The 115,343-nt window shown below is 71.5% G+C and carries 96 protein-coding genes and 3 tRNA genes (1 of these 99 running past the window's edge); 39 read left to right on the top strand and 60 right to left on the bottom strand.

The genetic code is table 11. From position 1 onward, the window contains the following. A protein-coding gene (locus tag DEJ18_RS00495) for a PP2C family protein-serine/threonine phosphatase (protein WP_181434132.1) crosses the window boundary here: on the top strand, positions 1-224 show its 3' portion. It extends 940 nt beyond the left edge of the window; only the last 224 of its 1,164 coding nucleotides appear in the window; its start codon lies beyond the left edge, outside the window; it ends in the stop codon at positions 222-224. 144 nt (positions 225-368) lie between these two features. Here DEJ18_RS00495 and DEJ18_RS00490 read toward each other — a convergent pair whose 3' ends face one another. From DEJ18_RS00490 to DEJ18_RS00475, 4 genes are all read right to left on the bottom strand, one after another. Then, a complete protein-coding gene (locus tag DEJ18_RS00490) occupies positions 369-3,515 on the bottom strand; it encodes a glycoside hydrolase family 38 N-terminal domain-containing protein (protein WP_111209773.1) in 3,147 nt (1,048 codons plus the stop codon). 121 nt (positions 3,516-3,636) lie between these two features. Then, complete coding sequence (locus tag DEJ18_RS00485; protein WP_111209774.1) at positions 3,637-4,455, bottom strand: carbohydrate ABC transporter permease; 819 nt, start codon at positions 4,453-4,455, stop codon at positions 3,637-3,639. A 12-nt stretch (positions 4,456-4,467) separates the two neighbouring features. After that, positions 4,468-5,418, bottom strand: a complete 951-nt coding sequence (locus DEJ18_RS00480; protein ID WP_111209775.1) for a carbohydrate ABC transporter permease — start codon at positions 5,416-5,418, stop codon at positions 4,468-4,470. After that, on the bottom strand, positions 5,415-6,716 hold the full coding sequence (locus tag DEJ18_RS00475; RefSeq protein ID WP_111209776.1) for an ABC transporter substrate-binding protein: 1,302 nt from the start codon (positions 6,714-6,716) through the stop codon (positions 5,415-5,417). Before DEJ18_RS00475 ends, DEJ18_RS00480 begins: the two co-directional genes overlap by 4 nt. Before the next feature lie 97 nt (positions 6,717-6,813). On the opposite strand from DEJ18_RS00475, the gene DEJ18_RS00470 reads away from it, so the two are divergent. Both DEJ18_RS00470 and DEJ18_RS00465 read left to right on the top strand, forming a co-directional pair. After that, complete coding sequence (locus tag DEJ18_RS00470) at positions 6,814-7,860, top strand: LacI family DNA-binding transcriptional regulator (protein WP_284177990.1); 1,047 nt, start codon at positions 6,814-6,816, stop codon at positions 7,858-7,860. Positions 7,861-7,998: 138 nt separating this feature from the next. After that, complete coding sequence (locus DEJ18_RS00465) at positions 7,999-9,780, top strand: class I mannose-6-phosphate isomerase (protein WP_111209778.1); 1,782 nt, start codon at positions 7,999-8,001, stop codon at positions 9,778-9,780. Between the two features lie 139 nt (positions 9,781-9,919). Here the strand turns inward: DEJ18_RS00465 and DEJ18_RS00460 are convergent, their stop codons facing one another. Continuing rightward, the gene (locus DEJ18_RS00460) at positions 9,920-10,876 is read right to left on the bottom strand and encodes an ROK family protein (protein WP_220034295.1); all 957 of its coding nucleotides are present in this window, start codon (positions 10,874-10,876) and stop codon (positions 9,920-9,922) included. A gap of 38 nt (positions 10,877-10,914) precedes the next feature. Next, entirely contained in the window at positions 10,915-12,132 is a 1,218-nt protein-coding gene (locus DEJ18_RS00455) for a glycoside hydrolase family 76 protein (protein ID WP_111209779.1), read from the bottom strand. A 201-nt stretch (positions 12,133-12,333) separates the two neighbouring features. On the opposite strand from DEJ18_RS00455, the gene DEJ18_RS00450 reads away from it, so the two are divergent. After that, the gene (locus DEJ18_RS00450; protein ID WP_111209780.1) at positions 12,334-13,209 is read left to right on the top strand and encodes a DUF808 domain-containing protein; all 876 of its coding nucleotides are present in this window, start codon (positions 12,334-12,336) and stop codon (positions 13,207-13,209) included. A 79-nt stretch (positions 13,210-13,288) separates the two neighbouring features. Here the strand turns inward: DEJ18_RS00450 and DEJ18_RS00445 are convergent, their stop codons facing one another. The 3 genes from DEJ18_RS00445 to DEJ18_RS00435 all read right to left on the bottom strand — a co-directional run bounded on the left by DEJ18_RS00445 (position 13,289) and on the right by DEJ18_RS00435 (position 16,715). Then, complete coding sequence (locus tag DEJ18_RS00445; RefSeq protein WP_111209781.1) at positions 13,289-14,236, bottom strand: DUF1177 domain-containing protein; 948 nt, start codon at positions 14,234-14,236, stop codon at positions 13,289-13,291. A gap of 134 nt (positions 14,237-14,370) precedes the next feature. Further along, complete coding sequence (locus DEJ18_RS00440) at positions 14,371-15,084, bottom strand: AroM family protein (protein WP_111209782.1); 714 nt, start codon at positions 15,082-15,084, stop codon at positions 14,371-14,373. Further along, positions 15,081-16,715: an OPT/YSL family transporter gene (locus DEJ18_RS00435; RefSeq protein ID WP_111209783.1), complete on the bottom strand. Its 1,635-nt coding sequence runs from the start codon at positions 16,713-16,715 to the stop codon at positions 15,081-15,083. Before DEJ18_RS00435 ends, DEJ18_RS00440 begins: the two co-directional genes overlap by 4 nt. A gap of 98 nt (positions 16,716-16,813) precedes the next feature. Here DEJ18_RS00435 and DEJ18_RS00430 point away from each other — a divergent pair, with 98 nt between their 5' ends. Together DEJ18_RS00430 and pepE are read left to right on the top strand one after the other, a co-directional pair. After that, entirely contained in the window at positions 16,814-17,653 is an 840-nt protein-coding gene (locus DEJ18_RS00430; protein WP_111209784.1) for an IclR family transcriptional regulator, read from the top strand. Then, positions 17,650-18,432 (top strand): dipeptidase PepE, encoded by a 783-nt coding sequence (gene pepE / locus DEJ18_RS00425; protein WP_111209785.1) that lies wholly within the window; start codon positions 17,650-17,652, stop codon positions 18,430-18,432. Before DEJ18_RS00430 ends, pepE begins: the two co-directional genes overlap by 4 nt. A 176-nt stretch (positions 18,433-18,608) precedes the next feature. Here pepE and DEJ18_RS00420 read toward each other — a convergent pair whose 3' ends face one another. Both DEJ18_RS00420 and DEJ18_RS00415 read right to left on the bottom strand, forming a co-directional pair. Then, a complete protein-coding gene (locus DEJ18_RS00420; RefSeq protein WP_181434133.1) occupies positions 18,609-21,296 on the bottom strand; it encodes a hypothetical protein in 2,688 nt (895 codons plus the stop codon). Continuing rightward, positions 21,293-23,080, bottom strand: coding sequence for a S53 family peptidase (locus tag DEJ18_RS00415; protein ID WP_111209788.1), 1,788 nt, complete (start codon positions 23,078-23,080; stop codon positions 21,293-21,295). Before DEJ18_RS00415 ends, DEJ18_RS00420 begins: the two co-directional genes overlap by 4 nt. Before the next feature lie 229 nt (positions 23,081-23,309). Between DEJ18_RS00415 and DEJ18_RS00410 the strand changes: the two genes are divergently transcribed. The 4 genes from DEJ18_RS00410 to DEJ18_RS00395 are packed head-to-tail and all read left to right on the top strand — an operon-like array spanning position 23,310 to position 27,320. Continuing rightward, on the top strand, positions 23,310-24,329 hold the full coding sequence (locus tag DEJ18_RS00410; RefSeq protein ID WP_111209789.1) for a 2-keto-3-deoxygluconate permease: 1,020 nt from the start codon (positions 23,310-23,312) through the stop codon (positions 24,327-24,329). Beyond that, a complete protein-coding gene (locus tag DEJ18_RS00405) occupies positions 24,326-25,510 on the top strand; it encodes a four-carbon acid sugar kinase family protein (protein ID WP_181434134.1) in 1,185 nt (394 codons plus the stop codon). Before DEJ18_RS00410 ends, DEJ18_RS00405 begins: the two co-directional genes overlap by 4 nt. A 27-nt stretch (positions 25,511-25,537) precedes the next feature. Beyond that, positions 25,538-26,533: a 4-hydroxythreonine-4-phosphate dehydrogenase PdxA gene (gene pdxA, locus DEJ18_RS00400; protein WP_111209791.1), complete on the top strand. Its 996-nt coding sequence runs from the start codon at positions 25,538-25,540 to the stop codon at positions 26,531-26,533. 1 nt (position 26,534) lies between these two features. Further along, positions 26,535-27,320: a DeoR/GlpR family DNA-binding transcription regulator gene (locus DEJ18_RS00395; protein WP_111209792.1), complete on the top strand. Its 786-nt coding sequence runs from the start codon at positions 26,535-26,537 to the stop codon at positions 27,318-27,320. Here the strand turns inward: DEJ18_RS00395 and DEJ18_RS00390 are convergent. The 6 genes from DEJ18_RS00390 to DEJ18_RS00365 form a co-directional block, all read right to left on the bottom strand. Beyond that, a complete protein-coding gene (locus DEJ18_RS00390; RefSeq protein ID WP_181434135.1) occupies positions 27,298-28,056 on the bottom strand; it encodes a 4'-phosphopantetheinyl transferase family protein in 759 nt (252 codons plus the stop codon). The two genes, DEJ18_RS00395 and DEJ18_RS00390, sit on opposite strands and share 23 nt — an antisense overlap. Further along, positions 28,053-28,850: an ABC transporter permease gene (locus DEJ18_RS00385; protein WP_111209794.1), complete on the bottom strand. Its 798-nt coding sequence runs from the start codon at positions 28,848-28,850 to the stop codon at positions 28,053-28,055. Before DEJ18_RS00385 ends, DEJ18_RS00390 begins: the two co-directional genes overlap by 4 nt. Beyond that, the gene (locus tag DEJ18_RS00380) at positions 28,847-29,869 is read right to left on the bottom strand and encodes an ATP-binding cassette domain-containing protein (protein WP_111209795.1); all 1,023 of its coding nucleotides are present in this window, start codon (positions 29,867-29,869) and stop codon (positions 28,847-28,849) included. The genes DEJ18_RS00385 and DEJ18_RS00380 overlap by 4 nt, the downstream gene beginning before the upstream one ends. Next, positions 29,866-30,075 (bottom strand): MbtH family protein, encoded by a 210-nt coding sequence (locus tag DEJ18_RS00375; protein WP_111209796.1) that lies wholly within the window; start codon positions 30,073-30,075, stop codon positions 29,866-29,868. The genes DEJ18_RS00380 and DEJ18_RS00375 overlap by 4 nt, the downstream gene beginning before the upstream one ends. After that, complete coding sequence (locus tag DEJ18_RS00370; RefSeq protein WP_111209797.1) at positions 30,072-40,580, bottom strand: non-ribosomal peptide synthetase; 10,509 nt, start codon at positions 40,578-40,580, stop codon at positions 30,072-30,074. The genes DEJ18_RS00375 and DEJ18_RS00370 overlap by 4 nt, the downstream gene beginning before the upstream one ends. 76 nt (positions 40,581-40,656) lie before the next feature. After that, a complete protein-coding gene (locus tag DEJ18_RS00365) occupies positions 40,657-40,860 on the bottom strand; it encodes a hypothetical protein (protein WP_111209798.1) in 204 nt (67 codons plus the stop codon). Positions 40,861-41,101: 241 nt separating this feature from the next. Between DEJ18_RS00365 and DEJ18_RS00360 the strand changes: the two genes are divergently transcribed. Next, the gene (locus tag DEJ18_RS00360; RefSeq protein ID WP_111209799.1) at positions 41,102-41,965 is read left to right on the top strand and encodes an NAD-dependent epimerase/dehydratase family protein; all 864 of its coding nucleotides are present in this window, start codon (positions 41,102-41,104) and stop codon (positions 41,963-41,965) included. A gap of 84 nt (positions 41,966-42,049) precedes the next feature. Here the strand turns inward: DEJ18_RS00360 and DEJ18_RS00355 are convergent, their stop codons facing one another. The 3 genes from DEJ18_RS00355 to DEJ18_RS00345 all read right to left on the bottom strand — a co-directional run bounded on the left by DEJ18_RS00355 (position 42,050) and on the right by DEJ18_RS00345 (position 44,126). Beyond that, positions 42,050-42,229: a hypothetical protein gene (locus tag DEJ18_RS00355; protein ID WP_111209800.1), complete on the bottom strand. Its 180-nt coding sequence runs from the start codon at positions 42,227-42,229 to the stop codon at positions 42,050-42,052. Positions 42,230-42,271: 42 nt separating this feature from the next. Beyond that, on the bottom strand, positions 42,272-43,024 hold the full coding sequence (locus tag DEJ18_RS00350) for a M23 family metallopeptidase (protein WP_146241494.1): 753 nt from the start codon (positions 43,022-43,024) through the stop codon (positions 42,272-42,274). Between the two features lie 118 nt (positions 43,025-43,142). Next, a complete protein-coding gene (locus DEJ18_RS00345) occupies positions 43,143-44,126 on the bottom strand; it encodes a DNA-3-methyladenine glycosylase family protein (protein ID WP_258376854.1) in 984 nt (327 codons plus the stop codon). A 153-nt stretch (positions 44,127-44,279) separates the two neighbouring features. Here DEJ18_RS00345 and DEJ18_RS00340 point away from each other — a divergent pair, with 153 nt between their 5' ends. The 4 genes from DEJ18_RS00340 (at position 44,280) to DEJ18_RS00325 (ending at position 48,081) form a co-directional block, all read left to right on the top strand. Beyond that, positions 44,280-45,308: a 6-phosphofructokinase gene (locus DEJ18_RS00340; protein WP_111209802.1), complete on the top strand. Its 1,029-nt coding sequence runs from the start codon at positions 44,280-44,282 to the stop codon at positions 45,306-45,308. A 67-nt stretch (positions 45,309-45,375) separates the two neighbouring features. Then, positions 45,376-46,353: an MDR family oxidoreductase gene (locus tag DEJ18_RS00335; RefSeq protein ID WP_111209803.1), complete on the top strand. Its 978-nt coding sequence runs from the start codon at positions 45,376-45,378 to the stop codon at positions 46,351-46,353. Between the two features lie 173 nt (positions 46,354-46,526). Beyond that, positions 46,527-47,204 carry a GntR family transcriptional regulator gene (locus tag DEJ18_RS00330; protein ID WP_111210117.1) on the top strand — a complete coding sequence of 226 codons (678 nt, stop codon included), beginning with the start codon at positions 46,527-46,529 and terminating at the stop codon, positions 47,202-47,204. A gap of 91 nt (positions 47,205-47,295) precedes the next feature. Beyond that, entirely contained in the window at positions 47,296-48,081 is a 786-nt protein-coding gene (locus DEJ18_RS00325; protein WP_111209804.1) for an ABC transporter ATP-binding protein, read from the top strand. A 241-nt stretch (positions 48,082-48,322) separates the two neighbouring features. On the opposite strand, the gene hemL is transcribed toward DEJ18_RS00325, so the two are convergent. The 11 genes from hemL to hemE all read right to left on the bottom strand — a co-directional run bounded on the left by hemL (position 48,323) and on the right by hemE (position 58,356). Continuing rightward, entirely contained in the window at positions 48,323-49,666 is a 1,344-nt protein-coding gene (gene hemL, locus DEJ18_RS00320; RefSeq protein ID WP_111209805.1) for a glutamate-1-semialdehyde 2,1-aminomutase, read from the bottom strand. Beyond that, positions 49,663-50,718, bottom strand: a complete 1,056-nt coding sequence (hemB, locus tag DEJ18_RS00315; protein ID WP_111209806.1) for a porphobilinogen synthase — start codon at positions 50,716-50,718, stop codon at positions 49,663-49,665. Before hemB ends, hemL begins: the two co-directional genes overlap by 4 nt. Further along, positions 50,715-51,563 carry a uroporphyrinogen-III synthase gene (locus DEJ18_RS00310; RefSeq protein WP_111209807.1) on the bottom strand — a complete coding sequence of 283 codons (849 nt, stop codon included), beginning with the start codon at positions 51,561-51,563 and terminating at the stop codon, positions 50,715-50,717. The genes hemB and DEJ18_RS00310 overlap by 4 nt, the downstream gene beginning before the upstream one ends. A gap of 52 nt (positions 51,564-51,615) precedes the next feature. Next, positions 51,616-52,674 (bottom strand): hydroxymethylbilane synthase, encoded by a 1,059-nt coding sequence (hemC, locus tag DEJ18_RS00305; RefSeq protein WP_111209808.1) that lies wholly within the window; start codon positions 52,672-52,674, stop codon positions 51,616-51,618. Then, the gene (locus DEJ18_RS00300; RefSeq protein WP_111209809.1) at positions 52,671-53,903 is read right to left on the bottom strand and encodes a ferrochelatase; all 1,233 of its coding nucleotides are present in this window, start codon (positions 53,901-53,903) and stop codon (positions 52,671-52,673) included. Before DEJ18_RS00300 ends, hemC begins: the two co-directional genes overlap by 4 nt. Next, on the bottom strand, positions 53,900-54,637 hold the full coding sequence (gene hemQ / locus DEJ18_RS00295) for a hydrogen peroxide-dependent heme synthase (protein WP_111209810.1): 738 nt from the start codon (positions 54,635-54,637) through the stop codon (positions 53,900-53,902). Before hemQ ends, DEJ18_RS00300 begins: the two co-directional genes overlap by 4 nt. Before the next feature lie 111 nt (positions 54,638-54,748). Next, on the bottom strand, positions 54,749-54,988 hold the full coding sequence (locus DEJ18_RS00290; protein WP_258376855.1) for a DUF3618 domain-containing protein: 240 nt from the start codon (positions 54,986-54,988) through the stop codon (positions 54,749-54,751). 34 nt (positions 54,989-55,022) lie between these two features. Beyond that, positions 55,023-55,481, bottom strand: coding sequence for a phage holin family protein (locus tag DEJ18_RS00285; protein ID WP_111082741.1), 459 nt, complete (start codon positions 55,479-55,481; stop codon positions 55,023-55,025). Next, positions 55,478-55,744, bottom strand: a complete 267-nt coding sequence (locus DEJ18_RS00280; RefSeq protein WP_111082742.1) for a hypothetical protein — start codon at positions 55,742-55,744, stop codon at positions 55,478-55,480. Before DEJ18_RS00280 ends, DEJ18_RS00285 begins: the two co-directional genes overlap by 4 nt. Before the next feature lie 117 nt (positions 55,745-55,861). After that, positions 55,862-57,214, bottom strand: a complete 1,353-nt coding sequence (locus DEJ18_RS00275) for a protoporphyrinogen/coproporphyrinogen oxidase (RefSeq protein WP_111209811.1) — start codon at positions 57,212-57,214, stop codon at positions 55,862-55,864. Then, complete coding sequence (gene hemE, locus DEJ18_RS00270; RefSeq protein ID WP_111209812.1) at positions 57,211-58,356, bottom strand: uroporphyrinogen decarboxylase; 1,146 nt, start codon at positions 58,354-58,356, stop codon at positions 57,211-57,213. Before hemE ends, DEJ18_RS00275 begins: the two co-directional genes overlap by 4 nt. Before the next feature lie 74 nt (positions 58,357-58,430). Between hemE and DEJ18_RS00265 the strand changes: the two genes are divergently transcribed. Then, complete coding sequence (locus DEJ18_RS00265) at positions 58,431-59,735, top strand: glutamyl-tRNA reductase (protein WP_111082745.1); 1,305 nt, start codon at positions 58,431-58,433, stop codon at positions 59,733-59,735. After that, complete coding sequence (locus DEJ18_RS00260) at positions 59,732-60,181, top strand: NUDIX hydrolase (protein ID WP_284178639.1); 450 nt, start codon at positions 59,732-59,734, stop codon at positions 60,179-60,181. The genes DEJ18_RS00265 and DEJ18_RS00260 overlap by 4 nt, the downstream gene beginning before the upstream one ends. An 18-nt stretch (positions 60,182-60,199) precedes the next feature. On the opposite strand, the gene DEJ18_RS00255 is transcribed toward DEJ18_RS00260, so the two are convergent. From DEJ18_RS00255 to DEJ18_RS00245, 3 genes are all read right to left on the bottom strand, one after another. After that, the gene (locus DEJ18_RS00255) at positions 60,200-60,475 is read right to left on the bottom strand and encodes a hypothetical protein (RefSeq protein WP_111209814.1); all 276 of its coding nucleotides are present in this window, start codon (positions 60,473-60,475) and stop codon (positions 60,200-60,202) included. 202 nt (positions 60,476-60,677) lie between these two features. After that, the gene (locus DEJ18_RS00250; protein ID WP_111082747.1) at positions 60,678-61,676 is read right to left on the bottom strand and encodes a serine hydrolase; all 999 of its coding nucleotides are present in this window, start codon (positions 61,674-61,676) and stop codon (positions 60,678-60,680) included. Continuing rightward, positions 61,676-63,640, bottom strand: coding sequence for a M13 family metallopeptidase (locus DEJ18_RS00245; protein WP_111082748.1), 1,965 nt, complete (start codon positions 63,638-63,640; stop codon positions 61,676-61,678). The genes DEJ18_RS00250 and DEJ18_RS00245 overlap by 1 nt, the downstream gene beginning before the upstream one ends. Positions 63,641-63,841: 201 nt before the next feature. Between DEJ18_RS00245 and DEJ18_RS00240 the strand changes: the two genes are divergently transcribed. After that, positions 63,842-65,194: a uracil-xanthine permease family protein gene (locus DEJ18_RS00240; protein WP_111209815.1), complete on the top strand. Its 1,353-nt coding sequence runs from the start codon at positions 63,842-63,844 to the stop codon at positions 65,192-65,194. A 75-nt stretch (positions 65,195-65,269) separates the two neighbouring features. Continuing rightward, positions 65,270-66,604 (top strand): MATE family efflux transporter, encoded by a 1,335-nt coding sequence (locus tag DEJ18_RS00235; RefSeq protein WP_111209816.1) that lies wholly within the window; start codon positions 65,270-65,272, stop codon positions 66,602-66,604. Between the two features lie 49 nt (positions 66,605-66,653). Here DEJ18_RS00235 and DEJ18_RS00230 read toward each other — a convergent pair whose 3' ends face one another. Further along, on the bottom strand, positions 66,654-67,865 hold the full coding sequence (locus DEJ18_RS00230) for a LacI family DNA-binding transcriptional regulator (protein ID WP_146241495.1): 1,212 nt from the start codon (positions 67,863-67,865) through the stop codon (positions 66,654-66,656). Positions 67,866-67,919: 54 nt separating this feature from the next. Here DEJ18_RS00230 and DEJ18_RS00225 point away from each other — a divergent pair, with 54 nt between their 5' ends. From DEJ18_RS00225 to DEJ18_RS00210, 4 genes are all read left to right on the top strand, one after another. Further along, positions 67,920-69,269 (top strand): MFS transporter, encoded by a 1,350-nt coding sequence (locus DEJ18_RS00225; RefSeq protein ID WP_111209817.1) that lies wholly within the window; start codon positions 67,920-67,922, stop codon positions 69,267-69,269. Positions 69,270-69,352: 83 nt separating this feature from the next. Continuing rightward, positions 69,353-70,048: an endonuclease NucS gene (nucS, locus tag DEJ18_RS00220; protein ID WP_111209818.1), complete on the top strand. Its 696-nt coding sequence runs from the start codon at positions 69,353-69,355 to the stop codon at positions 70,046-70,048. 61 nt (positions 70,049-70,109) lie between these two features. Then, positions 70,110-70,784: an HAD hydrolase-like protein gene (locus DEJ18_RS00215; protein WP_111209819.1), complete on the top strand. Its 675-nt coding sequence runs from the start codon at positions 70,110-70,112 to the stop codon at positions 70,782-70,784. Continuing rightward, on the top strand, positions 70,781-72,067 hold the full coding sequence (locus DEJ18_RS00210; RefSeq protein ID WP_258376856.1) for an MFS transporter: 1,287 nt from the start codon (positions 70,781-70,783) through the stop codon (positions 72,065-72,067). Before DEJ18_RS00215 ends, DEJ18_RS00210 begins: the two co-directional genes overlap by 4 nt. 20 nt (positions 72,068-72,087) lie before the next feature. Here DEJ18_RS00210 and DEJ18_RS00205 read toward each other — a convergent pair whose 3' ends face one another. Next, positions 72,088-72,927 carry an SDR family oxidoreductase gene (locus DEJ18_RS00205; protein ID WP_111209821.1) on the bottom strand — a complete coding sequence of 280 codons (840 nt, stop codon included), beginning with the start codon at positions 72,925-72,927 and terminating at the stop codon, positions 72,088-72,090. 43 nt (positions 72,928-72,970) lie between these two features. After that, positions 72,971-73,639: a nucleoside/nucleotide kinase family protein gene (locus DEJ18_RS00200; RefSeq protein WP_258376857.1), complete on the bottom strand. Its 669-nt coding sequence runs from the start codon at positions 73,637-73,639 to the stop codon at positions 72,971-72,973. 134 nt (positions 73,640-73,773) lie between these two features. Here DEJ18_RS00200 and DEJ18_RS00195 point away from each other — a divergent pair, with 134 nt between their 5' ends. After that, positions 73,774-75,093, top strand: a complete 1,320-nt coding sequence (locus DEJ18_RS00195; RefSeq protein WP_111209823.1) for a PP2C family protein-serine/threonine phosphatase — start codon at positions 73,774-73,776, stop codon at positions 75,091-75,093. A gap of 39 nt (positions 75,094-75,132) precedes the next feature. On the opposite strand, the gene DEJ18_RS00190 is transcribed toward DEJ18_RS00195, so the two are convergent. Continuing rightward, positions 75,133-75,582, bottom strand: a complete 450-nt coding sequence (locus tag DEJ18_RS00190) for an NUDIX hydrolase (RefSeq protein ID WP_111209824.1) — start codon at positions 75,580-75,582, stop codon at positions 75,133-75,135. Positions 75,583-75,787: 205 nt separating this feature from the next. Between DEJ18_RS00190 and DEJ18_RS00185 the strand changes: the two genes are divergently transcribed. Both DEJ18_RS00185 and DEJ18_RS00180 read left to right on the top strand, forming a co-directional pair. After that, the gene (locus DEJ18_RS00185) at positions 75,788-76,540 is read left to right on the top strand and encodes an ABC transporter ATP-binding protein (protein WP_258376858.1); all 753 of its coding nucleotides are present in this window, start codon (positions 75,788-75,790) and stop codon (positions 76,538-76,540) included. Between the two features lie 3 nt (positions 76,541-76,543). Then, the gene (locus tag DEJ18_RS00180) at positions 76,544-78,394 is read left to right on the top strand and encodes an FtsX-like permease family protein (RefSeq protein ID WP_111209826.1); all 1,851 of its coding nucleotides are present in this window, start codon (positions 76,544-76,546) and stop codon (positions 78,392-78,394) included. Positions 78,395-78,441: 47 nt separating this feature from the next. On the opposite strand, the gene DEJ18_RS00175 is transcribed toward DEJ18_RS00180, so the two are convergent. The 3 genes from DEJ18_RS00175 to DEJ18_RS00165 all read right to left on the bottom strand — a co-directional run bounded on the left by DEJ18_RS00175 (position 78,442) and on the right by DEJ18_RS00165 (position 81,797). Further along, positions 78,442-79,023 (bottom strand): TetR/AcrR family transcriptional regulator, encoded by a 582-nt coding sequence (locus DEJ18_RS00175; RefSeq protein WP_146241496.1) that lies wholly within the window; start codon positions 79,021-79,023, stop codon positions 78,442-78,444. Between the two features lie 81 nt (positions 79,024-79,104). Continuing rightward, positions 79,105-80,424, bottom strand: a complete 1,320-nt coding sequence (locus tag DEJ18_RS00170; protein ID WP_111209828.1) for a carboxylesterase family protein — start codon at positions 80,422-80,424, stop codon at positions 79,105-79,107. A 71-nt stretch (positions 80,425-80,495) separates the two neighbouring features. Then, on the bottom strand, positions 80,496-81,797 hold the full coding sequence (locus DEJ18_RS00165) for an MFS transporter (RefSeq protein WP_111209829.1): 1,302 nt from the start codon (positions 81,795-81,797) through the stop codon (positions 80,496-80,498). Between the two features lie 189 nt (positions 81,798-81,986). Here DEJ18_RS00165 and DEJ18_RS00160 point away from each other — a divergent pair, with 189 nt between their 5' ends. From DEJ18_RS00160 to ctaD, 4 genes are all read left to right on the top strand, one after another. Beyond that, positions 81,987-82,802: a sugar phosphate isomerase/epimerase family protein gene (locus DEJ18_RS00160; protein WP_181434136.1), complete on the top strand. Its 816-nt coding sequence runs from the start codon at positions 81,987-81,989 to the stop codon at positions 82,800-82,802. Next, the gene (locus DEJ18_RS00155) at positions 82,799-83,914 is read left to right on the top strand and encodes a Gfo/Idh/MocA family protein (protein ID WP_111082073.1); all 1,116 of its coding nucleotides are present in this window, start codon (positions 82,799-82,801) and stop codon (positions 83,912-83,914) included. The genes DEJ18_RS00160 and DEJ18_RS00155 overlap by 4 nt, the downstream gene beginning before the upstream one ends. Positions 83,915-84,066: 152 nt before the next feature. Beyond that, positions 84,067-85,233, top strand: coding sequence for a carboxylate-amine ligase (locus DEJ18_RS00150; RefSeq protein WP_111209830.1), 1,167 nt, complete (start codon positions 84,067-84,069; stop codon positions 85,231-85,233). Positions 85,234-85,295: 62 nt separating this feature from the next. Then, on the top strand, positions 85,296-86,993 hold the full coding sequence (gene ctaD, locus DEJ18_RS00145; protein ID WP_258376879.1) for an aa3-type cytochrome oxidase subunit I: 1,698 nt from the start codon (positions 85,296-85,298) through the stop codon (positions 86,991-86,993). Between the two features lie 7 nt (positions 86,994-87,000). On the opposite strand, the gene DEJ18_RS00140 is transcribed toward ctaD, so the two are convergent. From DEJ18_RS00140 to DEJ18_RS00115, 6 genes are all read right to left on the bottom strand, one after another. Then, complete coding sequence (locus DEJ18_RS00140) at positions 87,001-87,636, bottom strand: TetR/AcrR family transcriptional regulator (protein WP_111209832.1); 636 nt, start codon at positions 87,634-87,636, stop codon at positions 87,001-87,003. A gap of 91 nt (positions 87,637-87,727) precedes the next feature. Next, positions 87,728-88,330, bottom strand: a complete 603-nt coding sequence (locus tag DEJ18_RS00135; protein WP_111082077.1) for a MarR family winged helix-turn-helix transcriptional regulator — start codon at positions 88,328-88,330, stop codon at positions 87,728-87,730. 61 nt (positions 88,331-88,391) lie between these two features. After that, positions 88,392-88,574 carry a hypothetical protein gene (locus DEJ18_RS00130; RefSeq protein ID WP_111082078.1) on the bottom strand — a complete coding sequence of 61 codons (183 nt, stop codon included), beginning with the start codon at positions 88,572-88,574 and terminating at the stop codon, positions 88,392-88,394. A gap of 193 nt (positions 88,575-88,767) precedes the next feature. Beyond that, complete coding sequence (locus DEJ18_RS00125) at positions 88,768-89,649, bottom strand: manganese catalase (RefSeq protein WP_111209833.1); 882 nt, start codon at positions 89,647-89,649, stop codon at positions 88,768-88,770. A 40-nt stretch (positions 89,650-89,689) separates the two neighbouring features. Next, positions 89,690-90,526, bottom strand: coding sequence for an SDR family oxidoreductase (locus DEJ18_RS00120; protein ID WP_111209834.1), 837 nt, complete (start codon positions 90,524-90,526; stop codon positions 89,690-89,692). Positions 90,527-90,748: 222 nt separating this feature from the next. After that, positions 90,749-90,835 (bottom strand) — tRNA-Leu (locus DEJ18_RS00115). A gap of 85 nt (positions 90,836-90,920) precedes the next feature. On the opposite strand from DEJ18_RS00115, the gene DEJ18_RS00110 reads away from it, so the two are divergent. From DEJ18_RS00110 to pknB, 7 genes are all read left to right on the top strand, one after another. Next, positions 90,921-91,601, top strand: coding sequence for an FHA domain-containing protein (locus DEJ18_RS00110; RefSeq protein ID WP_111210121.1), 681 nt, complete (start codon positions 90,921-90,923; stop codon positions 91,599-91,601). Then, complete coding sequence (locus tag DEJ18_RS00105; protein WP_111209835.1) at positions 91,598-92,161, top strand: FHA domain-containing protein FhaB/FipA; 564 nt, start codon at positions 91,598-91,600, stop codon at positions 92,159-92,161. Before DEJ18_RS00110 ends, DEJ18_RS00105 begins: the two co-directional genes overlap by 4 nt. A 6-nt stretch (positions 92,162-92,167) precedes the next feature. Next, positions 92,168-93,529, top strand: a complete 1,362-nt coding sequence (locus DEJ18_RS00100) for a Stp1/IreP family PP2C-type Ser/Thr phosphatase (RefSeq protein WP_111209836.1) — start codon at positions 92,168-92,170, stop codon at positions 93,527-93,529. Beyond that, on the top strand, positions 93,526-94,965 hold the full coding sequence (locus tag DEJ18_RS00095) for an FtsW/RodA/SpoVE family cell cycle protein (protein WP_111082083.1): 1,440 nt from the start codon (positions 93,526-93,528) through the stop codon (positions 94,963-94,965). Before DEJ18_RS00100 ends, DEJ18_RS00095 begins: the two co-directional genes overlap by 4 nt. Then, the gene (locus DEJ18_RS00090) at positions 94,962-96,416 is read left to right on the top strand and encodes a peptidoglycan D,D-transpeptidase FtsI family protein (protein ID WP_111082084.1); all 1,455 of its coding nucleotides are present in this window, start codon (positions 94,962-94,964) and stop codon (positions 96,414-96,416) included. Before DEJ18_RS00095 ends, DEJ18_RS00090 begins: the two co-directional genes overlap by 4 nt. Further along, entirely contained in the window at positions 96,413-98,137 is a 1,725-nt protein-coding gene (locus DEJ18_RS00085) for a serine/threonine-protein kinase (protein WP_111209837.1), read from the top strand. The genes DEJ18_RS00090 and DEJ18_RS00085 overlap by 4 nt, the downstream gene beginning before the upstream one ends. A 149-nt stretch (positions 98,138-98,286) precedes the next feature. Beyond that, entirely contained in the window at positions 98,287-100,095 is a 1,809-nt protein-coding gene (gene pknB, locus DEJ18_RS00080; protein WP_258376859.1) for a Stk1 family PASTA domain-containing Ser/Thr kinase, read from the top strand. 97 nt (positions 100,096-100,192) lie between these two features. On the opposite strand, the gene DEJ18_RS00075 is transcribed toward pknB, so the two are convergent. Further along, on the bottom strand, positions 100,193-100,831 hold the full coding sequence (locus DEJ18_RS00075) for an anthranilate synthase component II (protein WP_111209839.1): 639 nt from the start codon (positions 100,829-100,831) through the stop codon (positions 100,193-100,195). Between the two features lie 81 nt (positions 100,832-100,912). On the opposite strand from DEJ18_RS00075, the gene DEJ18_RS00070 reads away from it, so the two are divergent. Beyond that, positions 100,913-101,167 carry a cell division protein CrgA gene (locus DEJ18_RS00070; protein ID WP_111082088.1) on the top strand — a complete coding sequence of 85 codons (255 nt, stop codon included), beginning with the start codon at positions 100,913-100,915 and terminating at the stop codon, positions 101,165-101,167. A 372-nt stretch (positions 101,168-101,539) separates the two neighbouring features. Here the strand turns inward: DEJ18_RS00070 and DEJ18_RS00065 are convergent, their stop codons facing one another. After that, the gene (locus DEJ18_RS00065) at positions 101,540-102,391 is read right to left on the bottom strand and encodes a rhomboid family intramembrane serine protease (protein ID WP_111082089.1); all 852 of its coding nucleotides are present in this window, start codon (positions 102,389-102,391) and stop codon (positions 101,540-101,542) included. A 5-nt stretch (positions 102,392-102,396) separates the two neighbouring features. Further along, positions 102,397-102,936: a peptidylprolyl isomerase gene (locus tag DEJ18_RS00060; RefSeq protein WP_111082090.1), complete on the bottom strand. Its 540-nt coding sequence runs from the start codon at positions 102,934-102,936 to the stop codon at positions 102,397-102,399. Positions 102,937-103,050: 114 nt separating this feature from the next. Here DEJ18_RS00060 and DEJ18_RS00055 point away from each other — a divergent pair, with 114 nt between their 5' ends. Further along, positions 103,051-103,611 carry a hypothetical protein gene (locus DEJ18_RS00055; RefSeq protein WP_111209840.1) on the top strand — a complete coding sequence of 187 codons (561 nt, stop codon included), beginning with the start codon at positions 103,051-103,053 and terminating at the stop codon, positions 103,609-103,611. Positions 103,612-103,950: 339 nt separating this feature from the next. On the opposite strand, the gene DEJ18_RS00050 is transcribed toward DEJ18_RS00055, so the two are convergent. From DEJ18_RS00050 to dnaA, 10 genes are all read right to left on the bottom strand, one after another. After that, positions 103,951-104,023: transfer RNA gene (locus DEJ18_RS00050), tRNA-Ala, on the bottom strand. 53 nt (positions 104,024-104,076) lie between these two features. Beyond that, positions 104,077-104,153: transfer RNA gene (locus tag DEJ18_RS00045), tRNA-Ile, on the bottom strand. Positions 104,154-104,225: 72 nt separating this feature from the next. Next, positions 104,226-104,633, bottom strand: a complete 408-nt coding sequence (locus DEJ18_RS00040; protein ID WP_111082092.1) for a DUF3566 domain-containing protein — start codon at positions 104,631-104,633, stop codon at positions 104,226-104,228. Continuing rightward, the gene (gyrA, locus tag DEJ18_RS00035) at positions 104,626-107,310 is read right to left on the bottom strand and encodes a DNA gyrase subunit A (protein ID WP_181431189.1); all 2,685 of its coding nucleotides are present in this window, start codon (positions 107,308-107,310) and stop codon (positions 104,626-104,628) included. Before gyrA ends, DEJ18_RS00040 begins: the two co-directional genes overlap by 8 nt. A 112-nt stretch (positions 107,311-107,422) precedes the next feature. Further along, positions 107,423-109,444, bottom strand: coding sequence for a DNA topoisomerase (ATP-hydrolyzing) subunit B (gene gyrB, locus DEJ18_RS00030; RefSeq protein WP_111209841.1), 2,022 nt, complete (start codon positions 109,442-109,444; stop codon positions 107,423-107,425). Positions 109,445-109,577: 133 nt separating this feature from the next. After that, entirely contained in the window at positions 109,578-110,078 is a 501-nt protein-coding gene (locus DEJ18_RS00025) for a DciA family protein (protein WP_111082094.1), read from the bottom strand. Further along, positions 110,078-111,274, bottom strand: a complete 1,197-nt coding sequence (recF, locus tag DEJ18_RS00020; RefSeq protein ID WP_111209842.1) for a DNA replication/repair protein RecF — start codon at positions 111,272-111,274, stop codon at positions 110,078-110,080. The genes DEJ18_RS00025 and recF overlap by 1 nt, the downstream gene beginning before the upstream one ends. 37 nt (positions 111,275-111,311) lie before the next feature. Beyond that, positions 111,312-112,220 carry a phosphogluconate dehydrogenase (NAD(+)-dependent, decarboxylating) gene (gnd, locus tag DEJ18_RS00015; RefSeq protein ID WP_349775062.1) on the bottom strand — a complete coding sequence of 303 codons (909 nt, stop codon included), beginning with the start codon at positions 112,218-112,220 and terminating at the stop codon, positions 111,312-111,314. A gap of 49 nt (positions 112,221-112,269) precedes the next feature. Further along, on the bottom strand, positions 112,270-113,430 hold the full coding sequence (gene dnaN, locus DEJ18_RS00010; protein WP_111209844.1) for a DNA polymerase III subunit beta: 1,161 nt from the start codon (positions 113,428-113,430) through the stop codon (positions 112,270-112,272). Positions 113,431-113,885: 455 nt separating this feature from the next. Beyond that, entirely contained in the window at positions 113,886-115,343 is a 1,458-nt protein-coding gene (gene dnaA, locus DEJ18_RS00005) for a chromosomal replication initiator protein DnaA (protein WP_111209845.1), read from the bottom strand.

Here is a 115,343-nt window from a genome sequence, read left to right as displayed (position 1 = left end):
TCCGGGCGGGTTCGCTCGTCCTCGAGCCCGGGGACACGCTCGTCGTCACGAGTGACGGGGCACTCGACCTGGGCGACGGCACGATCGACACCCTGACGGACATCGGCCGGACGCTGCGGCGCGCGCCGGACACGGCCGCGTTCCTCGAGACCGTGCGCCTGCGGGCGGCCGAGCACGCCGAGGACGACGTGACGGTGGCCGTCCTGGCGCGCGACGCCGGCTGAGCGAGGTCGGCCCGACGGGGTGGTGCTGGCACCTGCGGACAGGTGCCAGCACCAGCGCTCGTGCGCCTGACCCGAACAGGAACACGAACCGCTCCCCAGCCTGCGCCGGACCACCGACAGTCGCGTCCGGTGGGGCGCCGCGGGTCAGGCTCGCGCCGTCTCCCGCGCCGGGTCCCGCGTGATCCGGACGGCCGCGGCCTCGTACGGCCGGAGGGTGAGCCGGACGCTGCCGTCCGCGCCGAGCTCGACGTCGCCGTCCGCCGGGTCACCGAGGTAGGTGGTGCGCTCGGCCGATGCGAGCGCGACGCCGACGGACACCCGGAGCGGGACCGGCTCGTCCACCACGGACTGCAGTCGGACGACCGACTGCCCGTCCTCCTCACCGGCGACCACCGACACGAGCCGGACGCGCTCGTCGTCCAGGGTCAGGAGCGCTGCCGACGCTGCACCGGCCTCGCCCCGCCCGGACGCCGGCACCGTGGCCAACGGCCGGACCAGGTCCGCCGAGGTCTGGAGCGCGACGGCCTCGACGGGCTGGCCGGCGGCGGCACGCACCCCGACGGCGTACTCGAACGTCGCCGTGAAGCCCTGCTCGATCGGGAAGTTCGTGTCCCACACGTTGTTGTGCAGCCACGAGTAGACGGTCGCCGACCGTGCCGGACTCGTGCTGGCCGGGAACGGCGCGTAGGGCAGCGAGATCGTGCCGGGGTGGACGAGGGGTGCGTCCTTCGTGACCCAGACGACGGCGTCCCCACGGTCCTCCAGGCTGACCCAGTTGCGGATCGCGCGCATGTGCTGCGGTGCTCCGGGCACGTGCGGCAGGCCGTCCCCGGTCACCCCGCCGGAGACCTCGTAGCGGACGACGGGCTCGTCGGCGGCGAACGGGAACGCGAAGAACGCGCTCTCCTTCGTGCGGGTGACGGGCTTCTCGAGCCGGTTCGCGATGCGCAGGCGTGGCTCGCCGTGCCGGAGGCGCAGGGTGACGGTGACGGCGTCGACGCCGGCCGCCGAGAACCGGTACACCAGGCGTTCCTCGACCGCGTCGGACACGCGCTCGACGAGGACCGACGGCCCACCCGTGGTCCGGGCGGCGAGCAGTTCGAGGCGCTCGGAGCTCCAGAGCTTGTTGGCGAGGTGGTTCACGCCGGCGCCGGAGGAGCCGTACTCGTCGTAGACGTACGCGTTGAAGCCCGCCGGGGTGCGCTGCTCGACGAGCTCCCGCCCGGTGGCCCGCTCCACGATCGACCGGATCGTCGACGTGCCGGGGTCGACCGCGACCCGGAGGTACTCGTTCTCGAGCGTGAAGAGCTCGGACAGCGGGGTGTCGAGCCCGTCGTGCCGCCGGGGCGGCTCGGGGGCCACCTGCCCGGGGAACACGTCGAGCCGGACGTGGCCGAACCCCGGCACGTCGACCAGCTGCGCGTTCACCCACCGGCCGGACTCGCGGTGCAGGACGTTCGACTGCGCCTCCTCGACGACCGCGAGCTCGCGCCCGGTCCGACCGTCGCGCAGGACGACGTGCGTGTCGAGGGGCACGGACGACTCCTTGAGGAGGAACCGCACGACGCCGGTCCGGGGCGCGCCGGAGGCGTTCGCGACGACGATCGACGTCAGGGCGTCCGCCGGGGCGGACACTGCGTCGGCGAGGTAGACCAGGGCGTGCTCCTCGAAGTCGCGACCACGCTGGTGGGCGGTGAGGGCCTGGGCGACCTTCCACTGCCACTGCCGCTCCCCCGAGTCGTAGCCCTCGTCACCGTGGGTCCACGAGTTGCTCGCACCCCAGGTGTGCTCGTTGAACATCGAGATCGCGTCGTAGGCGGCGTCGGAGTCCGCCTGCTCCGTCGGGACCGCCTGTCCGCCGAGCCAGGCCGCCGCCTGGCTGAAGGAGCGGGCGTCGCTGACCGTGGCCTGCGCCTCCCGGGTGAGCGCGAGCGGCACCGCGGCCGAACCGACCCCCTCGACCCACCAGTCGCCCCAGTCGCCCTCGACGGTGGTGAGCTCGTCGCCGTGCCGGGCTTCGGCCTCGGCGAAGAAGTCCTCGTTCGTCGACACCCGCAGGGTCGGTGACGTCCAGGTGTCGTTCCAGCGCCGGACCACCTCGGACAGGTGCAGGCGCGCCGGGCCGTTGTCGCCCATGAAGCCCTGCGTGCGGAGGTGCAGGACGTCCCAGGGGTAGCCCCGGCGTCCCTCGGCCTCTTCGCCGTGCGCACCGAACACCCCGGGCGGGAACGGGTAGCCGCGGGTGGCGAGCGCCGTCAGGTACGCAGGCAGGTAGGTCTCGGCGGTCTCGTACGACTCGGTGAGCCCGACCATCGGGCCCTCCATGTAGGCGAGGCCGTGCGGGCTGTCGGTCATCCAGACGACGACCGAGTTGCCCGCCGGCGTGCGCCACCGGAACATCCGTGGCAGGTCGAGGGCGCCGTTCTGGTGCGGCATCGACCGGCCGGCCCAGTTGTGGGCGACGGCGAGGTACCGCACGCCGACCTCGTGGAGTGCGTCCGGGAGGCCCGCCACCTGACCCGGGACGTCCGTCTGCATCGCCGTGGTGAAGTCGATGCCGTACCGGTCGCGGATGCGTCGCGCCTCGCGGAGCAGTTCGTGCAGCTCCTCGGTCGAGCACGTGTCGGTGTGCAGGTTGTACGGCATCGCGCTGAGGCCGATCGAGCCCTCGTGCACGAGGCGCACGAACTCCTCGACCTTCGCCGCCGGGCGGTGCCGCTCCCAGTCCGCGAACGCCCAGAGCGCCTCGACGTTCCAGCGGAACCGCGAGGCCTCCGGCCACTCCCGCGTCGCGGCGGCCAGCTCGACGGCGGAGTCCAGGTAGGACCGCTGCGACGAGATCACGGTGGTCTGCGGGTCCGTGTACCCGAAGTCGAAGTGCGAGTGGTGTACGACGTGCACCGACCAGGGGCGTTGCGGCAGCAGCGTGAAGGACACGGTCTCGGCGCCGGCATCCGGGAGGGCGAGCGTGACCTCGGTCGGCTCGTCGACTCTGCGGACGAGCAGGCGGACCGAGGTGGCGTCCGGCGCCGGTGCGCGGTCGACGACCCGGTCCCCTCCGCCGTCGGCGAGCGTCGCGGCACCGGCGCTCGCCGCTCCGTGCTCGTCGTCGAACAGCAGCCGGACGCTCTGCACGGGCGCGCCGTCGCGCTCGGTCTGCAGCGGCTCCGGGACCACCCGGACGCGGGTGCTGCCGATCGTCGCGGAGGCGACGGTGGCGCGGTCGAGGAGGCCGGCGCGGGCCTCCAGGTGGGACCAGGGCTGCGCGGAGACGAGGGCGGGTTCGGTCATCGGGAGGGGTCCTCTTCGGTGTGGGAGTGGACGGGGTCGGTCGGGAGGCCCGGATCGCACCCGATGGGTGGGTCCGGTCGGCCGGGCGGTCGGGATGGCGGCCCGGTCCGGGCCGTCGGGCTCAGGCGGTCGGGTTCAGGCCGCGGGCGAAGAACCGCTGGAAGGCGAAGAACACGATGATCGTCGGCAGCGACGCCACGAGTGCCCCCGCCAGCGCGACCGGCGGCCCGTACGTCGAGTAGTTGCCGGTCAGGTCGGCGAGCGTCGCCATCACGGGTCGGATGTTCGGACTCGACGACAGGGTCAACCCGAACAGCAGGTCGTTCCAGATCCAGGTGAACTGGAAGACGAAGGCGGCGAGGAGCGCACTCGTGGACAGCGGCAGGTGCACCTGGAAGAACATCCGGACCCAGCCGGCACCGTCGAGTGACGCGGCCTCGCGCACCTCGTTCGGCAGACCCGTCATGTGCCCGCGGACCACGAAGAACGCGAACGGGATCGTCAGCGCGACGTAGACGAGCAGCATGCCGTACTGCGTGTCGAACAGCGACGCACCGGCGAACCCGGTGAACAGCGGCGACAGGAACGCCTGCAGGGGCAGGATCGTGCCGATGTAGATCACCCAGAACCAGAAGGTCGGGCGCTTCACCGGCATGATCGTCACCGCGAAGGACGCCAGCGCGGCGATGAGCACCGCGGCCCCGGCACCGACGACGGAGTAGATGAGGCTGTTCACCATGCCCTGCCCGACGTTCGCGTTCTGGAACGCGACGACGATGTTGTCGAAGAGGGACCACGAGGTCGGCCACCAGGAGGGTGTGCCGGAGTAGTCGGCGCCGGCGGTGAACGCGTTGACGACGAGCAGGTAGGACGGGATCAGCCAGATCAGCGACACCACCGTCAGGACGACGGCGAGGACGCGGCGGGAGGTCTTGGTCATCTCGGGCTCCAGCTAGTCGGTCGGACGGAGTTGGCGGCGGAGGTAGGCGTACGAGGCGAGGACGACCACGACGGTGAGGAACACCGCGACCGCCGCGCCGGAGCCGTACCGGGAGAGCGTGAACGTCTCGCGGTACATCGTGAGCGCGAGGGTCTCCGACGCCGTGCCGGGACCGCCGTTCGTCAGGAGCAGCACCTGGTCGAACACCTTGAGGCTGCCCACGATCGAGATCCCGACCACGACGATGGTCATTGGCCGCAGCTGCGGGAACGTCACCGACCAGAACAGCCGCCAGCCGGAGGCGCCGTCGATCTGCGCGGCCTCGAGCGTGTTCGGCGGGATCGACTGCAGCCCGACGAGGAACAGGATCACGCAGGCGCCGGTCGCCTGCCACGTCGTCGCGATGATCATCATCACGGTGTTGAGCGGCCACTGCAGCAGCCACTGGGACACCAGCGGGTCGAGACCGGTCTGGCGCAGCACGGTGTCGAGACCACCGTCGGTGGTGAGCATGAACGTCCAGACCACCGCGGTCGCCGATCCGGAGATGGCGTAAGGCAGGACGATCGCGAACCGGGCGAGCCCGCCCAGCCGGAGCTTCCACGTGCCGACCGCGATCGCGAGCCCGATCCCGACCGGCAGCAGCAGCGTGCCGACGACCCACAGGAACGTGTTGAACACGGACTGCCCGAACGCCGGGTCGGCGAACATCGCACGGTAGTTCTCGAGCCCGACCCAGCTGCGCGTGAAGCCGTTGTCGTTGAAGAAGCTCCGGTAGATCGTGAAGACGAACGGCGCGACGAGCAGCAGGAGCACGAGGACGACCGCCGGGGCGAGGAACACTCCTCCGGTCAGCCGGGCGCGGAGCGGAGCCGGACGCCGGGCGGCAGGGCGGGCGGGCCGGGACCGGCGGACCTCGGGGTCGACGGCCGCTTCCGGGACGGGCGGCTGGGTGAGAGTCATGCGGCGTTCCAGATCTTCCACTCGGTCCGGGCGCGGTCCTCCATCGACCGCAGGGTGGCGGTGCCGTTGGCCCGGGACGGGTTCACCATGAAGGCGCCCAGGTCGGCCACGTTGCCCTCGACGAGCGGGGTCGGCGAGGCTTCCCAGTAACGGGTCAGTTCGGTCGGGCGGGTCGCGGTGATGTCCTTCGCCAGGTCCTTCACCAGGTCGGACTCCGGCAACGCCTGCGGGTTCGGACTCGTGTCGCCGAGGAACCCGACCCAGGCGTTCTGCACGTCCGTGGCGAGCCAGTTCTCGGCGACGTCGACGGCCGCGGCGTGCCGGTGTGCCTTCACGGGCACGGACAGGGAGCCGCTCTCGACGACGATCGCCGGCGCGGTCGAGCCTCGCGGTGGGACACGGAAGAACCCGATGTCGTCGTCGGTCAGTCCGTTGGCGAGCAGGGTGTTGGCGAACCAGGTGCCGTAGAGCATCATGCCGAACTGCCCCTTGCCGACGAGGCCGGGCAGGTCGTTCGAGGTGACGTCGGGCGCCGAGAAGAACCCGTTGCCGTACATCTCGGACCAGACGTCCATTGCCTGGGCCGCCGGGTCCTCGGTGTAGCTCGCCTCGTCGGTGGTGACCGCCTTGTAGTAGTCGGGGTCGATCGAGGCGAGCAGCTGCATGAACCAGATCTCGGCCTCCCACGTCGTGGCGCCCGGGGACAGGAACGGTGTGATCCCGGCGTCCTTGAGCGTCTGCGCCGCGTCCATCACGCCGTCGAAGGTGGTGGGCACCGCGATGCCGTTCTCGGCGAACGCCCTCTTGCTGTAGAACACCGCGTAGTAGCTCTTGTAGAGCGGGACGCCGTACGCCTTGCCGCGGTAGCTGAAGGACTCGCGCTGCGCCGGGTCGACCCAACCGCGCTCGGTGACGGCGTCCCAGACCGGGTTGAGGTCGGTGAGGATGTCGGCGCGGGCGATGTCCTGCAGCCGGTAGCCGTTCGTCCACTTGATGAGGTCCGTCGTGCTGTCGGTCTGGGCCGTCATCCGGATGACCTGCCCGTAGTTGGCCACGCTGGCGACCGACCGGGAGGTGATGCGGTACCCGATGCGCTCGGCGAGCACGGCGGACGCCGCGGCGTAGCCGGGGCCCCAGGTCGGGTTGTCGCTGTTGAGCGTGACGGTGCCGGGGGCGGAGGGCCGCGTGTCGGAACCGCGGGCGCAGGACGCGAGTGCCATCGCCAGGAGTCCGCCGCCACCGAGCGCGAGCGCGGTGCGACGGGTCACGGCGGGCCCTCGGGAGATCGGGTCGGGCATCGTTCGTTTCCATTCGCCAGTGAATTGATAACGTTACCAAGACGAGCTTACACACCGAGGGACCGATCGCAAGGGGTCGGTCCGGTACAAAGGACCCATGGCGGCAGACGGAGGTCAGGGTCCGGGCGCGACTCCGACCCGGAAGACAGCGATGACCGTCAAGGACATCGCCCGCGTCGCCGAGGTCAGCCCGATGACGGTCTCCCGCGTCCTGTCCGGCGGCAAGAACGTCCGCCCCGCACTGCGCGAGCACGTCGAACGCGTCATCGCCGAGCTCGGTTACCACCGCAACGAGAACGCGCGGAGCCTCCGGCCCGGGCAGCGCTCGGGGCTGATCGGCGTGCTCATCACGAACATCGGCAACCCGTACTACGCCGGCGTCGTCCAGGGCATCGAGCAGGTGGTCGCCGCCACCGGGCGGCGGATCCTGGTCGCGACGACGAACGAGGACGCCGACCTCGAACGACAGCTGCTGTCGGACTTCCTCGGCCGACAGGTGGAGGGCCTGGTGGTCGTGCCGGTCGGTCAGGACACCGAACGGTTCACGACCGCCCGCCTCAACGACGCTCCCCTGGTCCTCGCCTCGCGCACCGTCGCCGACGTCCCCGCCGACACCGTCCTCATCGACGACGTGCACGGCGCACACGACGCCACCGCGCTCATGCTCGACGACGGCCACCGCCGGATCGCCTTCCTCGGCAACAAGGTGACGGTGTCGACCGGGCACCGCCGCCTGCGCGGCTTCCGGAGCGCGTTCGCCGCCCGTGACGCCGTGCCCGACGAGGACCTCGTCGTGCTCGGCCTGCAGGACACCGAGGCCGCCGAGGTCGCGATGCGCGAACTGCTGGGCACACCCGACCCGCCCACGGCGGTCTTCGCCGCGAACAACCGCATCAGCGTCGGGGCGATCCGGGCGATCGAGCGGGCTCGGGCCGACGGCACGATCAGCGGACCGCCGGCCCTGGCCGCGTTCGACTCGTTCGACTTCGCCGACATGGTGCCGTTCCCGCTCTCCGTGATCGACCACGACCCCGCCGAGCTCGGTCGGGTCGCCGCCCGGATGCTGCTGTCCCGTCTGGACGGCTCCGCCGACGGCGAGGCCCCGCGGTCGGTCGAGCTCCCGGTCCACCTCGTCCACCACTGACGGCGGTCGCCGCGCCTGCCACCTCCCAGCGCCCGGTGCCCGCGGGCCGAACGGGAGGCCCTGCTTGCGTTCCCACCGCCGGTCGACGGTAGTGTGGCCCCGTTGGCTTGGTAACGTTATCAACTCGAAAGGGGTCCCATGTCCACCTTCCTGCCCCCAGGGGTGACGCCCGGCCAGTACGACAAGACACCGGTGATCGACCTGCCGCCCGAGCACCCGGTCTGGGTCGGCAGGGGCGCATGGGAGCACCTGGCCTCGCTGCTCACCGCCGCCGGAGCGTCGACGATGGCCGTCGACACCTACCCCGGCAGCGACCTGGACGGCCTCCGCCGCGAGCTCACCGTCGCAGCACCCGACGCGCTCCTCATCGACGTCGAGGCCGCCGCCGCCCTGCCGAACGCGCTCATCGAGGAACGCATCGCCGGCAACCTGACCGACGACCGCGTGTTCGGCGTCCTCGGGCACCAGGTGCTCGCGGACCTCTACGACCCCGAGCGCCTCGCCGCCGTCGCCGAGCGCGTCCGGGACGCCGACGGCCCCGTCGTGGTCTACGGCTGGGGCGCCACACTCGTGCCGGTCGACTTCACCACCGTCGTGCTCGCCGATCTGGCGCGCTGGGAGATCCAGCGACGGCAGCGGGCCGGCGCACCGAACTGGCGCGCGGACAACGGCGACGAGGACCAGCTCCGGAAGGTCAAGCGCGGCTACTTCGTCGAGTGGCGCATCGCCGACCGGCACAAGCGCACCCTGTTCGACCGGATCGACCTCCTGCTCGACGCGAACGGCACGATGGCCGACGCCAAGCTCATCGAGGGCCGGACGTTCTCGGCAGGACTCGAGACCGCCAGCCGCCGGCCGTTCCGCGTCGTGCCGTTCTTCGACCCCGGGGTGTGGGGCGGGCAGTGGATGAAGGAGATCCTCGAGGTCGGGGACGCCGACAACTACGCCTGGTGCTTCGACTGCGTGCCGGAGGAGAACAGCCTGCTCTTCCGCATCGGCGAGACGGTCGTCGAGCTGCCGGCCCTCGACCTGGTGTTCCGACACCCGCGCGAGCTGCTCGGACGGAAGACCCACGCCCGGTTCGGTGCCGAGTTCCCGATCCGCTTCGACTTCCTCGACACGATGTCCGGCGGCAACCTCTCGTTGCAGGTACACCCCCTGACCGACTACATGCAGAACACGTTCGGGATGCCGTACACGCAGGACGAGAGCTACTACCTGCTCGACGCGACCGACGACGCCGTGGTCTACCTGGGCCTCCGTGACGACGCCGACCCCGAGGCGATGCAAGCCGCACTCCGGGCCGCCTCGAGCGGAGCGGCCCCGTTCGCCGCCGAGGAGTACGTCAACACGTTCCCGGCGGCCAAGCACGACCACTTCCTCATCCCCGCGGGCACCGTGCACTGCTCGGGCGCCGACTCCATGGTCCTCGAGATCTCGGCCACCCCGTACATCTTCACGTTCAAGATGTGGGACTGGGGTCGGGTCGGACTCGACGGCGTCCCGCGACCCGTGCACCTCGACCACGCGTTCGCGAACATCCAGTGGGACCGCCGGACGGACTACGCGCGCGACGAGCTCGTCAACCAGGTGACCGAGGTCGCTCGCGGGGATGGCTGGGTCGAGGAGCGCACCGGGCTGCACGAGCTCGAGTTCATCGAGGTCCGGCGGCACTGGTTCGAGGGCACGGTCCCGCACGACACCGACGGCACCGTCAACGTCCTCAACCTGGTCGAGGGCGCCGAGGCGGTCGTCGAGAGTCCGGACGGAGCGTTCGAGCCGTTCGTCGTGCACTACGCCGAGACGTTCATCGTGCCGGCGAGCGTCGGCCGGTACACGATCCGCCCGTGCGGGGGCGGCGAGGGACAGCGCCTCGGGACCGTGAAGGCCTCGGTGCGCGGGACCGGACTCAGCGACTGACGTCCCGGACGCACGCAGCGACGCCGCCGCCCTCCGCGGGCGGCGGCGTCACGGTGCGCGGCGGTGGCAGGCACCGCGGGAGTGGCTGACCCCGCGGAGACCGCCGGTACTCCGGCTGGTCGCCGACACTCCGGCGGCCTCAGCGCGGAGCGACCTGACGTTCCCAGTGGACCGCTGCGCCCACCAGCGGTGCCCGCGACCCGAGGTCCGCCGGCACGACGACGGCAGCGGACACCCCCACCGCCGCGAGGCCGTCCCGGAACCCGGGCCCGACGATGTCCCACGAGCGCGCGATCGCGCCGCCGACCACCACCGTGTCGGCGTCGAAGCGGTCGACCCAGGGGCCGACGGCGGCGCCGAGGGCCCGCAGGGCGGTGTGCAGGACCTCGACGGCGAGCTGGTCACCGGCCCGGGCGCGGGCGCAGATCTCCTCGACGGACGACTCCTGGCCGGAGCGGTCGCGGTAGGCGCTGCGGAGCGCCGGCGAGGACATCGTCGCCTCGAGCGGGCGTCCGGCGATCGTCAGTCGGTGCACCTCGCCGTGTGCGGGGACCAGGGGTCCGGAGTCGACCTCGACCCCGGCGTCGAGGAACGACGACCCGACGCCCGTCCCCAGCGTCAGGCAGACCATCCGACGCGCTCGTGACCCGGCGCCGACGGCCCACTCCCCGATGCCGTAGGCCACGGCGTCGTTGCAGAACCGGACGCGTTCGGGGGCGACGCCGAGCCGGTCGGCGAACGCACTGCGCAGGTCCACGCCGGCGAGCGAGGCGAACTTGTCGACGCCGTCGAAGGTCCCCGATCCGGCCGCGTAGTCGAAGGGGCCGGGCATCGCGACCGCCCACCCGCGCAGCGGACGGGCGGCCGGTGTGCCGGCCCCCGCACCGATCGCCGCGGCGGCGAGCGCCTCGGCGACCGCGCGCGCCGGTGCGGTGAGCTGGTCCAGCAGGACGTCGCGCGGAGCGTGCGGGTCGATCTCCGCAGCGCGCTCCGGCCACGTGCCCCCGGCCTCCCGTCCGTCAGCCGCCACCGCGACGTCGACGAGCACCGGAGCGTCGACGACCGCCGCCGTGACGTGGCTCCCGCCGACGTCCATGACGCCGACGGGAGCCCGTCCGGTGCTGCGCGACCCGGTCAACTCACCTGGCCGAGCCGGTCCGCCGACCACCCGAGGACGGCGAACACCTGCACCATCGCGGCCTGGTCGAGCGTCGCGGCAGGACGGTCCCACGCCGGGTCGCCGCCGCCGCTCGGCTGGAAGTGGAACAGTCCGGTGTCGGCGTCCCGGTTGTCACGCCAGGTCGCGGTGGCGTACTGCTCGATCGCAGCGCGGTAGGAGGGGTCGTGCTGGACGGAGTCGAGCAACAGCAGGTCCTTGAAGTAGAACGCGTTGAAGACCGCGGGCTGCTGCTGCAGGCGGTTCTCGGCGGTCCAGTACCGGAGCGATGCCCGGGCCGCGCTGGTGGCCTGCTGCAGGTACTTCGGGTCCTCCGTCGCGCGGAACAGGATGGTGGCCGTCCCGATCATCGCACCGGAGTTGTAGGTCCAGAGCGTCGGGTCGACCGTGCCGTCGTCGTTGATGCTGTTCCGGTACAGGCCGGCGGACTCCTTGAGGCACTTGTTGTTCCAGTTGTAGGCCTTGGTGCTCCACCGCAGGTAGGACGACTCCCCCGTCTCCTCGTACAGGTGGGCGGCCAGCTGGGCGGAGAGCCCGGTGACGTTCGCGCCGCGTGTGGTGTTGTCGGCCCGGTCGATCCAGTCGGAGCCACCGGGGCAGGTCAGCGCGGCGTCGGCGTTCCACCCGCGCGCGGCGATGTCGAACGCCCCGCGAGCACGGTCGAGGTACTCGGGGTCGGACGTCGCCTGGTACTGGCTGATCAGGGAGAGTCCGACGACGGCGTTGTCGTCGTAGTAGACGTCACCACCGGTGCCGATCGGGGCCGGGAGGTACGACTCGTACCCGGCGCGCCCGCCCGGCTTGACGGCGTGGTACAGCTCGAAGCCGTCCACCCGCGCCGCGGCCGAGTTGGCGTAGGCCGGCCCGACGCCGGCGATGCCCTGCAGGTCGAGGGCGGCCTGTGTCGCCTCGCGGTACTCCCAGAGGTACGAGTACGGGTTCCCGGAACTCGTGTCGGTGTTCTCCCGGTACAGGCCGTGGCCCGCTGCCCCCGTGTACAGGTGGTCCTGCATGGCGTCGTACGTCGCGCTGGCGCGTTGCTGCCACACGGCGTCGGGTGCCGCCTCGGCGACCTCGGCGACCTGCGGGACCCCTGCAGCCACCACGCCGAGGACGACGGCGGTGGCGGCGATCCGGACGCCTCGTGTGGAACGGGCTCGTGCCGAGCTGAGCATCGTTGCTCCCCTCCTGGTTGGTATCGTTACCATAGGCGGGTGGCCGGAGGCGCGCAAGGGCCGGTTCCCCGCGGTCCGGGCGCGTGTCATGCCGTCCTCCACCGGCGGAGGGGCCTGACGGGGCGGCGGGCGAGTTCGCGGGGAAGCGCCAGTAGTCTGAGCGATCGGACAGTGTTCGGGAGACCTCGAGGAGACCACCACATGTCAGTCGGACTGCTCGCCGTCGTGGACGACATCCTCAGCGCTGCCCTGAAGGCCAGTGCGAAGACCGCCGGTGTCGTCATCGACGACGCCGCCGTCACCCCGCAGTACGTGCAGGGCCTCCAGCCCGCTCGCGAGCTGCCGGTGGTCGGACGGATCGCCCTCGGCAGCCTGTTCAACAAGTTCGTCATCATCATCCCGCTGGCGCTCCTGCTGTCCGCGTTCGCACCCTGGGTGCTGCCGTGGCTGCTCGTCATCGGCGGGACGTACCTGTGCTTCGAGGGTGCCGAGAAGGTCACGGAGTGGTTCGGCGTCCACCACGAGGCGGGCACCGACGCAGCCGTCTCCGAGCCGAAACTGGTGTTCGGGGCGATCCGCACCGACCTCATCCTCAGCACCGAGATCATGCTCATCGGCCTGGCGAGCCTGGACGCCGAGCTGGGCTTCTGGCCGACGCTCGGCGCGCTGGCGGTCATCGGCCTCGGCATGACCCTGATCGTCTACGGCGCCGTCGCGCTCCTGGTCAAGGTCGACGACATCGGCCTGCAGATGATGAAGAACCCCTCGCGGCGCACCCGCCGCACCGGCGCCCGGATCGTCCGGGCCATGCCGGCGGTCTTCCGGTTCATCAGCGTCGTCGGGACCGTCGCCATGCTCTGGGTCGGTGGACACCTGGTCATCGCCAACATGGCGGAGACGTTCTGGGCCGGGCCGTACGAGCTGCTGCACCACGTCGAGCACGCGGTCGAGGCCGCGGGACCGGTCGTGACGTGGATCGTCGACACGGCGATCTCGGCCGTCGCGGGCCTGGTGCTCGGCATGGTGATCGTCGGGGCCGTGCTCGGGATCGGGCGGCTGCGCGGGCGCTCGCACTGAGCGTCGTCGGGCTCCCGTCGACGCTCAGCTCCGCGTCGGCAGCGTCCGGAGCTGAGCGTCTTCGGGCTCCCGTCGACGCTCAGCTCCGCATCGGCAGCGTCCGGAGTCGCGACATGGAGCCGTACTGTTCGACGAGACTGGCGAACTCCGGAGCGTCGTGGAAGACCACCAGCCCTCGGCCGTGGTCCTTCGCCACCTCGATGACGAACCGCACGGCGCTCTCCACCACGCGCAGGTCGGTCGCTCCCGTCGCGGAACCGGCGACGGCGGTCTCCGTGGTGATCGCGACGCCGACGACGGGGGCGTCGGTGGCCGTCGCCGGCTGCAGGATCGAGTTCACGTGGAACACCCCGTTGCCGTAGGGGGTGATGTCCTGCGTGGTGATCGGCAGGACCGCAGGTGCGACCCCGGTCGTGCGGGACGCGACGTCCAGCAGGCTCTCCGAGACGCGGAGGATCCACCCGTCCTTGACCGTCGGCGTGATCGCGAAGCCCCGGTGGTTGAGGACCCGGTTGCCCTTCGTGGTGTCGACGGACAGGATGGCGTCCATCTCCGGGCGGACCTCGAGCTCGTTCGCGACGGCCATGTCGACGGCGGAGTCCATGAACGGGACCGGGTCGTGTGGCTGCGTCGGTGCGTCCGGGTCGACGTGGGTCGCGATGACGACGTCGCCCTCGAGGAGGTCCCCGCGGCGCGCCATGTCGAGCAGCTTGGCAGCGGCGGCGATGACGGTGAGGGCACCGTCTCCGTCCGACACGAACCCGATCTGCTCCGGCCGGGCGCCGAGCCCGCCGAGCCGACCGAGGATCCCGAGCGTCGGGGCGTCACCGCCTGCGGTCCGTCCGCGCACGCCGGGGATCGTGATGCGGACGAAGTCGGTCGCACCCTTCGCGCCGCTCACGGTCTCGACCTCCGCACGCGGACCACCGTCGGCCGTGTACCCGGCGAGGAACGCGGCGACCGCCGCGCCCGAGGTGGACGGGTCGTCGAGCAGGTCGTACGCAGCGATGGTGTGGGTCCAGGACATGGTGCTCCTTGCGTGGTTCGGGTGGATGGTGGATCAGGAGTCGGTGGTGCGCCGGTGGGCGCGCGCGGTCACGGGCCTCCAGGCCGTCACGGGGTGGCCGGCGTCCGGCCGGGGGACGGGGCCGGACGACCCGGTCACCGTTCGACCGCGGCTTGGAGACCGTCGAGGACCTCCGCCGCCAGGCGGGCGGCGACCGAGCGGGCGAGGACGACCGGGAGGCCCGTGGTGGCCACGACCACCTTCCGCATCGCTTCGGAGTAGCCGATGCAGTCGAGGGCGATGAGCTCCGCCCCACCGGCCTGCAACGCACGTCCAGCATCCGCGAGCGTCGAGTCCGTCCCCGTGTACGGGGAGCTCGGCGCGGTGAGCACCCGCTGTCCGGCGAGACGCGGTGCGAACTTGGCGACGGTGAAGTCCTGCTGTGCCGGGAGCGGGCAGACCACGCCGACGCGGGCGCCGCCCGGACCGCCGATCGCAGTGGCGAGCGCCGCTGTGCCGAGCGCGATGAGGGCGTCAGGGACGAAGAGGGGTTTCGTGTGCGGGAGCGCGTCGAACGGACCGGTGCAGGCGAGGAGGACGGCGTCGACCTCGTCTTCGAGCGCGGCCAGGACGCCCGGGAGTCGGTCCTGGACCTGCCGCTCGCCGATCTCGATCGGCGTGCCGTCCGCCAGCCGCGTGGTCAGCACGTGGTCGTCGGCGGCTGGTGCCATCGTGCCGAGGGTCCGCGCGTCCATGTCGTCGAGGACCCCGCGTTCGACGAGTTCGACGCCGGGGAGCCATCCCGCGAGTTCCGGGGTGAGGTCGGTCCGCGGGGCCTGCCCGATCGTGACGACGCCGAGCCGGGTCACAGGATCTTCCCGAGGGAGAAGACGGAGTCGCCCGCGATCAGGCCGGCGCCCGTGAGGGAGACCTCGCGCTCGCCCTCCTCACCGCGGAGCTTCTTCCAGACCCCACGGAGGACGAGGGCGCCGAGGACCATCCAGCCCGCGTTCGCGGTGGCGATCAGGAGGCCCGTGGCGAGCAGGATGCCCATCTGGCGCTTCGGACCGCCGAGGACCTGCACGACGGCCCCGGGGATCGCCCACAGGAGCAGGTTGCCGATGGCGTCCGCGTCACCGAGACCGGCGCGGATGGTGTCCGCGTAGACGGTCGCCGTCGGCGGGATCGCGCCGTCGGCGAAGAGGCCCCGCCAGAGCAGCGCGACCATGCCGATCGAGACGGCGAAGCCGATCATGCTCGCGATCATCTGCTGGCGCCGACCGTCCATCTCGTAGGCGGTGTACGGGCGGCGGTCGCGGCGGAGGATCCACCCGGCCTTGAAGTCGTAGCCCATGTCGGCGAATGCGGGACCGGTGGCGGCGCAGTACCCGACGACGAGGGCGAGTGGCACGGCGGGGATCTGGAGGAGCAGACCGACGACCAGGAAGATGAGCGTCACGGCGAAGGCGGGGAACCAGCCGGCGTGCATCGCGGCGAGACCGACGATGAGTTCGTGCACCAGGGCGGCGACCCCGGCGAACAGGACCCACGCGATGACCGCGGCGACGGGCATCTCCGCCCAGACACCCCCGAGCGTGGCGAGGAGGAGTGCGCCGAGGACGTACGCGACGTATCCGGAGCCGAGCACCCGGCGCAGTTGCCGCGGCTGGACGGTGGGCGCGAGCGAGGGATCGGCGGCGACCACGTCACGCATCGCCTCGGCCTCGGCGCGCTCCCGCTTGGTCACGCGGCCAGCCAGGATCATGCCGACCTGCACGAGTGCCACGACACCGGCGCCGATCATCACCCCGTGCGGGATGTAGAGCTCCGCCAGGTCCACATCGAGGAGCACGGGAGCGTACTGGTTGACGAGCAGACCGATGCCGAACATGGCCAGCGCCCAGACGTTGCCGATCATCGCGATGCCCGCGGCGGACATCGGCAGGCCGAGGAACGACGCACCGATGCCGACTGCGGTGCCACCGACCAACCAGAGCGCCTGCTTCCCACCGCGGTCGCCCGCCTTGATGGTCTCGGCGGCAGCCACCCCGGGAGGCCATGCAGCGTCGGCGGGCAGGAACTTCGACCCGAACGCCCGGTAGAGCACGAACGCGTCGATGAGGAGGCCGAGCGACGCACCGACGAGCATCGGCCACACCAGGTCGGCGCGACCGAACGCGAACGGGACGGCGATCGGGGTGATGAGGGAGTTCGCCGCGGCGAAGGTGGACCCGGAGATCGCGCTCTGGGCGAGGTTCTGGCGGTTGACGTCACGCATCTTCCGAAGCCCGAAGAAGCCGATCCGGCCGATGAGCATCGCGATCACCGCGCCGATGACACTCGTGTTCGGCGCGACACCGAGCGTGGTGATCATGTGGATCCCGATGAGTGCTCCGAGGACGCTCACGAGGATCGTGATGACGAGCATGAGCGGCTGCAGGGCGCTCGGGTGACGCTCCTGCCGGGCCTCGTTCGGGGCGATGACGGTCTGCTGGGCCATGCCGGTACTGTGCCGGGTCCCGGCGCTGCGGGGGAAGCGAATCCCACTATCTGGGAGTTACAGTCACATTTCGGGCTGACCATGCCTAGGCTGGCCCCGTGCTGACCGATCCGCCGACGCCGTTGCAGACCGTGGATCGCGCACTCGAGGTCCTGCTGTCGTTCGACGAGTACCGCAAGGAGTGGGGCGTGCTCGAACTCGCCGAGGAGTTCGGGCTGACCCGGTCCACCGCGCAGCGTCTGCTCGCCGCCCTGGCCACCCGCGGGTTCCTCCAGGCCGACCCGCACACCCGGCGGTACCGCCTCGGCCCAGCGATCTGGAAGACGGCGGCGATGTGGGAGCGCGGCGGCGGACTCGCGGCACTCGCCGAACCGCTCCTCGCCGACCTGGCCCGCGGCACCGACCGCACCGCACTGTTCTGCACGCCGGACGGTGCGTACGTCCGCTGCATCGCCGCGGTCGACGGTGCCGACGGCCCGCGGCGCGCCCACCCGTACCTCGGCGACATCTACCCCGCGCACGCCGGCGCGACGTCCCGTGCCCACTTCGCGTTCCTCCCACCACCCGAACGTGCCGCCCTGCTGCACGGCCGTCCGTCCGCCCGCTACTCGGAGCTCACGGAGGTCGACGAGGACGCGCTGCGCGCGCTGTTCGACGACACCGTCCACCGTGGCTACGCCGCTTCCGAGGGTGAGTACGACGCGGCGTCCCGCGCCGTCGCTGTCCCGGTCTTCGCCGGACGTCGACCCGTCGGTTCCCTCTCCCTGGTCGAGGACAAGACCACCGAGCACGAGGACGCCCTCATCGACGCGCTCCCCGCACTCCGGACGACCGCTGATGCGCTCAGCGACCTCCTCTCCAACCGCCCACCGGCAGCTCCCCGACGCGACTGGCGCCGCGGGCACGGCGCAGCCCCGACCCCGAACGGACCGCGATGACGAACGCACTCCTCTTCTCGAACTCGACCAACCACGGCGGCACCTACCTGGGGCACGCGTTGGACGTCCTCGAGGAGCACTACGCCGGCGTCGGCGAGGTCCTCTTCGCGCCGTGGGCCCTCGCCGACCACGACGGCTACATGGAACGCGTCGCGCCGGCGTTCCGGGCGGTCGGTACCACGGTGCGCGGACTGCACACGGTCACCGATCCATCCGCGGCCATCCGGGACGCCGGCGGGCTCTACGTCGGTGGCGGCAACACGTTCCGCCTCGCCTCCGCACTGCACCGGCACGGACTCGTCGACACGATCCGCCACGCGGTCGTCGACGGCGGGCTGCGGTACGGCGGGGCCAGTGCGGGCACGGTCGTCGCCGCTCCGACGATGCGCACGACGAACGACATGCCGATCGCGGAACCGCCCTCGTTCCGGACAATCGGGCTGGTGCCGTTCCAGATCAACCCGCACTACCTCGACGCCGACCCGACCTCGACGCACGCGGGCGAGACCCGGGAGCAGCGGCTGGCCGAGTTCCTCGAGCAGAACGACGTGGCCGTCGTCGGCCTGCGGGAGGGGACGTGGCTCCGGCTCCGATCGCGCGGCGACGGGGAAGGATCGGTGTCCGCGACGATCGGCGGGGCGGCCGTCTCCGCGGGAACGCGTGGTCCAGCCGTCCTGCTCGAGCGCGGCCGACCGGTGCGCGAGGTGCACGGGGACGTCTCCGAGCTCCTCGAGTTGACGCCGCAGTACGACCGGGCCGTCTCGATCGCGGCCGGGTGACGCCGCGGGCCCTGGACCGTGAGACGGTCGCCCGGGTCGCCGCTCGACCAGGACCAGGCACGGCAACGGCGCAGCGGTCTCCTGCGGGGCATCGTCCGGATGCCCCGCAGGAGACCGGCCTCACGGCGTCGTGATCCGCTGCCCGCAGGTGTGCCCGCTCGCCGTCCGGCTGCCGGTCACACCGACCGCCGTCGACGCCGCCGGGCGACGATGATCGCCGCCCCCGCCGCCAGCAGGACGGCCGAGGCGATGAGCGCGGACCCGATGGACGTTCCCGTGAAGGCCAGGTCCTGACCACCGGTCCCGCTGGTGCCCGCCGGGCTCGACCCGTCCGGCGAGAGCGCGCCGGGCGCCGCCTGGTTGCCACCGCCCTGCCCGGGTGTGCCGGCACCGCCGGTGCCCGGCGTCGTGCCGTCGCCGGTGCCCGGTGAACCGCCGTCGACCGGCGGGTCGACCTGTGCCGTGGTGACGACGCCCGTCGACACGTCAGCGCCGAGCCCGGTGCGGTCGGTGAAGTGGACCGCGGTGACGGTCTGGTCGCCGTCCGTGGTGCGCTGCTCGTTGAGGACGAGCGTCCCCGCGCCGCCCGGCAGGCTGATCCTGGTGTCCGGCGCGACCGGGCCGGCCGCGATCGCGGTGCCGGCGATCCGACCACCACCTGTGGTCACCGTGGTGGCACGGGCGGTGACGGTCACGCGGACGTCCCGCAGGTCACCCGCCAGGCGGGTTCCGGGGAACAGCACGACCCGGTCGAGCCTGACCTCACCACGGTCCTCGGCCGATCGGACGGAGGCGCCGGTCACCCGGAGCTGTCCGGCCGCGCCGTCGTCCACCAGGTCCACACGCTCCGTCGCCGGGCTGCCGGACCCGGTCGGTGCGGCGAGGGGCTGGGCGCTGACGTCGCTGGCACCGGTGCTCCGGAGGCCGAAGGCGTACCACCGCCCGAGTGCGGGCTCCTCCGCGCCGGGTGCCGGTGCATCGCCGTCGCCGTCGCCGGGGTCACCGTCTCGCGCCGGAGCGGTGGTGACCTGTCCGAGCCGGACCTCCGGGTACGTGCCGGTGAGGTCCTCGTAGTGCAGCGCCGTGAGCGTGACGGTGCCGTCGGCGTTCTCGACCCGCTCTCCGATGTGCACGCGGATCCGCTCGCGGCCGTCCGCGTCGAGGCCGGTGTACAGGTCGGTGGCCGTGTTGATCCACACGCCGTTGACGAACACCGCGTTCGACTCGTCGTCGAACTGCACGGACATCCGCCCGTCCGCGGTGACCTCGGCTCGCAGCCCGTTGACCTTCAGCGCCGGCCAGCGGTACTCGGCCACGGGGTCGTCGCCCTCGCCCGGGACCTGTTCGTAGTGTCCGACCGAGACCGACGCCGTGTCACCCGCAGCGCCGATCGCCGCCGTGACGTCGGTGGCACGGGCGGGGAAGCCGTCCCGTGCTGCGATCCGGTCGGCCGAGCTGCGGTCGCCCGCGGCGGTCACGCGCGGCTGCGGGCTGACCAACGTGCTGCCGTCCGCTGCTCGGACGCCGACACCCCAGGCCTCCGTCACCCGCGCGTCCGGTACGGGGATCGTGGCGGACGGCGGGATCGTGACCGTCCCGAGCGAGACCTCCGGGTGGGTGCCGGTGAGGTCCGTGTAGTGCAGTGCCGTCAGCGTCGTGCTGCCGTCCGCGCCCACGGTGCGCTCACCGAAGGCGATGCGCACCCGCTCCCTCCCCTCGGCGTCGACGCCGGTGTACAGGTCGGTGGCGGTGTTGATCCACACTCCGTTGACGAAGACCGCGCTCGACTCGTCCGCGAAGCCGACGGTCATCGCCCCCTCGGGGGTGACGTGTGCGTGCAGACCGTAGACGCGCACCGCCGGCCAGCGGTAGCCGGCGACCGGGTCGGTGTCCGCGCCCGGGACCTGCTCGAACGAGTCGATCCCGATGTCCGATGCGCCGTCGGGCGTCGTCGTGACGGTGACTCCTCGACCAGTCGACGATGATCCGTCGGTCGACGCGACACGGTCGACCGTTCGCGTACCCGCGCCGGTCAGTGCCGGCTGCCCGTCGATGAGGACGGACCCGTCCGGCGCGGTCACCGAGATGCCGGAGACCGTGCGCAGCGCGGCCGCGTCGTCCGGGTCGGCCGCCGGCGGGGCGCCCGGCTCCGGCACCGGTGTCGGCGTCGGTGTCGGTGTCGGCGTCGGCGTCGGCGTCGGTGTCGGTGTCGGCGTCGGCGTCGGCCAGCTGCTCGCTGCGGCACAGGAGACCGATCCGGCCCGGACGCGGGAGATCTCGGACGCACCGGAGTCCCCGTCGATCCGCAGCCCGACGGTCGTCGCCGTCCCGTCGGCACTGGTCGTCGTGGTGCCGACGAGGACCCGCGTGGGCCCGTACCGCGAGTCGGGCAGGTCGGTGCTCCAGCCGGGTCGGGCGTTCGCCTCGGCGGTGACGTCGGTCCCGCCGATCGTCAGGTTGCCGAGGGTGACGACGGGATCGGCCCCCGGGGTGCAGGCGACCCGGAGGTCGCGGAAGGTCACGGCGGGACGGTCGCGGAGCGTGAACGTCCCGGACTCGATGGTCGACACGGCCCCGTCCGGTCCGGCGGTCGTGCGCAGTCCGGTCGTCTGGGTCGTGTTGAGCTTGAGGACGTCCGTCGTCGCGTCCGCACGGGCCTCCACGGCCGCGCCGGAACGCCACTCCACGGTCGGTGTCGGGCGCATCAGCGTGGTGCCGTCGATGTCGATGACCTCGACGCCGGATGCCTTCGCGGACGGTGCCGACTCGGCGGCGAGCGCCGGGGCGGCGACCCCGAGTCCGAGCAGCATCGCTGCGGCGAGTGCGACGGCGGCCTTCGTGCTGGTCGCGGTGCGTGTGGTCATCGGTCGCTCTCCTTGCCGAAGCCCTCGATGAAGGCGCGTCCGTCGGGCACGCCGACGCCGGTCACGTCGTCCCAGCCGGGAGCGGACTGCAGGCTCTGCGGCTTCGTGTCCCAGACGAAGACGGTTTCGGGCCAGAGCGCCCCGGCGTCGGGGCCCTTCGGTGACCAGGTGGCCGCCGACGCCGGCGTGACGTCGCGGAGCGCATCGGTCCCGAGCAGGTCGTAGAGCGCCGGGGTGGCCAGGCCGATCTCGACTCCGGTCGCGGCCTTGGCGAGTGCGACCATCGACGCGACCATCGGCGTCGCCAGGCTCGTGCCGCCGTGGGTGGCGTACACGGTCTCGCCGCTGTGCGGCCCGTACACGACGAACCCGGTGTTCGGGTCGCCGATCGAGGCGACGTCGGGGACGAGACGTCCGGTCCCCGGCTCGTCGAGCAGTTCACGCTGCCACGTGGGGCGGTCGTACACGTCGGACTCACCCCCGCCCGCTCCGTAGGCGAAGCCCGGCGGGATCAGGGCGCCGTTGCGGGCGAACCGGGTCTCGGTCTCCCAACCGGCCTCGACCGCCACGGAGCCGTCCGCGGCGAGACCGGTGCTGGTCGCACCGACAGCCGTGACGTACGGGCTCGAGGCGGGGGACGTGACGTCGGTACCCTCGTCGTGGTCGCCGAAGTCGGAGTGGTCGCCGTCGTTGCCCGACGACGCGAAGACGGAGATGTCCCGCGAGGCCGCCTCGACGAGCACACGGCCCAGCAGCTCGCGGTCGTCAGCGGTGTCGAGGTCCTCGGTGGAGCCGAACGACAGGCTGATCACGTCGGCACGGTCGTCCTCGACCACGTCGAGGATCCGGGAGAACAGGGCTGTGGAGCTGCAGTCGTCCGCTCCCCAGTAGGCGACGGAGGCGTCGGGCGCCATCGCGTGCACGGCCTGCACGTCGAGGTGCTGTTCCTCGGTCCAGCTCTGCGGGCCTCCGCACCGGTCGACGTCGGGCGAGGTCGGCGCGTGGTGCTCGTACTGTCCGGCGCGGAACGGCTGGGCGCCGGCAGCGCGGAAGTACGTGTTCGTGTTCGCTTCGACGTCCGGGTCGTCGTACGCGGCGACGATCGCGATCCGCGCTCCTTCGCCGGTGTACTCGGCCGGGACGTGGTGGACTTCGCGGAGCTGCTGCGGCTGGTACCCGCAGAGCGCGTTCGAACGGTGGGTGACGTCGACCGACGCGGGCCAGTCGTCCGTCAGTCGCTCACCCCAGTACGCAGCGCACTGGCCGTCGTCCGCCAGGGTGGGTGGACGCGGGTCCGTCCCACCCGGACCGGGCGGAGGTGCGGCGACGGTCGGCCGCATCGTGTCGGCGGCGACGACGCCGGCCACGCCCACGACGGCGCCGAGTGCCCGCGGCACCGTGAGGGCTCCGACCGGCGCGACCGCGGTGACCCCCGCCGTGCTCCAGGTGGCGAAGGACGTCCCGAAGGCGTCGCCGACGCGGTCGGCGGTGCCGGAGACCGGGAGGACCGCGACCGATCCGCGCAGCTCACCGACCCGGAGGCCCTCCCCCCGCAGCCATGTCGCCACGTCCGCCGTGGCGTCGGTGCGTGCGGGGTCGAGGAGGACGGAGAAGGACAGGGTGTCCGTGGTCACCGGAGCGCCGCGATCGGCGTGGGCGATCCAGGGCGGGACGGAGGAGGAGAGGGTCCGCGTGTCGGCGGGGAGTGGAGCGGGGCGGGCGAGGAGGGCGCCTGGGACGAGCACGGCGAGCGCGAGCGCACCGATCAAGAGACGGGTCTGCATGGGGTCCTGGTCAGGTGGGAGACGGGAACGCAGCGCGGCACGCTGCTCTGGGAACCTTAGCGCGTAATGAGAATCGTTCTCGCTGGGCGGGAGTACCCGGGCAGAGCCGAGAGTGAGCAGCCCTCCTCCGCCTCGCTTTCTGCACACAACGCGCATGCTGCTGCGCGTTGTGTGCAATCCTGGAGCGACCGGGCCGGAGCGACCCGGGAACGAAACGATGGAGTTGCGTATGTCCGTTCCGATCAAGGCCGCGATCGAGAAGGTCCCCGGCGGCATGATGCTCGTCCCGCTCCTGGTGGGCGCCGTCCTCGCGACGGTCGCCCCCGGCACCGCGGACTTCTTCGGGTCCTTCACGGGAGGCCTCCTCACCGGGAGCACCCCGATCCTCGCCGTCTTCTACGTCTGCATGGGTGCGAGCATCGACCTGCGCGCGACCCCGTACATCCTCAAGAAGGGCGGGGCGCTGTTCGGCGCGAAGGTGCTGCTCGCCGTGGTCATCGGCGTCGTCGCCGGGCAGTTCATGTCCGAGCTGCCGGTCCAGGGCGGGTTCCTCGCCGGCCTGTCCGTCCTCGCCCTCGTCGCCGCGTTCAGCGACACGAACGGCGGCCTCTACATGGCGCTGATGGGCCAGTACGGCAAGCCGAAGGACGTCGCCGCGTACTCGATCATGACGATCGAGTCCGGGCCCTTCCTCACGATGCTCATCCTCGGCGTCGCCGGCCTGTCGGCGTTCCCGTGGCAGGCGCTCGTCGGCGCGCTCATCCCCCTGGTGCTCGGCATGGTGCTCGGCTCGCTCGACCCGGCGATGCGGAAGTTCCTCTCCGCGGCCTCACCGGTCCTCATCTTCTTCTTCGGTCTCGCGCTCGGCTTCGGCATCAGCCTGCAGACCGTCCTCAGTGCCGGACTGGTCGGCGTCCTGCTCGGTCTGGTCGTGCTCTTCCTCGGCGGGGCGGTCCTGTTCCTCGCCGACCGGCTCACCGGCGGCACGGGTCTCGGTGGACTCGCCGCGTCGTCGACCGCCGGCAACGCCGCAGCGGTGCCGATGCTCGTGGCCGCCGCGAACCCCGCCTACGAGGAGGCCGCGGGTCCTGCGACCGTGCTGGTGTCCGCCGCCATCGTGGTCACCTCGATCGGCACGCCGCTCATCGTCGCCTGGTACGCACGCCGGATCGCGGCGAAGAAGGGCGACACGCGCATGCCGGCGAACGCCGCCGCCGTGGAGAACGCGGGCAACGGGGCCGCCACGTGAGCGCGACGCAGCCGAGCCTGACGATCGTGGCCGACGACCTGACCGGGGCCGCCGACGCCGCCGGCGGGTACGGGGCAGCCCACAGCAGCGCCGTGGTCCTCGGTCCGGACGTGCCCTGGCCCGCGTCCGACGTGCTCGCCGTCGACACCGAGAGCCGGTACCTGTCCGACCATGACGCAGCCGCACTGGTGGAGTCGGTCGTCCGTCGCTCCGTGTCGCTCGGACGCCCGGTCTTCAAGAAGATCGATTCGCTGCTGCGCGGGAACGTCGGTGCCGAGGTCGCCGCCGCCCTCGCCGCCCTGTCGGACACCGAGCGCGGCCTGGCCGTCGTCGCACCGGCCTTCCCCGGCACCGGCCGCACGACCGTCGGCGGGATCGTCCACGTCGACGGCGTCGCGAACGTCGACGGTGACCACGCCGGTGACGTCGCCGCCTCGCTCGCCACTGCGGGCCTCCAGGCCGGGAGGCTCGCCCCGCGTCCGACGGACACCCCTGCGGAGCTCGCCGCGCAGCTCGACCGCCTGCACGCCGACGGCGTGGACGCGGTCGTCCTGGACGCGGTGACGGACGCCGACCTCGAGACGATCGCCCGGGCCTCCCGACTCGTCACGGCGCCCATCCTGGTGACCGGCTCCGGCGGACTCGCCGCGCACATGCTGCCGACCGGCGACGCGACGGCGACGACGGCACCGCTGACGCGGGCGGTGGACCGCGTCCTGGTCGTCGTCGGGAGCTACTCCGGCCCCGCGCGGTCGCAGATCGACGAGCTCGTCCGCCGCGGTGCGGAGCACGTCGAGCTGCGGCACCGCGACGACGGCGAGCAGGCGGCAACCGACCAGATCGCCAGCGCCACGACCGACGTGGTCCTCACCCCCGACCTGGGCGTCCCGGTCGACACGGGCAACGCCCTCGACGTCGCCGCGGCCCTCGCGGCGACCGTCGCCCGGAGCGCGCACCGCTTCGGCGGCCTCGTCCTGACCGGCGGCGAGACCGCGCGCGCCGTCCTGGACGCACTCGGGGTCGACAGCGTCCGCGTGCACGGCAACGTCGAGCCCGGCGTCGTCCTCAGCAGTCACCCCGACCACCGGCCGGTCTTCGTGACGAAGGCGGGGGCGTTCGGCGACGCCGGCACCCTCGCCCGCACCGTCCAGGCCCTCCGACAGCAGCACACCGAGCAGTAGAGAACACCGAGCAGTGAAGGAAGAACAATGAAGCCGATCATCGCGATCACGATGGGTGACGCCGCCGGCGTCGGACCCGAGATCATCGCCAAGGCGATGGCCGACGAGGCGACGCGCTCCCTGGGGACGATGTTCGTCATCGGCGACCTCCGTCGTCTGCAGCTCGCCATGGACGTCGTCTCGAGCCCGCTGACCGTCAACGGGATCAGCGCCCCCTCCGAGGCGACGGACGACCCGTCCACGATCGACGTCCTCGACATCCCGTGCATCCCCGAGGACCTGGCCTGGGGCGAGCTCTCCGCCGAGGCCGGTCACGGCGCGTTCCTGTTCATCGAGAAGGCCGTCGAGCTCGCCGTCGCCGGTGAGATCGACGCCATCTGCACCGGCCCGCTGAACAAGGCGGCCCTGCACATGGGTGGCCACCAGTTCCCCGGCCACACCGAGATGCTCGCCGAACTCGCCGGCGTCGAGGAGGTCTCGATGATGCTGACGGCACCGAACATGCGCGTCATCCACGTCACCACCCACCTCGGCCTCGTCGACGCCGTCGCCGCCATCGACGGTGACCGGGTCTACCGCACGATCGCCCGCGGCAACGACCTGCTCGTCCGCTCCGGCAACGAGCGTCCGCGCATCGCCGTCGCCGCGATCAACCCGCACGGCGGTGAGAACGGCCTGTTCGGCAACGACGAGGAGGCGCAGAAGATCCAGCCCGGCGTCGACCGTGCGCGCGCCGAGGGCCTCGACGTCATCGGCCCGCTGCCCGCCGACACGCTGTTCATGCTGGCCAGCCGCGGCGACTACGACCTCGTGGTGGCCCAGTACCATGACCAGGGCCACATCCCGGTGAAGGTGCTCGGGCTGAAGAACGGTGTGAACGTCACCGTCGGCCTGCCGTTCGTCCGGACCTCGGTCGACCACGGAACGGCGTTCGACATCGCCGGGAAGGACATCGTGGACCACGAACCGCTGCTCGAAGCGCTCCGTCAGGCCGCCGACCTCTCCCCGGAGCGCGACGGCTGACGTGAACGCCCGCGACCGTCGGCGCGAGATCAGCCGCCTGCTGCAGGAGAAGCCCGTCACCGTCGACGAGCTCGCAGCGGTGTTCTCGGTCTCCGCGTCGACGATCCGGCGGGACCTCGACACGATGACGCGCGACGGCACCATCGTCCGCACCTACGGTGGCGCACAGACCGTCAGCGGCCCGGAGCGGAGCCTGCGCGAGCGTGAGGCGATCGCCGTCGCGCAGAAAGCGGCGATCGGGCGGCTCGCGAGCACGTTCGTCCGGGACGGAGCGGTCGCCGTGCTCGACGCCGGAACCACCGTCGGGGCACTCGCGCGGAACCTCGTGTACCGGGAGGGCATCACCGTCGTGACCACCGGGCTGACGACCACCACCGCGCTCGAGCACAGCACGGGCGTCGAGTTGATCGTCGTCGGCGGGAGGCTGCGGCACATCAGCTCGGGGTTCGTCGGACCCTTCGCGGAGCGGGTGATGGCGGACGTCTCCGCCGACGTGGCGTTCCTCAGCGCCGACGGGGTCTCGGCGGAGCACGGCCTCTGCGAGGAGACGCCGGAGCAGGCGTCGCTCAAGCGCGTGATGGTCGAGCGGGCCCGTGAGCTGTACGTGCTGGCGGACTCGACGAAGCTCGGGGTCGCCTCGGCGCACTGGTGGACGCGGATCGAGCGGCCGTGGGTGCTCGTGACGGACGACGGTGCCACCGAAGAGCAGCTGACGGCGTTCCGGGCGTCGGGGCTCGTGACGGTGCACGTCGCGACGAGGTCGGTCACGGGCCCGACGGACCGCTGAGTCCTCCGAGCAACCAGGAGCGGATCGGCCGTGGACCGACCGCAGCCAGCGACGCGACGGCACCGCCCGGGACGTCCACGGCGGTCGTCCAGATGCCCGCGGTCGCGGGGTCGTCGGACCGGGCCACGGGAAGCCATCCGGTGACGCCGTCGGTCGGCGCGTCCCCGACCGGCGAGGTGGCGACGTGGAACCCGCTCGGTGCCGCACGCAGGCCGACGCCGACCGACTTGAGCACTGCCTCCTTGCCGGTCCAGATCGCGACCCGTCGGAGGACGCCCGCGTCGCCGTCGGGCAGTGCGCCGCGCTCGGCGGGGTGGAGCGCGAACTCGTCGAAACCGTCCCAGAGCGCCACGGGGACCCGCTCGACGTCGACACCGACGTGCGCTGACGCGGCGGCCACTGCTGCGAGCACCTGGTCACCGGAGGTCGAGGTGGAGGCCGAGAGCCCCACGAGACGCGGGCGACCGTGCGGGCCCCCGCAGCGGTCACAGGTGCGGTCGATCGGGAGGCCCGCAGACGCGGTCGGTGGACTGCCGAGCACCCTGCCGGCGAGCAGCCGCAGGGCCAGCCGCCCGGCGAGCGTCCGACGGCGGTCCTCGTCGGCGAGCCTGGCATCCGCCGCTGCACGATCCGCCGGCGTCACCAGCCGTCGCGCTCCTGCACCTCCGGTCCCACCGACCAGGCGGTCGCCGACGTCGAGCACGTCGTCGACGGTCGCGCTGAGGAGGTGGATCACCGCTTGCTGATCCGCCGGTACTGAGCGACGGCGATGGGGGCGAAGACCGCGATGATCCCGATGCAGCACAGGAACGCGTACAGCAGGGCGTTGTCGGCCGGCCAACCCTGGCTCACGGCGAAGCCGGCCGGGGGCTCGTTGCCGAAGCCGCGCCGCACGGCGGTCGCCACCGCGGTCACCGGGTTCCACTCGGCGACGACCCGCAGCGGCCCGGGGAGCATGTCCGCCGAGACGAACGCGCCGGAGATGAAGCACACCGGGAAGAGCCAGAGGAGGCCCAGGCTCTGCGCGACCTCGACGCTGCGGGCGGTGAGCGCGATGAACGCCCCGATCCACGAGGTCGCGAAGGCGTACAGCAGCAGGAGGCCGCACGTCAGCAGCGCGGACCAGACGTCGGAGTGCACGCGCCACCCGATCACGAGACCGCAGGCGACCACGACGACGATCGAGATCGTGTTCGTCAGCAGGTCGGAAGTCGTCCGCCCGAGGATGACGCCCACCCTGGACATCGGCAGCGCGCGGAACCGGTCGATCAACCCCGTCTGGAGGTCCTTCGCCAAGTACACCGCGGTGAAGGACGAGTTGAACGTGAGTGTCTGCGCCAGCACGCCACCGATGAGGAACTCCCGGTACGCGTCGCCGCCGAGCGCGCCGGCGAACACGTAGCCGAGGATGAGCACGAAGATGACGGGCTGGGCGACCCCGGTCACGAGCGCTCCGGGCGTGCGGCGGACGCCGAGCATGTTCCGACGGGCGATGACCCGACCGTCACGGAGGACGCTGGCGAAGCTCATCGCGTCACCTCCGTCGTCCGTCCGGCTCGGGACTCCTCCGCAGCGGACGACGTCGCTGCTGCGTCGGTCTCGGTGGTGTCGGGGTCGGCGTCGGTCGATGCGCCGGTCAACCGGAGGAAGACCTCGTCCAGCGTCGGCTGGCGGAGGGCGGCCTCGGTCGCTTCCAGCCCGGCCGCGTGGAGCGCCCCGACGACGTCGAGGAGGTCCCGGCCACCGCTGGTGGCGTTGACCGTGAGTCGCCCCGTCCGTCCGTCGACGGAGACCGCGTGCCCCGCTCGTCGTACGGCGTCCACCGCGACGGAGACGTCGGTGCCGGGGGTGAGCAGGACGTCGACCCGCGCGCCGCCGGTCTCCGACTTGAGCCCCGCGGCGGTGCCCTCGGCGATGATCCGTCCCTCGTCGATGACCGCGATGGAGTCCGCCAACCGGTCGGCCTCCTCGAGGTACTGCGTCGTCAGGAGCACGGTCGTCCCACCGGAGGCGAGCGACTCGATCGCATCCCATGTGTCCCGCCGGCCACGGGGATCGAGCCCCGTGGTGGGCTCGTCGAGGATGACCACCGGGGGGCGAGCCACGATCGCGCCGGCCAGGTCCAACCGGCGACGCATACCGCCGGAGTACGTCCCCGCACGCTTGTCGTCCGGCACGTCGTCGAGACGGAAGTCACGCAGCAGTTCGCGAGCCCTTGCCTTCGCGTCCTTGCGCCGCATCCCGTACAGCTCGCCGACCATGGTCAGGTTCTCGAACCCCGTCAGCTTCTCGTCGACGGCGGCGTACTGGCCCGAGACGCCGAGGCGCTTCCGGACCTGGTGCCCGTCACGGGTCACCGACCTGCCGGCGACGTACGCATCGCCGGAGTCCGGCTGCAGCAATGTCGTGAGCACGCGCACCGTCGTCGTCTTGCCGGCCCCGTTGGGCCCGAGCAGGCCCTGCACCGACCCCTCGGGGACGTCGAGGTCGACGCCCGCGAGGGCCTGGTGACTCCCGAAACGCTTGGTGATGCCGCGGATCGAGATCACGAGGCGACGCGATGGCTCTCGACGGTCGGCGTGATGTCGTGCCAGTGCTCCGAGACGTACTCGGTGCAGGCACCCTTCACGGCAGGACCGAAGACCGCGACCCAGCCGCGGGGGACGTCGGCGAACTCCGGCCACAGTGAGTGCTGGCCCAGTTCGTTCACCAGCACCCGGAAGGTGCCGTCCTGGTCGTCGAACGGGTTCGTCATCGTCGATCCTCCTCTACGTCAGGTGCAGGTCTCGTTCCCTGTGTTCCTTCGGAGCCGTCGTCGGATCGGTTTGATGCCGCGCCGTCGGCGTGTCGGTGACCAACGAGCAGGCGGTCCAGCACCGGAGCGATGTCGTCGAGCGCCCGGTCGACGAGCATGTCCTGGTGGCGGACGCCCACGGGGCTCGACGTGACCGTCCCGCTCACGAACGGCTCCCACGCCTCCGGCTCCGGCCTGCCGTCGGGCACGTCCTCGGTGGCCGCGAAGACGTGGAGGTCACCGTCGACGACGGGGACGGGCGCCGCGTCGAGGAGCTCGCCGAGTCGACGGAACCGGCGCACCATGCGCTCGACCGCGTGTGGCGGGATGTCGGCCAACGGGTTGCCGGACTCGGCGAAGAGCGCCAGCACCCGCTGGGTGTCCAGTTCACCCTCGGGCGGGACCACCCCGTTCGCGTCGAGGAACCCGCGCCACATGTCCCCCGCTTCCGTGACGCCCTCGAGCGCCGCAGCGTCGGTCGGGTAGGCGTCGAGGACGGCGAGGAGCGCGACCTGTTCGCCCTCCGCCTGCAGATGCGCAGCGATGTGGTGCGCCAGCCGACCGCCGAACGAGTACCCGGTGAGCAGGTACGGCCCGTGCGGCTGCTCGGCGCGGATCGCGGCGACGTACTCGGTGAGCAACTCGCCCAGCGACCCCACCTCCGGCGGCTCCGGGTCGTCCGGCGCGATGCCCGGCATCTGGACGCCGAGGACCGGACGCGTCGAGGCGAGCCGCGACACGAACGCGGAGAACTTCCACGCCACGCCGCTCGCCGGGTGGACGGCGAACACCGGCGCGCCGTCACCGTCGCGGCGGAGCGGCAGGATCGTGCGGAGGGCCTCCGCGATGTCCGCGCCACCGGACTCGACGAGCGCGGCGAGGCCCGCGACCGTCGGCGCCTGGAACAGCGCCTGCACCGGCAGGTTCACGTCGAGGGCGTCGTTCACGGCCTGGATCGTCGGCTGCGCGATGAACGAGTGACCGCCGAGCGCGAAGAACGAGTCGTCCGCTCGGACGTCGCCGACGCCGAGCGTCGCCGCGAAGGCAGCCGCCACCGCCCGTTCTGCCGCTCCGCGTGGGGCGGCGCCCGCACCGCCGCCGGCACGGAGTTCGGGGAGTGCTCGGACGTCGACCTTGCCGTTCGGGGTCAGCGGCACGGAGTCGATCGCCGCGATCCCTGCCGGGACCATGTAGTCCGGCACGCGGGAGCGCACGACGTCGATGAGGTGACGCACGGCCCCGTCGGGCGTGGACCCGTCCGTCACGATCCACGCCCCGAGCTCGGTACCGCGTGCGGTGTCGACCGGACGGACCACGGCCTGCGCGACGCCGTCGGCCCCGCGGAGGATCGCCTCCACCTCGCCCGGCTCGACACGGTGACCACGGATCTTCACCTGGCCGTCACTCCGTCCGAGCGAGACGACGCTGGGGCGCGTCCCCTCGTCGGCGTCCCGCCGGACCACGAGGTCGCCGGTCCGGTACATGCGGGAGCCGTCCGAGGCGAACGGATCCGCGACGAACCGTCCGGCCGACAGGTCCGGCCGGCCGAGGTACCCGTGCGCCAACTGCCCGCCCGCGAGCCACAGTTCGCCGACGCTGCCGACAGGTGCCGGACGGAGCCGGGCGTCGAGCACGTAGCCGACGGTCGCGACGGTGGTGGCCCCGAGCTCCGGAGCCGTGCTGTCCGCGACCCGGGCGACCATCGAGTCCACACCGACCTCGGTCGGTCCGTACAGGTTCCAGGCGTCAACCGCACGGCGGGCCCGCAGCCAAGTCCACAGCCCTGCGTCGAGCGGCTCACCGCCGAGCAGCATGACGAACGGATCACGGTCGTCGCGGGCGTCCAACAGGGCTTCGAGGTCCGTCTGCCCGGTGAGCGCGGTCACGTAGCTCGGCGTGGTCTCCCACGCGCCGATGCCGCGCTCGTGGAAGAGCCTGACGAGCGCCTGCGGGTCCCGTCGGGTCGCGTCGTCGACGACGTGCAGCTCGTGGCCGGCGGCCAGCCAGACGACGGGGTCCATCGCCGCGTCGAAGCCGACGCCCGTCGTGTGCGCGACGCGGACGCGGCGCTCGTCCGGGTCGGGCAGCAGGGTCGCGCGGTGGCTCGCCAGCAGCGCGGCGAGTGCCCGATGTGGCACCTGCACCGCCTTCGGCTCACCCGTCGTCCCCGAGGTGAAGATCAGGTACGCAGCGGCGTCGAGCTGGAGCGGTCGCGGCGCGCCCGCTCCAGCGGTCGTCGGTCGTGGCAACTCGTCGATGCGCACCACCCGCTCCCGCGGCACACCGGCGTCCGCCGCCGCGAGGACCGCCGTGCTGGGGGCCTCCGTCCCGTCCTGGAGGCCCTGGTGCAGCACCAGGCGCGCAGCGGCGGTCCGGAGCATGGTCACGACCCGCTCGCGGGGCAGCTCGACGTCGACCGGCGCGGCGACCGCTCCGGCTCGCCACACCGCCAGGAGCGCCGCGACCGTGTCGATGCCCCGTTGGAGGTGGAGCGCCACGACCTCGCCGGGACCGACCCCGGCCGCCGTCAGGCCGGCGCAGATGTCGTCGACGCGGGCGTCGAGTTCCATGGCGGTCAGTGCACGGCCCTCGGCGACGATCGCCGTGTCGGTCGGGCGCGCGGCCACGGACGCGTCGAACGCCTCGAGGACCGTCTGCGGGGGGTCTCCCACCTCGGCCGGCCATGCGGCGAGCGGGACGTTGCTCGGCCCGATCGGCACGTCGCGGAGTGGCTGCCGTGGCGCCTCGGCCGCAGCGGCCAGGAACGACATCCACCGTTCGACGAGGCCGCGCGCGGCCCGGTCGCTGAACATCGACGCGTCGTACTCGAGCACACCGTCGACCGACCCGGAGGAACGGGGGCGCAGCGTGAACGACAGGTCGACCTTGGCCGAACCGGTGGTGTCGGGCTCGATCCGCTCCGTGGTCACACCGGGCAGCTCGATGGCGACCCCCGACGGCTCCTCCACCGAGAGCATCGTCTGGAACAGCGGGTGCCGGCCGAGTCGGCGCTCGGGAGCCATCGCCTCGACGATGCGCTCGAAGGGCACGGACTCGTGCTCGATGGCGTGCAGTGTCGCGGCGCGCGCCCGTTCGATGGTCTCGACCAGGTGCGGTGCGTCAGCCATCTGGACGCGCAGCGGCAGCGTGTTGACGAAGAACCCGACGAGTTCCGCGGTGTCCGGGTCCGACCGTCCGGCCGACGGCGACCCGATCACGATGTCGTCACCGGCGCCGATGCGGTGCAGGTACCCGGCGAGACCGGCGAGCCAGGCGTGGAAGCCGCTCGCCTGGGCGGAGCCGGCGGCAGCCTGCATCGCCGCGACGACGTCCTCGGGCACCGTGAACCGGAGCTGCCGCGCTGCCCGCGTGGCGGACTCCGGGCGGCGTCCGTCCGCTGGGAGGTCGAGCTCGTCCGGGATCCCCGCGAGTCGCTGCTCCCAGGCTGCCAACGACGCGTCGTGCCGCCCGCCGTCGGCGTCCTCGAGAACTCGTTGCATACGGGCGAAGTGCGCGTACTGGGCCCGGAGCGGACGCTGTGCGCGCGCCGTGCTCCCGGAACGGGCCCCGTAGGCGATGGCGATGTCACGCGCGAGCGGGGCGAGCGATGCGCCGTCGGTGGCGATGTGGTGGATGACCAGGTCGATCCGCCACTCGCGATCGCCCGTCTGGACGAGTGCGGCACGCACCGGCATGTCGACGGTCAGGTCGAAGCCCGCCGTCGTGTCGACGGGCTGCGTGCCGACGACACCGGGCTCGGGGGCGTGGATGTGCTGCACCGGCTGCCCGTCGACCTCCGGGTACGTCGTCCGGAGCACCTCGTGCCGCTCGATCACGTCGTCGATGGCGTGCCGGAACGCGTCGGTGTCGAGCTCGCCGCGGAACGTGGCCTGCAGCAGCACCGAGTAGTCGGCGGAGGTCGGATCGAGCCGGTTGAGGAACCACAGGCGTGCTTGGTTCGGCGACAACGGCACCGTCTCGCCGTCCTGACGGGGGTGCTCCGCGACCCAGGCACGCAGGGCCGACGTCGGCCGGTGCACGCCCTGCGGCGGTGTCGCGGACGCCGGACCGATCGCGGCGAGGAGACCAGCGGGGGTGGGGGCGTCGAAGATGCTGCGGAGCGGCAATGTAGCACCGAGCTCGTCCCGGATCCGTCCCATCAACCCCACGGCGAGCAGCGAGTGCCCGCCGAGCGCGAAGAAGTCGTCGTGCAGCCCGACGTCGTGGGCGCCGAGCACGTCCCCGAAGACGCGGGTCATGGTGTGCTCGTCGTCGGTCACGGGTCGCTGGGCACCACCCGAGGACGTGGGTTCCGGCAACGCAGCGACGTCGATCTTGCCGTTCGGCGTCAACGGGATCTCGTCCACGACGGCGATCGCCGTCGGCACCATGTGGTCGGGGAGGTCGGCTGCCGCGGCGCGTCGGACGTCCTGGTCGTCGGCGGTACCGACGATCCAGGCGACGAGACGTGCGGTGTCCGGGCCGCCGGGCGTCACGATGCGAGCGACGGCGGTGTCGACGCCGTCCACCCGTTCGAGCACCCGTGCGACGTCGGCCAGTTCGATCCGGTAGCCGCGGAGCTTGACCTGGTCGTCGTCCCGGCGGAGGAACTCGAGTTCCCCGGTGACGCGTCGACGCACGATGTCGCCCGTCCGGTACATCCGGGTGCCGTCACCGCGGGGATCGGCGACGAAACGAGCGGCGGTCTCGGCGGTACGTCCTCGGTACCCGTGGGCGAGGGACGCGCCCGACAGGTAGAGCTCGCCGTCGACCCCGGGCGGCACCGGCTGCAGGAAGTCGTCCAGGACGCGTGCGGTGACGTTCGCCACCGGCCGGCCGATGGTCACCGCTCCCGGCTCGATCCGCGCGACGACCGCGTCGACGGTGCTCTCACTCGGTCCGTAGAGGTTCCAGCCGTCGATGTGCTCCGCCTCCGCCATGCGGTTCCACAGGTCCGGCAGGACGGGCTCGCCACCCACCGCGACCGTCAGGCGCTGGCCGCGTTCCGCGACGGCTTCGAAGAGTCCGACGGCGGCGAGCTGGCGGGCGTACGACGGGGTCGTCTCGATGACGTCCACGCCGTGCTCGTTGATGACGCGGACGACGGCCTCGGCGTTCGTCCGGGTGACGTCGTCCGCGATCTCGAGGGTCGTCCCCGCGGTCAACCACAGGATCGGGTCCCAGGCGGCGTCGAACCCGAGGCCGGAGAGGTGCAGCATGCGCGGCACACGGTCGCCGACACGCGCACGCACCGGACCGATCATCGCGTCCTCGTGCTGGGCGAGCACGTTCGCGAGCGACGAGTGGGGGACCTGGACGCCCTTCGGGACGCCCGTGGTGCCCGACGTGTAGACGAGGTACGCCGTGTCCCCCGGCTGTGGTACCGGCAGGTTGGAGCCGGCGGCGCGGCCGGGCTCGCCGCCACCAGGGCGGATGTCGGCCGGACCGACGACGTGCGGGTCGACGTCGACGACCCCGATGACCGCACGAGCGCGTTCCGCGTCGTCGGTGACGAGCACGGTCGGCTCGGCACCGGCGAGGATCTGGCCGATCCGTGCGTCGGGGTAGGCGACGTCGACGGGGACCGCGACCGCACCGGACCGCAGCACACCGAGCACGACCGCGATCGCGTCGGCGCTGCGCGGGAGGGCGATCGCCACGCGGTCGCCCCTGGTCACACCCAGGTCGGCGAGGCCGACCGCGAGCGCCGTCACCCGACGGTCCAGGTCCGCGAAGGACGTCGTCCCCGCCGTGTCGACCAGCGCCGGGGCGTCGGGGACGCGCCTGACGGTGTCGTCGAACCGGTCGAGGACGGTCCCGGTCACGTCGACCGTACGTCCCCGTGCCTGGCGGTCGAGCACGAGAGCGGTCTCGGCGTCGACGTTGGCGATGTCGGACAGCCGACGGTCGGGACGGGCCACGAAGGCACCGAGCACCCGGTCGAGGGCGTCCCGGAGACGGGCGACGGTCGGTTCGTCGAAGAGCGCTCGGTCGTACCCGATGGTGACCACGAGTCCGCCGTCGTCGCCGCCCGGGGTCGTGACGTCGATGAGCAGGTCCGTCTTCACGCCGGCACTCGTCGTCTGCGCGGGGACGGTCACGGCAACCTCGCCGAGGTCGAGCACCGCCGGCTCGGTGTTCTGCAGCGTGAGCATCACCTGGAACAGCGGGTGGCGACCGGCCGACCGCGGCGGTCGCACCGCGTCGACGACCGCGTCGAAGGGCACGTCCTGATGCGCGTACGCCGCCGAGTTGCTCGCTCGTACCCGCTCCAGCAGGTCCTCGACGCTCGGGTCGCCGTCGAGCGAGGTGCGGAGCGCGACCGTGTTCACGAAGAAGCCCACGAGCTCGTCGAGTTGCGGGTCGGCGCGACCCGCGACCGGCGTGCCGACGACGATGTCCTCGCCCGCGCCGTGCTGCTGCAGGGTGGCGGCGACGGCGGCGTGCAGCACGATGAACAGACTCGTCCGGTGGTCACCGGCGAACCGGCGCAGCGCCGCGTGACGCACGTCGTCGAGGTCGAGGGCGACCTGCCCGATGCCACGCTCGACGACCTCGTCGCCCACCGTGCGTGCTCGGTCACGTGGCAGCGCGATCTCGTCCGGGGCACCGGTGAGCGCTCGGCGCCAGAACGTCAGCTGTCGTGCGAGTTCGCTCGTCGGGTCGTCGGCGTCGCCGAGCTGCTCCCGCTGCCACAGGGTGAAGTCCGCGTAGTCGACCGGCAGCGGCTGCCATCGGGGTTCGGCTCCGGCGACCCGCGCAGCGTAGGCGTCGCCGAGGTCGCGGGCGAACGGGGCGAGCGACCAACCGTCGGACGCGATGTGGTGCATCGTCGCGACGAGCACGTGGTGGTCGTCGTCGACCCGCAACAGGACGGCGCGCAGCGGCGTCTCGGTCGCGATGTCGAACGGGCGCGTCGCCTCCTCGCGCACGGCGTCGTCGACCCGGCTCTCGGGGACGGTCACCGTCAGGAACGGCGGTCCGGCAGCGGCGCCGTCGAGGATCCGCTGCACCGGTTGGTCGCCCTCGAACGGCACGGTCGTGCGCAGCGGTTCGTGGCGCATCGCGACGTCCACGAACGCGGCACGGAGGGCGCTGACGACGAGCGGCCCCTCCAGGCGCAGCACGACCGGGATGTTGTAGGCAGCCGAATCCGGCTCGAGTCTGTTGAGGAACCACAGGCGTCGTTGCGTGAGCGAGACGGGCATCGGCGTGGGACGTGTCGCGCGCGCCAGGCGGCTCCGGCGACCGCTCTCCGGGTCACCGGCGGTACCGCCTGCGAGCCCTGCCACGGTCGGACGTTCGAACACGTCACGCACCGTGACGGTCCGGTCGAGACGTTCGGACAGGCGCGCCGCCAGACGGGTGGCGAGGAGGGAGTGCCCGCCGGCGGCGAAGAAGTCGTCGTCGATCCCGACGGATCCGACCTCCAGCACCTCGGCGAAGGCGTCGGCCGTGATGCGCTCGGGTTCGTTCCGCGGCTGCTGCGCGGACCCGGCACCCGACTGCTCCGGAGTCGGCAGGGCACGGCGGTCGAGCTTGCCGTTCGGTGTCATCGGCAGGTCGGGCAGCGCGACGACGGTGGTGGGGACCATGTAGTCGGGGACCTCGGAGCGCATGCCGTCCTTGACGGTCACGGGCAGCTCTCGGAGATCGCCGTCCGAGGTCACGTAGCCGATGATGCGGCTCGTCGGGCCCTCGCCCCGCACGACGGCGGCGGCACGCGTGACTCCTGGTCGGCGTGCCATCGCGGCCTCGACCTCGGCGAGCTCGACGCGGTAGCCGCGGATCTTCACCTGGTCGTCGATCCGCCCGACGAACCGCAGGGAGCCGTCCCGACGACGACGCACCACGTCGCCGGTGCGGTACATGCGGGAGCCGTCGCCGGAGAAGGGGTCCGCGACGAACCGCTCGGCGCTGAGCCCCGGTTGACCGACGTACCCGCGTGCCACGTTCGTCCCGGCGAGGTAGAGCTCCCCCACGGCACGGTCCGGTACCGGCGTGAGACTGGCGTCGAGGATGTAGTGCCGGCTGTTGCGGACCGAGGAGCCGATGTGCGGCTGCTGGCCCGGCTCCAGCACGGCGGTGAGACTGTCGACCGTGGCCTCGGTGGGGCCGTAGAGGTTCATCGCGTGCACGTCGTCCCGGTCCGCGAGCGCGTCCCAGAGCGCCGGGCCGACCGCCTCGCCGCCGATGGCGATCTCGGTGGGGTGGACGTCGGAATCGAGCATGCCGGCGGACAACAGCGCCTCCGCGAACGACGGCGTGGTCTCGATCGCGTCGATGCGGGCCTGGACGAACTCGGCGACCAGACGCTCCGGGTCGCGGCGGACGTCGTCGTCGACGATGTGCAGTTCGTGGCCGGCGAAGAGCCACAACAGGGGGTCCCACGCGGCGTCGAACGACAGTCCGGCGGTGTGCGCGACCCGCACCGGGCGGCCGAGCCGTCGCGCAGCCGGGTCGAACATCGCGGCACGGTGGTGCTGGAAGAGGTTCCGGAGTGCCGTCCCGTCCACGCCGACGCCCTTGGGACGGCCGGTGCTGCCGGAGGTGAACACGATGTAGGCGAGCGCGTCGCCGGTGACGACCGGGAGTGTGTTCGGGTCGTCGCTCTGGCGACGCCATGGGGCAGTGTCCGGATCGACAGCGAGCGAGGGCACCGACCACGTCGCTCCGGCGTCGCGGTCACGGGCGAGCTGACCGCTGCTCGTCAGGAGCATCGTCGGCTCGGAGTCCTCGATCATCCCGGCGACGCGGTCGGTCGGGTACTCCGGATCGAGCGGCACGTACACGCCGCCCGCGCGGAGGACGGCCAGGACGAGCATCGGCAGGAGCATGCTGCGCTCGATGCGCACGGCGACCCGGCTGCCCGGCACGACGCCCGCACGGACCAGGTGGTGGGCGAGCCGCGTCGCGTCCGCGTCGAGCTCGGAGAACGTGGCCGTGCCGTCGGGAGCGACCACGGCGGTGTCGCCGGGACGCTCCCGTGCGATCTCCGCGAACGCCTCGAGGATGCGCTGGGGTTCGAGGCCGACGGTGTCGCCGACACCCTGTTCGAGGAGCATCGCGACCTCGTCGTCGTGCACCACGGAGGCGTCTGCGACCGTGAGGTCCGCCGGATCGTCGACGACGCGGTCGACGAACGCGAGCAACCGGTCGGCGTGCTCGGTGAGGCTCTCCGGATTGTGCAGCTCAGCGTCGCCTTCGAGTCGCAGTGTCGCGCCTGCGGCTTCGCTGGACAGGCCCGACAGCACGATCGAGAGGTCGTGGACGGGCCCGGTGGACAGGATGTTCACCTCACCGACCGCTGTGCCGAACCGGATCGCCTCGATGACCGGCAGCAGGTTCACCGACGGTCCGGCGTGCCGCGGCGCACCGTCGAGGGACTCGACACGGAAACGCTGGTGGCCGACAGCGCCGCGGACGACGTCGCCGGCGTGGGCGATGACGTCCGCCACGGTCGCGGTGGCCGGCACGTCGATCCTCAGCGGGAGGATGTTGGAGAGCATCGACGGCGTCGTCTTCGCGACGCGCCCACGACGAGCCGTCACGGGGAGGCCGAGCGCGATGCGCTCCTCACCGGTGATCTTGGCCATGTAGAGGGCCACGATCGCGACCACCGTCTTCGGGAGGTCACGCCCGAGTGCTGCGAGCCGGGCGGCACGCTCGGCCTCGAGCGGGACCGAGACACGGATGACACGGCTCGCAGCCGACGTCGTCGTGCCCTCGAGCCCGGCGACGGTGGTCTCCTCGGCGAGCACGCCGCGCCAGTAGGTCTCGTCGGTCTCGCGTTGTCCGGAGTCCTCGTACTCGGACAGGGAGCTGTGGAGTTCGGCGAGCCCGGGGAGCGGGGAACGGAGGCGGGCGGCTGCGTGCGCCAACGGGCGGGCCGCGACGTCGAGCAGCCGTCCGTGGGGAGCGTGTCGGGCCAGACGTGTGTAGACGTCGGCCATGTACCGCAACGCGATGACCGCAGAGTACCCGTCGAGTGCGATGTGGTGCACGCGCTGGAACAGCCATGCTCGGTCGTCGCTGATCTGGAACAGGACGGCACCGAAGAGGTCGTCGCCCTGGACCTCGCGGGGCGTGCTCATGTCGCGGTCCATGCGCGCGCGCGCCTCGGCCTCTGCCTCGTCCACATCGAGGTGTCGGAGGTCGACCAGTTCCATGACCTCGTCGGTCGGCCGCGGACGTTCGATGACCCCGTACGGGCCGTCGGCGTCGGACCGGAACCGGGTGCTCAACGCGTCGAGGTCCGCCACCGTCTTGGTCAGGGCGATCCGCAGGATCCGCGGGTCGAGCTCACCGTGTAGATCGATGTACTGCCCGATCTGGTAGGTCGGGTTCGTCGGATCGAGCTCCTGGGCGTACCAGATCCGCCGCTGCGCCGACGTCAGGGGGACGTGCGCGCTCTCCTCCCGATCGGTCCGGTCGTCCTGGTGGTGCTGGTGGTCCTTGCTCGTCACGGGGACACTCCTCCCGGTGGGACGCGGCCGTCGTCCGGCCGCGTCCCGCTTGCGCTGGTCTCGGCGTCGACGGGTGTTACTGGAACTGTCCGATCTGCAGGGATTCGAGGACGCCGCCGACGTCGATCAGCGGTCCACTGACGATCGGGCCCTGGATCAGTGCGGGGGTGGACGGCGAGGCCGTCACGTTCGTCGTCGTGCCGTCGGCTGCGTTCGCGGCGGTCGAACCGAAGGCGAGCCCGCCGACGGTCAGGGCGACGGCGACGGTCGCGGTGCTCATGATTCGAGTGTTCTTCTTCACGGGAAGCTCCTCGTCAGTTGCCGACGGCCGGACCTCGGCCGCCGCACGGTGCTTCGGCGCGGACCCCGGAACCGGTTTGGTCGTCCGTGGACCCGGCACCGTGCACAGCCGTCGACCGCGTGGATCGGACACTCGTCGTCGGCACGTCCCAGCGGTCCGGATCACGGGCGTCCGGGTCCGCGCTCGGACTCCTCCACGCGAGCCGTGCCAGGGTCGAGGAGTGCCCCACAACCAGACCGTCGTCATCGCCGGCTGCGGCGACCTCGGCACCGAGGCCGCCCTCCGCTTCGCCGACCTCGGGTACCGCGTCGTCGGACTCCGTCGTCGCGCCGAGCTCCTGCCCGCACCGATCGAGGGCCGGAGCACCGACCTGCGCCAGGACGTGCCCGAGATCGACACCGGCACCGCGGTCGTCGTCGTCGCCCTGGCCGCGGGCAGCCGTGACCCGGACGAGTACCGCGCGACCTACGTCGACGGCCTCCGGAACGTGCTGGACGGCATCGACCGGTCGGGAGCGAGCCCGCGGATCGTCGTCGTGTCCTCGACCGCGGTCTACGCCGTGTCCGACGGCAGCGAGGTCACCGAGGAGACCGCGGCGACCGGCGGGACGCCCACGGCGGAGGTCCTCGTGGAGGCCGAAGCACTCCTCCGTGAGCGGGCTCCGGGTGCGGTGCTCCTCCGCCTCTCGGGCATCTACGGGCCCGGACGTGAGCGACTCATCGACCAGGTGCGCTCCGGCGCGGCCCGACTCGCGCCGCCCCCGGGAGCGTCTCCCCACACGAACCGGATCCACCGCGACGACGCCGCCGCCGCGATCGTGCATCTCGCCACACTGGACGATCCGGCACGCACCTACCTGGGCACCGACGACGAGCCGGTCCGGCTCGACGACGTGCTCCGGTTCCTCGCCGACGAACTGCAGGTGCCGGCCCCGGAGTCCGGCCCGGCGTCGGACCGGCAAGCGGGCGGTGACAAGCGGCTGTCGAACGCGCTCCTCCGGTCGACCGGTTTCACGTTTCGGTACCCGACGTACCGCGAGGGCTACCGCGCGGTCCTCGCAGGCGAGGGCACCCCTCACCTGTGAGTCACGCACGCATCGTCGAGGGAGGACGACGGGAGGCCCGTGGCGACATCGCCACGGGCCTCCCGTCGTGTATCCGAGCGACGCTCAGGCGGACGTGCCCTGGAGTGCGATCGCCTTCCAGACGTCGAACTGACGGTCGTTCCCGATGAGCGGATCGCCCCAGACCTTCAGTGCAGCCTGCAGTTCTTCCTGGTTCTTGAGGCCACGGAAGTAGCCGGGTCCGACGACGGCGATGCCCCGGTTGGTGGACTGGATGAGCTTCATGGTCTTCTCCTCGTGATGGTCGTGATCGTGTCGGTGCGGTGCTCAGGCGGCCGTGGTGCCACTGAGCGCGATGGACTTCCAGAGATCGAACTCGCGGTCGTTGCCCTCGATGGGCTCACCGGCGAGCACCAGGGCGCAGGCCTCGAACTCCGCGGACGGCAGAGCGTGGAAGTAGCCGGCTCCGATGACGGCAGAGCCGCGACCGGGGGACTTGATGAGTGCGAAGTCGTCGTCGCGCGGAGCTGCCGGAGCGCTCGAGTCGTCGGACTTCGGCGCACGCAGGATGAACGACGGATCGATGAAGCCCTCCGACGTCGAGATGCCGAGATGCAGGTGGGGACCGCTTGACGTCCCCGTCGATCCCACTTGGCCGATGTACTGGCCGGCGGACACCTTGGTGCCGACGCCCACCGCGATCGAGCTCTGGTGGCCGTACCAACTCGTGTAACCGTCGGCGTGCTGGATCCGGGTGAGCTTGCCGAAGCCCTTCCAGCCGTCGAGCTCGCCCGCGGTGATCACGGTGCCCGCGGCCACGGCGTGGATCGCGACGCCGATGCCAGCCGCGAAGTCGATCCCCTGGTGGTTCGAGCTCGCTCCCCCCACCGGGGGCGTGCGATCACCGAAGCCGCTCGACACCGGGTACTCACGGTCGAACGGGTACCGCCACGCGACTGCCGCTCGAGCCGGTGACGCATCGAGGCCGATGCCACCGAACGCGGCGACCCCGGCCGCGACGCCGGCGAGTGCGAGCATCTGCCGTCTGGTCGGCCCTGTGACGTGGTCTTCGCTGTCCACGTTTCCCCTCTCCGGGGACGACCCCTTCGCCCCCGGTGCCGACGGTATCGGCGTCCGCGGAGCGGTGGGAAGTCGGCAAGAACACCGACCGTCCTGTCCCCTTGCCCGGGGCACCGCGTCAGTGGTAGCGGTGGTCCTGGATCGTCATCCGCGGCCCGAACGCCGGCTTCCGGAAGCCCGAACCCGAGATGAGTCGCACGACCCGCTCCCGGTGCCCCCGCCACGGTTCGAGCAGTTCGAGCATCCCGTCGTCGTCCACCGGCCCGCCCGTGAGGGCCCACCCGACGAGGGCGGGCACGTGGTAGTCCCCGACGCTCGGCGAGTCCGGGTCCCCATGCGCCCGCTGCGCGGTCTCGGCAGCGGTCCACGGTCCGACGCCGGGGATGGACTGCAGCCGACTCGCGACGAGTTCCCCGCCGCGGCCGAGCGTCAGCGTCCGTTCGAGTGCGGGCGCGACCTTCACGACCCGCATCACCGTGGCCGAGCGCCCGGGCTCGATGCCGGCCTTGTGCCACTCCCAGCTCGGGATCCGCGACCAGGTGTCGGCGTCCGGCGGGACGACCATGCCCTCGGGAGCCGGGCCGGGCGCGGGGGTGCCGAATCGTCGGACGAGGTACCGCCACGCGCGCCAGGCCTGCCGCGAGGTCACCTTCTGCTCCATGATCGCGGGCACGAGCATCGCGACGACGGTGTTCGTCCGGAGGAGCCGTAACCCCGGCTGGCGGTGTCGCGCCTGCTCGAGGAAGGCATGCGCGGAAACGTCGAGCTCCGACCAGTCGTCACCGCGGCCGACGAGGTCCGGGCCGTGCGACACCGCCCACGTAGCCCCGGCACCCCACGCGCTGATCGCCACGGCGTCGCCGACGGCCCGCACGAGGACGGAGGCAGGCCCCTCCGGGGTCCGCAACGCGAGCCAGACGTCGGACCCGACCACCCGGTGCGCCGGGTCGCCGGAGCCGCGCGAGAGGGGCCGCAGCGTCGCGATCACGTCCACCGGTCCTCCCGGCCGGTAGACGGTGTCGACGCGACGCAGGTCGACGAGCGGGTCGCGGTCCTGCTCGGCGTCGCCGGTCGACACCGCAGCGGATCGGACGGAAGCCATGCAGGGATCGTAAGCGTCGGCACGGACACCGGTGACCGTCGCGGGCGGCATCACCGGCGGTCGTCCACAACCGCCGGTCACAGCATGGCGATCCCGGAGCCGCGTCCGCCATGATGAGGGGGTCCACCGAACCCGACATCGGAAGTCCTCTCCATGCGCATCGGCATCCTCACCTCCGGCGGCGACTGCCCCGGTCTCAACGCGGTCATCCGGGCCATCGTGCTCAAGGGCATCGCGATCCACGGCCACGAGTTCGTCGGCTTCCGCGACGGCTGGCGGGGTGTGGTCGAGGGCGACATCGTGCCGCTCGGGCGCAAGGACATCCAGGGCATCGCGAAGCAGGGTGGGACGATCCTCGGCACGAGCCGGACGAACCCCTTCGAGGGCCCGCACGGCGGCGTCGAGAACATCACCGCGACGCTGGAGCGGCACGGCATCGACGCCATCGTCGCGATCGGCGGCGAGGGGACGCTGGCCGCTGCGAAGCGCCTGACCGACGCGGGCCTGAAGATCGTCGGCGTCCCGAAGACGGTCGACAACGACCTCGGTGCCACGGACTACACGTTCGGCTTCGACACGGCGGTGGCGATCGCGACCGAGGCGATGGACCGCCTCCGCACGACCGGTGAATCCCACTCGCGCTGCATGGTCGCCGAGGTCATGGGCCGCCACGTCGGTTGGATCGCCCTCCACTCGGGCATGGCAGCGGGTGCGCACGCGATCCTCATCCCGGAGCAGAAGACCTCGCTCGCACAGATCGCCGAGTGGGTCCAGGCCGCCTACGACCGCGGCCGGGCACCCCTCGTCGTCGTCGCAGAGGGCTTCGTCCCCGACCACGAGGACACCGCCCACACCGAGCGCGGCCTCGACGCGTTCGGTCGACCCCGGCTGGGCGGCATCGGCGAGCGCCTCGCCCCGCTCATCGAGGAGATGACGGGCATCGAGACCCGCGCGACGACCCTGGGGCACATCCAGCGTGGCGGCACCCCCACGGCCTACGACCGGGTGCTCTCCACCCGGCTCGGCCTGGCGGCGATCGACGCCGTCGTCGAGGAGCGCTGGGGCCGGATGGTCGCCCTCAAGGGCACCGAGATCGTGCACGTCTCCTTCGAGGACGCGCTCGGCGAGCTGAAGACCGTGCCGCAGGACCGGTACGACGAAGCCGCCATCATGTTCGGCTGAGCGCGGATGGTCGAGGGCGGCTGCGCCCGCCGCGCCCGGCCGGGAGGCCCGGGGTAGCGTCGCGCCCATGACCCGCGCCGTCCTCGTGTCCCGTTCCGCCGCTCCCACCGTCACCGACGTCGACCTGCCTGCGCCCGGCGATCGGGAGGCCCTGGTCACCGTCGCGCGGTCGAGCGTCAACTACAAGGACGGACTGGCCGTCGCCGGCGACCCCGGCGTCGTGCGGACCGACCCGCTCGTGCCCGGCATCGACGTGGTCGGCGCCGTCGCCGCGGTCGGACCGAACGTGCAGGACGCGGCGGTCGGCGATCGCGTGGTCCTCACCGGCGCGGGTGCGGGCGAGTCCCGGCACGGCGGATGGGCGGAGCAGTGCGTGGTCCCGGTGGACGCGCTCGTGTCGCTGCCGGACGCGATCGACGACGACCTGGCGGCAGCGATCGGCACGGCCGGGTTCACCGCGATGCTCAGCGTCCTGGCGCTCGAGCGCGGAGTCGCCCCCGAGGACGGGCCGGTCCTGGTGACCGGGGCTTCGGGCGGGGTCGGCACGGTGGCGATCGCCCTGCTCGCGGCCCGGGGGTACCGGGTGACCGCGTCGACCGGGCGACCGGAGAACGACGAATCGCTCCGGGCCCTCGGCGCGGCGGACGTCGTCGACCGTTCGCAGTTCGCCGAGCCGGGCAAGCCGATGCAGCGCGCGGTGTGGGCCGGCGCGGTCGACAGTGTCGGCGGTGCGACCCTCGCGAACGTCCTCGCGGCGACGCAGTACGGCGGCGCGGTCACGGCGTGCGGGTTGGCGCAGGACACCGCGCTGCCGACGACGGTGCTGCCGTTCATCCTCCGCGGGGTGTCCCTGCTCGGCATCGACTCGGTCGCGGCGCCGCTCGACCTGCGACAGCGGGCCTGGGCGCGGCTCGCGACGGACCTCGACCCGGCGCTGCTCCGGGCGGTGACCCGCACGGTCAGCCTCGCCGAGGCGATCGAGGTCGGCGCGGAGGTCGTCGCCGGACGGGTGCACGGGCGAACGGTGGTCGACGTCACGCGGTGATCCGGGCCTCCCGGCCGGCAGGGCCGGCAGTGCCGACAGGGCTACGTCTGCCAGCACCCGGGCGGACACGGGCGGCGGCGCCGACTCCCGCTCCTGTGCCCGCTCCTTAGCAAGCGTTTGCACAATGTCACGTTAGGATTTGAGTACCGAACACCTTCATGGAGGAGACCCGGATGCCGGTACCCAAGTCGACCGTCGAGAACTCGCCCCGGAAGCTCCTCCGCGACGTCGTCCTCGAGAAGATGCTCGCCGCCATCCAGGACGGCACCCTGCAGGCCGGGGAGCGCCTCAACGACGACGAGCTCGTCGCCTGGCTCGGGGTGAGTCGCACCCCCATCCGCGAGGCGATCGCCAAGCTCGTCGACTACGGCCTGGTCGAGATGGAGGCGAACCGCTACACCCGCGTCGCCTCCCCCACCGCCGAGCAGTACGACGACGCCTTCCAGATGCTGTTCGGCATCGGTGAGCTCGCCGCCCGCTGGTCGTTCCCCCGCTTCGAGGACGCCGACGTCAAGGCGTTCGGGAAGCTCCTCGACGACATGCGCGCGCACGCCGAGGCCGAGGACCGCGCCCTCAACGACGACATCGACGAGGCGATCGCGTTCATGGTCGCCAAGTCCGGCAACGACCTGCTCGTGAAGACGAGCGAGTCCCTGCTCAACCGCGCGAAGTTCGTCCGCATCGGCGAGCCGGAGTTCGTCTTCTGGGACGTCGCGCAGGCCCTCGACGGCTTCCGTGCCGCGGCGAAGGGCCGGGACGGCGAAGCCGGTGGTGCCCTCGTCCGCGGACTCGGCCGCGCGATGGCCGAGCACCTCGCCACGGCACGGGCGGCGAAGGCCGCAGAGGCCTGATCCGACGACGACCGGTCGGCCCCGCTGACGACCAGGACGGCCCCGCCACCCCCTGGCCGGGCCGTCCTGCGTGTTGCGCGAGGATGGAGACGTGACCGACGTCCTCCTCCGCGCCTCCGGCCTCCGCGTCACCCGCAGCGGGCGCGACCTGCTCCACGACGTGGACCTCACCGTCCGCAGCGGGGAGCACTGGGCACTGCTCGGGTCGAACGGTGCCGGCAAGTCGACCCTGCTCGCGGTCCTCGGTGCCACCGGACACCCGACGGCCGGACACGTCGAGGTGCTCGGCCGGCAGCTCGGCCGCGTCGACGTCCGCGAACTCCGCGAGCACATCGGGCACGTCGACCCTCGACACCGGATGCTGTCACCGCTGACCGTCCTCGAGACCGTGCTGACCGGGCGCACGGGGACGACCGACCTCATGACGCGGTGGGAGCCGACCGCGGCCGACGTCGCACGAGCCGAGCAGCACGTCGCCGACGTCGGACTCACCGCGCGCCGGGACGCCCGCTGGCCGGTGCTGTCCCAGGGTGAACGGGGACGTGCGCTCATCGCCCGGGCGCTGATGTCCGACCCGCGGCTGCTGCTGCTCGACGAACCCGCGACGGGGCTCGACGTCGCCGCGCGTGAGCACCTGCTCGAGACCGTCGACGCGCTGCGCATCCGACAGCCGGGGCTCGGCAGTGTGATGGTCACCCACCACCTGGAGGACCTACCGGCCTCGACCTCGCACGCGATGCTCCTGCGGGACGGGGGCGTCGTGGCGCAGGGGCCGGCGGACGAGGTCATCACCTCGGCGCTGGTGTCGGCCGCGTTCGACTTCCCGCTCGCCGTCGAGCGGAGCGGTGGGCGCTGGCACGCGCGCCGCGCGGACTAGGCTGCGGGGCCTCCCGGCTGGCCCGGACGCGATCGTCGCGCGGCCGCGAGACGCCCCCCGTCAGCGAACGACGCAGCCTCCATCGCCAGACGCTGCCGAACACGGCGGCGTCCCGCGCACTCGGCGGCACCGCGGGCAGACGCCGGTGTCGCGGGCAGACGCAGGCGTCTCGCGCTCGCCACAGACGAACGGACGGGAGGCGCGGCCCCGTTCGGACCCCCGCCTCCCGTCCGCCGTCCGGCTACTCCGTCGCGGCAGCCGCCGCCTTCGCGGCAGCCGGCAGCGCGTCGAGGATCTGCGACACCGCGCGCTCGTCGTGTGCGGCGGTGAGGAACCACGCCTCGTACACGCTCGGCGGCAGGGTCACCCCGGAGTCGAGCATGCTGTGGAAGAACGCCGCGTACCGGAACGCCTCCTGCGCGCGGACGTCGTCGTAGTTCCGCGGCGGAGTGTCCAGGAACGCGAACGAGAACAGGTTCCCGGCGTACTGCACAGTGTGCGCGACACCCTCGGCCGACAGCGCCTCGCTCGTGGCCCGGGAGATCACGTCCGCCGTGCGGTCGAGGTGCGCGTACACCTCTGGGGTCGCGGCCCGGAGCGTGGCGATGCCCGCGGCGACCGCGAGCGGGTTCCCGGACAGCGTACCCGCCTGGTACACGGGGCCGAGCGGGGCGAGGAAGTCCATGACCTCACGCCGACCACCGAGCGCGGCGAGCGGCATGCCACCGCCGATGACCTTGCCGTACGTGACGAGGTCGGGCTTCCACCCCGTCCCGTCGGGCACGGTGCCGTCGGCCTCGAGCCCCCACCAGCCGGCCGGCCCGACACGGAAGCCGGTCAGGACCTCGTCGACGATGAGCAGTGCGCCGTGCGACTGCGTGGTCTGCGCCAGCGCCCGGTTGAACCCGCGCTCCGGGGCGAGGACGCCCATGTTCGCGGGGGCGCCCTCGACGATCACGGCAGCGATGCGCTCCGAGTGCTCGTCGAAGGCGCGGCGCACGGCGTCCAGGTCGTTGTACGGCAGCACCAGCGTCTGCGCGGCGGTCTCGGCGGTGATGCCCGCACTGCCGGGGAGCGCCAGCGTGGCCACACCCGAGCCGGCCTCGGCCAGGAGCGAGTCCGAGTGCCCGTGGTAGTGCCCGGCGAACTTCACGAGCAGGTCCCGGCCGGTGTAGCCGCGGGCCAGGCGGATGGCGGTCATCGTGGCCTCGGTGCCGGTCGACACCATGCGGATCTTCTCGATGGGGCCGTCGCCGTCCACCTGCACCCGCTGCTTGACCAGCTCGGCCAGTTCGGTCTCGCCCGGGGTGGAGGCCCCGAAGGACAGCCCGCGGGCCGCCGCCTGCTGCACGGCCTCGACCGTGCCGGGGTGTGCATGCCCGAGGATCGCCGGGCCCCAGGACGCGACGAGGTCGACGTACTCGCGGCCCTCGGCGTCGGTGACGGTGGCGCCCTTCGCGGACACCAGGAAGCGCGGGGTCCCGCCGACCGACCCGTAGGCACGGACCGGGGAGTTCACCCCGCCCGGGATGCTGTTCTTCGCACGACCGAACAGTTGGTCGTTCGTGGTCGTCGTCGAGGTCATTCGGGGGCCTTCCCGGTCGGGGCGATGCCGGCGACGTCCGCGGAGCTGCCCGAGGTGCGCAGTCCCGCTTCGTCGTTGAGCTTGCGGGCGATGTCGACCGCGAAGTAGGTGAGGATCGCGTCGGCACCGGCGCGCTTGATGCCGATGAGGGCCTCCATGGCGGCGGCGTCCCGGTCGATCCAGCCGTTCTGGGCGGCGGCGGTGATCATCGCGTACTCGCCGGAGATCTGGTACGCCCAGACGGGCACGGTCGACACGTCGGCGGTGCGGGCGAGCACGTCGAGGTAGCTCATTGCGGGCTTGACCATGACGATGTCGGCGCCCTCGGCGATGTCCTGCTCGACCTCGCGGAGGCCTTCACGCCCGTTCCCGGAGTCGAGCTGGTACGTGCGGCGGTCGCCCTGCAGCGTGCTCGCGACGGCCTCGCGGAAGGGCCCGTAGAACGCCGACGCGTACTTCGCCGCGTACGCCAGGAGCGCCGTGCCGGAGTGCCCGGCCAGGTCCAGGGCATCACGGGCGGCGGCGATCTGGCCGTCCATCATCCCGCTCAGGCAGACGAGTTCTGCGCCGGCCTCGGCCTGCGCGACGGCCATGTCCCGGTATCGGAGCAGCGTGGCGTCGTTGTCGACCGACCCGTCGGCGGCGAGGACACCGCAGTGGCCGTGGTCGGTGAACTCGTCGAGGCACAGGTCGGACTGCACGACGAGGGCGTCGCCGACCTCCTCCTTCGCCACCCTGATCGCGACGTTGAGGATGCCGTCCGGATCGGTGGCGCCGGACCCCTGCCCGTCCTTGTGCCGCGGGACGCCGAACAGGTTCACCCCGCCGATCCCGACCGAGGCGGCCTCGTTCAGCGCGCGGCGGAACGAGTCGAGGGAGTGCTGCTGGACCCCGGGCATGCTCGTGATGTCGATCGCGTCGGTGGCGCCTTCGCGGATGAACATCGGCAGCACGAGCTCGGCGGGGTGGAGCCGGGTCTCGGCGACGAGCCGACGCATCGCGGGGGTGGCGCGCAGTCGGCGGGGGCGGACCTGGGGGAAGCGTCCAGTCACGGGTGACCTTCCTGATCGGGGTGGGGTGGGAGGGTCTCGACCACGGCGTCGAGGAGGGCTTCGGCGGACCGGTCGGCTGCGACGACGTGCACGGGCAGTCCGGCGGTGCGGGCCTCGTCCGCAGTGCCGGGGCCGATGCAGGCGATCCGGGTGCGGGGGTCGAGGGGGGAGAGTCGACGAGCGACTTCGCGGGCGACGCTGCCGCTCGTCACGAGCACGACGTCCGGTACCGGGTCGGTCGGGATCGGCTCGTCGCCGGTCCTGACGGTACGGTACGCGACCACGTCCTCCACGTCGATGCCCCGGGCACGCAGACCGTCGACGAGCGTCGGGGCGGCGAGGTCCGAGCGCGGGTGCAGGACGAGTCGGGCGTCCGCCGGGAGTGCCCGCACGAGTCCGGCTGCGGAGTGGTCGTCCGGCACGAGGTCGACGGTCCACCCGACGGAGCGGGCAGCGCGGGCGGTCGCCTCGCCGACGGCGGCGAGGCGGAGCCCGGACGGGAGGCCCGGCATGCGTTCCGCGAGGACCCGCACGGTGGTCGCACTGGTCACCACGAGCCAGTCGTCGCTCGCTCGGCCGTCACCCGTGCCGTCGAGGTGCGACGACTCGCCGCGTGCGGGTCGTCGAGGTTCCACGATGTCGGAACCCGACGCCTCGAGGTTCCGGAATTCCGGAACCGGGGAGGGGCGGCCGGCCGCGAGCCGCGCGACCATCCGGTCGAGGGGACCGGCGTCGAGCGGCGGCGCGTCGGTGACGAGCGGGACGATGCGCGGGTCGAGCCCGCGTGCCCGAGCCGCCGCGGCGACCCGTGCTCCCCACGCGCCGCCGCGCGGGACGACGACCACGGGCCGGTGCCCGGTCGTGTCGTCCCGCGTGGTGTCCGTGGTGATCGTCGCCCTACTCGGTCGCGGTGGCGGACGTGTCGGACGGTCCCTCGGTGCCGGGGGTGTCGAGGCCGGGGCCGACGGTGTGCTCGGCGTCGTGCTCGGCCGAGTCGGACCCGGCGGAGCTCGACAGGTCGGCCAGCTCGGCGGCGCCGTTCTCGAGGAGCTCGGCGGCGACCCGGTCGGCGACGGCCAGGGCCTCGTCGAGGCGGTCCTGCGCGGATCCGTCGAGCACGGCCGCGTGGGACGCCGTCCGGTACTCGGAGCCGTCGGGACGGTAAACCGTCGCCGAGACGAGGAGCATCTCGGCGTCGACGACCGCGGTGGCACCGATCGGGGCGGAGCAGCCGGCCTCGAGCTTCGCGAGCACCTCACGCTCGGCGGTGACGGTCAGACGGGTCGGGGCGTGCTCGATCTTCCGCAGCGCGGCGAGCAGGTTCCGGTCGTCCTCGTCGGCACGGATCTCGACGGCGAGGGCCCCCTGACCGGGAGCGCTCGGCCAGAAGCCCAGGTCGAGCAGCTCGGTCGCGGCGTCGAGCCGGCCGATCCGTCCGAGTCCGGCCGCGGCGAGCACGACGGCGTCGAGGTCGTCCTCGACACGGGCGAGCCGGGTGTCGATGTTGCCGCGGATGTCCACGACGTCGAGGTCGGGCCGGTCCGCCTTGAGCTGTGCCACGCGGCGGGGTGATCCGGTGCCGACCTTGGCTCCTTCGGGCAGGGTCTCGACCGTCGCGCCGTTCCGCGCGACGAGGACGTCACGGGCGTCAGCACGCTTCGGCACCGCGCCGATGGTCAGGCCCGGGTACGGCGCGGTCGGCAGGTCCTTGAGCGAGTGCACGAGGACGTCGACCTCGTTCGCCACGAGCGCCTCGCGCAGGGCCGACGCGAACACGCCGGTCCCGCCGAGGGACGCCAGGGAGGCCCGGTTCGTGTCGCCCTCGCTCGTCACCGTGACGAGTTCGACCGGTCGGCCGGACGCCTTCGCCAGTCGGTCGGCGATGTCCTGCGACTGGGCGACCGCCAGGCGGCTGGCTCGGGTGCCGAGGCGGATCGGAGTCGGCCCGTCGGTCACGGGGCGACGCCGGCGGCGGCGGGCTTGAACCCCGCTCGCACGTTCTCGCAGCACCCCGGACGGCACACGTCGTACCAGGGGCCGATGTCGGTCATGTGCGGGCGCTCGACCTTCGGCGTGCCGTTGACGCGCTCGAGCACCAGGTCGACGAGCCCGGACACGTAGGCCGGGTCGACGCCGGGCGTCTGCGTGCGGAGCGACCAGAAGCCGAGCTCACCGGCGGTCTCGGTGGCTTCCTCGTCGAGGTCCCACATGACCTCCATGTGGTCGCTCACGAAGCCGAGCGGCACGATGAGGACGGCGCGGGTCGGTCCGCCCTTGAGGTCCTCGTTCATGTAGTCGTTGATGTCGGGCTCGAGCCACGGCTGCGACGGGGGGCCGGAGCGGGACTGGTAGACGAGCTTCCAGGCGGGCTTCGACGTACCCTGCAGGTGCGCGTGCTCGGGCTGCTCGAGCAGCTCCGCCCAGGCCTGGTCGAGGACGACCTCGCCGACGGCGAGGTGCTGCGCCTCGTACGCCCCGTGCTCGTCGAAGCCGCGGTAGTCGGGGCCGGACCGGGCGGCGTCGGTCGACGGGATCGAGTGCGTGGAGAACAGCACCTGCAGCTCGGTCGCGACGTCGAGGCCGTCGTTCTCGGCGATCGCGCGGGCCATGCCGTCGCGGACCCCGTCGATGAACGGTCGGACGAAGCCGGGGTGGTCGAAGAACTGCCGGATCTTGTCGATCTGGATCGTGTCGATCAGGCCGGTCTCGTTCAGCACGCGGGCGTAGTCCTCGCGGTACTGGCGGCAGCTGGAGAACGACGAGTACGCGCTCGTGGCGATCGCGATGAGCTTGTTGTAGCCCTTGTCGGCCGCCTCGGTGAACGCCTCTTCCAGGTAGGGCTCCCAGTTGCGGTTGCCCCAGAGGACGGGCATGTCGATGCCCCGAGAGGTGAGCTCACCCTCGAGCGCGGCCTTGAGCGCACGGTTCTGGGCGTTGATCGGGCTGACCCCGCCGAAGTGGCGGTAGTGGTGCGCGACTTCTTCGAGACGCTCGTCCGGGATCCCGCGGCCACGGGTGACGTTGCGGAGGAACGGGATGACGTCGTCCTGGCCCTCGGGCCCGCCGAAGCCGGCGAGCAGGATCGCGTCGTACGCGGTCGGGGTCTCGACGTGCTCCGGGCCGGACGCGGCCGCCGGGGTGGCGGCGAGGACCTGGCCGTTCGTGATCATGCTGGTGTCGGTCATGACAGCACCTCCGGGAGTTCGGCGGTCGTCACGCGACGACCCGTGTAGAAGGGCACTTCTTCGCGGACGTGCATGCGGGCCTCGGTGTAACGGAGGTCGCGCATGAGGTCGACCAGGTCGACCAGGTCCGGGCTCTCGAGGGGCAGGATCCACTCGTAGTCGCCGAGCGCGAAGGAGGCGATGGTGTTCGTCAGGACGCGGCGGTACTTCGCGCCGGCGATGCCGTGGTCGCGGAGCATCCCCGAGCGCTCCTCTTCCGGCAGCAGGTACCACTCGTAGGAGCGCACGAAGGGGTACACCGTGATCCAGGCTTCCGGGTCCTTGCCACGGAGGAACGCCGGCGTGTGCCGCTTGTTGAACTCGGCTTCGCGGTGCATGGCCATCGCGTGCCAGACCGGCTCGGCGTCCTGGAACAGGGCCGTGCGGCGGATCTCGCGGAGGACCGCCTGGATCGCTTGCGCGTCGTCACCGTGCAGCCAGATCATGACGTCCGCATCGGCCCGGAAGCCGGAGACGTCGTAGAAGCCGCGGATGGTGACCCCGCGCTCGGCACCGGCAGCCACGACGGCGTCGAGCTCGGCGACCGAGTCGTCACCACCGCGCTCCACGGCGCCGACGGGACGGCGGAAGACCGCCCAGAGGGCGTAGGCGGTGAGCAGGTTCGGGTCGATCCCGGAGGCCGGGTCCGTCTCGTGCGCTGCGGTGGTTGCTGGGGTGGGCACGTCAGTGCTCATGGATCGGTCGTCCTCCACGTCTGCCGGGGGTGTGGTTCGCCGGCCCCCTTCGCCGAGCGGGCGTCCGGGACGATCGTCCACCGCGGCTCGCGAGGGCTCGCCGCGTGTGGATCACCGCCGTCGGAGCGCCGCTACGACGATACCCCCGACCACTGCCACTCCCGCTGCGAGCCCGGCCAGGTACGGCACCGGGTTCTCGTCGAGGCCGCGCTTGACCTTCGACGCCGCGAAGCCGAGCTGCTTCGGGACGTTGAGCTTGTCCTCGATGGCGTCGAGCGTGTCGAACAGCTGGGCACGGGTGGCGGCGACACGGTCGGCGATCGCGCCGTGCTCGTCCTGGGGGTCGGTCACTGGTCCTCCGGTGGAGTCGTGGGGATGACGGGGGTCAGAACCGGCCGTCGACGTCCGGCTTGCGCGAGGCGCGCTGCGTCTCCGGGGTCGGCTTGCGGCCGAGGCCCTTCACCGCGTTGACGTCGTTCTTGACGCTGGCGATCGTGCGCTTCGGCGTGACCGGCAGGCCCTTCTTGAGCCGCTTCCAGCCGATGAGCCCGAGAACCGCGGCGACGATGAGCATCAGCACCGCGAGGAGCAGCGCCGCCAGCCACGCCGGCATCACGGTCGCGAGTCCCATCACCGCTGCGGTGAGGAGCACGCCGATCGCGTAGAGGACGATGACGAGCGCGGCGACGAGGATGCCGGCGGCGACCGCGAAGACCTTCGCCTTGCCGATCATCTCGGCCTTGAGGAGGGCGATCTCCCCCTGCACCAGGTCCTTGACGAGGTCGGGGACGTCCTTCACGAGGCCGAACAGCGACCGCGACTTCCGGTCGCGTGTGTCGGTCATGAGATCTGCGAGCCCTTGTCGGCCGACGCCTTCGAGCTCACCTTGCGGACGACCTTCTTGGTCTGCTCACCGATGAAGTCGGCGACGTCGGGCGTGCGGTCCTGCACGAAGCCCTCGACGTCGTGGACGCTCTTCTGGACGCCGTTGCTGTTCCAGATCTTGCCGCTGACGGTCTTGATCTGCTCGTACCGCGCCCGACCGGCTCGCGATCCCAGGACGTACCCGAGTGCTGCGCCGGCGACGAACAGGAGCTTTCCTCGCATGAGCGATTCCTCCGTTGGGTCAGTGTGCTTGGTGATGCACCGTGTGTGGGTCATGCACCGATCGGCATGTGTCCGACGGTTCCCCCAACAGTAGCCCTCGGCGGGTCCGCGGTCCGCTCAGGAATCCAGGATGCGTCCAGCGGCGGCACGGGCCGCGGTCACGATGCCGGACAACCCCCGGCCGGAGGACGCCTCGCCGATCCCGACCACACCGTCCGCCAGTCCGGCGGCCTCGGCGTCCGGTCCGTGCCAGCGGACACGCGCGGCTCCGACGACGTGCTCGGGCCCGACGGGCAGCCCGAGCAACGCGGTCGCGTCCGTCGTCGCCCGCGCGCTCACCGGACCGGCCGGGTCGACCGGGAGGCTCGTGGCCACATCGTCCGCGTCCGTCGCGTCGGCAGCGCCGGTCGTCGACCCCGAGCCCGCCGGGGGCAGGGCGTAGCTGAGTCGCAGCACGTGCCTCCCGGCCGCACGTTCCGCTAGCCACGGCCACTTCACCGTCGCGTGCGTGAGCGCCTTGGCGGCCACGCCCGTCGCGGCGGGGTGGACGAGCATCCCGGTGCCGCGCGGGGCGTCGTCGAGTTCGGGCCGGTCCACGACCAGGGTGACGAGTTCGATGCCGGACCGCCGCGGGGCCGCCGTCCGGGCCGGGTCGGCGACGGTCGCGAACACGTGGTCCGCGGTCAGGCGCTCGGTCCGGCCGTCCGCCGAGGCCGTCTCCACCGCGGCCCGCTCGACCCGGGTGGCACGGGTGTGCAGCCGGACGTCGACCCGGTAGGTGTCGAGGTCGGCGACGAGTTCGTCCACCAACCGGGCGATCCCGCCGCGGAGACCCTGCACGGCGGACCCGGCCACGGCACGCTTGCGGAGGGCGAGCACCGCGCGGGCGAGCGACCCCTCACGCTGCAGGGCGGCACGCAGCCCGGGCGCCACACGGTCGGGGTCGAGGTCGTCCGGATGCGTCGAGTGCACGCCCGCGACCACCGGCACCACGAGGTCGTCGAGGACCGTCGCGCCCATCCGACTCCGGACCATCGCGCCGAGCGAGCTCGCCCGCGCCCCGATCGGCGAGGGCAGCAGCGCGTCCATCTGCGCGCGGAGGGCGCCCGCGCCGCCGACCACCGCGATGACGTCCGCCGCCATCGGGGTCCCCGGGATCCCGAGCAGGCCGGTCGAGGGGATCGGGGCGGTCCGGCCATCACGGGTCATCAACCACGCTCCCCGTGGGTCCGGCGAGACGATGTCGTTGCCGAGGCCGAGCTCGACGGCGAGCGAGGACACGGCGTCCGTCCGGGTCGCGAACGAGTCCGCCGCCATGTCGAGGTCGAGGCCCGCGACCGTGTGCCGACGGATCATCCCGCCGAGCACGCCGGAGGCCTCGAGGAGCACGACGTGCGCGCCGCCCTTCGCGAGGTCACGCGCGGCGACCAGCCCGGCGACGCCGCCGCCGACCACGACGACGTCGGTCATGCCGCGGCGCTCCCGCCCGGGTCGGTCCGGGTCTGGTCGGCCTGCGTCCCGTCGCCGAGCGAGTGCACGAGCTCGACCACGCGGGTGAGCACGGTCGGGTCGGTCTCCGGCGGCACCCCGTGCCCGAGGTTGACGACGTGCGCCCGGGCGGCTCCACCGCGACGGACGACGTCGCGGACGTGGACCTCGAGGACGTCCCACGGGGCCGAGAGCATCGCGGGGTCGATGTTGCCCTGCAGCGTCACGTCGCCGCCGACGCGCTGCACGGCCTCGTCCAGGGGCAGACGCCAGTCCACACCGACCGCGTCGACGGCGCCGTCCCGACCGCCGTCGTGGCCGCCGACCGCGGCCATGTCAGCGAGCACCTCGCCGCTGCCGACACCGAAGTGGATCCGGGGGACGCCGAGGTCGGTCACGTGGGACAGTGCCCGTGCCGAGTGCGGGGCGACCCGGGACACGTAGTCCGCACGCGACAGCGATCCCACCCACGAGTCGAACAGCTGCGCGGCCGAGGCACCCGCGAGCACCTGCGCACGGAGGAACGCCCCCGACACGTCGGCGGCCCAGTCGAGCAGGCGCGACCACGTCTCCGGCTCGGCGTGCATCAACGTCCGGGCACGGATGTGGTCCTTCGACGGGCCGCCCTCGACCAGGTACGCGGCGAGGGTGAACGGCGCACCCGCGAAGCCGATCAGGGGCGTGCTGCCGAGCTCCGCGACCGTCCGCGCGACGGCCTCGGTGATCGGGGCGAGGGCCTCCGGCTCGAGGGAGCGCAGGGCGTCGACGTCCGCCGCCGACCGCACCGGCGACGCGAGGACCGGACCGCGACCGGGGACGATCTCGACGTCCACACCCGCGAGCTTGATCGGCACGACGATGTCGCTGAAGAAGATGCCGGCGTCGACCCCGTGCCGACGGACCGGCTGCAGGGTGATCTCCGACGCCAGGGCCGGGTCGAGGCACGCGTCGAGCATCGCCGTCCCGACGCGGAGCTCCCGGTACTCCGGCAACGACCGTCCGGCCTGCCGCATGAACCACACCGGCAGCGTCTCCGGCCGGTCCCCGCGGAGGGCGCGGACGAGCCTGGAGCCCGCGGTGCGGCCGTCGGCGAGCGGATGGGTGGTCGGGAGCGCGTCGGTCACCGGATGATTCTCGCACCGCGAACAGGACGGCTCCCCGACCCGGTGCTCGGGACGCCGGGGTTACCATTGAACACGTGCTCATCTGTCTCACGGCGTCGCATCGCAACGCCAGCTTCGACCTCCTGGAGCGTCTGAGCATCGGAGCACCCGCGGCCGCCAGCCGCCTCGTCACGGACTCGGACGTCCTCGACGGCGCCGTGGTCCTCGCCACGTGCAACCGGTTCGAGGCCTACCTCGACATCGCCGGTGATGACGACGCCGCCGTCCGTGCCACGGTGGAGGCCGTCTCGGCAGCGAGCGAACTGCAGGCGGACGAGGTCCTCGACTCCGTGCAGGTCCTGGGTGGCGGGGACGTCGTGCAGCACCTCTTCGCCGTGTCGAGCGGGCTCGAGTCCGTCGTCGTCGGCGAGACCGAGATCTCCGGGCAGGTCCGGCGGGCGCTCGAGGACGCCCGCCGCAACGGCACCACCACCTCGGACCTCGAGCGGCTCTTCCAGGAGGCCGCGCACACCTCACGCGGCGTCAAGACCCGCACCCGCATCGGTGCCGCCGGGCGGTCGCTCGTCCGCCTCGGACTCGAGCTCGCGTCCTCGCGCATCACCGACTGGGCCGGCACGCGCGTGCTGCTCGTCGGCACCGGCAGCTACGCCGCCACCACCATCGCCGCCCTGCGTGACCGCGGAGCCGAGCACATCCAGGTCTTCTCACCGTCCGGCCGGGCGCCGTGGTTCGCCGCGAAGCACGACCTCGTCGCCGCCACCGACCTGCGCACCGCGATCGGCACGAGCGACGTCGTCATCACCTGCACGTCGAGCGAGGTGCCCGTCGTGGAGGCATGCGACCTCGACGACGGTGCCCGCCGCATCGTGATCGACCTCGGCCTCCCCCGCAACGTGCATCCCGACGCCGCCGACGTCGACGGCGTCGAACTGCTCGACCTCGAGACGATCAGCATCCACGCCCCGATCGCCGAACTGAACGCCGAGACCGAAGCGCGCGCCATCGTCGACGACGCCGTCTCCCGCTTCCGCGCACAGGCCCTCGAGCAGTCGACGACCCCCGCGCTCGTCGCCCTCCGCAAGCACGTGTTCGACATCCTCGACGACGAGATCGACCGCGTGAAGCGTCGCGGCGACACCACCCCGGAGTCCGCCGAGCAGACCGAACGTGCACTCCGACACCTCGTCGGCGTGCTCCTGCACCGGCCCTCCGTGCGCGCCCGCGAGCTCGGTCGTGCCGGACGCGGCGACGACTTCACCGGGGCCCTGGACGCCCTCTTCGGGGTCCGCCCCGAGCCCGCCGCGGACGTGCCGTCCGCCGTCGTGCCCCTGGCCGAACGGGCCGCGCGCGTGCGCGACGACGAGGCGGACGCGAGCTGACCGGCTCGGCCGGTCCGGGCCTCCCGGCCGGCGGTCCCGTCCTGGACGTCAGCGCACTCCTGCTCGTCCGCGACCGACGTGTGCTCATGGTCCGGGCCCGAGGGCGCGACGTGCTCTACCTGCCGGGCGGCAAGGTCGAGCCCGGGGAGAGCGCCGTCGACGCGGCCGTCCGCGAGGCGTTCGAGGAGACCGGGCTGCGCCTCGGCGCAGCCGACGTCGACGAGTTCGCCACCGTGACCGAGCCGGCCCACGGGCAGGCGCCGGGCACGGTCGTCGCGATGACCCTGTTCCTGGCCCGGCCGGGAGGCGCGCTCGACACGGCCACGCCCGTCCCCTCGGCCGAGGTCGACGAGGTGGAGTGGGTCACCTCCGCCGACGCCGGGCGCTGCCCGCCGGCCGGGGTGGAGACGCTCCGCCTGCTGACGCAGGCCGACCTCGTCGATTGAGGCCGGCCCGCCTCGCTGTCACCGGTCGCGGTCGGTGTACTCGCCAGCCGTCTCGGGACCACCGGGCTCGACGTCGCCGGGGATGTCCGACTCGACGTACTCACCCTGCTCACCCGCGGACTCGGGGCGCCGTTCCCCGGGGATGTCGCTCGACACGAACTCGCCGACCGGCTCGTCGTCGGTGACGCGGTGCTCGCCGGGGATCTCGCTGTCCACGAACTCCCCCGCACGCTCGTCCACGCCGTCCGCGCGGTCCTCGTCGCCGCGTGCTGCCTCGTGCTTGCCTGCTGCCATCGGTCTGTCCTTCCGTGTCCGCACGTCGTCGTCGACGTGCCCGCTGCCGATCCTGCCCGATCCGGCTGTGCGACGGTGCGTTCGTGGGAGGACGTGCGCGGTGCACCTCGTGGCGACGAGGTGCGACGTGTCGGACCGGGCGGCCGGCCGGGCCCGTCGACATGCCGGACGGGACGAGGTGCCGGGCCGGGACGCGCGGTGCTCAGCGCTCGGCGGGGGCGTGCACGACCTCGAGCACCTCGGTCCCCATGGTGCGCAGGGCGTCGACGACCGCGAGGCGACGCTGCAACGAGTCGTCCTCGAACCGGACCGTGACCGCGTAGCAGACCGACGACGCCGGCCCGCGGAGCACCCCGGCCTCCGCGCGGACGCCCGGTCCGGAACCGGTGACGGCGACGGACTGCAGGCCGTGGTCGAGCGCCCGGTGTGCGAGCGGGTCGAGCCCGAACGACCCCGCGACGAGCGACATGTCGGCGGCGAGCGACGACCAGCCGAGCACGCGGTTCGACACCGCCTCGTCGACGACCTCACCGAGCGCGAGTCCCCGGAACAGCCAGCTCAGTTCCCCCGCGCTGGCGACCGACACGTCCGGGGCGTCGTCCGGCCCGCGGCGGTCACGCACCCGGTCGATGAGGGCGGTCCGTTCGATCCCGAGTGACTCCGCCCGGGACCGCACGGCGTCGATCCCGACCGTGGTGAGCAGCGCGTTCGTCGCCCAGGCGTCCGCGGTGGCTCCGACCAGGGTCGCCAGGTCCGACACCTGCATGGTCGGCTCCTGCAGGAACTGCCACAGGCCGGCCCCGGTCGCGGTGTCGCGGGCCATCCGCTGGAGCCGGTCACCGTGCAGGCGACCGTCCTCGAGCTGCGCCGCGACCTCGATGAGGAGCAGCACCCGCCCGAGGCTCGCCACGGGCTGCACGAGGCGGTCGTCGATCGCGAGCAGCGCCCGCCCGGTGGACGTGTCGATGATCGACGCGCTCACCCCGGCGCCGTCCACCGCGATCGCGCCGAGCGCCTCGGTCGTCGCCGTGAAGCGCTCGTCCGCGCCTCCCCGGTGCTTCCCCCGACTGCGGCCGCCACCACCGGCACGGCCCCCGCCCGCGGAGCCGCTCCCGGCAGCACCGCCGTCGGGGTGACCGCCGTCGCCGGGACGTCCGGGGCGGCGCCGGCGCGACGAGTGCGGCGCGTCCGGCTCCACCATCACCAGATGGCGACGCGCTCGGCCGGAGCCAGGTACATCGCGTCGCTGTCCGAGACGGCGAAGGTGTCGTAGAACACGTCGATGTTGCGCACGATCTGGTTGCAGCGGAACTCGTTCGGCGAGTGCGGGTCGATGCTGAGCAGGCGCTCGGCCTCCTCCGGACGGATCGCCATCCGCCAGGCCTGCGCCCAGCTGAGGAAGAAGCGCTCGGCACCGGTCAGACCGTCGATGACGGGAGGCTCGGCGCCGTCGAGCGAGATCAGGTACGCCTTCCACGCGATCGAGAGCCCGCCGAGGTCACCGATGTTCTCGCCGATCGTCAGCGCACCGTTGACGTGGCCGTCCGGCACCTCGGTCGGCACGAGCGCGTCGTACTGCGCGATGAGGGCCTTCGTCCGCTGTTCGAACGCCTGGCGGTCGGCCTCGGTCCACCAGTTCTGCAGGCGGCCGTCACCGTCGTACTGCGAACCCTGGTCGTCGAAGCCGTGCCCGATCTCGTGCCCGATGACCGCGCCGATCGCGCCGTAGTTGGCCGCGGCGTCGCGGGTCGCCTCGAAGAACGGGAACTGCAGGATCGCCGCGGGGAACACGATCTCGTTGAAGCCCGGGTTGTAGTACGCGTTGATCGTCTGCGGGGTCATGAACCACTCGTCGCGGTCGATCGGCTTCCCGATCTTGCCGAGCTCGCGGTCGACCTGGAACGACGCGATGGCCCGGACGTTGGCGAGCAGGTCGTCCGGTCGGATGGGCAGGGCGCTGTAGTCGCGCCACTTCACCGGGTAGCCGATCTTCGGCGTGAACTTGTCGAGCTTGTCGAGCGCGCGGGCACGGGTCTCGTCGGTCATCCACTCGAGTCCGGTGATGCTCTGCCGGTAGGCCTCGACCAGGTTCGCGACGAGGTCGTCCATCGTCGCCTTCGAGGTCTCGTCGAAGTGCTCCTCGACGTAGATGCGACCGACCGCTTCGCCCATGGCACCCTCGACGAGCGAGACACCGCGCTTCCAGCGGTCACGCTGCTTCGGCGCACCCGTCAGCGCGGTGCCGTAGAACGAGAAGCTCGTCGCCGAGAACGCACTGGTGAGGTACGGGGCGGAGGCCCGGATCACCTGCCAGCAGAGCCAGTCCTTCCAGACGGGCAGCGGCTGCTCGCGGAAGAGCTGCGCGAGACCCGTCAGGAACGACGGCTGTCGGACCACGACGGTGTCGAAGGCCCCGGCGGGCGCGGCGATCGCGTCCCACCAGATGCGGAGGTCGACGCCCTCGGCGAGCGCCGACACCTCGTCCCACGGCAGCTTGTTGTAGGTCTTCTGGCTGTCGCGCGTGGCGACGTTGTCCCAGTGCGCCGAGGCGATGGCCGTCTCGAGCGCGATGACGTGCTCGGTCCGGTCGCCGCTCTCGTCGTAGCCGGCCAGGGGGAACATCGAGCCGACGAACTCGCGGTACTTCTCGCGGATGTCGGCGAACCGGTCCTCGCGGTAGTACGACTCGTCGGGCAGGCCGAGACCGGACTGCTCGAGGAACACGATGTAGGCGTCCGGGTCGCCCGGGTCGTTGTCCACGAAGAGCTGGATGAAGCTCGGCAGCCCGAGCCGCTCGAAGCGACCGACCATGCGGAGCACGTCGTTCTTGTCCTCGATCGCGGCGATGTCGGCCAGGAGCGGCTCGATCGGCCCGGAGCCCGCGGACTCGAGGGCGACCTCGTCGGTGAACGACGTGAAGAGGTCGCCGACCTTCCGCTGTTCGGTGCCCGGCTCGGCGTGCTGCGCGCGCTCGATGATCGTGCGCACGGCCGCTTCGGCCTCTTCCGCCAGGACGGTGAAGGACCCGTACCGGGCCTTGTCGTCCGGGATCGGGGTGTCGGCGATCCACCTGCCGTTGACGTGCCGGTAGAGGTCGTCCTGCGGCCGCACCGACTCGTCGAGTTCGTCGGTGCGGATTCCGGTGGTGCCTGCGACGTCGGTCATGGTCTCCACGATAGCCACCGGTCCCCGGTCCGCCACCCGGTCCCGTCGTCGAACAGGAGGTCGTGGCCCTGCCGCAGGCCGCCGTCGTCGTCGACCCGAGAACCCAGCCGAACCCGGTCGGCCGATCTCGAACGCCAGGCCGTCCTCAACAGGGCCGTCGCCAGCGCCCGTCGGAGCGCGACTGCCCGGTACGGTCGTCGCATGGGACTCCCTTGGAAGCTGCACGGCGACGGCCGCACCGTCTCCGCATCGGCGATCGTGGCGCCGGACGAACGACTCACCTGGGGCCGGACGATCGGCCTCGGCGTGCAGCACGTCGTCGCGATGTTCGGTGCCACGTTCCTGGTCCCGCTCATCACGGGCTTCCCGCCGTCGACGACCCTGCTGTTCAGCGGCATCGGCACGATCCTGTTCCTGGTCGTCACCGGCAACCGCCTGCCGAGCTACCTCGGCTCGTCGTTCGCGTTCCTCGCACCGATCGGGGCCGCGACGGAGATCGGCGGGATCCCGCTCGCGCTGTCCGGCATCATCGTCGTCGGAGCACTGCTCGCGGTGGTCGGCGGGATCGTGCACCTGGCGGGTGCCGGGTGGATCGACCGTCTCATGCCCCCCGTGGTCTCCGGTGCGATCGTCGCGCTCATCGGGTTCAACCTCGCTCCGGCCGCGCGGGACAACTTCGTCGAGGCTCCCGTCGTGGCGGCGATCACCCTCGCCGCGATCGTCCTCTGCACCGTGCTGTTCACGGGACTGGTCGGTCGGTTGTCGATCGTCGTCGGGGTCATCGTCGGTTACCTCGCCGCTCTCGTCGCGGGCGAGGTCGACCTCGGCGCGGTGCAGGACGCCGCCTGGGTCGGGCTGCCGACCTTCACGGCACCGGCGTTCGACCTGTCGCAGACCGCCGTCTACCTCGGGTTCCTGCCGGTCGTGCTCGCCCTGGTCGCCGAGAACGTGGGCCACGTCAAGGGCGTCGGCCAGCTGACGGGCCGCGACCTCACGCCGTTGACCGGCCGCGCACTGTTCGCCGACGGGGTCTCGACCGTGCTCGCCGGCGTCGGCGGCGGTTCCGCCACCACGACCTACGGCGAGAACATCGGCGTGATGGCGGCGACGCGGGTGTTCTCCACCGCCGCGTACTGGGTGGCGGCCGTCGCGGCCGTGCTCCTCGGGCTCTCGCCGAAGATCGGCGCGGTCATCTCGACCGTGCCACCAGGGGTGCTCGGCGGTGCGACGACGGCGCTCTACGGCCTCATCGGAGTCATCGGGATCCGCATCTGGGTCGAGAACCGCGTCGACTTCGCCAAGCCGAAGAACCAGCTCACCGCGGGCATCGCGCTCATCATGGGCATCGCCGACTTCACGTTCTCGTTCGGCGGGGCGACCTTCGGCGGCATCATCATCGGCACCATCGCCGCGATCGTGGTCTACCACCTCATGGACCTCATCGGCCGCGCCCGGGGCACGGACCCGGCGACGCCGGACGCGACCGACGCCGACCGCGCAGCGACCGGCGGCATCCCCGTCGAGCCGCGGGTGGACGGACGCGAGCGCGCCTGACCTGCCGGGCGGGCGTGCCGTCAGCCAGGGCGGCGACGTCCACGCGTCGACCGTACCGACCGGCAGGATGTCCTGGTGCCCTCCGCGTCCGAGACCGACCGCCGCCACGTCCGACGAGCCGTCGACCGCGACATCGTCCGGCTCGCGCTGCCGGCGCTCGGCGCGCTCGTCGTCGAGCCGCTCTTCCTGCTGACGGACACCGCGCTCGTCGGGCACCTCGGTGCGACGCCGCTCGCCGCCGTCGGCGTGGCGAGCGCGGTCCTGCAGACGGTCACGGGCCTCCTGGTCTTCCTCGCCTACGCGACGACACCGGCCGTGGCGCGGGCCCTCGGTTCCGGCGACCGACGCGGGGCGGTGCACGCGGGCATCGACGGGATGTGGCTCGCGCTCGGTCTCGGTGTCGTGCTCGCGCTCGTCGGGTGGCCGCTCGCCCGACCGCTCATCGACCTGTTCGGTGCCACGCCGGAGGTCTCGGCCGCCGCCACCGCGTACCTCACCGTCTCGCTGATCGGGTTGCCGGGCATCCTCGTGGTCACGGCCTCGACCGGGTTGCTGCGCGGCCTGCAGGACACCCGCACGCCGCTCGTCGTCGCGACCGTGGGGTTCGTCGCCAACGGGCTCCTCAACGCGCTGCTCGTCTACGGCCTCGGGTGGGGTGTGGTGGGGTCGGCGGCGGGCACCGTCGTCGTCCAGTGGGCGATGGCCGCGGTGTACGTCGGCATCGCGGTCCGCGCGGCCCGTGCCTCGGGTGCGCCGCTCCGGCCGGGCGCCTCCGGGGTCGCGCGGGCGCTGCGGTCCGGAGCCTGGCTCTTCCTCCGCACCGCATCCCTGCGGGTCGCGATGCTGGCGACGATCGCCACCGCGACCGGCCTCGGCACGATCGGCCTCGCCACGACCCAGATCGGCCTGACCGTCTTCGGCACCGTGGCGTTCGCGCTCGACGCGCTCGCGATCGCGGGGCAGGCCCTGGTCGGGCACGCCCTCGGGGCGCGGGACGCCGAACGGGTGCAGCTCGTGACCGGGCGGCTCGTGGTGCTCGGCATCGCGGGCGGCGTCCTGCTCGGGGTGCTCACGTTCGCCGCCAGCGGCGTCCTCGGGCCGGTGTTCTCGGACTCCGAAGCGGTCCGGGCGGCGCTCCCCCTCGTGCTGGTCCTCATCGCCGCGGGGCTGCCGGTCGCCGGGTACGTCTTCGTGCTCGACGGGGTGCTCATCGGCGCGGGTGACGCCCGGTACCTGGCGCTCGCGGGGGTCGTGAACCTGGTCGTGTACCTGCCGCTGCTGTGGTGGCTCGGGGACGGCCTGGCATCGCTGTGGGCGGTGTTCTCGTTCGGGTACATCGGCGTGCGCGCGGTGACGCTCGGGCTGCGGGCGCACCGGCCGGGGTGGATCGCGGCGGCACTGGCGCGGTGACGGGGCGCGCCTCCCGGCTGGCGACGACCCGTGCAGGCGACCATCGCCGCTACCCCCGCGGCGCCGCCGTGGTGTCCCCGATCCGCAGCTCCGACCGGAACGAAGCCGGCTCCGGCGACTCCCCCTCGAGCATGGCGAGCGCCGCCCGGGCAGCCGCCTCGCCCTTCGGCACGAACGGCTGCACGAGCGTGGTCAGCTGCCGGATCGGCGAGCGGTGCAGCAGGCTGTCGTCCACCTGGATGCCGTCGAACCCCACGACGCTGACGTCCTCCGGGACGCGGAGTCCGGCCTCGAGCGCGGCGGAGATCACGCCGACCGCGAGCAGGTCGCTCTGCGCGACGACCGCGGTGGGCGGCTCGACCCCGGGCGCGAAGAGCGCTGCCCCGGCGATGCGCCCCTCCTCCACCGAACTGCCCGCCGTCGCGATCGCCGGCGCGTCCGGGTAGACGCCGCGGACGCCGCGGAGCCGCTCTGTCGTGGTGAAGGCGGACGACAAGCGCTCCCGGTCCGGGTCGACCGGGCCGCGCTCGCGTGCGCTGTCGAGGGGCAGGGTGACGACGGTGACCTGCTCGTGGCCGAGGTCCCGGAGGTACGCGGCAGCCCGTCGGGACGCCTCACGGTTGTCGAGGTGCACGGGGACGGCGCCCTCGATGGTGTCGGCCTCGATCGCCACGACGGGGATCGACCGCCGCCGCAGGACCGCGACCGCCGGGTCGATGCGCACGTTGCACCCGATGAGGATGACGGCGTCCATCGGGGCGTCGACGAGCGGTGCCATCCCGCGCTCGTCGTCGAGCGGGCTCCGGACGAGCAGCAGCGACACCCCGGCGGCACCGGCGACCTCGGCGATGCCGTCGAGGGTCAGCACGTTCACGGGGTCGCGGAAGGCGTCGCTCAACCGGTCGTCGAGCACGACGCCGATGACGCCGGAGCGGCCTCGGCGCAGCGAGCGGGCGCGCGGGTCGGGTCCGTCGTAACCGAGTTCGGCGGCTACGGCGAGGATGCGCTGTCGGGTGTCCTCGGACACCGGCCCGCTGCCGCTGAAGGCGAGGGAGGCGGTGGACGGTGCGACGCCGGCCGCGCGGGCGACGGCGGCGAGCGTCGGTCGGGCTGCGCGACCGGACCGGGAGGCCCGGGTCACCTCCGCTGCGTCGGGTCGCCGGGCAGCACCGCCGGCCCCGGCGGCGTCGCCCGGCCGTGCAGCGCGGTCCGCGTCCGGGCGGGTGCCCGACGCGCCGAGGTCACTTGCCGTGTCGTCCATCGGTCGTTAGCGTAACGGCTACCCCTCCTCGAATCGATTCGATCGGACAGTTCCATGACGACGGCCGTCACCCGCTCCGCCCCGACGACACGTGCCTGGCGCAACGCGGTGTTCGTGGTGTTCACCCTCTCCGGGCTCGTGATGGCCACCTGGCTCAGTCGCATCCCGAGCGTCCGCGACGCCCTCGACGCGGAGACCGACACGATGGGCGTCCTCGTGCTCGGTTCGTCGATCGGGTCGATCGTGGGTCTCACCCTCGCCGGGCACATCGTGACGCGGCTCGGCGCCCACCGGGGTGTGCAGGTCGCCGCGCTGGCCATCGCCGCGGGCATGGTCCTGGCCGGTGTCGCGGTCACGTCGGGCTGGGGCTTCTGGGCGGTCTGGGTCTTCCTCATCGCGCTCGGGTTCGGCAACGGCCTCTGCGACGTGTCGATGAACGTCTCCGGCGCCACGGCCGAACGGCTCGGCGGCCGGACGATCATGCCGCTGTTCCACGCGTCGTTCAGCGTCGGCACGCTCGTCGGCGCCGGTCTCGGCTCCCTCGCCGAGCGCTTCGACGTGCCGGTCGCGCTGCACTTCATCGTCGTGGGGGTCCTGGCCGCACTGGCGATGATCGTCACGGTGCGGGCGTTCGGCGACGAGCGTGTCATCGAGGACCACGTCCCGACCGACACCAGCCCGGTCCCGGTCGCCGTGTCCCGCTGGGCCGTGTGGCGCCAGCCGTCGACGATCCTGATCGGGCTCATCGTGCTCGGCATGGCGCTGGCCGAGGGGTCCGCGAACGACTGGCTGCCGCTCGCCATGGTCGACGGCCACGGGCTCGAGAACGAGGGTGGCGCTGCGGTCCTCGCCGTGTTCCTCGCCGCCATGACGATCGGCCGGGTCGCCGGCAGCCCGCTCGTCGACCGGTTCGGCCGCGTCCCCGTCCTGCGCGTCTCCGCCCTCGTCGCCGTCGTCGGACTCGGCATCCTCATCTTCGTGCCGAGCGTGCCGCTCGCGATCGTCGGCGTCGTGCTCTGGGGGCTCGGCGCGAGCCTGGGCTTCCCGATGGGCATGTCCGCCGCGGCCGACGACCCGCGGACCGCGGCTGCCCGGGTGAGCGCGGTGGCGACCATCGGCTACGTGGCGTTCCTCGCCGGCCCGCCGCTCATCGGGTTCCTCGGTGAGGAGTTCGGGCTGCTGCGCGGGCTCCTCGTCGTCTTCGTCTTCATCATCGTCGCGGGCCTCGTGTCCGGTGCCGCGCGTGAGCGCACCCCGGCCGCCATCGCGGACGACCACCGCACCGCGCGGGGCGGTGACCGGCGTGCCGGTGCCGCGGATGGCCTCCCGGCCGACGGTGACGACCCCATGACCGACCCGGCGGCGGCCGGCGGGACCGGCGAGCACGTCCGACCGGAACGCTGACGGGCCCGGCCCGGCCCCGACGGCGAACCGGAGGGCCGCACTCGAGGTCCGGGTCACGACCCGACGCCGGTTAGGCTTCCCGCGTGCGTCTCGTCATCGCCCGCTGCTCCGTCGACTACGCCGGTCGCCTGTCGGCCCACCTGCCCCTCGCGAACCGGCTGCTCATGCTGAAGGCCGACGGCTCGCTGCTCGTCCACTCGGACGGCGGCAGCTACAAGCCCCTCAACTGGATGAGCCCGCCGTGCTCGATCGCGATGGCCGACCCGGACGAGGACCAGGCCGCCGCCGGCATCACCCAGGTGTGGACGGTGACGCAGAAGAAGACGCAGGACCGCCTGATCGTCAGCATCCACGAGGTGTTCGCCGACGAGTCCCACGACCTGGGCGTCGACCCGGGCCTGGTGAAGGACGGGGTCGAGGCGCACCTGCAGCAGCTCCTGGCCGAGCAGATCGAGCTCCTCGGCGACGGTCACACCCTGGTCCGCCGCGAGTACATGACCGCGATCGGCCCGGTGGACATCCTGGCGCGCGACGACGCCGGTGCGAGCGTCGCGGTCGAGATGAAGCGGAACGCCAACATCGACGCCGTCGAGCAGCTCACCCGATACCTCGAACTGATGAACCGCGACCCGCACCTCCGCCCGGTGCAGGGCGTGCTGGCGGCGCAGTCGTTCGCCCCGCAGGCCCGCACCCTGGCCGAGGACCGCGGGATCCGTTGCGTGGTCCTGGACTACGACGAGATGCGCGGCATCGAGGGCGGGCACGCCCGCCTGTTCTGAGTATGGGATGCCCCGCCCCCGCGCCGTCCCCTCCGTCCGCCGCGGCTAGGCTGGACCGGTCATGACAAGCAGCCCGGAGCGTCCGTTCACCGCCGTCCTGTTCGACCTCGACGGCACCATCAGCGACTCGGCGCCGGGCATCCTCGAGAGCCTGACGTACACGTTCCGGCAGGTCGGCGTCCCCGTGCCCGACCGCGACACCCTCATGTCCTTCGTCGGTCCGCCGATCCTCGACACCTTCCGCATCGCGATGGGCATGGACGAACCCCTCGTCGAACGCACCCTGGCGGTGTACCGCGAGCACTACTTCTCGCACGGGGCACTGGACTCGCAGATGTTCCCGGGCATCGACGTCGTCCTGCACACCGTGCACGAGGCCGGCCTGCCGATCTCGACCGCGACGAGCAAGCCCGAGACGCCGGCGACGTACATCCTCGAGCACTACGGGCTGACCGGGGACATCGACGTCATCACGGGCGCGAGCGACGACGAGGTCCGCTCCGCCAAGGCCGACGTCGTGGCAGAGGCGCTCCGGCGGCTCACCGCCCGCGGGTTCGACGTCTCCCGGCCCGTGCTGGTGGGCGACCGGCTGCACGACGTCGAGGGCGCCGCGGCGCACGGCGTGCCGACGGTCTTCGCCGAATGGGGCTACGGCTCCCCCGCAGAGGCCGAGGGGACCATCGCGCAGGCGTCGACCCCGCTCGACCTGCTGCCGATCCTGTTGCCCGACGCGTGAGTGACGCGGGCGAGCGGGCCGCGACCGGCCGCGCCGGACTCCGTGGGGCCGCCTGGCTCCTGCCCGCCGCGATCGTCCTCGTCGCGCTGAACTTCCGCGGACCGATCGTCGCGCCGGCCCCCGTGATCGGGGACGTCCGCGCCGACCTCGGCATGACCGCGACCGTCGCCGGGCTCCTCACCACGATCCCGGTCCTCTGCTTCGCCCTCGCGACACCGTTCGCGAGCTGGGTCATCGCCCGGTTCACCTCGGAGCGCGCCGTCTCGCTGTCGCTGCTCATCGTGCTGGTGGGCACCGTCGTCCGGTCGGTCCCGCACGAGGCCGCCCTGCTCGTCGGCACCGCGGTGATCGGGATCGGGATCACGATCGGCAACGTGGTGATCCCCGTCGTGATCCGTCGTGACACCTCACCCGAGCGGGTCGGTCTGGTGACCGGCGTCTACACGTCGGCGCTCAACGTCGGGTCGATGATCACCTCGCTCGGGACGGCACCCGTCGCCGCCGCGTGGGGGTGGCCGATCGCCATCGCGCTGTGGGGCGTCCTGGCGCTCGTCGCCGCCGCCGCGTGGACGTACACGGTCGGGGCGGCAGCCGCATGGCGCGGCGTCGACCGGGACCCCGAGCCGCTGCCCGCGACGGGTCCGATCGACCAGGTGCTCGACACCGGCGCCCTCCGGACGGTCACGGCGGAGCCGGCCGCCCCCGTCATCGAGGCGCTGCCGCACCCGGCCAAGCGCTGGGTGACGTGGGGGCTCATGCTCGCGTTCGGCGGGCAGGCGTTCTCGTACTACGCCCTGACGGCCTGGATCCCGACGCTCCTGCACGACGAGATCGGTTTCGACACGGCGTCCTCGGGCGCGAGCTCGTCGGTGTTCCAGATCCTCGCCGTCGTCGGTGCGCTCGGGGTCCCGGTGCTCGCGAGCCGGTTCCGGCCGCGGGTCATCATCGTCCTCGTCGCGTTCTTCTGGCTGGCGATGCCGCTCGGGCTGCTCGTCGCGCCGCAGCTCTGGCTGCTGTGGTCCGTGCTCGGCGGCGCTGCCCAGGGCGGCGGGATCACGATCATCTTCATCGTCATCGTGCGGCTCGTGTCGAACGACGACGACGCCCGGCGGTTGTCCGCGTTCGTGCAGGGCGGCGGGTACCTGCTCGGGTCGGCGGGGCCGCTCGTGGCCGGGGCACTGCACGGTGCGACCGGCGGCTGGACGGCTCCGCTGCTGACCGTCCTCGTGGCGGTGCTGCTCCTCGGCGTCGTCGGGTCGGTGTCGGCTCGCAAGGTGCGCTGAACGGGCCGCAGGCGACGCGGTCAGGCGCTCCGGGCCTCCAGGACCTGCCGGAGCGACATCGGTGCCTGCCCGGTGACCCGCTCGACGTCCCCGGACACCTTCGCCAGCGCGCCCTCGCCGATCGCCGTGTACGTGCTCACCCAGGCGTCGGCCTGCCACGGCTCCGGGTCCCACCGCTGCCGTGAGGCGTAGGCCTCCGCCACCGTCTCGCGGTGGTAGGTCACGGGCCGGCCGCGCACCTCGCTGACGACCGCGGCCGCCTGCTCGAGGGTGATCGCCGCCGGTCCCGTCAGGTCGTACGTCCGGTCCAGGTGCCGAGCAGGATCCCGGAGGACCGCCGTCGCCACGCGAGCCACGTCGGCCCGCGCCACCGCCGCCATCGCCCCGTCGCCCGCCGGACCACGGATGACGCCGTCCTCGCCGACCAGGTCCTCGACGAAGTCCAGGTAGAACGAGTCGCGCAGGAACGTGTGCGCCATCGAGGTGTCGCGGACAGCCTGCTCGGTCCAGAAGTGGTCGCGACCGAGCGTGAAGGTGGCGTCGGCGGCGGCACCCTGGAAGGACGTGTACACCACGTGCCGGACGCCCGCGTCGGCCGCGGCGCGCACGACGGTGCGGTGCTGGTCGAGCCGGTCACGGGCCTCCGCCCCGGACACCAGGAAGAGGACGTCCACGCCCTCGAGGGCGGCGCGGGCCGCGTCGGCGTCGGCGTAGGTCGCGACCGCGACCTCCGCTCCGGGCAGCTGCGGGGCACGGGAGGCGTCGCGGACGAGCATGCGGAACGGCACGCCGTCCGCGGCGAGCGCGCGGGCGACGGCGCCGCCGATGTTGCCGGTGGCCCCGGTGATGGCGATGGTCACGTCGTGCTCCTGTCGGTCGGTGGTGCGGTCGGGTGGGACGTGCTCAGGTCCGCACCAGGACGGAGGCCCGGTGCAGGTCCGCCGTCACGCGGACGGCGTTCGCACCGTCGACCTCGACCGCCCACCTCCGGGCGCCCTCGTGGTCGCGGCCGTGCCGCATGTGTCGACCGACCAGGCGGTCGATCCGCACCGAGTCGTCGACGACGCAGGCCCACGTCTCGGTGAACAGCCCGGGCAGCTCCCGCCACGGGGCGGTCCGGTCGAGCAGGTAGTTGCCCTCGGAGACGACGAGCACGGTTTCGGGCGGCACGGCGATGCTGCCGGCCACCGGTTGGTCGACGCGTCGGTCGAAGTCGGGGGCCCAGACGGTGGAGCCGGTGCCGTCCGTCCCACCGGTGCCGTCGACCGCGGTCAGGCGGCGCACGAGTGCGACGTACCCGGCCGCGTCGAAGGTGTCGATCGCACCCTTGCGGTCGCGGCGGCCGAGGGCGTCGAGCGCGGTGTTCGCCAGGTGGAAGCCGTCCATCGGGACCTGCACGGCGACGCCCGCGCCGAGCCGGTCCGTGACCTCGGTGACGATCCGACGGGCGAGCGTGGACTTGCCCGCCCCCGGTGCCCCGGCGATGCCGACCACGCTGCGTCCGCCGGCCTCGGCGAGCGCCACCGCACGTGCCACGGCCTGGTCGACGGACAGGGTCTCCTGCGTGCTCACGCGTCCATCCTCGTGCATCCAGGGGCCGGACGAACAGCGTCCGACGACCGTGCCCGGTTCCCCGTCGGCGGGTGCAGTGTCCCACGAACGGGCGCGTTCCCCCGGCGACGAACGGGCGGTAGCGTTCGTCACCTATGGCGCAGACGACATCCGGCCCGGCCGTCGCACAGGTCACCGCTCCCGACCGTGCGGCGCCGCTGGCCGTGCGGTCGTCAGCCAGGACGACCCCGCTGACGAACCAGGTGGTCATCGCCGCGGTGTCCGTGGTCGCCGCGGTGTGCAGCGTGCTGCTCCCCTGGCTGACGGTCACGAACGCGCCGAGCATGTGGGCGGGAGCGGGCCTGACGCTGGTCGGGTTGGCGTTCACCGGACTGCTCGTGGCACGACCGGAGCTCGCTCGGTTCGAGCTGCTCGTCCCCGCGCTCGACTTCGTCGCGATCGGCCTGCTGCGGTTCGGCACCGGAGATGCGCGCTCACCGTTCCTCGCTGCGGTGCTGCTGCCGGTGATCTGGATCGCCGCCCGGCCGGGTCGTCAGCACGTCGTGTACCCCCTGATCGGCACCGCGGTGACCTTCCTCCTGCCGACGGTCGTCGGGCAGACGGAGCTCGGTTCCGCCGAGATCGTGCGCCTGGTGGTCGTCCTCGTGGTCTTCATCGGGGTCGCCGGCGTCACGAACGAGCTCGCCCGCCAGGCCGCGGTCCGGCTGCAGGCGATGCAGGACCTGCGACAGCAGGCCGAGGCGGAGATCAGCCAGGCCGCCCTCGTGCAGCGTTCGTTGCTCCCCGTGACCGCCGTGGACATCCCGGCCGCGCTGACGGTCCGGGCCGTGTGCCTGCCGACCCGCTCGGTCGGTGGTGACTTCTACGACTGGTTCCCGATCACTGACGGCGCTGCGTTCACGCTCGGGGACGTCATGGGCAAGGGCGTCGGCGCGGGCATGATCGCCGCCGTCGTCCGGTCGGTCCTCCGGTCGTCGGTGCGGGTCGGCGCCCCGAACGAGGCCGTCGGCCGGACCGCCACCGGCCTCGACGTCGGTCTGGACGCCCCGACGACCGAGCAGTTCACGACGTGCTTCCACCTGCACGTCAGCGTCGACGGTGTCGCCCGGTGGGTGGACGCCGGGCACGGACTGACCCTGCTGCTCCGCGCGGACGGTGGTCACGAGTGGCTCCGGAGCTCGGACCTGCCGATCGGTGTCGGGTCGGCGTGGACGACGCACGAGACGGCGCTCTCCCCCGGGGACGTGATCCTGAGCGTCAGTGACGGCGTGCTCGACCTGTTCGGGGACGGTCTGGAGGCGCTCGACCGGTTCGAGGCGTTCGCCGTCGCGGACCCGGACCCCGACCACCTCGTCGAGCGGCTCGAGGAGCGCGGTCGTGCGGGCCACAACGAGGACGACGTCACGGTGCTCGCGATCCGGTACGACCCGGAGCTCGAGGCCGCCCGGTCCTGAGCGCCCCCGGGACCGAGCAGTGCTGACCGTCCCCAGCGGTCACGCAGTCGTGTCCCCACCGACCCCGGCCCAGCGCAGCGCCTGCACCACGAGCAGCCCGTGCCGGTGCGTCCCGAGCTCGTCGAGCCGTACCCACCGTGCCATGTCCGTCGTCCCGACCGCCTCGTGGCGGAGCGCGCCGCCCGCGACCCTGGCGCGGTGCACCACCTGCACGGCCTTCATCGGCCGGCCGTTCCGGTGCTTCCGACGCTCCGGCGGCACGACGTGCGACCGGATGCCGAGCAGCCCCTCGACCACGACGTCGTACCCGGTCTCCTCGCGGACCTCGCGGACGGCACCCTCCTCGACGGTCTCGTCGAGCTCGACCCCGCCGCCGGGCAGCGTCCAGAGCCCCGCGTCCGGCCAGCTCAGCCGTGCGAGCAGCACCCGGTCGCCGTCGGTGACCACGGCGTAGGACGCCAGCCGGGTGTCGTAGTCGGTGTACTCCATGACCCGACCATCCCAGCAGGCGGGCCGATGCCGGCGAGCCGCGCCGTGCCTCCCGTCCGGACGGCCGCGCCGGAGCCGGCCGCCGCCGCCTGCATCGGAGGATGCAACCTCCCCGGGTCCCACCCTTCGGGTCTCGGCCGGGAGCGCTCGGGTTCCTAGCGTGGACGACGCACGCCGTCCGGAACCGCCCCCGTCAGGAGTCCTCGTGTCCACAGTCCTCTCCCCCGCCCGTACCGGCACCGCCGTGCACCTCGACCGGCTCACCAAGACGTACCCGAACGGCCCGTCGACCGTGACCGCGCTCGACGGTGTCTCCCTCGACATCGCCTCCGGCAGCTTCACGGCCGTGATGGGTGCGTCCGGGTCCGGCAAGTCCACGTTCCTCAACTGCGCCGCCGGGCTCGACACCCCCTCGAGCGGCCGGGTGGTCATCGGCGGGGTCGACCTCGGCGCGCTGAGCCCCGACGCCGTGACCCGGTTCCGCCGCGACCACGTCGGCTTCGTGTTCCAGGGCTACAACCTCGTGCCGCACCTGACCGTCGGCGAGAACGTCCGGCTGCCCCTGACGCTCGCCGGCACGCGCGCCGACGAGCAGCGGGTCGCGGAGCTGCTCGACGCGGTCGGCCTGGGCGGGATGGCCGACCGCCTGCCCGGGGAGCTGTCGGGCGGTCAGGCGCAGCGGGTCGCGATCGCCCGCGCGCTCGTCGCCGGACCGGACGTGGTGTTCGCCGACGAGCCGACCGGTGCCCTCGACACCGCGACCGCGGACCGGATCCTGCAGCTCCTGCAGCACGCGGTCCGGTCGCTCGGGCAGACCCTGGTACTCGTCACCCACGACCCGCGGGCGGCGGCCTTCGCCGATCGCGTGGTGTTCCTGGCGGACGGTCGGGTGCGTGACGAGCTGCACTCCCCCACGCTCGAGTCGGTCACCGCCCGCGTCCTCGGTCTGGGGCGCTGAGCCGTGCGCGCCGCCCTCCGCTCCCTGCTCGTCGTCAACCGCGCGGCCGTGCTCGGCGCCGGCGTCGTGGTCGCCCTGGCCGCCGTGCTCCTCGCGGTCACGGCCGCCTGGCTCGAAGCCGGTGTCCGGCACCCGGAAGCGCCGTTCCTCTCCACGGTCGCGGGCTCGTTCGCCGGCACGCTCCTCCTGATCACCGTGTTCATGGTGGCCAGTGTCTTCGCGGGGGTCCTCCGCGAGCGGCGGCGTGAGTTCGCCCTGCTCCGGGCGATCGGCGCGACCGCCGGGCAGATCCGCGGGTCCGTCCGGACCGAGGTGCTCCTCCTGCTCGCACTCGTCGCGCCGCTCGGTGCGGTGGTCGGCACGTTCGTCGCGCCGCTCGTCACGCCGCTCCTGGCGTCGAGCGACCTCGTGCCCGCGGGCTTCACGCTCACCCCGACGGTCGTCCCGCTGGTCGGCACGCTGGCCGTCCTCGTCCCGACCGGACTGCTGGCCGCGGCGATGGCCGCCCGCGCCGCGACCCGTCCCAGCCCGACGGACGCCGTCCGAGCGAGCACCACCGACGTCCCCACGCTGTCGCGCGGTCGGCGGATCGCGGCCGGTGTCACCGCCCTCGTGGGGCTCGCGACCGCGTCCACGCCCTTCTTCACCCCGGGCCTCGTCGGCAGTGCGACCGGCGCCACCTCGGCGATCGTGCTCGTCATCGCGGCCGCCCTCGCCGGGCCGCTCCTGGTGCAGTGGGGTGCCCGACGTGCCCTCCGCGGTGCCCACGGTCCCGCGGCCACGCTCGCGCTCCTCAACGCGCGTGGGGCCTCCCGGCGCCTCAGCGCCGCGGTGGTGCCGCTCGCGCTCCTCGTGGCGCTCGGGACGGTGCAGACCGGGACGGACGCCGCCGTCCAGCGTGCGACGGGGGACCAACTCCGGGCGGGCCTCCAGGCCGACCTCGTCGTGACCGGAGCGGACGGCGTGACCGCTGCCCAGGCGGAGCGGATCGCCACGCTGCCGGGCGTCCGCGCCACGACGACGATGCGCGACACCGCCGGCTCGGTGCAGGTCGAGCAGGCCGACGAGGACCTCCCCGCGCTCGGTGACCTCGAGTGGGAGCCGACCGTGATCCGCGCGCTGTCCAGCGACGACGGACGCGTCGACCCCACCGTCCGCGCCGGCTCCCTCGACGCGCTCGACGAGCCCGGCACCGTCGCGGTGAGCACCGACGTCATCGCACTCACGCCGACCGGGCTCGGGGACACCATCCGGATGCGGACGGGCGACGGGCCGGCCACCTCGGCGCGGATCGTCGCGGTCTACGACCGCGGCCTGGCGTTCGGCGACGTCCTCGTGCGCGACCGCGCGAGCGGCCCGGCCGGCACGCTGCTCGTCGACACAGCCGCCGGCGACCGGGCGGCCGTCCGGAAGGCCCTGCTCGCCACCGGCGCGGACGTCACCTCGGTCGACGGGTACGTCGCGAGCGCCCTCCGGTCCGGCGACGGTGACCGTCAGCTGTCGCTGGTCCTCGTGATCGCCCTCCTCGCCTTCGTGGCGGCCGCCGCGGGCAACACGCTGCTCACCGCTACCCGGGGTCGGCGGGACGAGTTCGGGTTGCTGCAGCGGACCGGTGCCACCCGCTCCCAGCTGCTGCGGATGGCCGGGGTCGAGACGGCGTACACCGCGGTCGCAGCCGTGGTGATCGGGACCGTCGCGGTCCTGCCGGCGCTGGTCGGCGTCGGGTACGGGCTCGCCGGTGTTCCGGCGGCCGGGTTCGACCTCGTGTCCTGGGCCGGGTTCGCGGCTGCGGCGGTGGTCGTGGCGGTCCTCGGGGTGCTGCCGGGGGCAGGGCGGATCGTGCGGGGGCGGTGAGCCTGGGCGGGCATCGCTCGGCGGATCACCGCTTCCGGGTGGCGCGCTCAGACCAGCGCGACCGCACCCCAGCCGGCGCGCATCCGCGCGACGGCACGGTCCCAACCGGCGAGCAGGTCCGCGTCGTCCCGGAGCATGGCCTGCAGCTGCAGTCCCTCGTACAGGGCGACGAGCTGCTCGGCAGCGTGGCGGGGTGACGTGCCGCGGGGTTCCCGCCCGGCGAGGACGTCGCGGACGAGGGCCAGGGTGACGTCGTCGAACGCGTGCTCGTACTGAGCGCGGAACCACCCGGCAGCGGGGTGCGACGGTGCGGACGCGGCGCTCAGGGTGGCGATGCGGATCCGGACCAGCGCGGGGTCGGCGAGGCCGGACTCCAGGCGGGCGCGGAGGTACGCCGCGGCGCCCTGTTCCTCGGCCAGGTGCCACAGCCTCCGGCGGGCCCCGTTGTCCCAGCGGTCCATCACGGCGACGACGAGCAGCTCCCAGACCGGGTACGCGGCGGTGAGCTGCTCGACGGTGACGTCGGCGAGCGCCGCGACCTCAGCCGGGCCGACGCTGTGGAAGTCCGATCGCCGGAACGCCTCGATCGCTGCCGAGACGATGCGGTGGCGGAGATCGACATCGGGCATGAGGACGATCATCCGTCGCGGGCGGCGATGGCGCGACCGCCAGTTCGAGGGGTGCCGTACCGGTCCGGGCGCTGGACCGGGTCAGCCCCGGTCGAACGTCAGCGTCTCGTCGTCGGCGACCGTGACCCGTCCGGTGCGGGCGAACTCCGCCCAGACCGCCCGGATGCCCGGCCCTCGCCGCTCGACGGCCGCCCAGTCCCGCTCGGGCACGAACCGGCTGCCGGCCCAGGCCTGTCGGTCGCCGAGCAGCAGCGGCACGTCGCTCATGTGCACGGCCCCGGTCGGCCGGACGGTGACCCCGCGGTGCAGCCGGTAGACGACGGCCCGGCCACCGGCAGCTCGGTGCCGTGCGGCGAACGCCCGGGCGTCCCGGCCGTAGATGACCGCGGTGAGGGGTCGGACGAGCAGCCAGCGGACGAGCGCACGACCGGTGGGGGTCCGACAGAGGGCCGCCAGACCGGGGATCATCGGGATGTAGAGCGCGGCCTCGTCCGACGCGGACCCGATCAGGACCTCGACGTCCGGTGCCGCCCGGCGCCAGGCATCGTCGAGCTGACGTTCGGCCGGCAGTGGCGCGTGCCCGTACTGCGTGCCGAACGGCATCCCGCCGCGGAGCCCGTACGGCAGGGCGACCCGCTCCGCCGCGGCCTGCAGCGCCAGCACCTCGTCGAGACCGGTGTCCGGTCCGACCGTGCCGACGGCCCGGACCATGGCGCGGTTCATCCGGGCACGGCGGCGGGACAGGCCGAGCGGCGCGCTCTGCACGATGGCCCGGCGGAACAGCCCGGCCGTGCCGTCCGCGGCCATCAGGTGGGCGATGGCGTCGCCACCCGCGGACTGTCCGAACAGCGTGACGCACTCCGGGTCGCCACCGAACGCCGCGATGTTCTCGTGCACCCAGCGGAGCGCCGCGACGAGGTCGAGCAGCCCGAGGTTCGCCGGCACGCGCTCCCCGTCACCGAGGAACCCGAGCACCCCGAGCCGGTAGGTCACGGCCACGACGACCACCCGCTGCTCCTCGACGAGGGCGCGCGGGTCGTGGATCGGGATGTCCCCGCCACCGACGACGTACGAGCCGCCGTGGATCCACACCATCACCGGCAGGCGTTCGTCGTCGCGGACGTCGGCGGGGATCGTCACCGAGAGCGCCTGGCAGTGTTCGGAGACCTCGGCCTCGATGGGGTGGATGAGCTCCTCGAGCACGGGCGTCGACGGCTGCGGCGGCACGGGTGCGGGGGTGTCGGCGACGAAGTCCTCGGCGAACGGCGGCATCGGCTCGGGGCACGCGAAGCGCTCGGACCGCGCGTACGGGATGCCGAGCGCGCGGACGACCGCGCCGTCGTGGTGCCCGACGATCCGGCCGACGGGGGCGGTGAAGGTGCGGGTCGGCGCGGTGGTCATCCCGCAACCGTACGACGGACGGGAGGCCCGTGGCTGCGTGGCCACGGGCCTCCAGTCCGACTCGGGTCGCGTCAGCGGACCCGCTTGATCGGCAGCACCACGAGCGCCCCGATGATGGCGACGCCTCCTGCCGCCCAGCACATCAGCTCGTAGTTGTCGGGCGAGCCCCCGGTGCCGAACTTCAGGAAGAACAGTGCCGCGGCGGGGGCGAGGGACTGCGGCAGCGCGTTGGCGATGTTGATCACGCCGAGGTCCTTGCCCGGCCGGTCGGCGTTCGGCAGCACGTCGACGACGAGTGCGGTGTCGATCGCGGAGTAGATGCCGTAGGCGAAGCCCATGATGACCTCGGCCACGTAGAACCCGTTCACCGTCTCGGCATGGGCGAGGACGATGAGCCCGACGGCGAACAGCGCGGTGGAGCCGGCGACGAACACCTTGCGGCGCCCGAGCCGGTCCGAGGCCCAGCCGGACAGGGCGGCGCTGACCAGGAGCGCGATCGTGTAGAGCAGGACGCCGAACGCGACGGCGGCGGTGGCCTCGGCGTCGCTCGACAGGCCGATGTGCTCCTTCATGTAGAGCAGCCGGTACGTCGTGAACATGAACGTCGCGAAGATGATGAGGAAGCGCGACCACCACGCGAACGCGAAGTCCGGGTTCTTGATCGGGTTCGTCCAGAACGACGAGATGAGGTTCAGGAACGTGAACTTCTTCAGCGGGTACGTCGGCAGCTCGTCACGCGCGACGACGGCGTAGACGACCACCAGGACGATCGCCAGGATGCCCGGCGCGATGAACAGCACGGGCAGGTTCGCGACGAAGAACACGGACAGGTACGTGCCGGCCAGGACGGCGGTGTTCTGGGCGAGCGCGATGATGCTCGACGACCTGCCACGCTGGAACTCGGGGACGTTGTCGGCGAAGCTCGCGGTCAGTGTCGAGAGCACGGTGTTGGCGGCGAGCTGCGCGAGGAGCCAGCCGAGCGTCAGCTGCAGGGTGTCCGGCGCGTACGCGATCCAGCCCAGGGCGATCGCAAAGACGACGACGCCGGTGAGCATCCACGGACGGCGGCGGCCCCAGCGCGTCCGGGTCCGGTCGGACAGGGCACCGGCGAGCGGGTTCATGATGAGCGCCCCGAACGCGCCGATCGGCAGCACCGAGCCGATGACGTTCGCGGCGTCGTCGCCGGCGAGCGCCTCCGCCTTGAGCTGCATGCTCACGTAGACCGGCGCCATGAGCGCCACGAACAGGCCGAACTGTCCGAGGAACAGTGCGATCTGGTAGCCGACGCTGACACGCAGGGTGCTGACCGGCTGGGTGATCCCCTGCTCCGGGTGCACCAGCACCGGGGTCTCCGCGGGTTCGGGTGTGCTCATGACGCCTCCTTGAGTCGATGAAAACCATACCTCGTACGGTTTTACGAGGGTGAGCATACATGGCACCCCGAAGTCAGCGACCGTGAAAACTACACACCGGGTGGTTTCTGCGGTAGCGTCGTGATCGTCTCGCCGTGGAGCAGTGTCTCCGTCGGCCGCACACCAGTCAGGATCGAAGGAGCCTCTGCAATGCCCACCACCTCTGTGCAGCTCTACTCACTGCGCGACGCCATCGCCGAAGACCTCGACGCAGCCATCGCCCGGGTCCGCGAGATCGGCTACGAGAACGTCGAGCCGTACGCGTTCGTCGAGCGCGCCGCCGACCTCGAGCGCGCCTTCGCCGCCACCGGTCTGCAGGCCCCGTCCGGTCACGTCGCCGTGATCGACGCCGAGGACACCGCGCCGATCTGGGACGCCGCCGAGCGCCTCGGCATCCGCACGGTCATCGACCCGTTCATCCCGACCGACCGTTGGCAGACCGCCGACGACGTCAAGGCCATCGCCGAGCGCGTCAACGTGCTCACCGCCGAGGCCGCTGCCCGTGGCCTGCAGTTCGGCTACCACAACCACCAGTGGGAGTTCACGAACAAGGTCGACGGCCGGACCGTCTACGACCTCTTCGTCGAGCAGCTCTCGCCCGAGACCGTGCTCGAGGTCGACACCTTCTGGGCGACGGTCGGTGGCGCGGACGCCGCCGCCGTGCTCCGGAGCCTCGGCGAGCGCGTCGTCGCCATCCACGTCAAGGACGGCAAGGTCGACGGTGACATCCGCACCGCGCTGCCCTCGTCCGAGAGCGCGCTCATCGTGCCCGAGGCCCTCCAGCGCGCCTTCGAGAACCAGACCCCGGCCGGGCAGGGCGACGTCGACGTGCGGGGCATCCTCGCCGCCGCGCCGCAGGCCATCCGCGTCGTCGAGTTCGACGCGTACAAGGGCGACGTCTTCGAGGGCATCACCGAGTCCCTCACGTGGCTGCAGGCGAACGACGCCGCGGGGAGTGCCGCGTGAGCCGCGTCGGGATCGGCATCATCGGTGCCGGCAACATCTCCACGCAGTACCTCGAGAACCTGACGCAGTTCGCCGACGTCGAGGTCCGCTTCGTCGCCGACGTCCTGCTCGACCGGGCCGCCGCGCAGGCGTCGGCGTACGGCGTCGCGGCCTCGGGCACGGTCGAGGAGCTCCTGGCCCGCGACGACGTCCAGATCGTCATCAACCTGACGATCCCGGCCGTGCACGCCGAGGTCGACCAGCAGATCATCGACGCCGGCAAGCACGTGTGGAGCGAGAAGCCGATCGCCACCGACCACGACTCGGCCGCCGCCGTGCTCGCGTCGGCACAGGCGAAGGGCCTCCGCGTCGCGACCGCGCCGGACACCGTGCTCGGCGCCGGCATCCAGACCGCGCTCCGCGCCATCGCCCGCGGTGACATCGGCGAGCCGCTCACCGCGACGACGCTGTTCCACGTGCCCGGACCCGAGGCGTGGCACCCGAACCCGGACTTCCTGTTCGCGACCGGTGCCGGCCCGCTCTTCGACATGGGGCCGTACTACGTCACGACGCTCGTGCACGCCTTCGGCACCGCCAGCCGGGTGCAGGCGGTGTCCTCGAAGTCGCTCGACCGCCGCACGATCGCCTCGGGTGACCGTGCCGGTGAGACCTTCCCCGTCGAGGTCCCCACGCACCATGCCGCGCTCATCGAGTTCGCCGGCGGGCAGTCCGCCCAGTCGACGTTCTCGTTCCAGCACGCGCTGCCACGGATGGGGTTCGTCGAGATCAACGGCACGCTCGGCACGATCTCGCTCCCGGACCCGAACACCTTCGAGGGGTCGTCGCAGCTGTGGCGGTACGGGCACGACGAGCCCGAGACGCTCCCCGCCGTCGGCTCCACCTGGGGCCGTGGGACCGGCGTCGTCGAGCTCGCGCGCGCGATCGCCGAGGACCGTCCGGAGCGGGCCTCCGGCGCCGTGGCGCTGCACGTCCTCGACGTGCTGCTCGGCATCCGTGACGCCGCCGAGTCGGGATCGGCCGTCGAGATCACCTCGACCGTGGACGCGGTCCCGCCGCTGCCCGAGGACTTCGACCCCGCCGCCGCGGTCCTGACCGCTGGCGTGGACGCGTAGTCCCCGGACCACCACACCCGTGACGGCCGGTCCCCTCGGGGGCCGGCCGTCGCGTGTGTCCGGGCCCGTCCTCCGCGCACTCCGGATCGACCGTCCGCGCACTCCGGCCACTCGGGCACGGCACGCAGCCGAGGGCGCATTCACTCGAGTGCATGCGCACCATGGGAGTCGAAGAAGAGCTGCTGCTCATCGACCGGAGGACGGGCCGCCCGGTCCCGGTCGCCGACCAGGTCCTCGCCCGCGCCATCGCCGCCGGTGGCCCCGGTGACGGCGGCGAGGTCGTCGGCGAGATGCACCGCGAGGCCATCGAGGTCATCAGCCGGCCGCACTCGTCCCTCGCCGCCCTCGGCGGGCAGGTGCTCGCGAACCGCGACTTCACCGAGTCGCTCGCCTCGGAGGCCGGGGCGCACGCCGCCCCCCTCGCCACGTCCCCGTGCCCGGTGGATCCCCATCCGACGGACTCGGCGCGGTACGCGACGATCATGCAGCGGTACGGGACGCTGCCCCGGCGCGTGCTCACCTCGGGACTGCACGTGCACGTGTCGGTGGACTCCCCCGAGGAGGGCGTGGCCGTCCTCGACCAGATCCGGACGTGGACGCCGATCCTGATCGCCCTCTGCGCGAACTCCCCGTTCCACGACGGCGTCGACACCGGGCACGCGAGTTGGCGGTCGATGCTCTGGAACCAGTGGCCGTCCTCCGGGCCGATGGAACGGTTCGGCTCGTTGGCCCGGTACCGGTCCGTCACCGAGGCGATGCTCGGGAGCGGCGCACTGCTCGACCCGGGGATGCTGTACCTCGACGCTCGGCTCTCGCGGAACCACCCGACCGTCGAGGTCCGGGTGGCCGACGTGCCGCTCGACCCGGGGACGACGGTCACGGTCGCCGGCCTGGTCCGCGCCCTCGTCGACACCGCGGCCCGCGACGCGGCCGCCGGACGGGAGGCTCCGCTCACCCCCGCCTGCGCCGTGCGGCTGGCGAACTGGCGGGCGGCCCTCGAGGGGCTGGACGGGTGCCTCGTCGACCCGACGACCGAACGCCCGGCCCCGGCGCGCGACGTCGTGATGCTGCTGCTGTCGCACGTCCTGCCGGCACTCGTCGCGAACGGCGACGACCAGCTCGTCGAGCGTGGCATCGCCGACCTCTTCACGCTGGGCACGGGAGCGGCACGGCAGCGTGCAGCCCGACGACCAGCCGCCGCCGGGGCGCCCGACGACCTCGGCCACGTCGCGCTCGCGACGGCCCGCACGAACCCGGGCACACGCACCCACCTCGATGCCGCACGCCCGCGGACCACGATCGGACGGACCACGCCGTGACACAGACGACCACGCCCCCGGCACTCGGCGAGGAGCCGGACGAACTCCTCGGACGACGACCACTGCGGACCGGCATCCGAGCCGTCCACTGGCACACCTCCACGGACCACAAGACGATCGGCAACCTGTACCTCGTCACCTCGTTCTGGTACTTCTGCTTGGCCGGACTGATGGCCGTCGTGATGCGGACCGAACTCGCGACCCCCGGACTCGACGTCCTCGACACCCGGGAGCAGTACAACCAGCTCATGACGATGCACGGCACCGTGATGCTGCTGCTCTTCGCGACGCCGTTGTTCTCGGGGTTCGCGAACGCGATCATGCCGCTGCAGATCGGCGCACCGGACGTCGCGTTCCCCCGCCTCAACGCGCTGTCCTACTGGTTGTACGTCTTCGGCAGCCTCATCGCGATGGGTGGCTTCCTCACACCTGCCGGGTCCGCCTCGTTCGGGTGGACGGCGTACGCGCCGCTGTCCGACGCGACGTTCGCACCCGGCCTGGGGAGCACCCTCTGGGTCGCCGGACTGAGTCTCACCGGCTTCAGCACGATCCTCGGCGCGGTCAACTTCATCACGACCATCATCACCATGCGGGCCCCCGGGATGACGATGTTCCGGATGCCGATCTTCACGTGGAACGTGCTCATCACGTCGCTCCTCGTGCTCATGGCGTTCCCGGTGCTCGCGGCCGCGTTGTTCGGGCTGCTGCTGGACCGGGCGTTCGACGCACAGATCTACAACCCGGCGAACGGCGGGGCGCTCCTCTGGCAGCACCTGTTCTGGTTCTTCGGCCACCCCGAGGTCTACGTCATCGCGCTGCCGTTCTTCGGGATCGTCTCCGAGGTGTTCCCGGTCTTCAGCCGCAAGCCGATCTTCGGCTACAAGACGCTCGTGTACGCGACGATCACGATCGCGGCGCTGTCGATCTCGGTCTGGGCGCACCACATGTTCGCCACCGGCGGGGTCCTGCTCCCCTGGTTCTCCCTCATGACGATGCTCATCGCGGTCCCCACGGGCGTGAAGATCTTCAACTGGACCGGCACGATGTGGCAGGGCTCGGTGACGTTCGAGACGCCGATCCTCTGGGCCATCGGGTTCCTGGTCACGTTCACGTTCGGCGGCCTCACCGGGGTGATCCTGGCGTCACCGCCACTGGACTTCCACGTCCACGACTCGTACTTCGTCGTCGCGCACTTCCACTACGTCGTGTTCGGCACGGTCGTCTTCGCGATGTTCTCCGGCTTCTACTTCTGGTGGCCGAAGTTCACCGGGAAGATGCTCGGCGAGCGCCTGGGGAAGATCCACTTCTGGATGCTCTTCATCGGGTTCCACACGACGTTCCTCATCCAGCACTGGCTCGGCGTGATCGGCATGCCCCGGCGGTACGCGAGCTACCTGCCGGAGGACGGCTTCACCTGGCTGCACCAGGTGTCGACCGTCGGGGCGATGGTCACCGCGGCGTCGATGCTCCCCTTCTTCCTCAACATCGTCCAGACGATGCGGCACGGGCAGCGGGTGCGGGTCAACGACCCGTGGGGCTACGGCCGCTCGCTCGAGTGGGCCACGAGCTGCCCCCCGCCGCGGCACAACTTCACGGCGATCCCGCGGATCCGTTCCGAGTCCCCCGCCTTCGACCTGAACCACCCGGAGGCCGGCATCCCGGTCGGTGTCGGTCGGGCGATGGACGCGCCGGACGCGGCGACGCACGACCAGGCGAGCGGCAAGACGCGCGAGCCCGAGGGCCCCGGCCAGCAGGCCTGACCCCGCTTCAGTGGTCGTCGTGCCCCTCGGTGCTGCCGGGGGGCACGATCCGTTCCAGCAGCCGCAGCACACGCTCGCCGTCGACGGCGTCGGGGTCGAGCAGCCACTGCACCTGCAGGCCGTCCGAAGCCGCGATGCTGAGGCTCGCCAGGTCCTCGGGGTCGAGGTCCTCGCGGATCCGTCCGGCGGCCTGGTCGGTGCGGATGAGGTCCGCCAGGTCCGCGCGCAGGCGGGTGAAGCGGTCGCGCATGAACTCGCGCGTGGTCGGGTGACCCTCCTGCACGGCGTCGGCTGAGAGCGTCGTGTAGAGCTGGACGAGGCCGGGGACGGCCCGGTTCCGCGCGGCGCTCTCCCGCATGTCACCGATCGCCGACTTCATCCGCTCGGGCGCACCCTGTTCGCGGACCTCGTGCTCGCGGTAGACGGCGAGGAGCAGCTCGTCGCGGCTGGGGAAGTAGTGCCGGAGTGCCGCGTGGGTGATCCCGAGGGCGTCGGCCACGGACCGCAGCGAGGACGCGTCGACGCCCTGTTCGGCGACCATCCGGATCATCTCGTCGAGGATCTGTGCGCGTCGCTCGGTGCCCTTGCGGTAGCCGCCGCGGCGCGGTGGAGCCGCGTCGGTCTCGTCGGCCGCCTCGGTCATCCTGCTAACTTACCGCTGGAAGGTTTTTGCGGCCAGTGCCGGACGGGAGGCCCGGATCACGACCCGGACCAGACCTCGCGTCCGAGGCGCGTCAGGACGCGGCGTCCGCCGCCGGGCGGTCGTCGACCGCGGACCCGGCCGGGTCAGGGAGGGCACGGACGGTGGACTCGTCGACCGTGTACTCGTCCACCGGAGCGGCCGCACCTGCGTCGAGGGCCGCCGTGATCTGCCCGAGGCACCGGGCCAGGACCTCGTTGTCCTCGGCCGACAGGTGGTCGATGACCTCGACGACGGCCTGGTGGAAGGTCTCGTACGACACGTCGATCTTGCGGGCCGCCTGCACGGTCGGTTCGAGCACCTGCGCTCGGCGGTCCGTGGGGTGCGGTGACCGGACCAGGTCGCCCTTCTCGACGAGCCCGTCGACGATCTTCGTGACCGAGGCGTTGGACACCCCGAGCATCACGGCCAGGTCCTTCGGTCCCATCGTCCGACCGTCGCGGTGGGCCTGGAGCATGTAGCGGACGGTGAGGAACTCGTTCTTCGTCAGCCCGCTCTCGACGCGGGCCCGTTCGAGCTGGTCCTCTTCCGCGTGCTGGAGGCGGAGCAGTGCGTCGACGGCGGTCTTGGCGGACCGGGTGCGCGGTTCACGTGCGTAGAGGTGGACGTGCTCGCGGCGGACGACGGTCAACGGCATGGGTGCTGGTCTTCCTCACCCGGTCGATCCGGGAGGTCGTGCTGGAGGTCGGACTGCCCGCTCAGGCGGCCGGCGCGACGAAGAAGTCGGCGTAGGACAGTTCGGAGCGGCGGGACAGCAGCGACGGGTCCTGGATCCGCTGGGCGACGTACGCCTCGATGACGGCCGGGTCGGTGAGGCCCACGCGCGGGTGGGACCCGCCGAAGCGAGTGTCGTGCGACGTGCCGTGGTACGTGCTCTGCATGGTGGGCGCCTTCCTCGTCGAGAGACTGCTGTCCGTCCGGACGAGACAAGTCTTTCACATCGTGAACTATGTGGTCAACGAACTTTTTCGGGGGTTGTACATTTCGCGCGCCGAACCTCCAGAACGCCTGGTGGAACGACACGAGCCCCTCCTCGTCGTGAGGAAGGGCTCGTGTCGTCGCACTGCGCCGGGACTACTCCTTGTTGAGCTTGTCCTGCACCGTGCCGGCGATCTTCTCGACCGTGTTCGGCAGCTCGGTCGTGCCGTAGAAGCGCGCGTCCGGGTGCGTGGGCGGCGGCATCGGCGACGACGTGGTGGGGCCGTCGTGGTACGAGTACTCGCCCTTGCCGTCGAACGAGGGACCGCTCGCCCAGGGGCCGTTCTTCGCCTCGGCTCCGTCGGAGAAGTTGAGGTACTGGTAGTTGACCTCCTGGTTCTCCTTGCTCTGCGGGAAGTTGCTCGGCACCGGCATGGTCTCGAGCCCGGACTCGCGGAGTTCCGCAGCCGCGGTCGCCCACATGTTCTGGTGCATGGTGTCGCGGGCGATGAGGAACTTCAGCAGGTCCCGCACGCCGTGGTCGTCGGTCATGTGGTAGAGCCGGGCGGCCTGGACGCGGCCCTGCATCTCGGCGTTCTCGTTCGCCGTGAAGTCGGCGAGCAGGTTGCCGCTGGCGGTGATGTACGAGCCCTGCCAGGGGTTGCCCATGCTGTCGACCGGACGCGCACCGGCGCCGGCGACGATGGCGTGCTGGATGTCCGTGCCACCGAGGACCGCAGCGACCGTCGGGTCGTCCTGCACCGCGTCGCCGGTGATGCCGAGCGGGGCCTTCTCGAGCAGCTGCGCGATCATCGTCGCGAGCATCTCGACGTGGCCCATCTCCTCCGCGCCGATGCCGAACACCATGTCGCGGTACTTGCCCGGGATGTGCATGTTCCACGCCTGGAACTGGTACTGCATCGCGACCGAGATCTCGCCGTACTGGCCGCCGAGCACCTCCTGGAGCTTGCGGGCGTAGACCGCGTCGGGCTTGTCGGGCGTGGACTTGAACTGGAGCTCTTGCTTGTGGAAGTACAAATCGTTCTCCTGTCTCAGTGGTGGTGGTGGGGGCGAGCGGTCAGAGGATCGGCGTGCCGCCGGTGACGGCGACGCGTGCTCCCGAGACGTAGCTGCCGTCGTCGCTCGCCAGCAGGACGTACACCGGTGCGAGTTCGGCGGGCTGACCCGGGCGGCCGAGCGGTGTCTGCTTGCCGAACTGCTCGACCTCCTCCGGGGGCATGGTGGAGGGGATGAGCGGCGTCCAGATCGGGCCGGGTGCCACGCTGTTCACGCGGATCCCGCGCGGGCCGAGCAGCTGCGCCAGGGCGGCCGACAGGTTCGCGACACCGGCCTTCGTCACGTCGTACGGCGCCAGGTCGGGCTTCGGGTTGTCGGAGTTGACCGAGCTGGAGCCGATGATCGACGCTCCGGCCGACAGGTGCGGCAAGGCGGCCTTGACCAGGTGGAAGTACGCGCTGAGGTTCGTCGCGAGGGTGTGGTCCCACTCCTCGTCGCTGATCTCCTCGATCGTCTCGTGCGTCATCTGGTACGCCGCGTTGTTGACGAGGACGTCGATGCCGCCGAGTTCCGACACGGCGGTGTCGATGACGCTCCGGCAGTAGGCGGGGTCGCTGACGTCACCGGGGAACAACACGGCCTTGCGACCGGCGTCCTCGATCCAGTGCTTCGTCTCCTGCGCGTCGTCCTCCTCCTCGGGGAGGTAGGAGATGAGGACGTCCGCCCCTTCGCGGGCGAAGGCGATGGCGACCGCCTTGCCGATGCCACTGTCCCCGCCGGTGATGACCGCACGCTTGCCGGTGAGCTTGCCGGAACCGGTGTAGCTCGTCTCGCCGTGGTCCGGCTTCGGCGACATCGCCTGCTCGGAACCGGGGGGTTGCTGCTGTTGATCGCTCATGTCGCTCCCTGTGACGAAGGTGGTTGCGTCGTGCAGGGGCGATGGTCGGCGGCGGTCGCTGAGTACGCGTCCGGAGTGTTCAGATCGCGCGGACGGGCTCGGCCGCGACCGGGGCGGGATCCCCGGAGGCCCGCGGATCGCGGGCGAGATCGCGCGTGTCACGGATGCGGGCCGGGAACGACGAAGGCCCCGATCTCCCGATCGGGGCCTTCGTCTTCTGCCTGGTGCGCGAGGGGGGACTTGAACCCCCACGCCGTTTCCAGCACACGGACCTGAACCGTGCGCGTCTACCAATTCCGCCACTCGCGCCAGCGACGAGAACACTACCATGCACAGACGGAGCCCGGAGCCAACCACTACCATGCAGTGGTCAGCGACCGAGAACGTGGAGACCATGGGCCTACTGGACAACTTCGAGCGAGGGTTGGAGCGCGCCGTCAACGGTGCCTTCGCGAAGACCTTCCGCTCCGGTGTGCAGCCGGTCGAGATCGCTGCGGCCCTCCGACGCGAGCTCGACACCAAGGCCGCGGTGGTCTCACGCGAGCGCATCCTCGTGCCGAACGAGTTCACGGTGCGCCTGGCGCCGCCGGACCACACGCGCATGAACGACGTCGGTCGCCCGCTCCTCGACGAGTTGACGCAGCGGGTCCAGCAGCACGCGGTGGCGCAGAACTACTCGTTCTCCGGTCCGGTGACGATCCGCCTCCAGCAGGACGGAACGCTGTCGACGGGGATCCTCGAGATCGACTCGACCACCGTGCAGCGCGACGTCGCGTGGGTGGCCGTCCTCGACATCGGATCGCAACGACACCGGCTGCACCGCGGACGCACCGTCGTCGGCCGCGGCACGGACGCCGACATCACCGTCGCGGACACCGGGACCAGCCGGAAGCACGTCGAGGTCCTCTGGGACGGCAAGCACGCGCAGGTGAACGACCTGGGCTCCACGAACGGGTCGAAACTCAACGGCGAACGCTTCCAGCAGGCGATCCTCGAGCCGGACTCCACCATCGAGATCGGTCGTACCCGTATGGTGTTCCGGGTGATCCCGGAGAACGACGGAGGTGCGCGATGACCACGGGCCTGACCCTGCTCGTCCTGCGCTTCGCGTTCCTCGCGGTGCTGTGGCTCTTCGTCTTCGTGATCGTCTTCGCGCTCCGGAGCGACCTGTTCGGCCAGCGCGTGCGCGCGATCCCCACCGACCCGAAGGCCGGCCCGTCCGGTCCCACCACCCCGCCGGTCCCCGCCGGCGCCGGTGCGGCGGCCGCACGCAACACCTCTTCGGCCAGCGCCTCCACCGAGCTGATCGGCCAGACCGGAGGTCCGACCGCCCCCGCCACGCCGGTCGCCACCCGACTCGTCATCACCGAGGGTGCGCGCGAGGGCATGGAGATGCCGCTCGGCGGCGGACCGATCACGATCGGCCGCTCGAGCGAGAGCAACGTCGTGATCCGCGACGACTACACGTCGACCAACCACGCCCGGCTCGACCTGCAGGGCGGAGCCTGGGTGCTCACCGACCTCGGGTCGACCAACGGCACCTTCGTCAACGGCCAGAAGGTCACCGCTCCCACCACCGTCGCGGAACGCACCCCGATCACCATCGGGACGACGACGTTCGAGCTGCGGCGGTAGGCCCGGATGCCGGCTCGCACGCTGAGCGCCGCTGTGTCCCACGTGGGGCGCATCCGCGCGAACAACCAGGACTCCGGCTACGCCGGTCAGCACCTGTACGCGGTGGCCGACGGCATGGGCGGGCACGCCGGCGGTGACGTCGCCTCGGCGATCGCGATCCGTCGCATCCGCGAGGTCGACCGTGAGTTCCCGTCGGCGCACGACGCCGAGTTCGCGCTGCAGTCGGCCCTGATCGCCGCGAACCAGCTCATCACCGAGACGGTGTTCGAGCACCAGGAGCTCACGGGCATGGGCACCACCGTGAGCGCCATGATCCGCGTCGGCGACCAGCTCGCGATCGCCCACATCGGCGACTCCCGGATCTACCGCTGGCGGGACGGCGAGCTGCAGCAGATCACGTCCGACCACACGTTCGTGCAGCGGCTCGTCGACAGCGGACGGATCACCCCGGAGGAAGCCGCCGTGCACCCGCGGCGCTCGGTCCTCATGCGCGTGCTCGGCGACGTCGATGCGGCGCCCGAGGTCGACACGGCCGTCATGGACATCCGCCCGGGCGACCGGTGGTTGCTCTGCTCCGACGGCCTGTCCTCGTACCTGGCAGAGGAGCGCATCCGCCACGCGCTCGCCTCGACGATGGACGCCAACCAGGTCACGCAGCGCCTCGTGAAGGAGACGCTCGACCACGGCGCGCCCGACAACGTCACGGTCGTGGTGCTCGACGTCACCGACTCCGAGCCGGGCGAGGACGACGACGCCGCGACCACCGTCGGATCCGCCGCAGCCCCGCTGACCTTCGAAGCGTCGACGGGTCGCAAGCCCATCCGCCTCCCCACGATCCTGCTGCACCCCCTCAAGGTCTCCGCGGCACCCGAGGACTCGCACTTCGAACCCGAGTCCGACCAGTACTTCGCCGAGCTCATCGCCGAGGACCGTCGTCGCCGCATCCGCCGTCGGATCTCGTGGTCGGTCGCGCTCGTGGTGGCGGTGCTCGTCCTCGTCGGAGCGGTGTTCATCGGGTACCGCATCGTGCAGGACCACTACTACGTGGGCACCGACCGTGGCTCCGTCGCCATCTACAAGGGCGTCCAGCAGACCATCGGACCGGTCGCGTTGTCCGACGTGTACGAGGACACCGACATCGCGATCGCCGAGCTGCCCGACTTCACCAGGGAGAACGTCCGCTCCACGATCAACGCGACGTCGCTCGAGGACGCCCGTGACATCGTCGAGCGCCTCCGCACCGCTGCCGAGACCGGGCAGGACCAGAGCGGCACCGGTGGGTCCGGTGCGGGCCCGTCGCCCTCCACCGACCCGTCGTCGTCGCGCAGCCCCTCGCCGTCCCCCTCCCCGTCCAGGAGCGCACGATGAGCGCCACGACCGCACCGTCGCTGACCCAGGCGATCACGATCAAGCTCCGTGAGCCCGCGCGGGCGCGCAACCTCGAGCTCGCCCTGCTCGTCATCGCCTGCGGGATCTGCGCCGGCGCGATGGTCCTCGTGCAGCTCGGCACCAAGGGCAGGGTCTTCGACACCTCGGTGCTCTGGACGGGCGCCTCGATCCTCGGACTCGCACTGGTGATGCACGTCGTCCTGCGCGTCGTCGCGAAGAACGCGGACCCCTTCGTCCTGCCGATCGCCCTCGTGCTCAACGGCATCGGCATCGCGGAGATCTACCGCATCGACATCCACAACGGCGACAGCGGCTGGGACGCGATCGGCGTCAAGCAGATCGCGTGGACCCTGCTCGCCATGGTGCTCGCCATCGCGACGCTGCTCCTCGTGCGCAACCACCGGTTCCTGCAGCGCTACCGCTACATCTTCATGCTGCTCACCATCGTGCTGCTCCTGCTGCCGATGCTGCCCGGCATCGGCACGAACATCGGCGGCGCACGGGTCTGGATCCGGATCGGGCCGTTCTCGTTCCAGCCGGGCGAGCTCGCGAAGATCACCATGGCGCTCTTCTTCGCCGGGTACCTCGTCACGGCACGGGACAGCCTGTCGATCGTCGGCAGGAAGTTCCTCGGGATGACGTTCCCGCGCGCCCGCGACCTCGGACCGATCCTGATCGTGTGGGGAGCTGCGATGAGCGTGCTGGTGTTCCAGCGCGACCTCGGCACGGCGCTGCTCTACTTCGGCCTGTTCCTCGTGATGATCTACGTCGCGACCGCGCGGCTCAGCTGGGTCGTGATCGGCCTCGGGCTGTTCATCGGCGGTGCGCTGGCGGCCGCGAGCGCGCTCGTCTACGTGCAGGGCCGGTTCGAGCAGTGGCTCGACCCGTTCGACCAGCAGATCTTCTCGCGTGAGACCCAGGGCAGCTACCAGCTCGTGCAGGGGCTCTTCGGCTTCGCGAACGGCGGCATCACGGGCACCGGCCTCGGCCAGGGTCGGCCGTACATCACGCCGGTCGCCAACGCGGACTACATCATCGCCTCCCTCGGGGAAGAGCTCGGCCTCATCGGCGTCTTCGCGATCCTGGGGCTGTTCGTCATCCTCGTCTCGCGGGGCATCCGGGTCGGGTTCATGGCACAGGACGACTTCGGCAAGCTGCTCGGGATCGGCTTCGGCTTCACGATCGCCCTGCAGGTCTTCGTGGTCGTCGGTGGCATCACCCGGATCATCCCCGTCACGGGCCTCACCACGCCGTTCATGGCGGCTGGTGGTTCGTCCCTGGTGGCGAACTGGATCATCGCGGCGATGCTGCTGCGGCTGACCGACTCCATCCCCGCCGAGCAGCGCATCCAGCAGGGTGCGTTCGCCGACCGGGGCAACGCCGGCCGTGGCCGGTCCAGGAAGGAGCGCCGATGAACCGCCAACTCCGCGGCGTCTCGACCGTCGTGGTGCTCATGTTCGTCGCCCTGTTCGTGTCGACGACCTCGATCCAGTTCTTCTCGGCGGACTCGCTCCGTGCCGACTCCCGGAACTCGCGCACCATCCTCGACAGTTACTCGACCAAGCGCGGCGCGATCCTCGTCGACGGCAAGCCCATCGCCGAGTCCACCGCGGTCGACGACCAGTACCAGTACCAGCGCAAGTACAACAACGGCGAGCTGTACTCGGCCGTCACCGGTCACTTCACGATCGGCCAGGGCAACACGGGCATCGAGAGCGCCGAGAACGCGGTGCTCTCGGGGAACTCCGACGAGTCCTTCTTCCAGAACCTCAACGCGATCCTGACCGGACAGGACGTCCGAGGCGACAACGTCAACCTGACGATCGACCCCGACGTGCAGCAGGCGGCCTACGACGCTCTCGGTGCGAACACCGGCGCGGTCGTGGCGATCCAGCCGAAGACCGGCAAGGTCCTGGCGATGGTGTCGAAGCCCGGCTACGACCCGAACTCGCTCACCTCGCACGACACCGACGAGGTCATCGCCCGGTACCAGGCGCTCGAGGCGGACCCCACCAAGCCGCTCCAGAACCGTGCCATCGCCGGCGACCTCTACACGCCCGGATCGGTCTTCAAGCTCGTCGTGGCCTCCGCCGCACTGGCGAGCGGCGACTTCACCCTCGACTCGACCCTGCCGAACCCGTCGACCCTGACGCTCCCGGGGACGAGCTCGCGGATCAACAACGCCGAGGGCGGCAGCTGCGGCGGTGGCGACGAGGTCAAGCTCCGCGTGGCCATCCAGTACTCGTGCAACATCCCCTTCGCCGAACTCGGGCAGAAGCTCGGGTACGACACCATCAAGAAGACCGCGGACGCGTACGGCTTCGGCGACGTCATCGACATCCCGACCTCGGCCACGCCCAGCCAGTACCCGGAGCCGGAGTCCACCGCGCAGCTCATGCTCAGCGCGTTCGGCCAGGCGAACGACCGGGTGACCCCGCTGCAGATGGCGATGGTGGCGTCGGGCATCGCGAACGGCGGTCGGGTGATGCAGCCATCGCTCGTCGAATCGATCGAGACGAGCGACCTGAAGACCGTCGAGTCGTTCTCCCCGAAGCAGTACAGCGCGCCCCTGTCGTCCGACCAGGCCGCCGACCTGACCGAGGCGATGCAGAGCGTCGTCGCGGCCGGGACGGGAACGAATGCGAAGATCGACGGTGTCGACGTCGCGGGCAAGACCGGGACCGCCGAGGGCGGGACGGGCGATCCGTACACACTCTGGTTCACGGGCTTCGCCCCGGCCAAGGACCCCGAGGTCGCGGTCGCCGTGGTCGTCGGGAACGGCGGCGGACTCGGTCAGTCCGGCGTCGGCAACACGGTCGCGGCTCCCGTCGCGAAGAAAGTCATGGAGGCGGTGCTGAACAAATGAGACCCACCAGCGGACTCACCTTCGGTGGGCGGTACCAGCTCTCGTCCCGGGTCGCCATCGGCGGCATGGGAGAGGTGTGGCAGGCGACCGACCTGGTCATCGGTCGCACCGTCGCCCTGAAGATCCTCAAGGACGAGTACCTCGGTGACCCCGGGTTCCTCGAGCGCTTCCGCGCCGAGGCCCGGCACGCCGCCCTCGTCAACCACGAGGGCATCGCCAACGTCTTCGACTACGGCGAGGAGGACGGCAGCGCCTACCTCGTCATGGAGCTCGTCCCGGGTGAGGCACTCTCCACCATGATCGAGCGGGAGCACACCCTCCCGGTCGACAAGGTCCTCGACATCGTCGCCCAGACCGCGAACGCCCTGCAGGCCGCGCACGCGGTCGGCCTCGTGCACCGCGACATCAAGCCCGGCAACCTGCTCATCACCCCGGACGGCCGCGTCAAGATCACCGACTTCGGGATCGCGCGCATCGCCGACCAGGTCCCCCTCACGGCGACCGGTCAGGTCATGGGGACGGTGCAGTACCTCTCGCCCGAACAGGCCAGCGGTCACCCGGCCTCCCCGTCGACCGACATCTACTCCCTCGGCATCGTCGCGTACGAGTGCTTGGCGGGACGTCGACCGTTCACGGGCGAGTCGCAGGTCGCGATCGCGATGGCGCACATCAACGAGCAGCCGCCGGCGCTCCCGGGCACGGTCCCGGAGCCGGTGGCGGCGCTCGTGATGTCCTGCATCGCGAAGAAGCCCGCCGACCGTCCCGCGACGGCTGCCAACCTGGCGCGTGCCGCCCAGGCGTTGCGCCGCGGTGACGTCGCCGCCGCGACGGTCGCGGTCCCCGCGCTCGCCGGCGCAGGTACCGTCGCCTTCAACCCGCCGGCCGGGAACGACGACGCCACGGCACTGATCGGCACGCAGCCGAACGCGCCCGTCGTCGGCGGTGCTCCTCGGACGCCCGCCGGGCCGGAGGACGACGAAGAAGAGAAGAAGAGCCGGGCCTGGATCTGGTGGGTCGTCGCGGCCGTGGTCGTCGCGGCACTCGTCATCGGCGGGATCGTGTTCGCGAACCAGGGCCAGGACGCGGATCCCGATCCGTCGCCGAGCCGTTCGGCGACGTCCTCCCCGGTCCAGACGCCCACCGAGGAGCCGACGCCGACCCCGACCGAGACGCGGACGACGATCAACCCCGGCGACTACGTCGGGCGGTCCACCGACGAGGTCCGTGCGGAACTCCAGTCGCTCGGCTTCGCCGTGCAGGTCCAGGACGGCGACCCCGCAGCCTCGGCCGAGCAGGCCAACACCGTGCAGTCGATCAGCCCCACCGGCAGCCTGGCCGAGGGCACGCTCGTGACCCTGCGGGAGTACACCGCGCCTCCTTCGGTCAACAAGCCGAACACGCCGAGTGCCGGCGCGGTGTCGGCCACCGGCGCCGTGACGTTCAGCTGGTCGACCGCGACCTGCCCGACCGGGTACACCGTCTCGAAGTACTCGTGGACGGTCTCCGGCGGGAAGGACGCCTCCGGCGCGACGAGCGGTGACACGTCCGAGACGTCCGTCGACATCCAGGCCGACCAGCCGGGCAACGACGTGACGCTGTCCTACACCGTGACGTGCGGCAACCTCGCGGCGTCGAGCAGCTCGGACCCGGCGACCGCCACCTGGGTGCAGCCGCCGGAGCCGACGGACGCCCCGACGCCGACCGCCACCCCGCAGGACTGAGTCAGCGCGAGACCGTCACGAGGCCCTGGCACGATGCGTGTCAGGGCCTCGCCACGTTCCGGTAACGGTTGACCCGTCAGCGCGGTCGGCCAGCGTCCCACCAGACACCCCTGCCGTACACTTGCTCGGACGGACATTCGGAGGAGTACGTGCCAGAAGGTGTGACCGCGGGGATCACGCTCCTCGCCAACCGTTACGAGATCGGTGACGTCATCGGTCGAGGGGGCATGGCCACCGTCCACGTCGGGACCGACACTCGACTCGGTCGGCGGGTCGCCGTCAAGCTGTTGAAGCCGAGCCTCGCGAACGACCCGGCCTTCCGCACACGGTTCCGGCAAGAGGCCCAGGCGGCGGCACGGATGGCGCACCCGACGATCGTCCGCGTCTACGACGCCGGCGAGGAGACCGTCCGCGAACCCACGGGCGCCGAGGTGCAGGTCCCCTTCATCGTCATGGAGTACGTCGAGGGTCGTCCGCTCAGCGAGATCGTCGCCGAGGGCCCGGTCGTGCAGGAAGAAGCGGCCCGCATCGTCGAGGGCATCCTCACCGCCCTCGAGTTCTCGCACCGTGCCGGCGTCGTGCACCGTGACATCAAGCCGGCCAACGTGATGATCACGCACTCCGGCCAGGTGAAGGTGATGGACTTCGGGATCGCCCGCGCCATCACGGACACGTCGGCCACCGTCGCGCAGACCACGTCGATCCTCGGGACCGCCTCCTACTTCTCGCCGGAGCAGGCCCGCGGCGAGCTCGTCGACGCCCGCACGGACCTGTACTCGACCGGCATCGTGCTGTTCGAACTGCTGACCGGCCGCCCGCCGTTCCTCGGTGCATCGCCGGTCGCGGTGGCGTACCAGCACGTGAGCGAACAGCCCGTCGCTCCCTCGACGATCACGTCCACGGTGTCCCCGGCGCTCGACGCGGTGACCTTGCACGCCCTCGTGAAGGACCGCACCCGGCGCTTCCAGAACGCTGCGGAGTTCCGCCGTGACCTGCAGCAGGCCGCTGCCGGTCACGTGCCGACCTCGTCGAAGAAGCTCGCCGCCGCCGCTGCCGACGACGCGTCACTGCTGTTCGGTGTCAACCCCCGCGCGGCCGCGACGGCCGACGTCGCGTTCCGGGAACTCGACGACACCCAGGAACGCCCGCCACAGCGCACGCAGAACCGGCCTCCGGTGGCCTGGATCTGGCTCGGCATCGTCCTGACCGTCGCGGTGATCGCCGCCGTCGCGTACTTCGTCGTCAACCTCGAGCCCGGCAAGCCCCCGGTCAGTTCCTCCGTCAAGGTGCCGAGCGTCGCGGGGCAGACGTACACCGAGGCGAGGGACCGGCTCGCCGCCCGTGGCCTGACACCCGTGAGCGTGGAGGAGCCGTCGGACGACGTGCCGAAGGACACGGTGATCCGCTCCGAGCCCGGGTCGGGGACACCCGTCGCCCGCAAGCAGGAGATCCGCCTCGTCGTGTCCACCGGACCGGAGCAGGTGGCCGTCCCCGACGTCGGATCGGCCTCCCAGGACGCGGCGACCAAGACACTCGAGGACGCCGGTTTCACGGTGGGTGCGGTCACGTCCGACTACTCGGCGACGGCTCCCGAGGGCACCGTCCTGAGCACCGACCCGGCCGCTGGTGGGGCGCAGCCCAAGGGATCCGTCGTGGACCTGGTCGTGTCCAACGGCAAGGTGAAGCTCCCCGACGTGACCCAGCAGCCCTTCACCACCGCGGATGCGACCCTGCGGGGCCTCGGCCTCACGGTGCAGGGGTCACCCTCGTACGCGTGCACCGGGAACACCGTCACGCAGCAGAGCATCCCGTCCAGCGACGTCGCCCAGGGCAGCACGGTCGTGCTGACGTACTGCGCCGCATCGTCCCAGCCGTCGCGACAGCTCTCCCCGCCCGATGACGGCGGCGACCAGGACGGCGCCGGCGACCAGGGCGGCGACGACGGCGCGGGCGACTGACCCGAGCGCGGACGAGTCGGTCGGCCTGACGGGGGCTTCGTCAGCGACAGCCCCGGTGCGGGGATCCCGCTCCGTGGGCGCCGGCCGGCTGGTCCGCCTAGCGGCCGGTGATGAGCGGCCCGAGTCCGGCTGCGCGCTCCGCGGCACCGTCGAGTCCGGCGGTCTCCAGCCAGTTGCCGACCATCCGGTACCCGCCTTCGGTGAGCACCGACTCCGGGTGGAACTGCACGCCGTACACGGGGGCTCCGCGGTGCTGGACGCCCATGATGACGCCGCCGGCAGTCCGGGCGGTGACCGTCAGTTCATCGGGGACGGTGCCGTCGACGATGGCCAGCGAGTGGTACCGCGTGGCCGTGAAGGGGTGCGGGACGCCGGAGAACAGCACGCTGTCGTCGTGGTCCACCTGCGAGGTCTTGCCGTGCATGAGCTCTTCCGCATGGGTGACCGTGGCCCCGAGGGCCTCCGCGATGGCCTGATGCCCGAGGCACACTCCCAGCAGGGGCTTGTCGACCGCGATCGCCGCACGGACGGTGGGGATCGAGACCCCGGCGTCGGCGGGCGTGCCGGGACCCGGCGAGAGCAGCACACCGTCGTACTCGCCGATCCGGTCCGCGATCTCGTCCTGCGGGAACGCGTCGTTGCGCACCACGTCGGTGTCCGCTCCGAGCTGCTGGACGTAGCCGTTGAGGGTGTACACGAAGCTGTCGTAGTTGTCGACGACGAGGATCTTGGTCATGGGCCGTTCACCGTACTCGTGGGGGATGTGAGCAGCCTCCGTCGGCCCGCGCTCACGCCTGGTGACGGTAGGATACCGGCCATGGCCATGGACAAGGACCGCACCAAGCCCGCCCGGAAGACCCGAGCCGACTCGGTCGACACCGCGGGGGACCAACCGAACCCCGTGTGGTTCAAGCCGGTCATGTTCGGCTTCATGCTCATCGGCCTCGCCTGGGTCATCGTCTTCTACGTCTCCGGCGGCACGCTCCCGGTCCCGACGCTGAACTCGTGGAACATCCTCATCGGCTTCGGCATCATGTTCATCGGCTTCCTCATGACCACCCGGTGGCGCTGAGCAGTCCAGCGCTCCGATCCGACGCCCGTCGCACCTGCTGGTGTGGCGGGCGTCGTCGTCTGTCCACAAGGAACTCGCCAGCGGCCCTCCTGCCGGGAGGCGCGCCCCGAGTTCTCCACAGATCGGCAGGTTCTCCACACAACGTTCCACACTCCCTGGCCGGAGTTCTCCACAGGCTCGTCCACAGTGGGGATAATCACACGGGTGTAACTCACTGGTCTCTCCACAGATGTGGACAACTTCTGGTCGAGGTGTGGAGAACGGCCGACGCCCAGCGCTGCCGGAGCGCTGACCGCTGGTCCGTGCCGGGACGGCATGCAGAACGCCCCACCGCCGGAGCGGTGGGGCGTTCTCTCGTGAGCCGTCGTGAGGTCAGGCGGAGGTGAGTGCGTACCCGACGAAGCAGAGCGCGATGGCGACCACGGCCTCCAGGACGAGGAGCGTGGTCTGCAACCCGCGCTGCCGGACGTTCCTCGTCCGCGCGAACACGAAGCCGGTGACGAAGCCGGCCAGGATGCCGCCCACGTGGGCCTGCCACGAGATGTTCGTCCCGGGCAGGAACCCGATGACCAGGTTCAACCCGATGACGACCAACAGCGAGACCGCGTTGTTCCCGAGGCTGCGCTGCAGCACGAAGAACGCCGCGAAGAGGCCGAAGATCGCACCCGACGCCCCGACCACCCAGGTTCCCGGGGCCAGGAACGTCACGAGCATGGACCCGCCGATCCCGGCGATGAAGTACAGCGCCAGGAACCGCCACGTGCCGAGCATGTTCTCGAGCATCCGACCGAAGATGAACAGTGCCCACATGTTGAAAGCGATGTGGAGGAAGCTCGAGTGCACGAACAGCACGGTGACGATCCGCCACGGCTGCGTCGGCAGCAGGGCGGAGTTGTACGCGAGCCACTGCGCGAGGAAGCCCCCGGACAGCTGGTCGAGCAGCCAGACGACCACCGAGACGGCGATCAACACGACCGTCGCCTTCTGGTCGAGCATCGCGAAGCGGCGCCGCGCGACGGTCAGGCTGCTCGGGCCGGATGCCCGACGGTTCTCCGTGAACTTCGCCCGCTGCTCACGGACGCACTCGGGGCAGTGCACCCCGACCGCTGCCGGCGTCTGGCACTCCGGGCAGATGGTCCGCCCGCAGCGCTGGCAGAGCACGAAGCTCGGCCGGTCCGGGTGCCGGTAGCAGGTGTTCGACGAAGCCGAGGTGGAGTCGGTCACCCGGGTCAGACGTCCTCGACGTCGATGCTCTGGATGACGACGTCCTCGACGGGCTTGTCACGACCGTCGGTCTGGACGCCCTCGATCGCGTCGACGACCGCGCGCGACTCGTCGTCGGCGACCTCACCGAAGATGGTGTGCTTGCCCTGCAGCCAGGGGGTCGCCACCGTGGTGATGAAGAACTGCGAGCCGTTGGTCCCGCGGCCGCCCTGGATACCGGCGTTCGCCATGGCGAAGATGTACGGGTTCTGGAACGTGAGCTCCGGCGAGATCTCGTCGTCGAAGCGGTAACCCGGGCCGCCGATGCCCTGGCCGAGCGGGTCGCCGCCCTGGATCATGAAGTCCTTGATGATGCGGTGGAAGACCACGCCGTCGTAGAGCTTGTCGGTCGACACCTTGCCGGTGCCGGGGTGCGTCCACTCCTGCGTGCCGGTCGCCAGACCGACGAAGTTCTGGACGGTCTTCGGGGCGTGGTTGCCGAAGAGGTTGACGCGGATGTCGCCCTTGTTGGTGTGGATCGTTGCGACAGCGGTGTGCAGAGACATGATCCGATTCTCTCATGTGGCGCTGGATCTGCACGGGACGCACAGCCGGTGATCTGTGACCTGTCAGCCGACCTGGTGGCAGGATGGGGGCACGTCGACCCATGGAGGTACCGAATGTCGATCGAGATCCCGCGCAAGCGCCGGAAGCAGATCAAGAAGCTCAAGGGCAAGACCGCGACGCTCCTCGGGGAGCAGCGGAAGGTCCTGGAGCACGCGAACGCCATCCTGGCCGAGGCCCGGGGACACGCCGCCGATGCTGCCCGGAAGGACCTCGCTCCCCGCGTCCAGAACGCGATCGACAACGGGCTCCGTCCCGCGGTCGCGACGGGCGTGCACGCTGCGACCTCTGCCGCTCAGAGTGCCTCGCACCGTTTCCAGTCCGAGGTCGTGCCCGGCCTCATCTCGACCGCTGGCTCCGTGCTCAGCGTCGGGGACCTGGCGAAGGACCCGCGCGTCCAGAAGATCGTGAAGGAAGCGCAGAAGCGAGGCGGGGTGTTCCTCAAGCAGGCTCCCGTCCCGGAGAAGAAGGGCATCGGCTTCGGTGGGGTCGCCCTCATCGTGGTGGGTGTCGTCGCGGTCGCCGGTGCTGCCTACGCCGCGTACCAGACGCTCCGCGCCGACGACGACCTGTGGGTCGCCGACGACGCTGACAACGCGGGCAAGCCCGCCGCCTGACCTCCTGGTTCGCTCGAAGGGCCCCGGCACTGTGCCGGGGCCCTTCGTCGTTCCCGGGAGGCCCGAGTGGCGCACGCCGGCCCGCCCGCCTCAAGGTCGCACAACACCCCGCCGTCCCGCCGCCGAGGTTCCAGAATCCGCGCACCTCGAGCGTCGAGAGCAGCACATTCCGGAACCTCGAGGAACAGCGCGCGGCACGTCGCGTAACCTCGGTGTGCAACCGACGAGGAGCCGACAACCGACGACGACGACGCGCCGCAGGAGCGGCGGCGCGGATCGGCACGACGACCGACCGCGGCGAAGCGAGGAACGAGCGGAGCAGAGCTCACGCAGAGGGAGTGGAGCCTAGGAGATTCGAACTCCTGACATCTGCCTTGCAAAGGCAGCGCTCTACCAACTGAGCTAAGGCCCCGGAGCGACCGAACCGGCCGCCACGTCGAGAGTTCCGACGCGGGAGTTGAGTTGTGGTGGGGCTACAAGGACTTGAACCTTGGACCTCTTCGTTATCAGCGAAGCGCTCTAACCGCCTGAGCTATAGCCCCTCAGACCGGATGAAAGCCTACCGTACGATCGCGCTGGAGCGAAATCGAGCCGATCGGCCCACCCGGACCGGGTCAGTTGTTGGTGAAGCCCACGAGCACGCCGCCCGTGATCCGCACGCTGAGGTTGTACAGGACGCTGACGATCGCACCGAGCACGGTCCCGACGACGACGTTGAGGATGCCGACGACGATCGAGAACCCGAGGACCTGGCCCAGCGAGAACTGGTCCATGATCGAGTAACTGTTCTGACCGGTGACGTCCTTCAACAGGCTATCGACCTGGTCGAAGACGCCGGTCTGGTTGAGGATGACCCACACCAGCGCCGTGGCCACGACGATCACGATCGAGCCGGCCAGGGCGATGAGGAACGACAGCTTCACCATCGACCAGAAGTCGACGTACACCAGGCGGAGTCGGACCTGACGAGTCCCGACGGGCCGCTTCGCTTTCCGCTGGAGCTTCTCGGCGACACTACTCATTGCTTGACTCGTCCTCTCCGGCCTCCACAGGCGCGGCGTCGGTGGGCAGCGCGTCGGTGGAGACTTCCTCCACGAGCTCTGCGTCGGCGGCGTCGGCGACCGCTTCGTCCGGGCTGACGGTCTCGACCGGGCCCGCGGGCTCGATCTCGGCGTCCGCCTGGTCGTCCAGGTTCCGCTCACTGTTCCGGGCCACGGCGATGATCCGGTCGTTCTCCGCGAACCTCGCGAAGACGACCCCCATCGTGTCGCGTCCCTTGGCGGGGACCTCGGCCACGGCAGACCTTACCACCTTGCCCGATTGCAGAACGACGAGCACCTCGTCGTCCTCGCCGACGATGAGCGCACCGACCAGGTCACCGCGATCGGCAGCCAGGCGGGCCACCTTGATGCCGAGGCCGCCGCGTCCCTGGGTGCGGTACTGGTCGACGGAGGTGCGCTTGGCGTAGCCGCCCTCGGTCATGACCCAGACGAACCCGTCGTCGGACACGACCGACGCCGACAGCAACGAGTCGTCACCACGGAAGGACATGCCCTTCACGCCGGAGGTCGATCGACCCATCGGGCGCAGGGTGTCGTTCGTCGCCGTGAAGCGGAGCGACATCCCGTGGCGGGAGACCAGCAGCAGGTCGTCGTGCTCGTCGACCAGCAGCGCGGACCGGAGCTTGTCACCCTCGCGGAGGTTGATCGCGATGATGCCGCCGGTGCGGTTCGTGTCGTACTCGGTGAGCGCGGTCTTCTTCACGAGACCCTGCTCGGTCGCGAGGACGAGGTACTGCGCTGCCTCGTAGTCGCGGATGTCGAGGACCTGCTGGATCTGCTCGTCCGGCTGCATCGCGAGGAGGTTCGCCGAGTGCTGGCCCTTGGCGTCGCGCCCGGCCTCCTGCAGCTCGTACGCCTTCGCGCGGTACACCCGGCCCTGGTCCGTGAGGAACAGCAGCCAGTGGTGGGTCGTCGTGACGAAGAAGTGCTCGACGACGTCGTCCGCGCGGAGCTGGGCGCCGCGGACACCACGACCGCCGCGGTGCTGCGAGCGGTACTGGTCGCTCCGGGTGCGCTTGACGTAGCCACCGCGGGTGATGGTGACGACGACCTCTTCTTCCGGGATGAGGTCTTCCATGCTCATGTCGCCGTCGAAGCCGAGCATGATCTCGGTCCGACGGTCGTCACCGAAGCGGTCGACGATCTCGGTGAGCTCGTCGATGATGATCGAGCGCTGGCGCTCTGGACGGGCGAGGATGTCCTCGAAGTCCGCGATCTTCAGCTCGAGCGCTTCGGCCTCCTCGTGGATCTTCTGGCGCTCGAGGGCGGCCAGACGACGCAGCTGGAGTTCGAGGATCGCGCGGGCCTGGATCTCGTCGACCGAGAGCAGCTCCATGAGGCCGTTCCGAGCCTCCTCGACGTCGGGCGACCGGCGGATGAGGGCGATGACCTCGTCGAGGGCGTCGAGCGCCGCCAGGTACCCACGCAGGATGTGCGCGCGCTTCTCGGCCTCACGCAGGCGGAACCGGGTCCGCCGGACGATGACCTCGATCTGGTGGTCGACCCACGCACTGATGAACCCGTCGAGTGCGAGCGTGCGCGGCACTCCGTCGACGATGGCGAGCATGTTCGCGCCGAAGTTCTCCTGCAGCTGCGTGTGCTTGTACAGGTTGTTGAGCACGACCTTGGCGACCGCGTCACGCTTCAGCACGATGACGAGCCGCTGACCGGTCCGGCCCGACGTCTCGTCGCGGATGTCGGCGACGCCGGCGAGACGGCCGTCCTTGACGAGTTCCGCGATCTTGATCGCCAGGTTGTCCGGGTTGACCTGGTACGGCAGTTCGGTGACGACGAGGCAGGTGCGGCCCTGGATCTCCTCGACGTTGACCACGGCGCGCATGGTGATGGAGCCACGACCGGTCCGGTAGGCGTCCACGATCCCGCGGGTGCCGAGGATCTGCGCCCCGGTCGGGAAGTCCGGACCCTTGATGCGCTGCATGAGCGCCTCGAGGAGCTCTTCACGCGTGGCGTCCGGGTGCTCGAGCGCCCAGACGGCGCCGGCGGCGACCTCGCGCAGGTTGTGCGGGGGGATGTTCGTCGCCATGCCGACCGCGATGCCGACGGAACCGTTGACGAGCAGGTTCGGGAACCGCGACGGCAGGATCGACGGCTCCTGCGTGCGACCGTCGTAGTTGTCCTGGAAGTCGACGGTCTCTTCCTCGATGTCCCGCACCATCTCGAGGGCGAGCGGGGCCATCTTCGTCTCGGTGTACCGCGGGGCTGCGGCGCCGTCGTTGCCCGGCGACCCGAAGTTGCCCTGACCGAGCGCGAGTGGGTAGCGGAGCGACCACGGCTGCACGAGCCGGACGAGTGCGTCGTAGATCGCGCTGTCGCCGTGCGGGTGGAACTGACCCATGACGTCGCCGACGACGCGCGAGCACTTCGAGAAGGCACGGTCCGGTCGGTAGCCACCGTCGTACATCGCGTAGATCACGCGACGGTGCACCGGCTTCAGACCGTCGCGCACCTCTGGCAGGGCACGGCCGACGATGACGGACATCGCGTAGTCGAGGTACGAGCGCTGCATCTCGAGCTGCAGGTCGACCTGCGAGATGCGGTCACCGGAGACGACGATGTCCCCGCTGGAGCCGTGCACGATCTCGGGCTCGTCGGCGCCGTTCTCGTTGTCGTCAGCCATGTGCTTGCGTTGCCTTCCTTGACAGCCTGGAGGCTCGTCGTCCGTTGGTCACGCCGGGCGCGACCAGAAGGGGTCGGGTCGGGTCGACGCGGCGTGCGCCGCGCCTCCCGGCCTAGATGTCCAAGAAGCGGACGTCCTTCGCGTTCTGCTGGATGAACTGGCGACGGGACTCGACGTCCTCGCCCATCAGCGTCGCGAAGACGCTGTCCACCGCGGCGGCGTCCTCGAGCGTGACCTGCAGGAGCGTGCGGGTGTCCGGGTTCATCGTGGTGTCCCACAGCTCCTTGTAGTCCATCTCGCCGAGGCCCTTGTAACGCTGGATGCCGTTGTCCTTCGGGATGCGCTTGCCGGCGGCGATGCCGGACTGCAGCATCGCGTCGCGCTCGCGGTCGCTGAAGACGTACTGGTCGGCCGCGTTCGACCACTTCAGGCGGTACAGCGGCGGCTGCGCGAGGTACACGTAGCCACGCTCGATGAGCGGCCGCATGTAGCGGAACAGCAGCGTGAGCAGCAGCGTGGTGATGTGCTGGCCGTCGACGTCGGCATCCGCCATCAGCACGATCTTGTGGTATCGGGCCTTGTCCGGGTCGAAGTCCTCGCCGATGCCGGCGCCGAACGCCGTGATCATCGACTGGATCTCCTGGTTCGCCAGGGCACGGTCGAGGCGGGCCTTCTCGACGTTGAGGATCTTGCCGCGCAGCGGCAGGATCGCCTGCGTCATCGGGTTGCGCCCCTGCACGGCGGAACCGCCGGCGGAGTCGCCCTCCACCATGAAGATCTCCGACAGGGTCGGGTCCTTCGACTGGCAGTCCTTGAGCTTGCCGGGCATGCCGCCCGACTCGAGCAGCCCCTTGCGCCGGGTGGTCTCGCGGGCCTTGCGGGCGGCGAGACGGGCCTGGGAGGCCTGGATCGCCTTCCGCACGACGTCACGCGCCTGCGACGGGTTGCTCTCGAACCAGTGCACGAGCTCCGTGCCGACGACGCGCTGGACGAAGGACTTCGCCTCGGTGTTGCCGAGCTTCGTCTTGGTCTGGCCCTCGAACTGCGGTTCGCCGAGCTTGACGGAGATGACGGCCGTCAGGCCCTCGCGGATGTCGTCACCCGTGAGGTTGTCGTCCTTCTCCTTGATGATCTTCGTCTCACGCGCGTAGCGGTTGACGAGCGTCGTCAGTGCCGCGCGGAAGCCCTCTTCGTGGGTGCCGCCCTCGTGCGTGTTGATCGTGTTCGCGAAGGTGTGGACGCTCTCCTGGTACGAGGTGTTCCACTGCATCGCGACCTCGAGTGCGATCTTGCGCTCGGTGTCCTCGGCCTCGAAGCCGATGACGTCGGGGTGGACCAGGTCGGCCTTCTTCTGCGCGTTGAGGTACTCGACGTAGTCGGCCAGGCCGCGCTCGTAGCGGAAGGAGTCCTTACGGGCCTCTTCGCCCTCGTCGGGGACGCGCTCGTCCGTCAGGGTGATGCGCAGTCCCTTGTTGAGGAACGCCATCTGCTGGAACCGGGTGCGGAGCGTCTCGTAGTCGAACTCGACGGACTCGAAGATCTCGGCGTTCGGCCAGAACGTGATCGTCGTGCCGGTCTCGTCGGAGGCTTCGTCCTGCGACAGCGGCGCGACGGGGACACCGTCGGTGTAGCTCTGCCGCCACACGTGTCCCTGGCGACGGACCTCGACGTCGAGTTCGCTCGAGAGCGCGTTCACGACGGAGGACCCGACCCCGTGCAGCCCGCCGGAGACCGCGTAGCCGCCGCCGCCGAACTTGCCGCCGGCGTGCAGGACGGTCAGGACGAGCTGCACCGTCGAGATGCCCTCGTTCGGGTGGATGTCGACCGGGATGCCTCGACCGTTGTCGACCACCCGGACGCCGCCGTCTTCACGGATGGTGACGTCGATGGTGTCGCAGTACCCGGCAAGTGCCTCGTCGACGGAGTTGTCGACGATCTCCTGGACCAGGTGGTGCAGACCACGGGGACCGGTCGAGCCGATGTACATGCCCGGGCGCTTCCGGACGGCTTCTAGCCCCTCGAGCACCTGGATCTGGTCCGCGCCGTACGATGGTTCGCTCTGCGGGGCCTGCTCCTGCGGCTGGGCCTCGTCGCTCTGCGGGTCTCGCTGCTCGTCGTCAGATTCAGATGTCATGTCGGGAGTGCTCCTGCCTGCGCACGGAACACCCGCGCACTGCACTCGCCAGTCTACCGCAGGGACGGCTCCGACCGGAGGCCGTACGGCTCACAGAGCGACGAACTTCCGACGGATGGATGATTTCGTCTGGTCAACCGTAGGTATCGCGGGGGCCGCGCCCCTGGACCGACCTGAGGCCGCGTTTCCACGTGGGGGCGTCCGGGCCGGAAACCCGGATCGATTCCACGCCCGCCGCCGGGTACCGCTGGGCGATCGTCGTCGTGACGGTCCCGCGCATGAGTCGCAGTTGCGTCGCCCAGGCCGTCGAGTCACACCGGATCACGAGCGCACCGTCCTCGATCGTCACCGGGTTCGAGTGCTTCGCGAGCTCCTCGCCGACGACGCTCGGCCAGTCGACGAACAGTTCGGACCGGGCGAGCGGCTCCGTCCAGCCGAGCTCGGCGGTCAACGCACCCATCACGTCACCGAGGCCGGTGGGTTCACGTCCCTTCCCGTACGGCACCGAGTCCGGGTCCTGTCCGGCTGCGCGGCGGCGCCGGGCGTCGACCCCGCGCTTCGACGGGTCGCCGAACACCGCCTTGAAGTGCTGGTAGACGCGCGACGGCTCGGCCGGCTTCCAGGGCTTCGGCATCAGGGTGCCGTCCCGTCCGCGGCGTCGTCCGCGTCCCGGACGATCGCGCCCGCTTCGATCCGCACGGTGTGTGCCGCGAGCTGACCCGGCACGTCGCCGTGCACGGCGGCCGTGATGAGCACCTGCTCGTAGTCCGCGACCGCCCCGGCCAGGCGCTCCCGGCGGGATTCGTCGAGCTCCGCGAACACGTCGTCGAGGATGATGATCGGGTCGCCGAGAGAGGACTCGGCACGCAGGATCGTCGCCGACGCCAGTTGAACGGCCAGCGCGAAGGACCAGGACTCACCATGACTGGCGTACCCGCGGGCCGGTAACCCGTTCAGCTCGAAGAGCACGTCGTCGCGATGGGGTCCGGTGAGCGTCAGACCGCGGTCCAGTTCGTCCCGCCGACGGCGCTCGAGCGCCCCGCGGAACGCCTCTGCCGCGGACGCGATCGTGACGGGTTCCTCAGGCGTCCCGAGGACCGGGTCGGTGGCCGCCGCGTCCTCCGGATCAGCACCCCGCACGCTGAGGACACCGGCGATCGACGCCTGGTGCCGCTCACCCGCGACCGTCGCGTACGACTCGGTCACGAACGGTGCCAGTCGGCGGGTGAGGTGGTCGCGGGCGGCGATGATCTCGGCGCCGAACGCCACGAGCCGGTCGTCCCAGACGTCGAGCGTGGAGAGCGCCCCGGCCTTCGCCCCGCTCGCCCGTGCCGACTTCAGCAGGGTGTTGCGTTGCCGGAGCGTCCGGTCGTAGTCGGCGAGGACGCTCTGCATGCGCGGCGCGATCTGGACGAGGAGCTCGTCGATCATGCGGCGCCGACCGGAGGGCTCCCCACGCACGAGAGCCAGGTCCTCGGGGGCGAACAACACGCTCGTGCAGTAGCGCGGGAGCTCGCGGGGCTTGATGGCCGACCGGTTCACCTGCGCCCGGTTCGACCCGGTCCGGTTGATCTGCACCTCGGCGAGGATGCTGCGGTCCTCGTGCGCGAGCCGTGCCCGGACGATCGCCGAGTCACATCCCTGCCGCACGAGCGCGGCGTCGGTGGGGACGCGGTGCGACCCGAGGGTCGAGAGGTAGCCGATCGACTCGACCAGGTTGGTCTTGCCCTGGCCGTTGCGGCCGACGAACAGGTTCGGCCCGCGTGCGAAGTCGACGTCCGCCTCCCGGTAGTTCCGGAAGTCGGAGAGTTGCAGATGGTCGACGTGCACGCGGGCCGAAACGGGTCGAGGGGGTTACCCCGACCGGCTACGCCTTCTTGACGGCGTGGCCGCCGAACTGGTTGCGGAGCGCCGCGACGGCCTTCATCGTCGGGGACGCGCTGCCCTGACGCGAGACGAAGCGCGCGAAGATGGACGCCGAGATCGCGGGCATCGGCACCGCGTGCTCGATGGCCTCTTCCAGGGTCCACCGGCCCTCGCCGGAGTCCTCCACGTAGCCCTCGATGGCGTCGAGCTTCGGGTCCTCGTTGAGCGCGAGGACCATGAGGTCGAGCAGCCAGGAGCGCACGACGGTGCCGCGCTGCCATCCGGCGAACACGGCGGGGACGTCCTTGATGATGTCCTTCGCCTCGAGGAGCTCGTAGCCCTCGCCGTACGCCTGCATGATCGCGTACTCGATGCCGTTGTGGACCATCTTCGCGTAGTGGCCCGCGCCGATGCCGCCGGCGTGCGAGAAGCCCTCTTCGCGCGGACCCTCGGGGCGCAGTGCGTCGAAGACGGGCATCGCGAACTCGACGTCCTCGGCAGCACCGCCGGCCATGAGGCCGTAGCCGTTGTCCTTGCCCCAGACACCGCCCGAGACGCCCACGTCCATGTAGCGGATGCCCTTGGCAGCGAGCTGCTCGGCGTGGATGGTGTCGTCGACCCACTTCGAGTTGCCACCGTCGATGACGAGGTCGCCCTCGCCGAGCACGCCGGCCAGGTCGGTGATCACGTCATGGGTGATCTTGCCGTGCGGGACCATGACCCACACGAGACGCTTGCTGTCGGTGAGGGCTTCTGCCAGGGCGCCGAGGTCGGCGACGTCCGAGACGGCGGGGTTGGCGTCGTACCCGACGACGTCGATCCCTGCGTTGCGCAGACGCGCACGCATGTTGTTGCCCATCTTCCCGAGGCCGACAAGACCGATCTGCATGATTTCCTCTTCTTCGTCGATGTCGCGCTGATGCTGGTGTCCACGCGTCAGCGCTGGATGGCTGTTGCGGCTAGCGCAGCAGCAGGTTGGGCTGCAGCAGGTACCGGTACCCGTCCGTGGCAGGTTCCTCTCGCGAGGACTGCCCGGTGATCAGGACCGGTCCGGGCTTGTTCGGGTTCTCCGTCTTCGTGAAGGAGATCCGGACGAACTCGGAGTGCACCGCATTCAACCCGTCCAGGAGGAACGCCGGCTTCAGGGAGACCACCGTTTCCTCACCGGTCAGCAACGCATCGATCGACTCTGACGCCTGCGCTTGTTCGGAACCGATCGCCTCGAGCGTCAGCCCGTCGACCGAGAAGGAGAACCGGAGGGCCGCTTCGCGCTCCAGGACGAGGGAGACCCGTCGGACGGCCTCGACCAGTTCAGCGGTGTTGATCACCGCGTGGTCCTGCACCGTGTCGGGGAAGAGCCGGCGGACCGGCGGGTAGTTGCCCTTGATGAGCAGGGACGTGACGGTCTTGTCCTCGGCCTGGAACGCGATGAGTTCGCGGTCGGAACCGCCGCTGATCGAGACCGAGACGGTGGTCGCCGACCCGAACGTGCGGCCGACTTCCTGGAGGGTCCGCGCCGGGACGAGCGCGTGCAGGGTCGTCGCGGAGTCGGTGTCTCCGCCGGGGCGACCCGAGTCCCACTGGATGGTCCGGACGGCGACGCGGTAGCGGTCGGTCGCGATGAGCGAGACGTCGCTCTCCCCGACCTCGAGCTGGACGCCGGTGATGACCGGGGTGACGTCGTCACGGCTGGCGGCGACGGCGACCTGGGACACGGCCTCGGAGAACGAGTCACCCGGGATGACACCCGTCTGGGGACCGATCTCGGGGAGCGTCGGGTACTCCTCCACCGGCATGGAGAGCAGCGTGAAGTGCGCCGACCCGCAGGTGACGGTGATGCGGGAGTCCTCGGTGGAGAACGTGACCGGGGCGTTCGGCAGGCGGCTCGCGATGTCGTTCAACAGCCGGCCGGAGACGAGCACCGTGCCGGGATCGTCGATCTGGGCGGCGATCGACGTCTGCGCCGAGACCTCGTAGTCGAACGAGGAGAGCGTCAGCCGGTCACCGTCTGCGTGGATCAGCACGCCGGAGAGGATCGGGAGGGTCGTGCGCTGTGGGAGGAGCTTCACCGCGAAGGAGACGGCTTCGGAGAAGACGTCCCGGTTGACCTCGAACTTCACAGCGTGGACCCCTGTCGATCGGTTGACTGCCCGGCCGCCCCATTGTGGCACAGCGGCGGGAGACCGCGGATTCCTGTCATCCCGCCGTCCACAAGGTTGGCCCAGGGAGAGGGAGAGAGAAGAGAGGAGTAATGGTCTTAACGCCTGTGCACACTGTGGACAACTCTGGGGATGCCGCTCCTGGACTGGGAACTACAACCGTGTGACTTGTTGGCGGCGTGTGAGCGCCCTCTGGATGAGGATTGGTCGTCTATCCACTTCCATCCCCAGTTTCCACAACCAAGCCTTGGCCTGTGAACAAGCGAGCGGCGTGTCCTCCACAGTTATCCACAGGCTTTCCACACTGTGGGGAATCCGCCGCATGGAACCGTCTCAGATGGTGGACACACGCAGAAGGAGGCCGATCCCGGGTCTGGGACGGGCCTCCTGGACGGGGGGTGGCGGGGAGCCGCTCGCTACCGGTACCGGCGGTCCTGCTTGATCCGACTGGTCAGTTCGGTGACCTGGTTGTAGATCGAGCGGCGCTCCTTCATGAGCTCCGCGATCTTCTTGTTCGCGTACATGACCGTCGTGTGGTCACGGTTCCCGAACAGCTGACCGATCTTCGGCAGCGACAGGCTCGTCAGCTCGCGGCACAGGTACATCGCGATCTGGCGGGCGGTCGCGATCGCCTGTGAGCGGGACGAGCCGTAGAGGTCGTCGACCGAGAGCTTGAAGTACTCCGCGGTGTGGTTGATGATGTCCGTCGGCGCGATGACGTTGTCCTCGTCGAGCGTGATGAGGTCCTTGAGGACCGTCTGCACCAGCGCCATGTCGACGGCTGTCCGGTTCAGGCTCGCGAACGCGGTCACCCGGATGAGCGTGCCCTCGAGCTCGCGGATGTTGCTCGACACCTTCGACGCGATGAACTCGAGGATGTCGTCCGGCACCTGCAGGTGGTCCGACTGCGCCTTCTTGCGGAGGATCGCGATCCGGGTTTCGAGGTCCGGCGCCTGCACGTCGGTGATGAGGCCCCATTCGAAGCGGCTGCGCATCCGGTCCTCGAAGCCGGTGAGGTGCTTCGGGGCGACGTCCGACGTGATCACGACCTGCTTGTTGTGGTCGTGGAGGGTGTTGAAGGTGTGGAAGAACGCCTCCTGCGTCGAGTCCTTGCCCTGCAGGAACTGGATGTCGTCGATGAGCAGGATGTCGATGTCGCGGTACCGCTGCTGGAACTGGTTCGAGCGGTTGTTCGCGATCGAGTTGATGAAGTCGTTCGTGAACTCCTCGCTCGACACGTACCGCACCCGGATCCCCGGGTAGAGGCTCTCGGCGTAGTGACCGATCGCGTGCAGCAGGTGGGTCTTGCCGAGACCGGAGTCGCCGTAGATGAAGAGCGGGTTGTAGGCCTTCGCCGGCGCTTCCGCCACGGCGACCGCGGCTGCATGGGCGAACCGGTTCGAGGCACCGATGACGAAGTTGTCGAAGTTGTACTTCGGGTTGAGCCGGGACTCGGGGCGACCACTGGTGCCCGGGGAGTCGACCTGGCTCGGGACGAACGGCGCCTCGATGTACTGGCGGGGAGCGGCGCTCTGCTGCACCTGCTCCTGGACGGGCTCGGCGTAGGACGGCACCGCGACCGCGTCGACCCGCGGCTCCGAGGCCATGTCGGGGTTGACCGTGATCGCGAAGTTCGCCACCGAGTCGTCACCGATGCGTGAGACCGCCTCGGTGATGGGGACCCGGATGCGCTGCTCGAGCATGCCGCGGGTGAGGTCGTTCGGCACCTCGAGGTACAGGGTCCCGGCGAGCACGCCCTTCGGCTCGACGAGGTTGAGGAAGCCGTGCAGCTGGGGGGTGATCCGGTCGTCGTCGGACAGGATCCCGAGCACTGACGACCACAGGTCCTCGACGGGGTCGGCCGGCATCGTCAT

The organism is Curtobacterium sp. MCSS17_015 (assembly GCF_003234265.2).
Lineage (GTDB): Bacteria > Actinomycetota > Actinomycetes > Actinomycetales > Microbacteriaceae > Curtobacterium.
The sequence above is the reverse complement of the archived record's forward strand: the minus strand, read 5'-3'. Positions and strand labels throughout refer to the sequence as shown.

Coding starts and splice junctions, on each gene's coding strand:
- DEJ18_RS00490 (WP_111209773.1), bottom strand. CDS start 3,515: ATGACCGAACCCGCCCTCGTCTCCGCGCAGCCCTGGTCCCACCTGGAG.
- DEJ18_RS00485 (WP_111209774.1), bottom strand. CDS start 4,455: ATGACCAAGACCTCCCGCCGCGTCCTCGCCGTCGTCCTGACGGTGGTG.
- DEJ18_RS00480 (WP_111209775.1), bottom strand. CDS start 5,418: ATGACTCTCACCCAGCCGCCCGTCCCGGAAGCGGCCGTCGACCCCGAG.
- DEJ18_RS00475 (WP_111209776.1), bottom strand. CDS start 6,716: ATGCCCGACCCGATCTCCCGAGGGCCCGCCGTGACCCGTCGCACCGCG.
- DEJ18_RS00470 (WP_284177990.1), top strand. CDS start 6,814: ATGGCGGCAGACGGAGGTCAGGGTCCGGGCGCGACTCCGACCCGGAAG.
- DEJ18_RS00465 (WP_111209778.1), top strand. CDS start 7,999: ATGTCCACCTTCCTGCCCCCAGGGGTGACGCCCGGCCAGTACGACAAG.
- DEJ18_RS00460 (WP_220034295.1), bottom strand. CDS start 10,876: ATGGACGTCGGCGGGAGCCACGTCACGGCGGCGGTCGTCGACGCTCCG.
- DEJ18_RS00455 (WP_111209779.1), bottom strand. CDS start 12,132: ATGCTCAGCTCGGCACGAGCCCGTTCCACACGAGGCGTCCGGATCGCC.
- DEJ18_RS00450 (WP_111209780.1), top strand. CDS start 12,334: ATGTCAGTCGGACTGCTCGCCGTCGTGGACGACATCCTCAGCGCTGCC.
- DEJ18_RS00445 (WP_111209781.1), bottom strand. CDS start 14,236: ATGTCCTGGACCCACACCATCGCTGCGTACGACCTGCTCGACGACCCG.
- DEJ18_RS00435 (WP_111209783.1), bottom strand. CDS start 16,715: ATGGCCCAGCAGACCGTCATCGCCCCGAACGAGGCCCGGCAGGAGCGT.
- pepE (WP_111209785.1), top strand. CDS start 17,650: ATGACGAACGCACTCCTCTTCTCGAACTCGACCAACCACGGCGGCACC.
- DEJ18_RS00420 (WP_181434133.1), bottom strand. CDS start 21,296: ATGACCACACGCACCGCGACCAGCACGAAGGCCGCCGTCGCACTCGCC.
- DEJ18_RS00415 (WP_111209788.1), bottom strand. CDS start 23,080: ATGCAGACCCGTCTCTTGATCGGTGCGCTCGCGCTCGCCGTGCTCGTC.
- DEJ18_RS00410 (WP_111209789.1), top strand. CDS start 23,310: ATGTCCGTTCCGATCAAGGCCGCGATCGAGAAGGTCCCCGGCGGCATG.
- pdxA (WP_111209791.1), top strand. CDS start 25,538: ATGAAGCCGATCATCGCGATCACGATGGGTGACGCCGCCGGCGTCGGA.
- DEJ18_RS00385 (WP_111209794.1), bottom strand. CDS start 28,850: ATGAGCTTCGCCAGCGTCCTCCGTGACGGTCGGGTCATCGCCCGTCGG.
- DEJ18_RS00375 (WP_111209796.1), bottom strand. CDS start 30,075: ATGACGAACCCGTTCGACGACCAGGACGGCACCTTCCGGGTGCTGGTG.
- DEJ18_RS00365 (WP_111209798.1), bottom strand. CDS start 40,860: ATGAGCACCGCGACCGTCGCCGTCGCCCTGACCGTCGGCGGGCTCGCC.
- DEJ18_RS00355 (WP_111209800.1), bottom strand. CDS start 42,229: ATGAAGCTCATCCAGTCCACCAACCGGGGCATCGCCGTCGTCGGACCC.
- DEJ18_RS00345 (WP_258376854.1), bottom strand. CDS start 44,126: ATGGCTTCCGTCCGATCCGCTGCGGTGTCGACCGGCGACGCCGAGCAG.
- DEJ18_RS00340 (WP_111209802.1), top strand. CDS start 44,280: ATGCGCATCGGCATCCTCACCTCCGGCGGCGACTGCCCCGGTCTCAAC.
- DEJ18_RS00335 (WP_111209803.1), top strand. CDS start 45,376: ATGACCCGCGCCGTCCTCGTGTCCCGTTCCGCCGCTCCCACCGTCACC.
- DEJ18_RS00330 (WP_111210117.1), top strand. CDS start 46,527: ATGCCGGTACCCAAGTCGACCGTCGAGAACTCGCCCCGGAAGCTCCTC.
- hemL (WP_111209805.1), bottom strand. CDS start 49,666: ATGACCTCGACGACGACCACGAACGACCAACTGTTCGGTCGTGCGAAG.
- DEJ18_RS00300 (WP_111209809.1), bottom strand. CDS start 53,903: ATGACCGACACCAGCATGATCACGAACGGCCAGGTCCTCGCCGCCACC.
- hemQ (WP_111209810.1), bottom strand. CDS start 54,637: ATGAGCACTGACGTGCCCACCCCAGCAACCACCGCAGCGCACGAGACG.
- DEJ18_RS00285 (WP_111082741.1), bottom strand. CDS start 55,481: ATGACCGACACACGCGACCGGAAGTCGCGGTCGCTGTTCGGCCTCGTG.
- DEJ18_RS00280 (WP_111082742.1), bottom strand. CDS start 55,744: ATGCGAGGAAAGCTCCTGTTCGTCGCCGGCGCAGCACTCGGGTACGTC.
- DEJ18_RS00275 (WP_111209811.1), bottom strand. CDS start 57,214: ATGACCGACGTCGTCGTGGTCGGCGGCGGCGTCGCCGGGCTGGTCGCC.
- DEJ18_RS00255 (WP_111209814.1), bottom strand. CDS start 60,475: ATGGCAGCAGGCAAGCACGAGGCAGCACGCGGCGACGAGGACCGCGCG.
- DEJ18_RS00250 (WP_111082747.1), bottom strand. CDS start 61,676: ATGGTGGAGCCGGACGCGCCGCACTCGTCGCGCCGGCGCCGCCCCGGA.
- DEJ18_RS00245 (WP_111082748.1), bottom strand. CDS start 63,640: ATGACCGACGTCGCAGGCACCACCGGAATCCGCACCGACGAACTCGAC.
- DEJ18_RS00240 (WP_111209815.1), top strand. CDS start 63,842: ATGGGACTCCCTTGGAAGCTGCACGGCGACGGCCGCACCGTCTCCGCA.
- DEJ18_RS00230 (WP_146241495.1), bottom strand. CDS start 67,865: ATGGACGACACGGCAAGTGACCTCGGCGCGTCGGGCACCCGCCCGGAC.
- DEJ18_RS00225 (WP_111209817.1), top strand. CDS start 67,920: ATGACGACGGCCGTCACCCGCTCCGCCCCGACGACACGTGCCTGGCGC.
- DEJ18_RS00215 (WP_111209819.1), top strand. CDS start 70,110: ATGACAAGCAGCCCGGAGCGTCCGTTCACCGCCGTCCTGTTCGACCTC.
- DEJ18_RS00195 (WP_111209823.1), top strand. CDS start 73,774: ATGGCGCAGACGACATCCGGCCCGGCCGTCGCACAGGTCACCGCTCCC.
- DEJ18_RS00190 (WP_111209824.1), bottom strand. CDS start 75,582: ATGGAGTACACCGACTACGACACCCGGCTGGCGTCCTACGCCGTGGTC.
- DEJ18_RS00175 (WP_146241496.1), bottom strand. CDS start 79,023: ATGCCCGATGTCGATCTCCGCCACCGCATCGTCTCGGCAGCGATCGAG.
- DEJ18_RS00170 (WP_111209828.1), bottom strand. CDS start 80,424: ATGACCACCGCGCCGACCCGCACCTTCACCGCCCCCGTCGGCCGGATC.
- DEJ18_RS00165 (WP_111209829.1), bottom strand. CDS start 81,797: ATGAGCACACCCGAACCCGCGGAGACCCCGGTGCTGGTGCACCCGGAG.
- DEJ18_RS00160 (WP_181434136.1), top strand. CDS start 81,987: ATGCCCACCACCTCTGTGCAGCTCTACTCACTGCGCGACGCCATCGCC.
- DEJ18_RS00150 (WP_111209830.1), top strand. CDS start 84,067: ATGCGCACCATGGGAGTCGAAGAAGAGCTGCTGCTCATCGACCGGAGG.
- DEJ18_RS00140 (WP_111209832.1), bottom strand. CDS start 87,636: ATGACCGAGGCGGCCGACGAGACCGACGCGGCTCCACCGCGCCGCGGC.
- DEJ18_RS00135 (WP_111082077.1), bottom strand. CDS start 88,330: ATGCCGTTGACCGTCGTCCGCCGCGAGCACGTCCACCTCTACGCACGT.
- DEJ18_RS00130 (WP_111082078.1), bottom strand. CDS start 88,574: ATGCAGAGCACGTACCACGGCACGTCGCACGACACTCGCTTCGGCGGG.
- DEJ18_RS00120 (WP_111209834.1), bottom strand. CDS start 90,526: ATGAGCGATCAACAGCAGCAACCCCCCGGTTCCGAGCAGGCGATGTCG.
- DEJ18_RS00110 (WP_111210121.1), top strand. CDS start 90,921: ATGGGCCTACTGGACAACTTCGAGCGAGGGTTGGAGCGCGCCGTCAAC.
- DEJ18_RS00105 (WP_111209835.1), top strand. CDS start 91,598: ATGACCACGGGCCTGACCCTGCTCGTCCTGCGCTTCGCGTTCCTCGCG.
- DEJ18_RS00100 (WP_111209836.1), top strand. CDS start 92,168: ATGCCGGCTCGCACGCTGAGCGCCGCTGTGTCCCACGTGGGGCGCATC.
- DEJ18_RS00095 (WP_111082083.1), top strand. CDS start 93,526: ATGAGCGCCACGACCGCACCGTCGCTGACCCAGGCGATCACGATCAAG.
- DEJ18_RS00090 (WP_111082084.1), top strand. CDS start 94,962: ATGAACCGCCAACTCCGCGGCGTCTCGACCGTCGTGGTGCTCATGTTC.
- DEJ18_RS00085 (WP_111209837.1), top strand. CDS start 96,413: ATGAGACCCACCAGCGGACTCACCTTCGGTGGGCGGTACCAGCTCTCG.
- DEJ18_RS00075 (WP_111209839.1), bottom strand. CDS start 100,831: ATGACCAAGATCCTCGTCGTCGACAACTACGACAGCTTCGTGTACACC.
- DEJ18_RS00070 (WP_111082088.1), top strand. CDS start 100,913: ATGGCCATGGACAAGGACCGCACCAAGCCCGCCCGGAAGACCCGAGCC.
- DEJ18_RS00060 (WP_111082090.1), bottom strand. CDS start 102,936: ATGTCTCTGCACACCGCTGTCGCAACGATCCACACCAACAAGGGCGAC.
- DEJ18_RS00055 (WP_111209840.1), top strand. CDS start 103,051: ATGTCGATCGAGATCCCGCGCAAGCGCCGGAAGCAGATCAAGAAGCTC.
- DEJ18_RS00040 (WP_111082092.1), bottom strand. CDS start 104,633: ATGAGTAGTGTCGCCGAGAAGCTCCAGCGGAAAGCGAAGCGGCCCGTC.
- gyrA (WP_181431189.1), bottom strand. CDS start 107,310: ATGGCTGACGACAACGAGAACGGCGCCGACGAGCCCGAGATCGTGCAC.
- gyrB (WP_111209841.1), bottom strand. CDS start 109,444: ATGACATCTGAATCTGACGACGAGCAGCGAGACCCGCAGAGCGACGAG.
- DEJ18_RS00025 (WP_111082094.1), bottom strand. CDS start 110,078: ATGCCGAAGCCCTGGAAGCCGGCCGAGCCGTCGCGCGTCTACCAGCAC.
- dnaA (WP_111209845.1), bottom strand. CDS start 115,343: ATGACGATGCCGGCCGACCCCGTCGAGGACCTGTGGTCGTCAGTGCTC.